Raw genomic sequence first — 109,031 nt, 5'->3', positions numbered from 1 at the left:
CCGGACACCACCGACTGGCTGGCCCGGCTGCACGCCGAAGGCCTGCTGATCGAAGACCACTTCCACGAAGCGCGCACCGGGACCGTCGGCCACTGGCTGCCGGCGCACGCCGACATGCTGGTCGAACACCTGAACCCGGCGACCGGCATCCCGCACCCGACCGGCTACCAGACACTGCTGACCGCACTGCTGGCCGCACTAGCCGCCGGCAAGGACGGCTGGCCCGACGCACGGCAGCTGCTGGAAACGATGCGCGGGACGCCCGACAGCCCGCTGTTCGACACGGACACCGCGCCTGCTCGATTCGCCGTGTGGGAGCTGCTGCTGGTCATCGGCCGCCACCTCGGGCGGACGAACCGGCAGCTCACCGCCCTGCTCCCGATCGGCTACACCGCACTGTCCAGCCGGCTGACCTGGCTACAGGCCCACGGGCTGGTGACCCGGACCGAGCGCCGGGGCGGCGTGGAGCAGCGCATCGCGTTGTCCAGGCAAGGGGGCCGGCTGCTCGGGGAGCTGCGGCGGCTGCACGTGGTACCCGACCGCGACTACCAGGCCAGGTTGCGGGGGGTCGCCGAGGCGCTGGGCCGGGCACGCGCGCTCGGCGCGCAACGGGCGGCCCGGGCGCTGCACGACAGCCTGGCCCGGCTGTTCTCCGATCGTGCGGGCGTGCCGCGCACGCTGGCCGAGTTGATGACCGCGATCGTCCTGCGGCCACGCTCCCTGGACGAGTTCGCCGTCCGCTTGCCAGGTGCCGACCCGGTGGCCGAGTGGCTGGAGCTGCTGGCCTGGCTCGGTTTCGTGCGGCTGGAGACGGATGAGGTCATCCCGACGCCGGAGGCGTTCGCGCTGCTGCGGGCGCGGGTTTCGCCGGGCTGGAGCCGTCTGCGGCCCTCCGCCAGCGAGCGGCTGTGGGCGGTCGTCGAGGAGTACGGGCCGCTGGACTCGGGCAAGTCCGCCGCCCCGCTGATCGACGAGGCGAACCGGCTGCGCGACGCCGGGCTGCTGCCCGTCACGCCGCGCGGACCGGCCGAACTGGTGCCCTTGCCCGAACTGGCACGCCGGGCCGAACTGGCGCATCGGGCCGAACTCGCGCGCCAGGCCAAGCCGGTATCACCCGGGCATGTGGTGACCCGGCGCGGGCTGGCCCTGCTGCGAGCGCTGCTCGAGCCGAAGTTCATCGCCGAGCTGACCAACCTGGGCCTGGCCGGTGAGCTGCCCGCGCTGCGCCGGGCGGGTTTGGTGGAGCACGAGCTGGTCGCCGGGCGGTCCGGGAACGAGGTCCGCGCCCGCTACTCGCTGACCGACCTCGGGCGAGATGTCCTGGCGGGCGCCCGGCCGCCCGGCGGCGCGCCGCATTCCGGCGCGGTGATCCGGGGCGAGCGGCCCGGCGAGCTGGCCGCGTTCGAGGAGATCCTGTCCGAGTTGCTGGCGCACGGCCTGGTGCACCGGGGCTTCGTGGAGCTTCCGCTGGTCGGTCCGGTGGTGGCCACCCTCGAACGGGCGGGCCTGGCGGACCTGCCGGAGCGGTTGGTCGGGTTCTTCTGGGCGGAACACGACCTGGTGGTGATCTTCACTCCGCAGCTGGAGCGGCTGTGGGCCACCGGGTTGCTGGAACGGTTGCTGGCGCACGAGGACTTCTTCCACCGGCGGGGCAACGAGCACCGCCGCAACGAACACGGGCTGACCCACGACGCGGACGCCGCCGCGATCCTGGCCCTGCTGTCCCCGCCGCTGATGTTGGCCCGGGCCGTGCGCGGCCACCCCGGTGCCACCGCCGCCGAGCTGTCCGAGATCGCCGGGATCGATCCGGGGGCGGTCAGCACCTGGCTGGACCGGCTGAACCGGGAGGGCCTGCTCATCGAGCTGCTGTGGCAGGGCCGGGGCGCCGAGACCGTCGGCTACTGGCTGCCGACGCACAGTCACCTGCTGATCGAGCACCTGAACCCGATGGCCGGAATTCCGCACTCGATCGTGTACCGGGCGCTGCTCGCGACGCTGCGGCGGGGACTCGCCGAGGGTGAGACCGGCTGGCCCGGCGCCCGGGCGCTGCTGGAGACGCTGCGCCGGACGTATGACAGCCCGCTGTTCGGGCTGGACCGCAAGCCGGCCGAGTTCGCCACCGCGGAGCTGCTGCTCGTGGTCGCGGATCACCCGGGTCAGACCCTGCGCGAGCTCACCACCCGGATACCGGTCAAGTACGACTGGCTGGCGGTATGGATGGCCGAACTGCGCGACCAGGACCTGGTCACCCGGGACCGGCGGTCCGGCCGGAACGCCTACACCTTCACGCTGGCCGAGCAGGGTCAGCGACTGTTCGACGAGCTGCGGGTGCTGCACCTGTTCGAGCGGTGGGAACACCGCGAGCTGCTGCGCCGGGTGTTCCACGCGATGGCCGAGGTGCGCCGGGGCCGGAGCCATCTCCAGCTCAGCCTCGTCGAGCTGCGCGAAGCCTGGGGATACGCCTTCACAGCACCGTCGGCGGAGCCGGAATCCGCAGCGGCGGCCGAGCCGGCCCGGTCGGAGGATGGCGGCACCGACACCGAGCCAGACGCCTACCTGCTGGCCGACCTGTTCACCGACCTGGTGTTGCGACCCAGCTCGGCGGGGGACCTGCTCACCATGGCGCGGCGGGGTGGCCGCCGGGTCGACGCCGACGCCCTGTACATGTGGCTGGGCCTGCTGGAACACGCGGGCTACCTGGAAGCGCGGGGCGACCGGCTGGCGTTCCGGCGCGAGGTGCGGCCGCTGCTGCGCGCCCGGCACAAGGGCGGCGTCACCTCCGCCGAGCGGCTGCCTGCGGCGAACCGGCTGTGGGCGGCGCTCGACGAGCACGGCGCGCTGGACCTGGCGAAACCGGTCCGGCGGGTGCTCGCGGTACTCGGCGAGGTGCGGCCCGGCGGTGCCGCCCCGCCCGGCCGGGACTCCCTGGGCGACCTGCTGGTCACGCTGGCCAAGCACCCCGGCCGCACCCGAGGCGAGCTGGTCGGGCTGGTCGGCACCGACCAGGCAACCCTGGACGGCTGGCTGGCCTGGCTGGACACCGCCGGGCTGATCGTGCGCGCCGGCTCCCCCACGACCTACCGGCTCGCCGGGGACACCGCCCGCTGGCTGTTCAAGTCCGCGACCGTCCGGGCGCAGGGGGTGGAAGCCTGGCGCGCGCTGACCGCACTGAGCAACCTGCTCAACGCCGCGTTCGGCCCGCTCACCGCCCCCGCCGCCGATCGAGCCTCCGTCAAGATCAGCACCCTGCGCGCGGCATCCTCGGCGGAACCGGTGATCGTCGCGCCACCCGCTCCGGTGAAGTCCGGTACCGCACCGGTCACACCGCGCGCCTTGATGAGCGCGCTGAAAGAGCCCAGGTTCCTGGCCGAGCTGTACGTGCGCACCGGGCTGGAGCGGCTTGAGCTGGTCGGCCGGCTGCGGCGGTTGATGCGCCTCGGACTGGTGCAGACCAGCGCGACGAGGTTCGCCGCGACCGGCCGGGTGATACCCCGCTACGTGCTGAGCGCGCTGGGCCGGGCGGTGCTGACCACGCCCGCCGAGGACGAGCTGTGGACCGTCTCGGCGCTCGACGAGGCGCCGGAGCTGGCCCGGTTCACCGACCTGATCTGGACGTTCCTCGAGACGAACCCGAGTGCCTGGGCGGCGGTGCACCGGACGGCGGTGGAGCGGCGGGAGGGCGCGGTCACCGGGCTGAGGCACGCCAACGTGCGGATGCACCTGGCCGGCAGGTCGGTGACGGTGCGCACCGCCCTCCCGGGTGCACCGGACATCGAGCCGATCTTCTGGCCGGAGGCCGACGTGCTCGCCGCGGTTGCCGACCGGGTGCCGTGGGCGCTGCGGCTGCTGCACGCGGCGCCGTCCCGGCTGGGTCGCGGCCCGCCCGAGTTCCTGGTGCTGGAGGGCGTCGACGGCGAACTGGTCGCGGACCTCGATCCCCTGGACGAGCGCACCGGGGCGACCGTGCGGGACGCCGTGGTGCGGACCATGGTGGTGCTCACCGGCTTCCCCACCGAGGCACTGAACGCACCGCCAGCGCGCTGGCGGTTCGGCGCGTGGGACACCGTCGGGTTCGCCGAAGCCTGGCTCGCGCACCTCCGGTCGGTGCTGGACCGGCACCGGCGGAACCCGGCCTATCGACGGCTCTACCGGCGGCTGGGCGTCCCGGAGGACCCGCTCGCGCGGGTGACGGCGGCCGCGCCGGCGCTGCGCGCGCGGCTGCTGGCGCTGCTGCACGGGGACCTGAACCCGGGCAACCTGATCATCGACGCCGCCGGGCGGGTGTGGGTCCTGGACTGGGAGCTTGTCCTGTGGGGCGACGTCCTGCTCGACCTCGCCCGCTACCTGAACCGCACCCCGCTCACGGCTAGCCGGCGCGCCGACTTCCTGCACCGCTGGGCTTCGAAGATGCCGGCCGAGCACATTGCTGGCTGGCAGGCCGACCTGCCGTTCTACGAAGAGGTCGAGCACCTCCAGCTCGCGCTGCTCAACCTGCCCCGGCACGTCGAGGACTTCCGTGCCGCCCAGTTCGGCGGCACGCCGCATACCGCCGAGGCCGTGGTGGACGCGGTCTACGAAGAGATCACCCGCGCCCACCCGCACTGGCCGGACGGCCGCGCACCCATCCGGGACGAGGTCCGCGACGCGCTGCGCGAGTGCGCCGCCGCGCTGGGCGGTGCGTCATGACCGCCGCCCGCGCCCCACCGCCTCGGTGCCCGCTGCCCAGCCCCGCAACCCGCACCGAGGAAGGACCAGACCATTGCTACTCCCGACCATCCATCCCACGTCGTCCGAGCTGCCCATCCGCATCCACCGCATGCTGGCCGAGCAGGGCGTGGACTTCGCCCGGCTGGCCCGGCTCGCCCACCTGCTCCGGGTCACCGGGGAGCAGGTCCGCACCGCCGTTGCCGCCGACCCTCGACTGGGCATCTGCGCCGAACCCGAACCGGTGGTGTACTGCCTGCCCGCCGGCCCGGTGGCCGCCGGGTTCGAGGTGCGGCGGCGCGCCGGCCGGCTGCTGCTGCGGCTGCCCGGGCGCGGGTTGCGTCCCGCATTGCTGCTCAGTGGGTGCTACCTGGACCCGGGCATGCCCTACGAACGCATCGGCACCGTCGGTGCCGGCGCGCTGGCGTACACCGTCGCCCGGCTGACCTCACTGGCCCGTCACTGGCTGCCGCCGGTGCCCGACCCGACCCGGCACCTGTTCGAGCTGACCGCCGAGACCTGGCGGCACGGCGCGCGACAACGGCAGGCCGGGCCGCTGGCCGTATACCGGGCGGACTTCACTGAGCTCATCGCAACCGGCCCCGGCCTGCCCGATGGCGGCACCAACCGGCTGGAACTGGTCACCAACCGCTGCTGGGGCGGGTACCGGCTGGTGCACGTCTATCCGGTGCCGGGTCGGGGGTGTGCGTGATGCCGTGGGCACTGGCGCGTGAGGTGACCTGGCGGCGGGTGCTGCGGCGCGCGGTGCTGCCGGTGGACAGCGCTTTCGGCACGATCGGCACCGCCTCGGTGGTGGCGCCGGGTCTGGCGCTGACCGCGTTGCACGTGGTCGGGCAGGAACCGCTGGACGGGCTGCGGGTGGGGTCGCGGGGCGTGCGTTCGGTGGCCACGTTGCCGCTGCTCGACTACCGCGAGGCGTACGGCCTGGCCACCCGGTCCCGGCTGCGCGCACAGCGCCTGGTCGGCGCGGACCCGGCCACCGACCTGGACACGGTGGACCTGGCGCTGCTGGTGGTGCCAGGTCTGCGTGGCCCCGCGCCTCGGCTCCGGACGACCCGGTTGAAGGCGGGCGAGCCGGTGATCGTGCCCGGCTACCCGTGCGGCCGGTGGAGCGTCACCCAAGGCCCGGTGACCGAGCTGGACGGCGCGGACTTCGCCGCACGGCTGCTGCTCGGCCCCGGCGCCAGTGGCGCGCCGGTGCTGGATCGCGAGGCCCGGCTGGTCGGCGTGGTCACCCTGGACCACGAAGCCGGCACCGTCTGCGTCGGCCAGCGCCTGGTGACCACGTTCCTGCGCAACATTCCGCCGGCGGAGCCGGCGCGCTGGGTCGGGCAGTGAAGCCCACCTCGTCCCGGCTGCGCCGGTGCGTGCCGCCGGTGCGTACCTCGTTCGGCGTGCTCGGCACCGCCGTGGTGGTGGGCCATGGCCTGGCGCTCACCGCGCTCGACGTGGTGGCGCCGGAACCCGCCGAGCTGACCCTGGGGATCGGCCCCGGCCTCCCGGTGCTGGCCGTGGAGACGGAGGCCGCGAGCGAACTCGCGTTGCTGGTGGTGCCCGGCCTGGCCGGTCCGGCGCTGCGCCCTCGTGAGGAGCCGGCCTGGGTCGGTGAGCACCTGCTGCTGCCCGGCTACCCCGGCGGCTACTGGGCTGTCGGCCAAGGTACGGTCGCCAGCGCCGCCCTTGGCCACTTCAGCCTCCGCGGGTCGTTTTCCCCCGGCACGCCCGCGCTGGACGTCGCCGGCTGCCTGGTCGGCATCACCACTTCGGGTACCCGGTGTGCCGGCCCTCCCCGGCTGACCGGGTTCCTCGACCAGCTCCTCGCGGTCGCCCTGTGACCGGCCGGGTTCGGCCAGGATGGAGGGGCGGTGAACGTCGTGGGTACCGAGATCGGCAAACACTCCGACGTGCGCTGCCTGTCGGTGCCGGGCGCGGCGGGGCGTCCTCCTGGCCGGTGGCCAAGGCCTCCGAGGAAGATCACGAGCGGTGGCGTGGCGTGGCGGACCGGTTGTTCGCCGCCATCGGCGCCTTGCAGGCGAAGGAGTCGGCGGCCAGCCTGCACCTGAGGCCGCCGTTTCGCGGCCGGCTCTTCTGGCACCTGCGGTACGCCCGGCGGAACCTGCTGCTGCGCCGGGACTACGACCGGGTGGCCGGCGACCTGCTCGATTACGTCCTGCGCCACCAGCAGGAGGAGCGCGAACGGCGGCGGCTCGAGGCGCTATCCTGGGCCATGCGGCACGAGTTCAGTACCACCGACCCACAGCTGGCGATCGACTACCTCGGCAATGTCTATGGAACGAGCCTGCGGTTCGGCGGCGCCCGGGACGGCCGCTTGTTCAAGCACGCCCGCTCGGACGGGACCTCGTTCGCGGTGGACGACATCCAGCTGCCGGCGAACCTGTCCATCCGGCAGACACCGGCCAAACCGTTGATCATCGGGCAGATCACCGCCGGCCGGATGGAACGCGAATGCGCCGGCCGCTGTGAACGGCTCGTGCCCGGCGACATCTTCGCCCACTCCGACTCACCCACCGTGATGAAGGCGCGAGAGCTGCGGGCGGCGGCGGTGACCATCGACGTGGCGGTGCTGGCCCAGGTCGCGGCCACCTCACCAGCCCGCGCGCCCGGCCCGGTGCGGCTGACCGGCTACCGGCCGATTTCGCCCGTCGCCGCACAGCGGTGGAACCGCGCCGTCGCCTACCTGCGCGCGGAGCTCGCCGACGGCGAGGCGCAACCACTCGTGATGGGTGCGGTCGCTCGATTACTGGCCGCGACAGTGTTGACCACGTTCCCCAACACGGCGCTGGTCGGCCCCACCGCGCAGGACCGGCGCGACGCCACCAGCGCCACCGCGCGAGCCGCGGTTGCCTACATCGAGGAGCACGCGCACCGGGATCTGAGCGTGGCCGACATCAGCGCCGCCGTGAACGTGAGCATCCGTGCGGTGCAGTTCGCTTTCCGTCGCCACCTGGACACCACGCCGATGGCCTACCTGCGCCGGGTCCGCCTGGAACGCGCGCACCGCGACCTGCTCGCCGCCGACCCTCGCGACGGCGTCACGGTAACCATGATCGCCGCGCGTTGGGGCTTCCTCAGCCACAGCCGGTTCGCCGCGCGGTACCGCCGGGCCTACGACGTCACCCCCCGCCACACCTTGCACAGCTAACCCGCGCCCCGCGCTCGAGTTCGCGCGGAGATCGCCTCACGCACAGTTTGGGCACGCCGAGCACAGGTTGCGCCATGTGCGCGGCGTATGGAACCTGTGCGTGACCAGGCCAAACCGCCGACACGGTGCTGGCCCGCGTCAATCTCGACGATCGCGTGACCGTTCTTCTGCCGTTGATCGCCGGCCGTGGCGCCTGGGCACCGCCAGAAACAACGTCATCCCTGCTGCGGGCGCTGTGACCCCGGCGGGTATCCGCGACGAGTAGCCGCGGGAGACCAAAGCTAGGCGGTGACGATGCTGCCCGCCCGCTCCTGGTGGGTGATGGCCTTGAGCAGGTACACGAACATCGCCGACACCCAGACGGTGAACGCGGTCACCGGGATCCACCAGGACATGATGCCGTCCCAGGCCAACGGGCCGCCCTTTAGGAAGTTGATGCCGGCGGCCGGGGCCGAGCCGATGGCGCACCAGAAGTTGATGTACGCGAGCGACCGGGGAAACACCGGCTCCGGCGAGTTGTCCCGCAGGATGGCGACGCCGATCACCGTCAGCTGCGCGACGAGCGGGTAGAACCCGCCGACGAACAACAGCCACGCCTGGTCGGACACCAACTGGATCAGCTCGGGCGCACGCTCGGCCCGGAAGGCCGCGGCTTCCAGGTTGGTGAGCGGGCCGATGATCACGATGATCAGGTAAGCGCCGAGCACCAGCTGCGCATATGCCAGCGGCGAATGTTCGCCCTCCACGCGCTTCAACTGCACCGAGATCACCGCGATGAACGGACCCAGCAGCCCGGTGCCAAGCATCGCCACCAGGCAGCCCAGCCGGATGCCGTTCCGGTTCTCGTTGAAGATCTGTGCCAGCTCGTCCGCGCTGAGGTTCGGCGACGGCGGCGGCACGAAGCGGGCCAGGATGAGGATCCCGATCAGGAACAGCAGGAGGAAGACCGGGGTGGACCACGCGCAGAGCCGCTGCGTACGACTGTTCACTGCCTTTCCCTTCAGTCGGTGACCGGGTTGACGGAACCGTTGGCTTCGATCGACGTCCGATCGGCTTCCAGCTGATGCCAGGCGTCGGCCGCCGGAGCCTGCGTACGCGCGTAGACGAAGACGAGCTGCCGGTTCGCGATCGCCCACCGACCGGACCGGCACTCGAACCGGTCCACGAACCTGGCTCCGACCAGGGTCTCCGGCATGGGGCCGACCGGGCCTTTCGGCGGGATGACGTTGTACAGATACGACTCGACCTGGGCGGCGTCGAGCAATTGATTGGGCACGCATCTGACAACCGCGTGTTGCACGGTCTCGTGAACACAACCGGGCTTGCGGAACCGGTGCACGAGTTCGATGAATCCTCGCAGGTCAACACCGTAAATGCCGTCGAGCTCGACGGCGTCCTGGTGATAGCACTCGCGCAGCCGGCCTACGTCACGTGCATCGATCCCGCTGCTGTAGCGGTCCAGGCAGTCGTTCACCTGCGCCAGTACCCACATCTGCTCTGCGGCATCTGCCCGATTCATTCGTTCGCCTCACACGCTCGCGTAGTGACGTGCCCACACGCTGGTGCACAGCCACCCCTCGCGCGAGTACCGAACACGCCGGCCTGGCCAGCGATGAGCCGGAAAACGAATAACGGCCCCTGGCTCGACGATCTCGTCGGAGCCAGGGGCCGCCCCCTCAAGGTGATTCGGTCACCTCAGCAGGGTGGTTCGGTCACCTCAGCCGGGCGGCAGAGCCCGGAGGTGACATTGCGTGCGCCGTCGTTGCTCCCGTGCTGCCACACGGTGCTCGACGCCGCAGTAGCGCACCTGCTGCTCCCCGCCGGTCGGGCGGGGCAGCGGCCGGCTGCATCCGGCCAGTGCGCAACGGGGCCGCTCGAGGGCCAACGCCGCGCGGTTCGGCAGCAGGTGTGTGACCGACGCCGGTAGGTGATGCAGCCGGCTCATTCCGGCGCACCTCCTCGGCCGGTGTGCACCAGCTCGTCGTGTCCCCGCTTGCCCGAATCGTTCAGCTCGATCTTGGAGTGCTCGAACGGTGCCTCCGAGCTGGGAATCGGATCGGAACTGAGCAGCGCCTTTGCACACACCCTGGTGGCGTCCAGGATGACGATGATGATCAGCGCCGCGAACAGGATGGACAGCACGCCGTCCACGTAGGAATTGGTGATCACCGTGTGCATCTGGTCCAGGTTCTTCGCCGGGCCGAGCACCTTGCCCTGTGCCAGCGCGTCGGAGAACTTGTGCGCCTGGGCGAAGAAACCCAGCTTGGGGTCGCTGGAGAAGATCTTCTGCCAGCTGGCGGTCAGCGTCACTGCCGCGTCCCAGGCCAGCGGGATCCCGGTCACCCAGGCCCACTTGGCCTTGCCGCTCTTGATCAGCAGCGTGGTGCACACCGTCAGCGCAACGGCGGCCAACAGCTGGTTGGCGATGCCGAACAGCGGGAACAGCTGGTTGATGCCGCCCAGCGGGTCGGTAACCCCGACGTAGAGGAAGTAGCCCCACGCGCCGACCACAGCGGCGCTGGTCAGGTACAGCCCCGGCTTCCATGACACATCGCGCAGCGGCTTGTAGACGTTGCCGAGCGTGTCCTGCAGCATGAACCGGCCGACCCGGGTGCCCGCGTCCACCGTGGTGAGGATGAATAGGGCCTCGAACATGATCGCGAAGTGGTACCAGAACGCCTTCAGCCCGGCGCCGCCGAACACGGCGGAGAAGATCTCCGACATGCCCAGCGCGAAGGTCGGCGCGCCACCGGTGCGGGCCACCAGGGTGTGTTCCTGCACCGCCGCGGCCGCCGAGGTGAGCGTCTCCGGGGTGATCGCGAAGCCCAGGTTGTTCACCGCCGCCGAAGCCGTCTGCACCGTGTTCCCCAGCAGACCCGCCGGCGCGTTGATCGCGTAGTACAGACCGGGGTCGATGATGCACGCCGCGATCAGCGCCATGATCGCCACGAACGACTCCATCAGCATGGCGCCGTAGCCGATCATCCGGATCTGGGATTCCTTCTGGATCATCTTCGGAGTGGTGCCGGAGGAGATCAGCGCGTGGAACCCGGACAGCGCCCCACACGCGATCGTGATGAACACGAACGGGAACAACCCGCCCGCGAATACCGGACCGGCACCGGAAGCGGCGAACTTGCTGAACGCGTCGGCCTGCAGCACCGGCGCGGCGAGCAGCACGCTCACCGCGAGCAGCGCGATCGTGCCGATCTTCATGAACGTGGTCAGGTAGTCACGCGGGGCCAGCAGCATCCACACCGGCAGCACCGACGCGGCGAAGCCGTAGACCACCAGCCACCACACCAGCGTGGTCGGCTTCAGGGTGAACGTGGCGGCCAGCCCGGACTGCGCCACCCAACTGCCGGACACGATCGCCAGCAGCAGCAGCGCCACGCCGATCGCGGAAACCTCGAGCACCCGCCCCGGCCGCATCACCCGCAGGTAGAAGCCCATGAACAGCGCGATCGGGATGGTCATCGCAATGGAGAAAGTCCCCCACGGCGACTCGGCCAGCGCGTTCACCACGACCAGCGCCAGCACCGCCAGCAGAATGATCATGATGGCGAATACCGCGATCAGGCCGGCGGCGCCGCCGATCGGGCCGATCTCGTCCCGGGCCATCTGCCCCAGCGAGCGGCCGTTGCGGCGCATGGAGAAGAACAGCACCACCATGTCCTGCACCGCGCCGGCGAAGATGACGCCGACGATGATCCAGATCGTGCCGGGCAGGTAGCCCATCTGGGCCGCGAGCACCGGGCCGACCAGGGGACCGGCACCGGCGATCGCGGCGAAGTGGTGGCCGAACAGAACCCGCCTATCGGTCGGGTGGAAGTCCACCCCGTTGTTCAGCCGCTCGGCCGGGGTGGCCCGGCGGTCGTCGACCTGCAACACCCGGCGCGAGATGAACCTCGCGTAGAACCGGTAACCGATGGCATAGGAGCCGAGGGCGGCGGCCACCAACCAGATGGCGGAGATCCGCTCGCCGCGGGCCAGCGCGATTGCCCCCCACGCGATCGCACCGACTACCGCGACGGCGGCCCACACCAGCACCGACTTGGTGCTGACCTTGCTGCTTCGATGGGTCGGGGTCGTCGGGGCGGTCATCACTCACCACCCCGGTTCCAGCGGTGCAGGGCCAGGCACGCGACGGCCATCAGCGCCGGCGTGAGGAAGGCCCACATGAACTGGTACCAGTAGAAATAGGGGGCGCCGAACAATCCGGGCGACTTGCTGGCATAGAACGGCACCCACAACAGCGCCACGAACGGCGCCAGCAGACAGGCCGCCGCCACCACCTTCGGCAGGGGCCGCGATCGGCCCTGCCACGTCTGATGGGCCACCATCGTCGTCCTCTCTGATCGACGAGCCGGCCGCGAACGCCGGCGTTCTGCAGAGAGTTGCGCCACACCGCCACTCGGTTTACCCGGATACTGAATTTTTTTTCTCGCGCTTCACCGGCGGCCCCGGAATCTGGACAGGAACCCACCCGGCGCGGCGTCGGCCGCGACCACCAGGGCTCCGCGGTTGATCACCAGGACGTGGTCGGCACCGTAGCCGCTCGGGCGGATCGCGTCTACGCCGCGGATCGCGGCCCACACACCCAGGTCCTCCATCGCCCGGGCCAGCGCGGGCTCGCCGTTTGCCCGGGCCGTTGCGATGTCGCGCCCCTGCAGGGTCCCGGCGGTGAGGTCGTCGAGCACCACCGCGTCCGGCCGGAGGAAGGCGCGGATCAGCGCGCCGTCCCGGCCGCGCCCGCCCTTGCCCCTGACGTAGAGGGACTCGGTCATGCCCCCGTCGGTGCTGAAGTTGTGTCCGGTGCCCCGGAAGTCGCGGGCGTATCCGATGAACGGGGCGTCGCCGGTGAGGAAGTCATGGGCGTTGGCGGCGGCGTCCTCCCCCCGGATGCCCCGGTACAGCGGCAGGTAGCCGTGGGCGCGCAGCATCGCCGCGGTCTGTGCGTCCACCGGCGTCGGCAGGCCGTTCATGCTCTGGAAGTACAGCGCCGCGCGCTGGGCCTGGTCCGGGGGCAGCGTGGCGATCTCGCGCAGCCTCGGCGTGTGCCAGGCGTCCAGCGGGGTACGGGGGGACGGCTCGCCGGCGCCGACGTACTCGCCGATGTGCTCGGACAGCCTCGGCCCGGCGGCCATGCCGGAGTCGTGCACGGTGATCGCCACGGTGTTCTCCGGTGCCCGGGTGAGCACGTCGTGGCCGTCGTAGTACTCCGTGCCCCCCGAACGGCGGACGCCGAGGATCACGTGGCCGGTGCCGTCCGGGTTGGCTAGCCAGGCGAACACCCGGGTGCCGACCAGGGTGCCGGCCATCCGCCGGTCCAGGTCACCGGGGCCGGTCAGCTCGGTGTGGGCGTTGTACTTGCCCTCGAAGTAGGGCTGAACCGCGTCGGTCACCTGCTCGGAGGCGAACGGCACCGGGACCTCGTCCGGGTTGACGGCCTCCGGGTGCGCCGACTCGGCGCGGGCGTCCGCCTCGCAGGCGCACCGGCGGTCCGGGCCGAGCGGCAGGTCCCCGCCGTACAGGTCCCCCGCGTCGAGGGCCAGCGCGTCGCCGTCGACGAGTTCGTATCCGCCGTCCTCGACCGGCCACCCGTCGTCGGGGGCCGGCGGGTCGTTGTGCCGCCCGACCCACTCGGCCGCCCAGTCCATCCGGCGGGTGAGCCGATCGCGCAGATGCCCCTCGGGGATGGTCTCCGTGAGCTCGTCGCGCATCCTCAGCGCGTCGGCGAACTGGTCTGCGATCTCGTCGTCGGTGAGGCCGCGGAACACCGGCACGTTGCGCAGCTGGGCGAAGGTGCTCTCCGGGTCGTCGGCGGCGCTGGTGAGGATCTTGTCCATGTCTACCTGGACGGCGATGCCGTCCTCGGTGCGCCGCAGGTTGTCGTCCATGCCGTCCTCGTCGTTCAGCATGAAAGCCAGGCCGAACCGTTTCCGTATCTGCTCGCGCAGCGGGCCGGAGGTGTACTCGCCGGATTCCAGCGGCCGGCTGTTCTCCAGGTACTTGCTGATGTGCACGGTTTGGCCGGCCTCGACGATCGTCTCGCCGGTTTCCGGGTCCACGATCGGTTCGGTGTTGCGGGACAGCCAGGCGTCCACCACGGGGATCCCGGCGACCCGGTAGAACCGCGCGCCGTGCACGGCCCGGACCAGGGCCTCCTCCTCGCCACCGCTGTACACCACGAACCGGTTGCCGGCCTCGTCGAGCACCTCGGAAACCCGGCGGCGGCCCGGACTGAGTTCGGGCCCCCGGCCCTCGTTCTCCGCCAGGTACCGGAGCTTTTCCGCCTCCGGCATGATCGCCCACCAGTCCAGCGACCGCACGTAGGTGAACCGTCCCTGCTCCCGGGTGCCGACCTCGGCGCCGAGATGGTCGGACAGCTTCAGGCCGGGATCGGTTCGCCGGCCCGACCCGGCGACGGTGACCGCCACGGTGCTGTCCGGCGCGGTGTCCAGCACCTGGTCCCCGTCGAGGTACTCCATCCCGGTGGCGGTGCGGCGGGCGAAGATCACGTGGCCGATGCGGTTGCGGGTCCAGACGAAGAACTTGTCGCCGGGCTTGGCGCCGGCCGTCCGCTGGTTCAGACCGGCGGCGTCGGTCAGCTCGGTGTGGCCGTCGAACTCGTTCTCGATGTCCTCCTGGGCCGAATCGGTGTCGCGCTCCCGGGTGCTGGGCGCGGGAATGGTGACCGGCTTGGTCGGGTCGGTCTGCCGGGCCAGCGTCTTGGCCCGGATCACGCAGCTGTTGTCACAGCCGGCGGCCTGCCGGCCGGGTTGCATCGGCTGGAGGTGGACGGTCGGGGCGAGGTGCGAGAACGCGATCGGGGCCGCGTTGAGCACCAGGTCGGCGCCGAGCTCGCTGATCGCCTCGGTCCGCCGTTCGGAGGGCAGTTGGGGCAGCTTGGCCAGCTGCTCGGCGATGGATACCGCGCCGGCGCCGATGGCCGCGCCCTGCAGGATCACCGCAGGCTGTCCCCTGGCGGCCAGGATCTCGGCGTTCCGCGCCGAGACCAGTACCCGGGTCTCGGCCATCGTGCGGCCCACGATCGGGGCGACCGATGGTGCCACCAGCATCTCGCTGAGCGCGCGGCTGGCCAGCCCGCCGGAGAGGGCGCCGAGCACGTTCGCCCCCAGGGAGAGCCAGAGTCCCCGGGCGGTGGAGTTGGTGAACGGGTTGATGCTCTGGTTGTGCATCACACGGGTGACGCCCTGGAGGATGACCCTGGATGCGCCGTAGGCCAACGACCCGCCGATCATGGCCACGCCGAGGGTCGAGCCGGCACCGGTGGCGGTCAGCGCGATGCCGCCGAGCAGCATGGCCGGGGCGACGATCTTGTCGCCGATCCACTCGATGGTCGATGTGTTGTGCGCGTCCACCGTGGTCAGCTTCGAGGGATCGCCGCCGTTGGCCAGCTCGTTGGTGACGATCAACTTGCCGTTGGGATCCAGCTCGTTGTTGTCCAGGTAGTCCTGGAAGTCGTCGTAGGTGCCGCCGGACAGGTCGACGTAGTGGGTCTGACCGTCCTCGGTTCGGACCCGGTAGATGTCGATGAACCCGTCGGTCTCGCCGTCGCACCGGGCGCACCACATCGGCAGCCGGTCGACCGTCCCCTTGTGCTCGGGGTCGATGTCGTCGACCGCCTCCCGCAGGTCCCCGGGGAGCGCGGCCCGCTGGTCCGCCTTGAGCGTGTTCGGGCCGAACGACTGGTTGAGCCACCGGTCGGCCGGGGTGCTCATGATCAGGTTGTCCAGGTCGGACTTGCCCATCGAGTCGAGCATTTCCTTGACCTGTGGATCGCGCCGTGCCTCGTCCCAGCCGGGCACGTGCGCGGTGTACTGCTGCAGGCCGGCGACGTCCGGGCGGTCCGTGGAGGGCAGCATCACGTAGCTCAGCCCGGGGAACCGGTCGTCACCGCGCGCGGTGTCCCGCACCGAGCCGTACCGCAGCCCGGCCAGGTCGTAGAGCTGGGAGGTGACCGCGCTGACCGACTTCTGGTCGTCTGTCTTCGGGTCCTTGGGCAACTTCTTCACCGCGTCGCGCAGCATGTCCAGGTCCTTGACCTGGTTGCGCAGCTGACCGGCCAGCCGGTGGTTGCCGCTGGCGTCCACTATCACCACGTCCAGGTTGCGCAGCGACTGACCGGTCTGGTGCGCCAGGTCCTGCGCGCTGGTCAGGCTGGTGTCCAGCCGGGACTTGTCGATCTTGAGCTCGTCCCCTTCCGCGCGGAGCTCTGCCGCCTCCGCCGCGCTGCCGCCGTGCTGCTTGAACTCGTTGACCGCCGCGTTGTGCTCGGTCATCCGGTCGTTCAGGTCGTCGATGTAGGACTGGATGCCGGCCAGGTCCTGCTCGGCCTCGAGGTTGTCGGTCTGCCGCTTGGTCAGCGCGTTCGCGGCGTCCTCGAGCTGCTTCGGGGTCGGCGCCTTGCCCTTCAGGTCGACGTGCAGCAGTTCCTCGACCACGGCCGGGTCGGACACCGCCTGCTGCTTGGCCTTGTCGGACAGCTGCGGTTGCAGCCAGAGGTGCTTGGCCAGCCGGCTCAACGGATCATCCGCCGCCTCCAGCTGGTGCTGCTTTAGCTGCTTCAGGGCGGGCCCGTACTTGGCCGCCTCGTCCGAGGTGAGGCCGTCGCGGGCGGCGTCCAGCGCCGGCTTGTACTTCTTGTCGAAGTCGGGGGTCAGCGGGTCGCTGGTGATCCGGTCCAGCAGGAACCCCGGGATGTTGTCGTCGGCGGTGACCTGGGCGGCGAAGTCGTCCAGGTACTTCTCCTGGGCGTTGGTGCCGGCGGCCTTGATGTCGTCCGGGTTCGTGAGGCCCCGGCGGCGGGCGTCGCGCTCGCCGAAGTCGGCCATCTCCTTCAGCGGGCCGGCCAGCTCGTTGCGCGCGTTCTGCAGCGCGGTGTCCTGCTCCTGCTTGCTGCGCTGGTACGGCGGGAAGTAGAGGCGGGTGTTGTCGATCACGTCGGTCTTCAGGCCCGGGATCCGCTGCTCGAGCCGGTCCAGCTCCCGCTGGTTGTCGATCGAGGTGTTCACCTCGGCCAGCGCCGGCAGGTTCTTCGGGTCGTTCGGGATGAAGTCGGGCCGGGGGACGTCCTGGTAGCTGTCCGTCGGGACCGGTGGGCCCTTTTTCGGGCAGTCGAGTACCCTGTCGGCGCCCTGGCACGTGCCCTCCTCGGTCGGACCGGGTACCTGCTTCTTGTCCACGTTCCCGGCCACCGCGTCGTAGAAGTCGACCGCGCCGCTCCGGCCGGCCAGGTCAGACTGCGCCTTGGTCATGCCGTGCCGCAGCGCGTTCTGGTAGGCGATGTCGCGGGCCCGGTCCGCGCCTTTCTGTACGTTCGCGTTGGCTGCGGCGACCTTCGCGTCCGCCTCCTTCCTGTTGCCAGGGAGGGCCTGGAGCTGGCCGACGTCGGTGGCCGCGTTGGGCGCGTCCACCGTCATCACCTGCTTGTAGTCCCGCGCGTGCTTGATCGCCGCGTTCAGGTCCTTGAGCGACTGGTTCTTGTTGGGGTTCTCGATCACGTAGCCGCGGACCAAATCGCCCTTGGGATCCAGGTTCTTGGTGACCTCGTCCATGAAGTCGGCCGCACCGCCTTGCGCGGCCCGCTCGCCCTGCTTCTTGTTCTGCCCGAGCGCGGCCGCCTTGTCCTTGGCGATCTGCTTGGCCTCGGCCTCGGTCTCGGTGAGCTCCTTCTGCGCGCGGTCCCGCATCTTGGCCCACACGTCGCGGTTCTCGTTCTTGGCCGCGTCGTCCACCAGCAGCAGGTCGCGGGCGACCTTGGCCACTTTCTTCCGGTTCGCCGCCTCGCGGGCCCGGATATCGGCTGGAACGCTGGCCTTGTCCTTCGCCGCCCGCAGCGCCACCTGCTTCGCCCGCATCGCCTCGATTTCGGCCCCGGACGGCGCGGTCTTGGTGAAGTGGTTGCCGCCGCGGTGGTCGCAGGTGGCGTACTGGCCGGTGCACTCGCCGCTGCCCCGGCTGCCCGCGACCGCGATCGCGTTCACCCCGCAGCCGGTGCCGTTCTTCGCGCCGCCCCGGCACTCCGCCTGGCCGACAGCGTCGAAGTAGCCGCCCGGAGTGTCGTAGGTGGCCTTCACGTCCAGGTGGTCGGTGGTCTTCGCGCGGGCGTGGTAGGCGCAGTTGGGCGAGCCGATACAGCCGGCGCCGGCGGTGGCCTGGTGCGGCACGGCGAACGCCTGAGCGGTCACCGTGATGGCCTCGCCGCCCTTCCTCGTGCTGGAGCCGTCCGCGTCCGCGTCGGCGGTGGAGTTCTTGGCCCGCGAGCTGGCCGTGGCGAAGGTGTCGCCGCACTTCGAACCGGGCGACGCGGCACAGGCCGCCGACGACTGCGCGCCCGCTTCCCTGCTCACCGCGACCGTGCTCTGCCCGGCGCACCGACCGTCCTTGCCACCGATGCATTCGCCGTGCGAGACCGACCAGCTGCGCGAACCCGGGATGTCGATCTCGGCGTGGCCGTCGGTGCGGATGCGGCAGCCGGTGCCGACGCAGGTCGCGCCGGCCTGCGCGGTGTCCTTGCCGGTGACGCCGGTGGTCTCGCCCTGGCAGGGCTGGCCGGCCGCGCAGGTGGCGGACGAGCCGGCGGTGACCTTGCCGGTCGCGGTGACCTTGGTCCGGCTCGAGGCGTCCGGGCAGCCGCCCTCCGGGCAGATCACCGAGGCGCTGGTCTGGCCCTCGGCCGTGGGTTGCTTGCCGGCCACCAGGGCGGTGCTCGCGGCGGCGGTGACCATGCAGCCGTGCTCGCCCGCAGTGCACTTCGCGTCGGAGGTGGAGGCGCCGGGCAGTCCTGAGGTGGTGCCGGTGGCCGAGGCGACACAGCCGGGGCCGGCGCACTGCGTCACGGTGGCCGACTCGGACCAGGCGTCCGGGGCGTTGGTGACGGGCTTCTTCGCGACCCGCGTGGCGGCGTCCGCGGCCTTCCGTGACTCGGCGGCGGTCTTCGCGGCCTGCTCGGCGGCCTTGCGCTGCGCGGCGGTCGCGGTGGTCTGCTTCGCCTTCTCGGCGGCCTGCTGGGCCTGGGTGGCGATTTCCCCGTTCTGTTCGGTGAAGACGTCGGCCACGACCTGACCGGATGCGGCGGTCGAGGTGGCGGTGGCCTGGCAAGCTGAGCTGTTCGGGCCGGTGGTGTCGCAGCCGCCGGTGGTTGCGCCGGTGGCCGCCGCGCCCGGTGGGCCGCGGGTGCCTTCGCCGCCCTGCCGGTTGTCCCCGGTGAGGCCGGTGGCCGAGCTGACCGGGCGGCCCTTGCATCCGGTGTTCGCGGCGCAGTTCAGCTGCGCCCAGGCGGAGGCCCAGCTGGAAGCGCCGGGCACGGTCGGGCCGCCGGTGCTGGCGGTGGAGCCGGGGGCGGTGGCCGGCTGGTTGGGCTGCTGGCCACCCTGGCCGGCCGGGGCCTGCTTCGGCTGGTCCGTGGCGTTCCGAGGGGCCGCGCCGACCGGCTCGTTGGTGACGGTGGCGTTGCTGGTGGGCTGGTCGGTCACCATCGGCTTGATCGAGTTGGCGTCCGGGCCGGACGAGGCGGCGCCGTTCACCACGGCGGTGCAGGTGCCGCCGGTGGCGCCGGTGCAGGAGCCCTCGGCCCGGTTGCCGCGCGGCGCGGCGGAGACGCCGGAGTTGGTGGCCAGCACGGTCAGCGTGACCTTGCCGCCGCAGTCGGTCTGGCAGGTGAGCTTGCCGCCGGTGGTCGAGGCGGCCGAAGGCCCAGTGCCGAGGCGCGCCGCGTTGGCGCCGTCGCCGGAGTAGGCCAGCGTGGCGCCGGGGCCGGTGAAGGCGGTGGACAGGGTCTGCACCTGGCAGGTGGCGGCACCCTTCACACAGCCGACCGAACCCTCGGAGGTGCGAGGCTTGCCGCCGTCCACCGCGCCGTCCCAGGAGGCGGAGGTGGTGTGCGCGGTGCCCTCGCAGTCGGTGGAGCGGCAGTCCAGGCTCGCCGACCCCCGGGAGGTGGCGGACGGCCCGGTGGTGGGTCCGACCGGCTTACCGGTCTTCGGGTCAGTCTGCAGGTAGTCGGCCATGGTGGACGCGTCCGAGCTGGCCTGGCCGAGGCAGCCGCCGTGCGTCACGGTGCAGTCGCCGGTGGTGGACGCGCCGCGCCGGTGCGCCGAGACGGCGGTGTCCAGCGCACTGGTCTCGGCGTAGGAGTTGCCGCCGCACTTCGTGTCGCCGTCGTTGGTGCAGCGGATCTGCGAGTCGGCGTGGCTCACGCTGACCGGGCCGTTCTCGCGGTACCCCACCTCGGTCGAGCCGACCGAACCGCAGTCCGCGCCCGGGCCGTGCGCCGCGCACCGGGTGACGTCGGCGCTGTCCCGGCCACCGGTGACGTCACCGGTCGCGGCGCCCGACGTGGCACCCCGCGAGGAGCCCGTGCAGTCGGCCGAGGTGCAGTGCAGCACGGTGTCCAGCGCGCTGTTCGCGGTCGGGTCGTCACCGGCCGTCGTCTCGGAGGAGGCGTCGATGGCGCACTCGCCGTCGGTGGCGTTCGCGGTGCACCGGTTGGTGGCCGAGGTGGCGCGGGTGGCCTTGGTCCCGCCGGCGGTGACGGTCGCCTTGGTGCCGGTGTTGGCGGCACCGCCACAGCCCTTGCTCTGCTTGCAGGTGAGGTCGCTGGCGGCGAGGGCGCCCTGGTCGCCGCCGGCGGAGGCGGCGCAGTCACCGCCGTTGATCTTGCACTCGGCGCCGCCGGTGTTCGCCTGGACGTCGGTGGTGGTCTTCGCCGGGCTGGCCGGGCGGGCCGGGACGCCACCGGCGGCGGCCACCGCGGGCTGTGCCGGGGTCGTCCTGGTGTGCTCGGTCCTGCCGTTGACGGTGGTCTTGGCGTTGCCCCGGCAGCCGGTCGCGCCGTCCGCGCAGTTGGCCTTGGCCTCGGCGGCCGGGCTCGGGGTCGGCACATCCGGCCGAACGGCGAACCAATCGTAGCGGCCGATGGCCTCGTCCACCGCGACCCGGACCATGGTGGACGTGTCGCAGCCGACCGTGCTCACCCGGCAGTGCGCGACGCTGGACGCGGCACCGTTCTGCTTTTCCTCGGTGTTGTCGCCTGCGCGGCTGCCGGTGGAGGTGGTGTCGCAGACGCCGTGGCGGGACTGGCAGTCCGAGCCGGCCTCGGTCGCCCCGGCGAACCCGTGGAGGGCACAGTCACCGGAGCAGGTGCCGCTGGCCCGGGAGATGCCGGGTGACCTGCCGCTGGGCATCTTCGCGTTCTGCGAGCAGGCGGCCCTCGCCTGGCAGAACGTGTCCGCGCCGGTCGAGTCGGCCGAGCTGTCGGTGTTGCACTCGCCGATGCCGCAGGTGGTCTGGGCGGTGATCGCGCCGGCCTTGGCGACGGTGGCGCAGCCGTCGGTGGGGTTGCAGGCTGCGTGGACGGTGCGGTCGCCGGCGGTGACGGTGGTGTCGCAGCCGGAGATGCCGACGAGGCAGAGGCTCTGGTCGCGTTTGACCTGGCCGGTGGTGGGGTCGGTCGCGGCGGCGGAGCATTGGGCGAAGGCTCCGGTGTTGGCGCAGGCGGCGCCGGCGCCGTCGTGGCCGGGGTTGGCTCGGAGGGACCGGTCGTAGCCGGCCGCGGCGCGGAGTTCGGCGGTTTGTGCATAGACGGTGTCGCGCTGGTCGTTGTAGGCGGCGGACTGCTTGTCATACGCGGCTTGGGTGATCTTGCCTTGGCCGAGCTGGGTCTTCGCGGCGGCGAGCTTGGCCTTCGCGGTGGTGAGGCCCTGCTGGCCGGTGACCACATCGTCGAGGAGCTGCGAGCTGTAGGGGTCGAGCTGGGCGGCGAACCGGTCGGCGGTGGTCTGCAACGCCTTCTGGGCAGCGACCCGCTTGTCGTAGTCGGCCTGGGTGATCTTCTTCTGGCCGAGCTGGGTCTTCGCGGCGGCCAACGACTTCTGGCCGTTGATCACGGCGAGCCGGTCGTTGAGGGCCTGGGCGGTGGTCTGCTCGGTGTCCCACCAGTTCAGTTGGTCGGGGTCGTTCAGCAGTTGTGGTGGGCCGCGGTTGGACAGCGAGTTGGGTTGGCGGGTCTGCAGGTTGTCGTTGGCCAGGGCGCATTCGACGTCGCCTTCGCAGTTGGTGCCAGCGAACTGGCCGCCGTTGTTGAGTGCCCAGCTGTTGTCCTGCCCGTCCTGGCTGCCGTTCTGGCCGGCTTGTCCGGCATCGCTGCCTTGGCCGTAGCGGCCGGAAGCGGCGAGTGCGGCGAGCACGTCTTGGGCGGCGGCGGTCAGCAGCTGCCGGGCTTGGTCACCGGCCCGCTGCCCGGCGACCTGACCGACCAGGCCGGACACGACGTCGGTGACCCCACCCAGGATCTGCGCGAAGTCAGCCAACGTCGCGGGCCGAGTCCCTGACCCGCTGCCGCCGGAGCCCCCGTTGTTGCCGGAGCCGTTGTTGCCGCCGGCGGAGGCACCCAGGGTCTTGAGCAGATCGGTGACGAAGTCGTTGGTCAACTCGGTGATCTGCTCGGCCAACCCACCCCGCCCCGAACCCTGCTGCTGGCTCAGGGAGCTGGACTGGCCCCGGCCCTGACCACCGCCGAGACCGAGCTGATCAAACAGGTCGGACAGGAACCCGCTGATCGAGTCACCGATCGACCCGTGCCGATCCTGACCGCCGCGGGTCTTCCCGACCGAGTTGTGCCCGGCCTGCACCGGCCGCCGACCCCGCAGGTTGTCGGTCAGTTGCTCGCGCAGTTCGTCGAGAGCCTGCTCGGTCCGTCGTCCGGCCTGCCCGCCGGCGATCTTCGATACCACCCCGGACGCGCCATCCACGAACCGCGACAACACCTCGTCCAAACCATCCAGCTCGTCGGCCGAACCAGCCCGCCGCACGTTCCGGCCGTTCCGGTTGGTCTGGGCGGTGTGGTTGGCGCCGCCCCCATTACCGGTGCCCCCCGAACCGCTGCCCAGTAGTTGTTCGAACATTCCGTTGAGGGCCTGCCCGGTCTGCTGCCCGGCATCATCGCCGGCGACCTGGGACACCAGGCCCGAGGCGGTGTCGGTGAAGTTCCCCAACGCCTCGTCCACGCTCATCGGCTGCTGGGCCTGCTGTTGTTGGCCGGCGGCCTTGGCCTCGGCCATGAACGCGTCGTAATACAGGCCCTCCCAGTAGTCCATGTCATCGGAGAACGGACCCGGGTCCCTCGACCCACCCTGGTTGCCGCCCGCTCCGAGCAGTTGCAGCAACTCGGAGACGAAGCTGTTGGTCAGCTGCCCGATGGCCTGGCTGAGGTTCTGCTGCTGGGAGGTCTGCTGCCCCTGCTGGTCCTGGGCGCCACCACCCTGGGGGAGGCTGCCGATCAGGTTCTGGACGAACCCGAGGATCCCGGTGATGAAGTTGTCGATGGTGCTGCCGGTCCGGGAGCTGTGGTGGCTCGACCAGGAGGCCGGGTCGTTCTCGGAGGGACTGTCGTGCGGGAAACGAGGGCGCTGTGCGGTTGGGGGGCCGCGGCGGCCGCCGACACCGGGGTGGTGACCGATCAAGCTCGGGTCCTGCTCGGTGCAGCCCAGCGCGAGGCACACGATCGGCTGCTCGTCGCTCTCGGGTGCGAGACCGGACCCGGTGTGCGAGATGTGCTGGGGGGTGCGCTCGGGCATGGCGAGTTGGAGATCGCTCGAGCCGGTGCCGGCGCCGCCGTGGTGGTTGTTGAGTGTGTTGCTGACCGCGAGGGCTTGGGACACCTGGCCGGTCAGTTCGGTCAGTGCGGCGTGGGTGTGTGCCCCGGCCTGGGTGCCGGCGACTCGGCCGATGATTCCGGAGACGAGGTCGACCATGCCGCCCATCATCTGGTCGACCTGCTCGGCCGCCGGCGCCTTCACCGTGCCGTTCGAACCAGCTTGCTGCTGCCGCGTCCACAAGTCGGTGCTTTCGTACGTCGGCGGCTCGGATTTCGCCGCGCTCGGAGCCGGTGCGGTGGCGCTACCGGGTGCGGCGGTCGAACCGGCGCCGGCGATGCCCTGCGCGAGGCGTTCCAAGAGGGCGGCGAAGGACTTGGTCACCGAAGCGGCGGGGACGCTCTCCCCGGCCGAGGCGGTCACGGTGCGCTGGACTCGCGCGGCGTTGTGGACCGCCGTGCTGGTGGCCCGCCCCGGCTTGGCGGCCGAGCTGCCGGGGGCGCTCGAACGCGCGTGATCGACGATCTTGCCGAGTAGGTTGGCGGCCGAATCCAACACTGGTGCGACGAACGAGCGGGCCGACCGGGAGTGGTCACCGTCCGTGGCCGGATGCGGCGTGGCCACCGCCTGCTGGCGGCCGTGCGTGGCCACATGGCCACTCATCAATGGCCACTCGGGCATGTCCACCGGTTGATACCGGGCGCGCAATTCGGCCATTGACCGTGCCGGTGTGGCCATCGTGGCCACGCGGCCATCCAGCTGGTGCACCGGAGCCGGCTTGTGGACGCCGCCGCTGAATGAGATGGACCAGTCGGAATCGTCGGCCACCGCGTCGGAATCCTGCTCGTAGGCGGTCAATTCCACCGCGCCATTCGGCGCCGTTGAATCGCTGCCGAACTGAACCGAGATGAACGTCGCGGCCATCCACAGCATCGCGGCGCCGAGCAAGAGCTTCCCGAACGACAGCGACGCCAGCACCGACAGCAACCCGCGCGCCACCGACGACCGCACGGCGCACGCGCGCCGCCGGCCGGGTGCGGACGGGGAAGCCATCGAAGCGGCACTCCTCAGGAAGCAGAGCTGGTTCTGGTCGCATCGCGCGAGGTCACTGGAGTGATCGGAACCAAACCGCAGGAATCACCCGCAGCGGAACATCCTTACGGCACGAAGCTACGCAAGTCGATCCGTCCTGGCCCACACAAGCAGGCGCTGGACCTGGCTACCGATCGACACCGCCACGGTCACGTCACGCGGAAGCGCATCCTCGGAGCCCCCTCAGGCGCCAAGTCGATCGGTTGCGCGTTCTGAAGGTACATAAAGAGTCAACGCGATGTCCAGTGATTCTCAGCTTTCGGAGCCGATTCAGCCATGGTCTTAGATCTTCTTGACGCATGATCGCGGTGGGTCGGCCGTCAGGTGGCTGACACCCTTCTCGGCGATTCACAGGATTCGATTATCGGGCCGATATCTGCCCGAAATATGACACTATCGCCGTTGATTTACCTAACGTAAAAAGGGTCACACCCGGAGTCCGCTGGTTTCCGTGCCTCGAGACGTGACCCGCTCACAATGCGTGGCCACCTGGACGGGACCGGCCACCGAGTGCCCCGATGAGTGGCCACCGGGCGCCGTGTCCGACCGGCGCGGACGTGGCCACGACACTTGGCCCCGGCCGTTGGTGCGCGGCCATGGCCACGTGCCGCGCGGTGGCCATGCCGACCGGCGCCGGCCATCGCGTCGGGCGGGATTCGGGATCGTCGAACGCCCGGACGAGTCCGAAGTCGGCCGCCGGTGGTGCGCGGTGCCGGTTGTAAAGATCGGCTGGGACGGCGCGGCTGGGTCGTTTGCCGCGGTTGGGTACGGCCGGTCGCATGGAGCGGGCGGTCTGGTCGCCGAGCACGCTGAGTGTCGCGTTGTGTAGCGGGCGTGGTCGGCGCGGTGGAATGGGCCGGCGGGCGCTCATGGTCAACTCAACATGGGAGACGTTCCACCCACCAGAACGTCTCCCATGTTGAGTTGACCATCCTCGCCCCGGACCCGGCACGGAGCCCGCGCCCTCGAACTGCTACAGAGAGTGACTAGCTCGGCCGTCGGCCGGGTTCAACGCGATGGGCCGCGCCGAACCGCAGCAGATGCCCCAGCCGCGCCGTCCCAGCCGATCTTTACAACCGGCGTCGCCCAGCAAGTGACAGCCAGGTTTGGACTTACTCCTCTACCGGCGGATCGCGTGGACATCGGGGTCCCGGGCCCGTACCCTCCGGGCGACAGCCAGCTACGAGACGGGCGAACGGACGTGGTCGATCGGGTGGCGTTGACCGCGTTCGCGGCCGTGCTCGGGGGTACCTCGCTCATTGCGCTTTCCGCGCGTTGGCTGCGGCCGAGCCGGGAGCTTCCCTCGATGGACGGCTGGGCGGTGGCCGGGCGCGACTTCGGCGGCTTCATCACCTGGTTCCTGCTCGGCGGCTCGATCTTCACCGCCTACACCTTCGCCGCGGTGCCCGGACTCGCCTACGGCGCCGGCGCGCTGGGCTTTTTCGCGCTGCCGTACACGATCATGCTCTGCCCGGTGCTGTTCCTGCTGCTGCCCCGGCTGTGGCGGATCGCGGCGGACGGCGGGCACGTGACGGTCGCGGACTACGTGCGCGAGCGCTACAACTCCCCCGGGCTGGCGCTGGCCGTGGCGCTCACCGGGATCCTCGCCACGATGCCCTACATCGCGCTGCAGTTGCTGGGCATCCGCGCGGTGCTGTCCGCGTCGATGGTCTACCCCAGCGGTTTCGGCGGGGACCTCATCCTGATCGGGGTGTTCGCCATCCTCGCGGTGGCCACCTTCCGCCGCGGCCTGCGCGCCCCGACGGTGATCTCCTTGTTCAAAGGCCCGCTGGTGTTCGGCGCGGGCCTCGGGGTGACCGTGGTGGTGCTCTACCAGCTCGGTGGCCCCGGCGCGATCTTCGAGCGGGCCGCGCACCCGCTGGACGCCCGGCCGGAGACCAGGCTGCTGCTCGACCCGTCCACGTACACGGTGTTCGCCAGCCTGGCGCTCGGCTCGGCGCTGGCCCAGCCGATGTACCCGCACGTGCTGACCGCCGCCTTCTCCGCGAACGGGGAGAACACGTTGCGCCGGGCCGCGATCGCGCTGCCCGCGTGGACCGTGCTGCTCGGGCTGTTCGGCTTCCTGGGCATCGCCGCGCTCGCCGCCGGCGTGCTGGCCCCGCCGGGCAGCGCCGAGTCGTCCGTCCCGCTGCTGGTCGCCCGGATGCTGCCCAGCGCGCTGGCCGGCGCGGTCTACGGGGCGCTCGCGGTGGGGGCGCTGGTTCCGGCGGCAATAATGTCGGTGGCCGTGGCTACCCTCTTCACCCGCAATGTGTACGTGGAGTACTTCTTCCCCACCGCCACCCCGAAGCACGAGCTGAAGACGGCGCAGCTGGTGTCCCTGCTGGCCAAGGCCGGCGCGCTGGCCTTCGTGTTCGGGCTGCGCGACCAGGACGCGATCAACCTGCAACTGCTCGGCGGGGTGTGGATCCTGCAGACCTTCCCGGCAGTGGCCATCGGCGCCTTCTTCGGCTGGTTCCATCGGATCGGTGTGTTCGCCGGTTGGGCGGTGGGCATGGTGGCAGGCACACTGTTCGTAGTGTCGGGTGGGTTTTCCTCCGTCGTGGAGGTGGGTTGGTCGATCAAGTTGTACGCCGCGCTCGTCGCCTTGCTGCTCAACCTGCTGGTAGCGACGGGGGTGACCTTCGTGCTGCGCCGGTCGTCGGTGGGCATGCCGTGAGCGACCCCGAGCACGAGCGGGAACGGGCGATCGCCGCGCTGTTCGCCGAGCACCACACCCCGTTGGTCCGGCTGTCCGCGCTGCTCGGCGCGGACGACCCGGAGGACATCGTGGCCGAGGCGTTCTACCAGCTGTTTCGGCGCTGGCGGCGGCTGCGCGACGAGACGTCGGCGGTGGCCTACGTGCGGTCCGTGGTGTGCAACCTGACCCGGATGCGGCTGCGCCACCTGCAGGTCGCCCGCCGGCACCTGGCCAGGGAGGGCGCCGACCCGACCACGGAGATCGTGCGCGACCGCGGCGGGCTGCACGAGGAGCAGCAGGCGGTGCTCGAAGCGCTCAAGCAACTGCCGTCCCGGCAGCGGGAAGCCCTGGTGCTGCGCTACTGGCTGGACCTGAAGGAGTCGGAGATCGCGGCGGCGATGGGTATCTCGGCGGGCGCGGTGAAGTCGCACACCTCTCGCGGCATGGCCGCGCTGACCGAGGTACTGAAGGAAGAGGCGAGTCCGAGACCTGGGTGACAGTGATCCCGGTCGGCGGTGTGGGAACGTACAGTGGGACGCGTACGAGCAAAGGGGGTTCGTGGGATGGCGATCGATCAGGCCGATCGCGCCGAGGAACAACTACGGGCGGCGCTGCATGCGCGCGCTGCACAGGTGAGCGCCACTCCCCCGGCATATGGCAAGGTCAGCGCGGTTTGGCGGCGCCGTGAGCGCAAGCGGCGACTGATCCTGGCGATCCTCGCCGCCCTGGTTTTCACCACCGCCGACGGCGTCGCGCTGTGGGCGCTGAACCACGCCAACACCGACTCGCACATCATCTTCTCCGACCCCAAACCGGCGGAGCGCCCCATCGGTGGGCTCACCCAGCCTTAGATGTCCCTGAGCGATTCACTGATGGCACAGGCCGTTGACCAACTCATCGCCGAGGGACCCGCAAGACCACTGCGAGCGTCGGGCCGATCGTAGGCCGAGGCGACGCGTGCGCGTGTCAGTTGCGGCTCAGCGCATCTGGATCATGGCGTCGGGCGGGTTGCGGGCAGCCCCTACGAATTTCGTGACGGCTTTCGTGACAGCGTCCAGCGCAAGATCATCAGCTCGGCGGGTGGCGCTGCGTGCGGTGGCCGGTGCCGTAGGGGTCGACGAACGAAGTGGCCCCCGCATCGCTGTGAACGGCCGAGTACCTGATCAGCGCTCGGTCAGGCCGATCCACCGAGCGAATCCGGAGAGGCTGTCCGTTCGGCGCCGGTCAGTCTCGGCCAGCGTGGCGACGGTCTCCCGAACTTGCGGGTGGTAGCGCGTCTGGAGCGGTGACACGCGGCGCGCTCGATGTAGTGCTTCCAGGGAGCCGGCGCGGTCGCCGTGAAGCTGTAGCCCCCGGGCTAGGTCGATCCAGTGGTGGCCGACCCGTTCGCGCGGGGTGGTGGGGCTGAACGGTTCCTTGATAGCCGCAGCGCGCTTGACGGCCTCGGTGCCGTCGCGGCGTTCGACGGCCAGGCCCACGGCCCAGATGTTCGCCGAGTCGGGGTCGAATGCCAGCCGGTAGTAGTCGCTGCCCGGGGTGACGTGTTGGGCGGCGTGCCGTGCCTCGGCGAGATGCGCGTCAGACAGGTCTGCGTCACCAGCGCGGGCGGCGGCGAGCCCGGATTTCGCGTGCAGCACGCCGTGCATCGCCAGTGCTGCCTCATCCTGGGTGCGCAGCCGGGCAGCGATGGCATTCCGGGCTGTGTCCAAGTAGTCCAGGGCGCCGCGCCATTCAGCGGTGGCGATCAGTTCACCGGCCCGGTAGAAGTCGGCCGCCGCCATGGCGAGCTGGTCACCAGACAGCCGTGCCGCCCACGCAACCCGTTCGGTGGTCAGGGACGACAGGTCGGCGTAGCCGAGTTTGTAAGCGACCTGCCCGGCGGCGGCGTATGCCTCGGCCAGCAGCCCGTACACCCGTTCCCGTTCGACGCCTTCGTAGTGGTGCGCGGCGGCGCGCAACTCGTCCAGCAGGGGCGGCAGCTCGGCGCCGAGCTGATCGAGGCTGGCTGACTGACGTAGGACTGAGGCATGTGCCACGGCCTTGGCCAGCTCGGCGACCGGTCGCGGGTTCACCCCCGGTGCGGGCGGCAGCAGGTAAGCGGCGATCTCTCGGCGCAGAGCTGGGATCACCGAGTGCACACGGTGTTCGTCGCGGTTCGCGAGTGGTTGTGGCTGGTTGGTCAACTCGCCCGCGCCGAGCCCGAGAGCACGGGCGCATGCCGCGATGAACGCGGGGCTCGCTGGCGTGGTGCCCTGCTCCACCTTCTTGACCAGCGAGAGCGACAGGTGCGCGCGGTTTGCCAGTTGGAGTTGGGTGAGTCCGACGATCTTGCGGGCAGTGCGCACCCGCTCACCGACACTATGCGTCTCCGTCACATGTGCCAGCGTACGTCCTCATTGGCTCGCGTTGTCCCCTTGTTGTCCCTCTGGTTGTCCCTGTCGCCATAACTTCGTCGGGTGCTCGCTGACCAGCCACAACAGCCCCCGGCCAAGTGCCGGCCGACCCATGAGCCCTACGGCGCGGTGACCCTCGGCGATTGGCTGGCGTTGCTACGCGCTACTTGGGGTTTCGGCCGGTCGATCTTCGCCGAGCACATACCTCGGTCTGATGGCCGGTGCTCGGCGTGTGCGTGGTCGTGGCCATGCCCCGGTGTCCGTCGTGGCTGACCGCGCCCGAGCGGTGAGCATGTCCAGTGTCGTCGGTGAGCTGGCGAGCATCCTGGATCGGCCGGTCTTGTCCGGTTCTGACTTCAAGGCCGTGGACGTGATCGGGAGGTTGCTGGTCGCGTTCCCGAGTGAGCTGGTCACCTTGGAGCGCGAGCACCTCGATCGGGCCGGGGTGTGTTCTCACTGCCCTGATGCTCAGGCGTGGCCGTGCGGGTATGTCCGTTGCGCGTGGGATGCGCGGCTGGTGTTGGGGTGGCCGTTGCCGGGTGCCGCGCGGGAGTGGGCTGGTCATGCCTGATCAGGTCGTGTCGTCGCCGGGTGAGGAGCTGCGTGCGATGGGTGAGGGCGTGATCGCGTTGTTGATGGAGCGCGGCGAGGCGGAAGCGGACAAGGTGCTCACCATTCATTCCGTTCGCGGCTACAGCGATGTGTGTTTGAGCTGCCATTCACCGAAAGACCCGTGTAATTGGTTTGAGTGGGCGGCCGAGGCGAAACGACGGATAGCGACAGAGCGGCACAACGCCAAATAACTGGCAAGAATGGAGGATAAGCGGAATGAATGAATACGACGTGATGGACGGCTGCGTTGACGGACCGCTGGCGTCGGTCGGTTTGCGTGTTCTGAATCGGCCCGGCGAGACCCCGACTGGCAGCGGCGAAAAGTCGTCTACGGGTTTGGTGCCGTTGGCGCTGCGGGTGTCGCAACTGGCGCCGTCCGGTGTGGTCCCGGAGTGCCGGTTTGATCCGGTCACGCAGGTCAGTGCGCAAGATGATGAGAACGACGAGCCGCGCATGAAAAAGGACTGGACCACTGTCGAGGGGACGCACACCGACGGCGACGGCGGGGATAACGAGTCGTGGGGATGGGAAGAGGTGTGACGGTTCGATGGGTGTGCTGATTCTTGCCCGCGATTTTGATCCGACCGCAGACGCGGTCGTGCGAAAGCTGACCGGGCGTGGCGTTCAGGTTTTGCGCACTGACTTGTCAGCTTTTCCGACCAGCCTGAGTGTGGATGCCGCGCTGTGTGACAGGCGGTGGCGGGGCCGGCTCTGGAATTCTCACCATTCGATGGCGCTCGAAGAGATGCGGTCGATTTGGTGCCGGAATCCGTCGACGTACAGGTTTCGGGACGAGATGCCAACTCAGGTTCAGGATTTGGCGTATCGGGAGGCGAAGCTCGGACTCGGCGGTGTACTCGGCGCGCTGGACGTGTTGTGGGCGAACCATCCGAACCGCTGCGCGGACGCAATCTGGAAGCCGTATCAGTGGCGAATGGCCGCCGAGTGCGGTTTGAGTGTCGCCGACACGGCGATCACGAACGACCCTGAGGCGGCGGCGCGGTTCGTGGGCGCCCACTCGGAAGGCGAGACCATCACGAAAGCGCTCGGTCCCTCAGGGGTGACCGTGGACGGGCAGACGCGGGTGGCGTTCACGCGGCGGCTGGATCGGTCCGACGTGGCGAACCTGAACAGCGTGGCGTTGACGGCGACGACGCTGCAACGTTTCGTGCCGAAGGCGTTCGAGGTGCGTCTTACCGTGATCGGGGATGCGTGGTTCCCGGTCGCGATTCACGCCTTGAGTGAGCGAGCGCGTGTTGACTGGCGTTCAGACCCGGAAGCGTTAACGTTCCGGCCCGTCGAGGTTCCGGATGGGGTCGCCCAGGGGGTGGCGATGTACATGAAGCGCGCGAATCTCGTCTACAGCGGCCTGGATTTCGTGGTCACACCGGACGATGAATGGGTGTTCTTGGAAGCCAACAGCGGGCCACAGTTCGGATTCTTGGAAGCGGCGACCGGCGAGCCGATGACGGCAGCGATGGCCGACCTACTCGCCCAGGGAGCCACGCAGTGACCATGCTCGCGCCGGACTGGCCGCGCCGCGCTGAGGCGTTGTGTGCGCGGCTGGTCGCCGACGGCAAGCTGTCCTCTCCCGAGTGGCAAGCGGCGGTGCGCGCGGTCCCCCGGCATGAACTGGTGCCGCGATGCTGGGTGCCCGATGATCGCGGGCGCTGGACGGTGATGGACACCAGCACCGAAGACGGCCGCGACGCGTGGCTTGACCTGGTCTACTCGAACGCGGCTGTAGTCACGATGGTCGCCACCAACGCGGCCGGGCACACCACCGTGCAATCGTCCTCGTCCATGCCCAGCCTGATGACGCGGATGCTCGAATCGTTGGACGTGCGCGATGGGCACCGGGTGCTGGAGATCGGCACCGGCGCCGGCTATAACGCGGCGTTGCTGTGTCACCGGTTGGGGCAGGGCAACGTGTACTCGGTGGATGTTGAGCCTGAGCTGGTCGATCTTGCTCGGGACCGGCTGGCCAAGATCGGTTACCGGCCGACCTTAGTGGCCGGTGACGGGGCGCTCGGTCTACCAGACGAGGCGCCGTTCGATCGGATCATCGCTACGACCGCCGTGCCGGCCGTGCCGTGGCCGTGGATCGAGCAAACCCGGCGGGGCGGGGTGATCCTCGCGGACGTGAAGATCCGCGGCCAGTGGGGCAGCCTGGTCCGCCTGATCCGCACCGCCCCGGATCGCGCCGAGGGGTCGTTTGATCCGGTCTATGGATCGTTTATGAGGCTGCGCCACGAACCGAACCAGGCCTACCCCGAGACCGCGAGGACGCCGCTGCCTGATGACGCCCCGGTCGTGGAACGGTCCACCACGGTTGACCCCCGCACCCCGTTCACCCGGCTGGTGGTGTGGTTCCTGGCCGGGTTGCGCCTGCAACCGTGGATCGGGCTTGGCTACAGCGGCGGAGACCCCCGTACCGCGCCGCGCTCGGTACGCCTCACGGCCGAGGACGGCTCGTGGACCGAGGTGGACCTGGTGGCCACGTTCAGCCGGCATGCCGTCCGCGAGGCCGGACCTACCAAGATCTGGGCCGAAGTCGAACGCGCAGACCAACAGTGGCACGACTGGGATAGGCCCGGGTGGGAACGGTTCGGCCTGACCGTCACCCCGGGCCAACAACGGGTGTGGCTCGATAACCCCGATAGTGATCAGCGCTGGCCGGTGCGGTGAGGGGGCGACCCGGACCGGGTGGACCGGATCGCCCCCAACCTCCCGCTGCGCTGTGGTGGGCAACCGGAAGAGGTCGCGGAGGCGATCCTCTGGCTGCTCTCCGCCCGGTCTTCCTACGTAACCGGATCGTTCATCGACCTGGCCGGCGGGCTTTAGGGCAGTCGTTCCAGCTCCGGGCCGACCGGCACTGGTTCCGGCAGCGTCGGTGCCGGGTCCGGCTCGGCCGGGCCGAACCCTTGCCGGGCCAGGTGGTTGGCCAGTTCGGCGGTGGAGGAGAAATTCTCCGGCATGGCGCGCCTACCGCTTCGGTGAGGAGCCGAGGCGGTAGCCGAAGCCGCGCACGGTGACCAGCAGGTTCGGCCGGCCCAGCTTGGTGCGCAGCGCGGTCATGTGCACGTCGAGGGTCCGGGAGATGGCCAGGCTGGAGCGGCCCCAGACCTCGTGCATGATGTCCTTGCGGCTCACCGGCTGGCCGGCGTTGCGGGCCAGCACGGCCAGCACGTCGAACTCCCTCGGGGTCAGCCGGACGTACTCGCCGCCGACCGCCACGGTGCGCGCCACCAGGCGCACCTCCATGTCCCCCACCTGCACGAGCTGCTCGGGTGGGGCGGCCGCGGTGGCCCGGCGGCTGATCGCTTTCACCCTGGCGAGCAGCTCCAGCGGCCGGACCGGCTCGACCATGTAGTCGTCCGCCCCGCACTGCAGCGCGATGACCACCGAACCGACGTCCTGCCGCCTGGAGTAGACCAGCATGGGCGCCTGCGTGGCCAGCCGCAGCTCGGCCAGGAAGCTCAGCCCGTCCACTTCGGGCAGCTCCAGGTTCAGCAGCAGAATGTCGGTCTCTTTGAGCTCGGCCATTGCGGCCCTGGCAGTGCGGCAGCGCAGCGATTCGTAACCGCTCGAGTCCAGCGCCGCCGCCACCGCGTTCGCGGTTTGGTCGTTGTGTTCGATGAGCAGCACGCGGGTTTGGTGCTGTTGAAACTGGGCACCCGTTGTGGGGTTCCCGAACGACCAGGTCGAAATGTGTCCCGCTGCTTCCGGGGACAACTCGGACTCGCTGGCGGCCAGCAAGGTCATGATCCGCCGTCCTCCCTAGTATTGGTCTCCTACCCCCCGGTAGGGCGGCCGCACGACGTTGAGGGCCTCGGTTTAAAGGACGTGTTCTAGAGCCCCCAGCGCAGAGCCGGGGTGTTCACCGGGGCATCCCACAGGCGCAGCAGTTCGTCGTCCGCGCGGAGCAGGGTGACCGAGGCGCCGGCCATGTCCAGGCTGGTGATGTACGGGCCGACCAGGCTGCGGGCCACCTCGACCCCGGCCTTGTTCAGCAGCGCGGCCACCTCCTGGTAGACCACGTACAGCTCGAGCAACGGAGTGCCGCCCAGGCCGTTGACGAAGGCGACCACGCCGCCGTCGCCGGTGAAGTCCAGGTCGGCCAGGATCGGTTCGAGCAGCCGCTCGGCCACCTGTTTGGCCGCGGCCAGCGGGACCCGCTGGCGGCCGGGTTCGCCGTGGATGCCGACCCCGACCTCCATCTCGGCCTCGCCCAGCTCGAAGGTCGGCCGACCGGCGGCGGGCACCGTGCACGAGGTCAGCGCGACGCCCATGCTGCGGGAGCCGGCGTTGACCTTGCGCGCGATGTCGGCGACCTGGTCGAGCGGGCGGCCCTGTTCCGCCGCCGCGCCGGTGATCTTTTCCACCAGCACGGTGGCGCCGACGCCTCGGCGGCCGGCGGTGTAGAGGCTGTCCTGCACTGCGACGTCGTCGTCCACCACCACCGAGACCACCTCGACGCCGGCCTCCGCGTTGGCCAGCTCGGCGGCCATCTCGAAGTTCATCACGTCGCCGGTGTAGTTCTTCACGATGTGCAGCACGCCGGCGCCGCCGTCCACGCCCTTGGTGGCGGCCACCATCTGGTCCGGCACCGGGGAGGTGAACACCTCGCCCGCGCAGGCCGCGTCCAGCATGCCGACGCCGACGAAGCCACCGTGCAGGGGTTCGTGTCCGGACCCGCCGCCGGAGATCAGCCCGACCTTGCCGGCCACCGGCCCGCCCGCCCGGTAGATCACCTTGTGTTCGTGGTCCACCCGCAGCTCGGCGGGGTGGGCGGCGGCCATGCCGCGCAGCGCCTCGGCCACCACGTCGGCCGGGTCGTTGATCAGCTTCTTCATCGCTCACACCTCCGCACGGGCGGGTTCGACCGGCGTGGCGCTGGCGGCCACGCGGTCTGCGCGGGTACGGGAGATGGCCACATAGGCCAGCGCGGCCAGCGCACCGGCGAGCAGCTCGGCGGCCAGGTAGACCGGCAGCTGCGCCCACTTGACCTCGCCACCGGCCAGCTGCTGGACCACCATCGGGCCGAATGTGCGCGCCGGGTTGATCGCCGCGTTGGTCGCCGGCGCCACCGGGATGATCACGGCGAACACCACGAGGCCGATCGCCACGCCGGCGAACCCTGGCGCCGCCTTGCGGTCGATCACCCCGAACACTGTGAAGACCAGGATGAACGTGCCGACGAACTCGGCGATGAACGCCTGACCCGGGCCGACCCCGGTGCCGAAGGAAGCCACGCCCAGGCCCACTTCACTGGCCTTCGAACCCAGCACTCCGAGGATTGCCCAGGCGCCGAGCAGCGCCCCGACCAGCTGCGCCGCCCAGTACGCCGGCACCCGCGACCAGGGAAACTTCCCGGTCACCGCCAACCCCAGCGTGACCGCCGGGTTGATGTGGTTGCCGGAGATGTGCCCCAACGCGTACACGGTGGCCACCACCACCGTCGCGAACGCGAAGGAGATCATGCCCAGGTCCGCCATGGTGAACGGCGCATCACCGTTGACCATCAACGTCGCCGGCACCGAACCGACCCCAACGAACACCAGGAACGCCGTTCCCAACACCTCGGCAGCCAATCGCTGCACCAATGACGTCTCGTCCATGCCACCCTCCCGCCACACTGCTGGACCTGGGTAGTCGTGAACCCCCCACGGTTCACGAACAGCATTCGACAATGTCGAACTGAATGCGGACAGTACGCCAGTGTTGCGGACCACACAAGCAACTCTTAAGGCAAAGAGATCACTCAACTGCCCCTGTTCAGTGCGGCCCGGGCGGCCGAAAAGCAGGAAAACGATTGCCGTCGCGCTAAAGTTTGAGGTCAAACAATCTGCCGTTTCTCCCCGATAGACAACCGAAATCGGTAGGTAACCTCAGTGACATGATCAATTGATTGATCTCCGAGCCGCATTCGAGGGGGCCTCGCCTCGGGCGACTCGCGGTGTGACGGGCCGGTGGGTGACGTGCCCCGGCTACCGCGCCCGTGCATACTGACCCGACACGGCTTCGGCATCGTCGAAGACTGTGTTGCCCGTCCGAGGGCGCAGGGAGGTTGGGGACGTGATCCAGGCAGTGGACCGGGCGCTGCGAATCATGGCGGTGCTCCAGGGGGCAAGGCGCCTCAACCTCGGCGAGATCGCCACGCGGCTCGAGCTCGCCCCGTCCACCGTGCACGGCTTGATCCGCACGCTGATGGCGCACGGCATGGTCCAGCAGGAGATCGACTCCGGCCGGTACCGGCTGGGACCGCAGACCCTGCGACTGGGCAACGTGTACCTGGACACCCTCGAGCTGCGGTCCCGGGTGGCGATCTGGGCCGAGGACCTGGCCCGCCGCACCGGCTGCGCGGTACGCACCGGGGTTCTGCTCTTCGACGAGGTCGTGGTGGTCGCGCACGAACCCCGCCCGGACGGCACCCGGCAGATGGCCGAGGTCGGCATAGTGATCCCGGCACACGCCAGCGCGCTGGGCAAGGTCCTGCTCGCCTACGACCGCGCGGCACTGGCCGGCATCGCGGCCGACGGCGACCCGCTGCCGAGCATGACCGGCGAGACCATCACCAACCGGCAGGCGCTGGCGGCCCAGCTGGAAGAGGTGGCGCGCACCGGGGCGGCCACCGAGTCGGAGGAGGCCGTGCTGGGCGAGTGCTCGGTGGCCGCCCCGCTCGCCGACGCCACCGGCAGCGCGCCCGGGGCGATCGGCCTGGTGGTGCCCAGTGCCCGGTGGCCGCTGGACGCCGCCACCCTGGACGCGCTGCGGGACACCGCGCGCGCCGTCTCCCGCGAGCTCGGCGCCCCCGCCTGGCCGCCGCAGCTCGCCCCCCGCCCCTCCGCGACCGCGTAGCCCGTTGGGGCTGCGTTCCGCGGATAGCCGGATCCACTCAGCCTGTGATCAGATCACGGACCTCATGACTCATCGGGCGGCCGAAACCTGGGAGAGGTCCTTGAACGAGACCCTGAGCCGGCGAGTGCTTGCGATACCCGCGTTCACGTTGTGCCTGCTCGGTGCCGTGACCGTGCTCAGCGCTCCCACCGCAGCCGCTGACCCCTCGGGATGCAGCGCGAACACCAACGCCAACCCGGGGAAGTGGCGGGCAACCGAAGCCTGGAGCTACTGCGCCACGTACCGAGGGCAGCACCGGGTCGTGGCGAGGTGCACCGACGAGGACCTGAAGCACTGGACCCAGTGGGGGCCATGGGTCGGCGCCGGCCAGAGATCCGAGACCAGCTGCGTCGAGGTCAACTCGGCTACGTACGAACTTCGTTAGCCAGAAGCCGTTCACTTCCGGGCGTCGCCTTGCCGTGGCATGCCTGGGCTGATCGCGGTTTGTGGCCGGCGCGGCAGGTCCCGGGTGCGCTGGCGGAGCCCCTCGAACATCGCCTGCGCCTGCTCGTCAGTGGCGGTCTCCGCGACCACGCGCAGCGTGTTGGGCGCGCTGGTGGCGCCCAGATCGCGCCCTTGGCCCGCCCAGCTCCTCGGCCCGTCGCCGAATCGCCGTCGCGCGCTCTTCAGGATTCTCATAGCCGGCGGCGTGCAGCTTCGGGTCGGGGTTCGGCGGCCAGTCCATCTCCGGCTCGTCAATCCGGTCGCCCGGCTTCACGGATGGGGCCAGTCCCGCGTCGATGGCCTGTTGCCAGCAGTTGCGGTAGTGCCGCACGGTTTTGGGGTCACTCAACCCGCTGAAGCAGGGCACGCTGCACCTGGGAGACCTGGCGACCGGCGTCGGCTACAGCCTGGACGACATCCGGGAACACCTCGTGAACGAGGGCTAGTTCACCCGGCCGCGCGGGGCGCGTAGTGCTGTGCCAGCTCGGCCACCCGGCCGGGCCGGCGTGCCGGCCAGTGCTCCAACAGGTTCGCCATCACCACCTGGCCGAGGGGCTGTACGCGTGCCCACTGCGGCGCCAGCGACCGGGCGGCTTCCATGTGGCTGATCGAGTCTTGCCACTCGTCCAGGTCCACGGCGGCGGCGGCCAGGTGCAACCGGTGCCCGGCCTCCCAGAACGCCGGCACCCGCCCAACGGCGGGCGGTACGCGACGGCTCAGCTCGACGGCCCGGTCAGGCTGGCCGGCACGGACGGCTTGGTCAACAGCCTGCATCGCGGCAACCCGGGGGCCGAACACGCCGGCCTCCCCCGTCCGGTCCTGGCCATCGCGCACGGCGGCGGCCGAGGCGACCCGCAACAACTCGTCGGCTCGGTCCACGTTGCCCCCTCGCGCGGCGGCGCTGGCCGCATTGAAGATCAGCGACCCGAACACCCCAACCTGGTCGGGGTCCGGCGCGGCCAACAGGCCCGGGTCCAGCCGCTGGGCGGCATGCAGCGCGATGCGTTCCGCCTCCTGGTAGTCGCCCTGTCGCACCAGCACCCACACGAGGTAGCGCATGGCGGCGGCCTCGTCCAGCTCGGGCCTGGAGGTGTGCGGGGCAATCTGGAGCGCGCGGTGCGCCGCGTGCGCCGCCAGGTCGGTGAGCTGCAACCGCCCGGCGAGTCCGGCCGCCAGCCGGTAGGAGGTGGCCAGCAACCCGGCGGCGCGCGCCGAGTCGTCCCCCGTGGTGGCGTGCACCGCCCGTCGGGTGTCCACCATCAGCGCGGGCAGTCCGGTGAGCATCTCGGCGTGCTGGCCGGCCAGGTACTGAGCCCAGGCGACCGACGACGCGTCGGTGAGCTGCTCCAGTGGCAGCACCTCGGTCACCTCGGCGAAGTCGGGCAGGTCCAGGGCGTGAACGGCACGGCGGAGCTGGTCGGCCCCGTGGGTGTCGCGCTCGGCCGGGCGCATGCCCAACAGGTCGGCGGTGGTGACTCCCAGGGACCGGGCCAGCGCGGAGAGCGTGCCGCCCCGAACCGCCTTGCGGGTGCCGCGCTCCAACCGGCTGATCGTGTCCACGGACACCCCGGAGGCGGCGCCGAGTTCCTCTTGGGTCAGTCCGCGGCCGGTGCGTAGCCGGGCCAGGTTCTCGCCGAGTTGATCAAGCACTCAACCAGGCCTTTCGTTGGCAACTAGGCGTTTTACGCCGGGTCGAGAGAAGGGTACCCGCATAAGCGCCGGTTCAACGCCGTGGATTGCCCGTGTTGCTGGCGAAACCCTTGTGACGTGCGCAAACAACCGGGGGCCGTCGCGTCGCGAGCGGCCGAGTTCAGCACCATTCGCGAGGCCTTGATCGTGACGAGCGCCGTGGTCGCGCGAGCCGAGCACCAGCCGGGACCGGCCGACTGGTGTGCACGTTGTGGTCAGCCGTTCCCATGCTCGACGGTCCAGGCGGTGAACCGTGCATCGGCGTGAGCAGTACGGGCAGGTCTACGGGGTCCACGCGATCAAGGCTGACGAGATCAGCGCGACGGCGATGTTGTGCAGCACCTTGAAGAAGGCCGAGGGCTACGCGAAGGAACTCAGCACCGACCCGGGCGTGCTCGCTGCCGCCGTGACCCGCTACATCGTGGATGAGCAGGGCCGGCGGACCGCCGTCGTGCTGTACGTGGACGGCAAGGCGCAGAACGTGCCGTGGATCAGCAACGACCGGCGCGTGCTGGCCAACGGGTGGTCCCCGAACCACGGCGTCAAGTGACCTGCCGACGCCCCTTGATCAGCCGGGCCACCCGGCGCCAGCTCGCGCTCACCGGTACCGCGCTGGCCTTGATGTCGGCGGTGTTCGGCACCTTGACCTACGGCGCCCTGACCGGGAACCTGACCCCGTTCGGCCTCGCGGCCGTCGTGGTGGCGGTCACCGAGGTGGTGTTCGCGTTCGTCGCGCCTGGCCACTGGACGGGCTGAGCCGCATCGCGACCGAGCACCGGGCTACCTGAGCGGCTCGTGAGTCCGCCGGGCCGAGGCAAGGTGACGACGGCACCCGGGGCCGGTTGAGGAAGAGTCCGAGTGGGCCGCCGGGCGGATGCGCGCCGTCGGGGCCGAGTCCGAACACGCGCCTGAGCAGCGGTCATGCGGGCGTGACCGCCACGAACAACGATCAAGGCCAACGCGTCGCGGCCCTACCGCCACAGATGAGATCATCTCGACCCCGGGCACCGTGACCCCTCCCCCGCCCCATGCTTCCGCTCGACGCGGGAACGGCCAACCCGCGTAGTCCTGTCGTGTAGTGGTTGATCTCTTTGTCTCAGGCGTCGCTTGTGTGGCGTCCGTCGCTGGCGTACCCTCCGCAATCAGTTCGACATTGTCGAATGATGTTCGTGAACTTGGTCCAGCAGCGTGGCGGGATGGGACTGAACGAGATGACTGAACGCGTTGGTGTGGAGTTCCTCCACGAGTGGCTCCTCGAGTTCGCCCGCGTGGTCAAGGCCAACAAAGACCTGCTGACCTCGCTGGATGCGGCCGTAGGCGACGCCGACCACGGCATCAACATGGACCGGGGCATGACCGCGGTACTGGCCAACCAGGAGGCGAACCCGCCGGGCGACCCGGCCGGGCTGCTCAAGCAGACCGGCGTCACCCTGGTGTCCAGCGTCGGCGGCGCCAGCGGCCCGCTGTACGGCACCTTCTTCCTGCGCATGGCCACCGCCGCCGCGGAACACGCGGACGGGCTGGATGCGGCGGCGTTCGCCCAGGCCCTGCGGGCCGGCATCGGCGGCGTCGTGCAGCGGGGCAAGGCCGAACCCGGCGACAAGACCATGTACGACGCGCTCGCCCCCGCCGCGCAGGCCCTGGAGGACGCGCTCGCCGCCGGCGCCCCACTGACCGATGCGCTCCAACAGGCCGCCAAGGCCGCTGACCAGGGCCGGGACGGCACCACGGGCATGCGCGCCCGCAAGGGCCGGGCCAGCTACCTCGGCGAACGCAGCGTCGGACATCAGGACCCCGGCGCCACCTCAGCCGCACTGCTCATCGCCTCGGCTGCCGCCTCGGCGACGAAAATCATCCACTGATCGGGGGACTCAGCGCGATGGTTGGCCTTGTTGTTGTGTCACACAGCCGTGCGCTCGCTCGGGCGGCCGTGGCATTGGCCCAGGAAATGCTGCACGGCCGCCAGGTGCGGATCGCGATCGCCGCCGGGCTGGACGAGAACACCTTTGGCACCGACGCGACGCAGATCGTCGAGGCGATCACCGACGCGGACCAGGGCGAAGGCGTCGTGGTCCTGATGGACCTGGGTAGCGCGGTGCTGTCCGCCGAACTGGCCCTGGAGCTGCTCGACGAGCCACACCGGGACGGTGTGCTGCTCTGCCCGGCGCCCCTGGTCGAGGGCCTGGTGGTCGCCGCCGTGGCAGCGGCGGGCGGTGCGGACCGGCACGAGGTAGCCGCGGAGGCACTGGCCGCGCTGGCCGGCAAGGCCGCACAGCTGCCGACCGCCGCCCCGGAGGAGCACCCCGCGCGGGACACCGCGAAGAGCGGTGACCTGAGCGGGGTGTTCACCGTGAGCAACGCGCATGGACTGCACGCCCGCCCGGCCGCTCGGCTGGTGCAGGAGGTGCGCCGGCTGGACGCCGAGGTGAGGCTCCGCAACCGCACCACCGGCACGCCCTGGGTGCCCGCCGGCAGCCTGTCCAAGGTCGCCACGCTGGGCGCCCTGCACGGGCACGAGGTGGAGATCGAGGTCAGCGGCAACCAGGCCAGGGAGGCGCTCAGCCACATCCTCGCGCTGGCCGCGCGCAACTTCGACGAGACCGACGAGGCGCCCGCCGAGGTCGCCCCGGCGATCCTGTCCCGCGAGCCCAGGGCCGCCTCCCCGGGCGTCGGCATCGGGCCGGCCCGGTCCACCCGGTTCGGCCCGATCGAGGTGCCCGACGAGACGGCGGACGACCCGGCCACCGAGTGGCGCCGGCTGGGCAAGGCGCTGGCCGCGGTGCGCCGCAACGTCCGGCAGCTGCGGGTGCGTACCGCCCGCGAGCTGAGCGAGGACGAGGCCGCGATCTTCGACGCGCACCTGCTGCTGCTGGACGACGCCGAGCTGCTCGACCAGGCCCGCGAGCGGATCAACGGCGGCCTGGCCGCCGCGCCGGCCTGGCACGCCGCCGTCGGCCGGTTGCACGACGAGCTGGCCGCGTTGACCGACCCGTACCTGCAGGCCAGGGCCGCCGACGTGCGCGCGGTCGGGGACCAGGTGCTGCGCTCCCTGCTCGGCATCACCGGCCCGGCGGCTCAGGGCGCGGCCGGCGTGCTGGTGGCTGGCGACCTCACCCCGGCGGAGGCCGCCGAACTCCAGCCCGACCAGGTGGTCGCGGTGCTGATGGCGTTCTCCAGCCCCAACGCGCACAACGCGATCCTGCTGCGGGCCAAGGGCATCCCGACCGTGGTCGGGGCCGGGCAGGCCGTGCTGAACATCGAGGACGGCGAGCTGGTCGCGGTGGACGGCGGCCGGGGCGAGTATGTCGTCAACCCACCCGCCGAGGTCCGCGAGGCCTACGCCGCCCGGGCCGCCGAGCTGGCCGAGCGCAGCACCCTCGCGCTGAAGCATGCCGCCGCGCCCGCGCACACCCGGGACGGGGCGGAGGTGCTGGTCGCCGCGAACATCGGCGCCGTGTCGGACGCCCGGGTGGCGGCCGAGATGGGCGCCGACCTGGCCGGCCTGGTGCGCACCGAGTTCCTGTTCATGGGCCGTGCCGCCGCACCGGACATCGACGAGCAGGAGGCGGTGTACCGGGAGATCGCGGAGGCCCTGGGCGGCCGGCGGATCACCCTGCGCACCTTGGACATCGGCGGAGACAAGCCGCTGGACTTCCTGCCCAGCCCGGGTGAGGCGAACCCGTTCCTCGGGGTGCGCGGCATCCGGCTCTCGCTGAACCACCCGCAACTGCTCACCGACCAGCTGGTGGCGATCGTGCGGGTCGCGCACGACACCCCGGTGAGCGTGATGTTCCCGATGGTCAGCAACCTGGACGAGCTGCTCGCCGCGCGGCGGCTGCTCGACGACGCGATCAAACAGGTCGGCCGGGGCCAGCCGGACGAGCTGCAGGTCGGCATCATGATCGAGGTGCCGGGGGCGGCCCTGAAGGCCGCCACCTTTGCCTTGCACGTCGACTTCTTCAGCATCGGCACCAACGACCTCACCCAGTACGCGATGGCCGCCGACCGCAACAACGACGCGGTGGCCGAGGTGGGCGACCCGTTCGATCCCGGCGTGCTCCAGCTGATCGAGGCCACCTGCAGGGGCGCCGGCGACCAGGCGCTGGTCGCGGTGTGCGGCGAGATCGCCTCCGACGAGCGCGCCGCCGCCCTGCTGGTCGGCCTGGGTGTGCGCGAGCTCAGCGTGACGCCTCGGGCGATCCCGGGCACCAAACAGACCGTCCGCTCCCTGGACAGCCAGCACGCCACGACGCTGGCCAAACTCGCGCTGCACGCGGACAGCGCGGCCACCGCGCGGGAGATCGTCACACCGCTGACCACGGTGGATCACCGCGCATGACCGGCCGAGAGGGGTGGTAGTCACCATTGAGTGACCGTCGGGGCGCGACACCACCGTTGATGTCGCTACCCCGCTGATCTTTCCGGGCAACGCCGGCGAGCAGGCCGCACGCGTGGAGGGTGCCCGCTTCGTTCATCTGCCTGTATCTCCCGGCGCGACCTTCTTGGCGCCGGTTCGCGAGCTTTTGTCCGAGGGGGGCAAAGACGATGGAGTCTGCCGACGAACTGAACCTGCTCGAAACACTGGCCGAGCAGTACCGAAAGCCGTGCGGCGAGGTGATGGCGCCGATACCCGGGCAGTCCTGGCGGTGCGCGCTGCCGGACAACCACGATCGCATCGAGGGCCACCTCGCCGAGGACGGGACGGCGTGGTGAACGGCCTGGCGGTCGGGGTCGAGCACACCGTGACCTACCGGGTCGGCGAGCGGCACATGGTGCGCCGGTTGCTGCCCGAGGTGGACGAGTTCGTGCGCAAACCGGAGGTGATGGCCTCCGGCTGGCTGGTCGGGGTGTGCGAGTGGCCGGCCATGGCCGCGCTGCGCGCATACCTGACCGACGCCGAGTGTTCCCTCGGCGCCCGGATCGAGATCTCCCACCTGGCCCCGGTCCCGACCGGCGCCACCCTGTCCGCCACCGCTCGCTGCGTGGAGGTGGCCGGCCGGTACTCCGAGTGGTCGGTGCGGGCGTGGGACGACCGTGAACTGGTCGCGGCCGGCGTCCTCGGCTTCGTCGTGGTGGACCTGGCCGCCTTCATCCGCGGCCGGCTGGCCCCCAAACTCACCTCGCTCCGGGAGCGCGAGCGCGCGGTCGCCTAGACCTGACCCTTGGTCAGTTCGGTGGTGAACGCGCGGAGGTCGGCGATCAGGTCGTGGGGCTGTTCCAGGGCGGCGAAGTGACCGCCGTGCTCCACGTCGGTCCACCGGGCGATGGTGTTGCCGTACTCGGAGAAGCCACGGATCGACGGATCCTCGGCGAAAGCGATCACCGCCGTCGGCACGCCGGAGTTCTTGAAACCGGCGGGATCGGCAAACAGCGAGCCGTACTCGGCGTACACGTTGTTGGCGGCCGACGTGGCGGTGCGGGTCAGCCAGTAGAGCAGCACGTTGGCCAGCTGCCGGCGGCGGTAGCGCGGGTCGGCCAGGGCGGCGGGCGAGTGGGTCCAGGCCTCAACCTTCTCCACGATCCAGGTCAGCAGCGCGGCCGGCGAGTCCTCCAGCCGTAGCCGATGGTCTGCGGGCGGGTCGACTGGATGACGTTGTACCCGTTGCCGTCGGTGAGGAAGTTGCCGATGGCCGCCAGGCGGCGCTGCTCGACCGGGGTCAGCCCGGCCAGCGTCGGCTCGTCGACCGGACCCATCGGGATGAACCCGATGGTCGCGGCGTTGACGTGGATGCCGATCACGTGCGCGGGATCCACCCGGCCCAGGTGCGGCGCCAGCACCGCCCCGTGGTCGCCACCCTGCACCAGGTAGCGGTCGTACCCGAGCGAGGCCATCAGCGTGGCGTAGGCGCGCGAGGTGCGATCGACACCCCAGCCCGCCTGGGTGGTGGGCCCGGAAAGGCCGGTGCCGGGGTGGGAAGGGATCACCACGTGGAATGCCGGGTCGTCGGTCGAGTCCGGCGCGCGGTCAGCGGCCCGACCAGGTCGATCAGCTCGACCACCGTGCCGGGCCATCCGTGCAGGACCAGCAGCGGAAGGGCGTTCTCCCGGACCGCACGTGCACGAAGTGGATCGACTCCCCGTCGATCTCGGCGACGAACTGCGGGAGCGCGTTCAGCTCGTCGCGCAACAGCCGCCAGTCGAACTCGGCCAGTTCCTCGGCCCAGGCCTTCGCCTGCTCGACCGGAACTCCCTTCGACCAGCCGGACACCCCGGGCAGCGGCTCGGGCCAGCGCGTGCGGGCGAGGCGGCGGCGCAGGTCGTCAATGTCCGCCTCGTCGACGGTGAAGGTGTACGGCTGCACGGGGAGCTCCCTCGGTTGTGGCGGACGGTGGCTCGGGTCGTCACCACTCCAGTGGGACGATCAAGGGGTCCAGCAGGGCGCGTAGCGGGGCGTTGTCGCCCTCGTGGGCGAACTTGGCCGCGGTGACGTTCTCCGTCCGGTCCAGGCCGGCCCAGCGCACCCGGTAGCCCGCCTCACGCGCCAGCTGGCCGCAGAAGGCGCGCTGGGTGCGGCCGTTGCCCTCGCGGAAGGGGTGCAGGCCGTTGATGTCCGCCAGCAGCTCGGTGAGGCCGTCCAGGAACTCCTCGCGGCCGAGCCCGCGCAGGTAGTCGTCGTCGGCCAGCCAGCCGAAGATCTCGGCGGCCTCGGCCGGGATGCGCTCGGGCGGGCAGAACAGCTGCCCCTTGCCGATGGAGACGGTGCGCAGCTCCCCCGCCCAGCCGTACACGTCGCCGAAGATGAACCGATGGAACCCTCGCAAGTGCTCCAGGTCGTAGTCACCGGTCAGCGGCGCGAGCTCCAGCTCGGCCATTGCCAGCGCGGCCAGGTCCGCTTCGGCGGCCGCCAGCTCGACGGGGTCGGTGATGCCCAGGCGGTTGCGCAGCACGCCGTGCGTCAGATCGAGATACGGATCCCAGGCGGTCACCTGCTATAGCGTGCCAGCAGGCGCTGGCGAACCTCCTCCGAGGTCAGCCTGCCCGCGACGACCTCTTCGAAGAGCTCCAGGGCTTCGGGACTGGGTTCCAGGCCCTCGGCGCGCACCGAGCCCAGTGCGTTGTCCAGGGCCTCACGCCGCCGGTCCACCTCGGTGAGCTCGCGATAGCGCTGAGCGGAGATCACCACGGCCTCCGGCCGGCGGTGCGCGCCGACGTAAATAGGCGCCGCGTCCGGCTCCTGCACCCGCCTCAACGTGCCGGCCAGGTCCTCGCGAAACTCCCGCACGGACAACACCTCGGGCACTGTCATACCCCGAGACTAGCCCACGTGTACACGTTCGCGTACACCTTCGCCCGATTCGACACTCGGTGTCACGCCGAGGCTACCGCGCGTGGATCCGGGAATTCCAAATCCTGGTCGGCGTGTCGGCGCGCTGTGTCGCCGCTAACACGGTAGAAAAATGGGATGACCACCGAACGTGTTGCTGGGAAGCCCGGGCCCAAGCCCAAGGGCGTCCGAGTGCAGTTCCCTACCTACCTGCCGGTTGAGCTGCATCGGGAGGTAGAGGCACTGGCCAAGCGCGACGGTATCGCCATGACCTGGGTGGTAACCCGGTTGATCGCCCAGGCTCTTGGGCGACCGGTCCCCGCCTACTGCTTCCCCACCGGAGCCAAGCAAGGAGAGCTGCCGTTGAACGAAGCCTCATAACAAATAACGGGGCGGTCCCCTTGGTAAGGGACCGCCCCGTCTAAGTCGCTCCGGCATCGGGTGGCAGCCCGAAGCCGGCGCTCATGCCCTGGTTACCCACCAGGGCCCTGCACTCCTCCGGCCTGAAGGAGCTCAGCGCCTCTCGGCGCCCGATTTTGCATGCCCAAGATAACGCGTCCTCCTACGCGTACGTCAACCGCGACACCACTTTCACCCCCAGAAATTTCCGGTTGGTGCGCGATTTGTTATGCCGACGGCGAGTTTGTCCCCGCCTGGGACCAACCGAACGGCAAAGAGTGTGCTGTTCACGCGGGGGTCCCTGCTGCCTCAAACAGCTCGTCCGGCGATGCCGACACCTCGGGAACGGACCCGTCGGGCACCGCCGTGGCCGGCCGCCGGCCCGCTTCCGACTCCCCCGGACCCGGCCGCTTCGGCGACCCGACCCGGCGCGCTCAGCCCCGACGCACCGGCCGGGGCGTCGCCCGCCGGGTGGCCAACAGCCGCCGCTACGGCCGGGCCCGGGCGGCCGCCCGCATCGAACGAGGACGCTACGAGCCGCACCCCGGCCTGGAGAACTTCCTCCCACCCGGCCGGCTGCGTGACCAGGACACCGCGCTGCGCGTGGTGGAGGCGCTGATTGACGCGCAGACCTGGCGGGCGGATCGTAAGCGCGCCTGGCGGGCCATCCTGCGCCGGCTGGTGTGCAGCATGGACTGGTCCTCCGGGCTGGTCGCCGCGGTCCGGGCGGAGGAGTTCGCCGCCGCCGGCGACCGGGCCACCCGCACGGTGTCACGGGTGATCGCGTGGGCGGTGGAGGCCGGGTTCGTCGTGGTGGCTGAGCGGGCCGCGTCGGCCGCCTTCCTCGGCACCGGGCGGGGCCGCACACCGACGTACGCGCTCTACGTTCCGGCCGATGTCACGCTGACCAGCGACGATGCTGTAGATGGCGACCTCCCCACTGTGTGCTTAAGTACTCAAAAACCCTTGCGTGGCAGACGGCCACTTCCAGCGCACACCCGCACTCACAAATGGCCAGTTTTCGGCGTCCCCCAGACCCCCTCCGACCGCACCAAAGCAACAACGTGCCTGTTAGAAAGACTTGGCCTAGACCGTGGACGGGTATCGAGGGTGCACGTTTGGCGCGCCCGGGCTCAGCTCAAGCGGTGGTGGGACGCCGGGGCTTGCCCAGCCGGCCTGTTGTTTGCGGTAGACCACCATCCGGATCGGCCGGACCGACACCGGGGCGATGCGTTCCGGGGTGCCCGGGATCCGCTGCGGGTACTGGGTTACCGGCTCAAGCCGTGGACCGACCGGCTGCACGAACTGCCCATCACCGAGCAGGGCATTCCCGGCGACTACACCGCCGCGTGGGCGCGCAACCACCCCGCCGACCCGCCGAGCCGGACTTCCCGGGAAACCCCGGTCAACGTACCGGTGAGCAGCCAGCAAACCCCGGCCGCCAACCCCGCGCCACCCAAGCCGGCGTGGCAACCGACCAGCAGCGCCGAACACCGGGCCCGCCTACGTGCCGAGTTCACCCACCGCCGCCGCACCCACCCCCCGAAGTGACCCATCCCCGAGGCGCTCCGTCACCGCGGCCCACCACCACCCCGCTCGATGCGGCCTGGCTCCGTGGGCGGTGGAAACGGCGTTTACAGGTCGGGGGTGGAGAGGAGGCGGATGAGCTCGGCGAGTTCGTCCGCGGTGAAGGTTCGGCGGATCGCGTCGGCCGCTGCCCGCGGGGTGCTGACCCGGATGCTCCGGGCCGGCTTCTTCTCCGGCTCGTCCGCCTTGATCCGCCGGTACGGCTTGCCCGCCGCAAAGATCTTCCGCTGCTCCACGACCGGCAGTTCGCCGATCTCGCGGGCCCGTTCGATGGTCAGCTCGCCGTGCTCAAGCGCCTGGCGGAGCTCCGGGATCAGCTTGAGCAGGGCCAACCGCTGCACCACGTACATGTGCGACTTGCCGATCCGCCGGCCCAGCTCGCGCTTGGAGATGGACGAGGTGCGCAGCACTTCGCTCATCGCCTCCGCCTCCAGCAGCGGCGGCAGATCCTTGCGCTGGCCGTTCTCCACCAGCATGACCTCGTACATCGAGGTCACCTGATCGTCGTTCACCAGGATGCCGACCTGGTCGAGCGGCGCCATCCGGGCCGCCCGCAGCCGACGGTTGCCGATCAGCACCACCCATCGGGCGTCGCCGACCGCCTCCCCCTGGTCCGGGAACTCGTCCAGGTACCTGGACGAGGAGCACACCACCAGCGGCTGGATGACGCCGTGCACCCTGATGGTCTCGGCCATCTCGGCGAGCTCGTCGTCCTTGCCGGTGGGCCGTTTGTTCAGCGGGTTGGTGGTGACCGTGCCGATCGGTACCAGCCGCACTCCCTCGGCGCTGGGTGGCTCGTTCACCACCGGCTCCGGGACGACGGAGACCGGGTAGCTCGGCGGACCGGCCGCTTCGAGGTCATCGGTCGCCAGTTCGGCCAGGTTGACGCGCTTGCCCATCACGCGACCCCCGCCCCGGGCCCGGTGGAAACGGCGTTTCCACTGTGGCCGGGTTTGACCTGGGAGGTCAGCCCGCCCAGCACCTCCAACGCCAGCTTGAAGAAGTCCTGCCTGGCCTCCAGGGCAACCCGGTTCTTCGGGTACTGCACCACCGTGACGCCCTCGGCGGCCGCGCGCGCGTGCAACTTGTAGCGACGGATGACGGTGTTGAAGGTGGGGAACCGCTTGAGGGCCAGGTAGTCCCGGGTCTGCTTGAGGTCCGTCTCCCCGTCGCGCGGGTCCCAGTTGTTGATGAGCACCCGCCAGGGCACACCGATCGGCGCGATCACCTTCTGGATGGTCCGGGCGGCCGGCGAGAAGGCCAACGGCTCCGGCTCGACCGGCACGATCACGTCGTCCGCCTGGCGCAGCACTTCTTCCAGGATCGGCTGGTTCTCCAGCGAGCCGGGGGTGTCTACGAAGATGTGCGCGTACCGGGTGATGGCGCGCAGCTTGGACAGCACCCGAGGGTTGTCGTCGCACTGCTCGAAGTCGAACGGCAGCTCGTCGCCGACCCGGGTCGCCCACTCCAGCATCGAGGCCTGGGGATCCGTGGACACGCCGAGCACCGGGGTTTCCTCCGGGGTACGCCCCAGGGTATCCGCGACGACGGCGGCGAGATTCACGGTGACGGTGGTCTTGCCGACCCCGCCCTTCTGGTTGGCAATGACGTGTACGTGTGCCACAGCTGAACCTCCGTGTGCTTCCCGACCGCGAACGGCCGGTACTTCGGATGGCTTGTGGAGATCAGCATTTCATTCCCGGGTTGCGCCGCTGCGCTGGGTATGCAAGTAAGTTGTACGTTTGACCAACAATCGTAGGCCAACATGCGTTGACTTTGGCCGACTGGCGGCATGGCTCGGACCACCTTCATGATCAGCAGGACACCACGGGAGACGGCCGGCGGCTCCCGTACGGGCCATCGGGTGGCCACGATGCGGACGTCGGCGGCCATCCGGGCGGGACGTCGAGCGACCACCGGCGATCTCGCGGTGACCACTGGCGAGCACCCTCGTGGTCGGGTTCGACCACTGGGCCGCGACCCTGTGCCTCGGCCCGGCGCTGCTGACCGCCTTCCTGGACGGTCTGCTGGCGGTCACCGGCTAGTCCGGATAGTCCGCGGGCAAACTTTCGTTTTTCTCCACCTTTTAACGTTCGGAAAGTTCCGATTTACCGAATCAACAGGCTCGGTCAAGCTGAGTTGCAGCAATGCTTCGCATATCGCCAAGGAGATCTTCATGAGTGCCCTGACAATCGATTACGCGGTGGTGGCCACCTCGAGCGGCGGTTACGCCGGCGCGGATCACCCCGCCGATCCGGAACGGGCAGCCGCCCGGAACGAGGGCGCCGCTACCCCCGCCGAGCCGAGCGAACCGGGCTCGATCCTGGTGATCGGTGACGACCACGCGGTCGCCGAGCTGGTGCCCGCGTGCCTGCGGTTCGCCGGGTTCCGGACCGTGCTGGCTCGCGGTGCGGACGAGGCGCTCGCCCGGGCCGAGCGGCACCGGCCGGAGCTGCTGGTGCTGGACGCCACGTTGCCGGGGGTGGACGCGTCCGCCCTGGCGCGCCTGCTGCGGCTGCGCCTCGGTTCCGGGGTGCCGATCCTGTTCCTGGTGGGCGGGCGGGGTGGCGAGCACTCGGCCATGTCGCTGACGGTGGGCGGAGACGACTACCTACCCAAGCCGTTCAGCCTGGACGAGCTGACCGCCCGGATCCGCGCCCTGCTGCGTCGCTTCGGGCGCCGTTCGGACGCGGTGCTGAGCTTCGCCGACCTCGAGTTCGACGAGGACACCCTCGAGCCCCGGCGGGCCGGCCGCCACCTGTACCTCACCCCGCAGGAGCGCCGGATCCTGCGCTACCTGCTGGTCAACGCGGGCCGGGTGATCACCCGCACGGAGATCGTCGAGCACGTCTGGCCCTACGACCACGTCGGTCACCGCCGGGTGCTCGACGTCCATATGTGCACCCTGCGCCGCAAGATCAACAAGATGGGCCCACCGCTGATCCACACCATGCATGGCGTGGGCTATGTGCTGCGCGACCCGCGCGCCAACAAGCGTTGACTAATGTCGAAAATATGTGTCCGTGAGGTATTATCGACATATGTTGATCGGGTATGCGCGGGTGGCCACCGCCGAGCAGCACCCTGAGTCGCAGATCGACGCGTTAACCCGGGCCGGCGTCGACCCGGACAACATCCACATCGACACCTCGGGCGGGGCCAAGGGCTCGCGGCCCCGGCTGGACCGGGTACTGGACTTCGCCCGGGCCGGGGACACCCTGGTGGTGACCCGGTTGGACCGGATCGGCCGTTCGGTGCCGCACCTGGTCGGGCTGGGCGCGCGGTTGCGGGCCCGGGACATCGGGTTGCGGGTGTTGGAGCAGGGCGTTGACACCGGCACCGTCGAGGGCCGGGCGATGTTCGGCATGCTCACCGTGCTGGAGGAGCTGCGCCGAGACCTGGCCGTGGCCAACACCCAGGAAGGCGTGGCCGTCGCCCGCGCGCAGGGCCGCCGGGGCGGCCGCCCGCCCAAGATCACTCCCGAGCAGGCTAGCGCCGCGCAACACCTCTACAACGAGGGCAAACACACCGTCGCCGAGATCGCCGAACGCCTGGGCGTCAAACGCGGCACCCTCTACGGCTACCTGGACAAGTCCACCGTCGGTACGCGTCCCCGAGCCCGCAAACCCTCCCCGATTCAGTCACTTCAGCAGGCCGATTCAGTCACTTCCGGGGGTCATCCGCACCAGGCACCGCCGGCGGACGACGCGGTAGTCGCGCAACCCGACAATCCCGCGCATAAGTCTGGCTCGGCGGATCCACCCGCCCCCGCGACCGGCACCGACCGCCCCAGGTTGATCAACTCGTCGCGTTCAGCTGAACGCACCGCACCCGCGGGCCGGCCGCCGGGGATAGCGGTGATCCCGGGTGCGGCCGCCCCCGCGCACCCGAACGCACTCCCCAACCCGCAACCGGCATCCCGCCCGGCCAGGGCGTTGCGCTCCACCGACGCCACCCGCACCCGCCGAGCCGCCCCACACCCCGCGCCCCGCCCGAGCGGTACCAAGTGCCCGAACTGCGGCCACCGCCCCACCCACTTCCGCGACCGCATCCGGCAGCGCCAGGACCTCGCGCTGATCTGGCTCTACCCCGACCCTGACCACCCCGGCCGCGTCGTGGAACGCCGACACTGCACCGAGTGCCAACCCCACGAACAGGTCGCCAACGTGGAATGCGCGCACTGCGCCGACGGCCCCCTGCTCACCAGTACGTTCGCCACCGCCCCCGACGGCCTACCCGAACCCGTACGCCGCTGGCTCGCTGCGCAAGGCTGGCAGATCGACGGCCGCCGCTGGGCCTGCCGCAAACACACCCACCTGGACTGAAGGCCCAGGGACAGCCGCGAAGCGCGTCGTTATACCGCACGTGATCTCCTATGGCGGACCGGCTAGACTCCCCCGCCATGGGCTCCCCCGACCCGCGCGTGGTGCGCCAGCTACGGCACGACGTAGACGACGTCTACAGCCTGCTCAACACGACCAACAAGACCGTTGCGACCGTCGTGGAGACCCAGCGTGAGCACGGCGTGCAGCTCACCAAGCTGCAGCAGACGGTAGATCTGCATGGCGAGCGGCTGGATCGAATGGATGGCCGGCTGGATCGAGTGGAAACCGCGCTCGGGGAGATCCTCGATCTGTTGCGCCGGCCGGAGCGGTCAGGTCAGGCGTAGCCGCTCGCGGGTGGTGGGGTCGGACTCCGCGCCGGCGGCGGTGGAGTGGCGCAGGCCGTTGTAGACCAGATCCCACAGCGCGGGGTTTGCCTCGACCAGGCCCAAGGGCAGGTCCAGTCGCGTGCCGTCCCGACCGGTCAGCTGGAGGGCGTCCCCGGTGAGCGCGATCCGGGACAGGTCGTAGGTGCCGACGCACTCCCCACGACCCGACCCCTCCCCCACCCAGTCCACGCCGGCGTACACCAGCTGCTTGCGGTGCTGCAGGTAGCGGATCCCGGTGTAGCCGGCGGTCACCAGCACGATGATCACCGCCCAGACCCGGATCTCCTCGCCCCAGGCGAAGCCGTCCCTGCGGGCCGCGTCGACCAGCAGGTACGCCGTCACCAGCACCGCCAGGACGAGGCCGGAGACCAGCGGGTACCGGACGGCGAACCAGAGCGCGTTCCGCCGCCGGGCCTGCACCACCTCCAGGATCGGTTCGGCACGGGCGAACCAGCGCTGGTCCAGGCCCGGTCGGTGGCTCACGGTGTCGCGGTTGCGTTCGGGGAACCCGGCCCAGGCCCCGACCACGGCGGGCGCCCGGGGTGGGGCGGGCTCGCCCATCGAGTTGGGGCGGGGCGGCAGCGCGGCGGCCGTCATGGGCAGACCTTAGGCATGGTCGGTTCAGAAACCGAAGAACTTGGCGACCTTCTTGGCGCCGTTGGCGATGCCCTTGCCGACCGCCTTGGCGCCGTCGGCGACCTTGCCACCCAGCCACACCGCACCGTCGGCGATCTTGTTCGGGACGTCGTACTTGGTCAGTAAGTAGGACGCCGCCGCACCGGCCAGGATGCCGGCGCCGACCGCCCAGCCGGCGCCGGGCACGGCGAGCGCGGTCAGCCCGGCGGCCACGGCGGCCTGGGTGCCGGCGCCGACCGCCGCACTGATCACCACAGAGCTGCCGGTCTTGACCACCGCGTGCGGGACGCTGTCGCCGGCCTTGATCGAGTTGTAGATGTCGTAGCCGGCGAACGCGAGGGTGGCCACGCCGCCGACCTTGGTCAGCCCCCGGCGGGCGAGCTCCTTGAGGTTGTCACCGCCGAACTTCGACTCCCGCAGGAACGGCAGCGCGTTCTTCACCGGGTGCTGGCCGGGCACGCCGGGCCGGTTGATGTGGTCGAACACCGACTGCGCCATGCCGCGCTGCAGCATCGTCGGCAGGTTCCCCAGCGGGCGCTTGAGCCGCTCCACCAGCGGGGTGCCCTTGGCGTGCGGGCTGGTCAGCGTCTTCAGCCGGTCGGAGAGGCCCTTGTACTGCTTGGCCAGCCGTTCTTCCTTGGCGGCGGTCTCCAGGTCACCCCGGGCACGGGCGCCCTTCGCGCGCTCGTCGTGGCGCTTGGCCGCGTCGCCGAAGGTGCCCTCGGCGCGCTTGTAGTTCTTCAGCCCGTTGGTGCCGACGCCGGCCAGGAAGCGGGGGTCGGTGAGGATTTCCGCAGGGCTCTTCTGCTTGTTCCCGTTGAGGTTGTTGCCGACATTGTCGTTGCCCTTGTTGTTGTTACCGGTGTTGTTGTTGCCCTTATTGTCGTTCCCCTGGTTGTTGTTTCCCCTGTTCCGGTTGCCGACGTTGTCGTTGCCCTTGTTGTCGCTGCCGACGTTGCGGTCACCGTGGTTGCGGTCGCCCGCGTTGTCATTGCCCCGGTTGTCGTCGCCGACGTTCCGGTCGCCGTGGTTGCGGTTCCCGATGTTGTCGTTGCCGACGTTGTCGTCCCCGGCGTTGTCGTTGCCCTTGTTCCGGTTGCCGACGTTGTTGTTGCCGTGGTTGTCGTCGCCGGCGTTGTTGTTCCCGACGTTGCGGTTCCCGGCGTTGTCGTTGCCCTTGTTGTCGTCACCGATGTTCCGGTTGCCCACGTTCCGGTTACCGACGTTGTCATTGCCGCGGTTCCGGTCACCGACGTTGTGGTTGCCCACGTTGCGGTTACCCACGTTGTAAGAGCCGTTGTTGTAGCTGCCTACGTTGTACGAACCCCGGTTGCCATCGCCCCGGTTGTAGTTGCCGACGTTGGCGTTCCCGATATTTCGGTCGCCGCGGTTGTCGTTGCCTCGGTTGCCGTTCCCGACATTCCGGTTGCCGACGTTCTCGTTACCCCGGTTGCTGTTGCCTCGGTTGCCGTTGCCCACGTTGTGGTTGCCGACGTTGCCGTTGCCGCGGTTGTAGCTGCCAACGTTCGCGTCACCGACGTTGTAGTTGCCTCGGTTGCCATTGCCGACGTTGTGGTTGCCGACGTTGTACGAACCGTGGTTGGCGTTCCCGACATTGTGCGAGCCGACGTTGCCCGAGCCGACGTTGTAGTCGCCGACGTTCCCGTTGCCGACGTTGCGGTTCCCCCGGTTGCCACTACCGACGTTGTACGAGCCGCGGTTCCCGTTGCCGACGTTGTGTGAGCCGACGTTGCCGTTGCCGCGGTTGTAGCTGCCGGTGTTCGCGTCGCCGATGTTGAACGAGCCGTGATTGCCGCTGCCTACGTTGTTCGAGCCGACATTGCCGTTGCCAATGTTTCGGCTTCCCCGGTTGCCGCTGCCGACGTTGTGCGAGCCCCGGTTCGCGTTGCCCTGGTTGTGGTCGCCGACGTTGGCGTTGCCAATGTTGTAGGAACCCTGGTTCGCGTTGCCCACGTTGTGCGAGCCGACGTTGGCGTTCCCGACGTTGTGGGAGCCACGGTTGTTGTTGCCGGTGTTGTAGGAGCCGTGGTTAGCGTTGCCGAGGTTGCGGTTGCCGACGTTTGCATCACCGATGTTGAGGTCGCCCTGGTTGGCGTTGCCGGTGTTCCCGTTGCCTCGGTTCGCGTTGCCTCGGTTGCCGTTTCCGGTGTTGGCGTTGCCGGTGTTGCCGCTGCCGACGTTCTGGTTGCCGGTGTTCGCGTTCCCGACGTTCTGGTTGCCGACGTTTCCGTTGCCTCGGTTGTGGTCGCCGAGGTTGTCGTCGCCGGCGTTGAAGAAGCCGGAGTTGTTGTTGCCGTTGTTCCCGTTGCCGTGGTTGTTCGCGCCGTTGTTGAACCAGTTGGACACCTGGGCGACCGGGCGCACCGGCGCGGTCTTCGGGTCGTCCTGGTCGGCGGTCCGGAGGGCGCTGGCGTCGGAACCTGAGTTGCTTGTTGCGCCTCTGGTGGGCTGGTCGGCGAGGGGCTTGCGGGTGGCGCCGTCGTAGACCACGTAGTCGGGCTCGGTGGAGGCGTCCGAGTGGGACGGGGTGACGCAGGCGCCGCCGCCGGTACAGTTGGCGGTGGCGTCGGAGCCGGTGCGGCGGTCGGAGACGGCGGTGTTCAGCGAGGTGGTCGCGGAGCGGGTCTGGGAGGTGCAGCCGGTCGCATCGGCGGGGCAGCCGCCTTCGGCGGTGGCGCGCGAGGTGCTGACCGGTTCGCCCTGGCCCACCGGCGCCGAACCCAGTCGCACGGTGCGCTGGTCGTCGCTCGGGGTGTCCGGGCTGGCGGTGATCTTGCCGTTGGGGGTGCCGAGCCGGTTGCCGACCTCGGTGGTCGAGTGGGAGGTGCAGCCGGTGGCGGAGCGGAGGTTGCAGGTGGACTCGCCGGTGCTGTCGCGGTAGGGGACGTCGCCGGAGGCGGAGCCGCCGGTCTGGCTGATCGAAGAAGCGTCGCAGCCGGTGGGGTTGGTGCAGTCGATCTGGCTGCCGGCCTGGCTGGAGGCGGAAACCTGGCGGGCCGGGGCTGGTGGGCCTCGGGTGCGGGTGGTGCCGTTGGCCGCCGGGTCCGGGGCGCCGGGGTGGCAGTCGACGCCGGCGCCGCAGGCAGTGAGCCGGCTGGCGCCAGTCTGGTCGTCGAGTCGGCCGGAATTGCCGCCGTGTCCGGTACCCGCGCCACCGCCACCGGAACCGGCCCCCACACCGGCCCCGGACCCACCGGATCCGCCCGTACCGGATCCGCCCGTACCGGGCCCGGCCGGTCCGACGCCGGCGGGCGATCCGCCGAGCCCGTCGTGGCTGCCGTAGTTGTGGCCACCCGAGAAGTCGCGGTAGGACCGGCCACCCAGCCACTGGGTCGGGTAGAGCTGGTCATCGGCGCGGGAGTGGGACTGGCTGGTGCAGCCGTCGGCGCTGGTGACCAGGCAGGAGTCCTGGCCGTGGGTCTCGCGGGTGGCGCCGGGCCGACCGGGCTCGGTGGGGGCGGTGGTGACGCTCGCGGCGGTGCTGGTGTGCGCGGCGCCGGAACAGCCGGTGACCCCGGCGCAGTCCACGGTGGCGCGGGCGGTGCCTTCGCCGCTGGCGTCGCCGTCCACGGTGCGCAACGCGGGGCCGCCGGGCTCGCCGAACCAGGCGCCCGGCTCGGTGCCGGGCTGGAAGTCCAGGCGCAGTGGGTTGTCGGCGCGGGCCTGGTCACCGGCGTGGCAGGAGCCGGCGGCGACCACGCAGTCGGACTTGGTCTCGCCGTGGCGCTTGGCGCCGGTGCCGCTGGCGGCGTCGGTGGTGGTGCGGGTGGAACCGGTGCCGGCGCAGCCGGCCTTGCCGCCGCAGTCCACGTCGGCGCCGGCGCGGGCCGAGGCCTCGGAGTTCACGTCGGCGGTGGCGAAGGTGGCGCACTCGCCGGTGTTGGACTCGCAGTGCGAACTGGCCCGCGCGGTCCGGCCACGTGGGTCCTGCCCGGCGTCCGGGGCGCCGCTCGTGCCGGAGCCCGGGGTGCCGGTGCGCGCGGTGCCGTTCGTGTCGGCGCCGTTCATGCTGGAGCCTGCGGTTTGGGACGCGACCGGTTGCCCATTCGGCCCGGTTTGTCCGCTGCCGGATGCGGCGGGTTGCCGGTCTGCTCCGGTCTGCCCGGCCCCGGCCCCGGCCCCGGCGGCGGCCAGCGGCTGGGGTGCGGTGCGGGTGCTGGTGCTGTCGGTGTCGCAGGCCCCGCCGCCGGCCTGGCAGTGCGCCTCGCCGACCCCGTCGGCGCCGGCGCTGGCCCACAAGCCGCAGTCGCCCTCGCATTTGCCGGTCGCGGTGGACACCTCGCGGCCACTCTGTCGGGCGGTGGAGCTGCCGGTGCAGCCCTTGGCCGCCTGGCACTCGCTGTAGGCGCCGGACCAGTCCGCCGTCGCGGTGGTCTCGCAGTAGGCGCCGGGCTTGCAGCCCGAGCTGGCGGTGTGGCCGCCGAAGGTGGCCGAGGTGGTGCAGCCGGCCCCGTCGATCGGGCACTTGCCGGATGCCGCCGTCGAGCCCGACCCGACGCTCACGTTGCAAGCCGACACCCCGGGCAGGCCCTGGCAGGACTCCTGCTGTCCGAAGCTGGTGCCCTCGCACCGGCTGAACGCGCCGCTCGAACCGCAGGCGACTCCGTTGCCGCCGGGGTCGCCGAGGGTGATGTCGTCATGCCCGGTGGCTTGACGGAGTTGGTCGGTGGCGGTGTTGACGTCGTCGCGGTACCGGTCGAACTCGGCGAGGTCCCGCCGGTACTGGCCGGACGCGATCGCGTTGTTGACCAGGCCCGGGATGTCGAACTTCCCGGCGGCGAGGTTCTTGCGCTGCGCGTCCCAGGCCGCGTCCAGGTCCTTGCCCCGCTTGTCCAGGGCGGCCTGCTGTGGGCCGAGCTGCTGCTGGCCGTCGATCACGTAGTCGATCAGCTGGGCGTTCTCCGGCGAGACCTTGGTCATTGAGGCGTCCGACGTGGTCTGCAGCTTCTTCTGCGCGGCGACCTTCTTGTCGTACTCGGCCTGGGTCAGCTTGCCGGCGTCCAGTTGCTTCTTCGCGTCATCCAGCCCCCGCTGCCCGTTGATCACCGCGAGCCGGTCGTTCAAGGCCTGGTCGTTGGCCTGTTGCGCGGCGCGCTGGGCTTCCGGGTCGAACGCGGTGAGCTGGTAGGTCTGGTCCTCGGTACTGGAATAGGTGGTGCGGTTGGCGGTGGTCTGCGCCGGTGGGCCGCGGGTCCCGGTGCCGCCGGTCAGCATCGTGCGCGCCTGCTCGGTGGCGGGGCCGCAACGCTCGCCCTTCACGCAGCCCGGCGCGGTGCCGGTGTTCTCCAGGAACAACCCCTTGGCGTTCCCGGCACCTTTCTTGCCGATCTCGTCCAGCCGCTCGCCGACCTGCCGCAGCGCAGGGTCCACCTGCCGCTGCGCGGTGTCGCGGATCCGGTCCACGTCCGGCAACGAGCCGCGTTCCCCGCCGGCCAGCCGGGTGCCCACCCGCAGCGCCCGCGTCACGTCATCGGCGACACCGGACAGCGCCTCGTGGGTGGCCTCCCCCGCCCGCTTGCCGGCCACCGTGCCGACGACCCCAGACACCAGATCGGCCCCGCCGTCCAGCAGCGTCCGCACGTCCTGCCCCGGCGCCTTGCGCCCCGGCGAGGCCTGGCCGGCCTGGTTGCCGCGCGCGTCGGCTCGGGTCAGCGCGAACCCGGGCAGATCCTCGTCGGTCGGCGCGGTCGCGGCCCGGATGGCCCGGCGCATGTTGCCGTCGGCGAATGCCTCGTCGACCCGGGCACCGGTCGGACGCGCATCCGCGACCCGCCGACCGGCTACCGTCACCACGGGCCCGGTCGGGGCCTCTTCGGCCGCTCCCCCGGTTTGGCGGCGCGCGGCCAGGGCGAAAACCGGTGTGGCTGGCACGTCGTCGGCCGTCTCGCCCGGCTTGCGGCGGGTTACCGGCGTGCTCGGCACGTCGTCGGTCCCCTGGCCGGGCTGGCGGCGCGTGGTGACCGGCGTGACCGGCTGGTCCACGGGCGCCTGCTGGCCGGTCGGCCGTTCGCCCGGCGCCCGTGCGGTCACCGGGGTTTCCGGCTCCTCCTGGACCACCGGCGCCGCGGTCAGCCGCTGTGCCGCTGCCCGGGTGGTGACCGGCGTTTCCGGCGTTTTCTGGACCGTCGAATTAACCGTTTCCGGAGTCGGTTTCCCGGACTTGGCGGCCATTTCGTCAGCGGTTTGTTGGTACTGGGTCGACCCGGTGATCCGCTTGGCCGAGCCGCCCGAGTTGTTCACCTGGGACGGCTTTGCCGCCGACGCACTACCGACCGCAGCCTGTTGCACAGCGTAGTCACCGGACGGGTCGGCACCGGCATCCCCGGGCCCGCCCTGGGCCGGCGAAACGGCCACCACCGGCACCACGACCGGAGCTTCGGCCGAACCGGACGTGCCCGCGAAGCCGACCACCAGCAGGACAAAGCCACTGGCCAACAGCAAGAAGGTCGCGGGTGCGGCGAGCACACCGGTGCGCATGCACCGGATCAGCCCATCCGAGACCACGGACCTCATCGCGAGCCACCTTCAGCATGATTACGCGCAGCAAGGAAACATCACGCTCAGCTCAAGGCCGGATGATCCCCAGCGCGGCGAGTAATCACGCGATGGGTCGTCTACTAGGACGCATCCGCTTCATTCCCATACCACCGTGGTGGCGCCAAGCAAGAACGAAGTTAGCTAGCCGAAGTGGTCTGCCGACGGCTCGTCGGTGAACGATTGGTGAAGCAACGTTAAGCGCTTTGCGGGTTAATGAAACGCGCAACTACTAACCGGCGCCGACAGTGGTGGAGTCGACCACTACGAAGGACTGGTAGTGGTCGCCGGTGTAGTAGACCTCCTGGGAGCTGCCGGTCACCAACCGGCGCGCGCCGCGGTCCCGGGAGCCCGGCGTGGGCACCGTGTACTCACGGTAGTAACCCTGGTTCTGTCGGGGCAGCAGCCGCTCCGCGTTGTTGAACGTGCTGCCGTCCTTCGGGTACTGCAACCGGGCGCCGCTCTTGATCTTCTGCCAGACCGTGGCGGCCTCTTTCGGCAGGGCGCACAGCGCGCGCACCGGCAGCCCGGACGCCTTCGCCCCGGGCGCGTCCGGTTTCGGCGCCGGGCAGCTGGCCGGCGCGGCACCGAGGGAGGCGTCGGTTGCCGAGCCCTGTGCCGGAGCCGGGCTCGAGGCGGACGCGCACCCACCGAGCAGGGCGACCAGCATGGTCAGCAGTAGCGCCCACCGGGTACCTCGCGATGTGCGCATGTGGTCCTCTCCCTATGTGGCGACTCGGCATTGCGCCACATTGTGGTGCCAACGACCTTGCCATGCTCAGGCGGTCAGCACCTTCGCGGCGGGGGCCGGCCGGGTCACGGCGGTGAGCACCAGCGCCACCGCGGTCGCGGCGGCGGCCACCAGCACGCACAGGATGAAGCCCCCGCCGAGCGCGTGCGCCGTACCGAGCAGCGGGCCGAACGCGGCGACGCCGATCGCGGCGCCGATCTGCCGGGAGGTGTTGAACGCGGCGGACGCGGCGCCGTGCAGCGCGGGTTCGACGGCGGCCATCGACTGCGAGGTCATCGTCGGCACCAACAGACCCGAGCTGAACCCGGCCGGCACCAGCGCGAGCACCAACGGCCACAGCGCCGGCGAAGTGCTCGCCCACGCCACCGCAAGCAGGGTCACCGCCAGCATCGTCTGACCGATCGCCAGCACCGCCCGGCGGCCGACGCGCTGCGCGAGTGGCGCCGCGGTCAACGTGCCGACCGAGATCAGTCCGGTCAGCGGCAGGAACAGCAGACCGCTGGTCAATGCGTCCAGCCCCCGGCCCTGTTGCAGCATCAGGCTCATAGCGAACAGCAGGCCGTAGAAGGTGAAGTTGAACAGCGCCCCCTGCGCGGCGGCACTCACGAAGTGGCGGTCCGCGTAGACGCCCACCGGGAGCAGGGGCGCGTTGCCCGCGCGTTCGGCCACCACGAACCCGATCAACCCGGCGATGGCCAGCGCGGCGGCGGTGAGCACCGCCGGGCTGTGCCACCCCCGGGCCGGCGCCTCGATGAGCGCGAACACCAGACCGCCGATCAACACGGTCGCCGTGCCCATCCCGGCGATGTCCAACCGGCGGACCCCCCTCGGCAGCACGGGAATCGAGCGCAGGCTCCACACGAGGGCCGGGATGCCGATCACCACGTTGACCGCGAACACCGCCCGCCAGTCCGCGAGCGCGACCAGCGCCCCGCCGAGCAACGGCCCGGCGGCCATGCCCACTCCCCCGGCGGCGGCCCACCAGCCCACCATTCGGTGCCGCGCGCGCTCGTCGGCGGCGGTCGCGGTGGCCAACACCAGGGCGCTGGGCAGCAACAGTGCGGCGCCGGCACCCTGAACCAGCCGCGCGAGGTTGAGCACCAGCATCGAACCGGCCACCGCGCAGACCGCCGAGGAGGCGGTGAAGATCGTCAACCCGGTGCTGAAGGCCCGCTTCGCGCCGAGGGTGTCGGTGATCGCGCCGGCGCCGAGCATCACCGCCGCGAAGGAGAGCGTGTACGCGTTGATCGCCCATTCCAGCTCCGGGCGGGACGCGTGCAGGTGCGTGGCGAGCTGTGCGAGCGTCAGGTTCACGATCGTGCCGTCCACGAAGACCATGAAGGACGCGATCAACGCGAGCGCCACCACGCCCCGCCGGTGTTCGATAGTCATGGAACTACTTTAGCGAGGATTTCGATATCCATCGAACACGTTTACCCTTGGTGTCATGACCTCGACGAAGCCGCCCGCGCAGCTAGAGGTGATCACCGTGCTGCGCGCGCTCGCCGACCCGGTGCGCCTGGACCTGGTCCGTCAACTGGCGAGCTCGGCCGCACCCATCGCCTGCGGCCGTTTCGACACCCGGGTAGCCAAGAACACCCTCAGCCACCACTTCAAGACCCTCCGCGAAGCCGGCGTGATCGCCACCCACCGCGAGTCCGGCCTGGCCCTCAACGTGCTCCGCGAAGAGGAGCTCGACGCCGCCTTCCCTGGCTTGCTGAAGGCGATCCTGCCGGCGTCATGACGACGAACCGCGCCTACCTGGTGTGGCGGTCGATGAAGTCGAGAATGGCCTTGTTGCTGTCTGGCGCGCTGCGTTCGAGGTTGAGATTGTGTCCCGCGCCGGGAATGACTTTGGCTTCGACCACGGCGTGCGGTCCGAAGTAGGGGCGCTCGTAGTTGGCTAGCGCGGCGCTCGAGGAGCAGTCGGCGGCCACCGGTCCCTTGCAGAAGAACGCGTCTTGGTCGCCGTTGATGGTGAAGGTCGGCACGTTGATCCGCTTCGAGGGGCTGGCCGCGGCGTTCTTGGTCGCACTGGTGCCGAGGTAGGAAGACCCGGTTCCCAGTTCGACGTCGTTGAAGGTTTGCTTCAGTTTCTCGTCCAGGGCAATGACCTTGGGGTCGCTGTTCGGCGGGTAGTAGAAGTCGCCGCGGGTCCCGGCCCGGGTGGTCTGATACCCGGGGTCATAGCCTTGGCCGGTGAACTTCGGGTCCAGGATCGCGGGGATCGCATTGAGCCGGATCTTGCGAACGACGTTCATCACGTCGGCCCCGTGGGCCGCACCGGTGAACACCACCGCGTCCACGTCCTGATAGGTGCCGGCCTCCTGGTAGGCGATCACCGAGCCGAGGCTATGCCCGATCAGTACGACCTTGTCGAAGCGCCCGCCCAGATCGCCTCGGCGCACGGCCTGGATCACCTGGTGCACGGCGCTGGTGTTGTTGTCGTAGTTGACCAGCGGGCTGACCGGGTGCCAGGACTTGCCGATGCCGAGCCGGTCGATGGCCAACGTCGCGTAGCCACGCTCGTTCGCTTCCTTGGGGTAGGAGTACCGCTCGGGCTCGTAGGGCAGGTCCCAGTAGTACCGGCCGTAGCTGAGTCCGTGCACCAATACCTGGATCTTCGTCGCGTTGCGCGGGCGGCACAGCGTCCCGGCAATCGGGCCACTCTGTCCCGTGATCGTGATCGGCACACTCACGTCCCGACAGCTGCCTTCTTCGGCCCGCGCGGAACTCGTCGTCACCGTACTCACGAGTAGGGCACCGGCGATTACCAGCAGGGAGCTTCGCCTGATCCTTCGAGCCCCATAACCCGCAGCCATGGACGAGTCCCCTCCCGACGAAATGGTTGCTAGTTCAACGAGAGCACTCCCGACTCCGACTCGGACAATAGGGCCACTCTTTTGGGTCGAGCCTCCCCGCGAGTCAGCACTCTCAACCGGTGTTCGGGCTACTGGTCGCGTCCGACCCTTGATGCGCGCTCTCGGTGGGCGCTGACCTTGTGGCGGTTCAGACATGTCGACGAGCAGAAGCGGCGCCGGCCCGCCGGCGAGTTGTCGGCGTACACGTCGACGCACCTCGACGCCTGGCAGGTGCCGAGCCGGGCCGCGTCGTGGTCCACCAACCAGGTCAGCAGGCAGGTGGCCAGAGCCGCGGGGAGGACGTCACCCGGTGCGGCGACCGTCCAGCGCAGGCCTGAGTTGGTGACTTCTGGCACCGGGCGGACCGAGCGCAGCTGCCGGTTCAGTTCGTCGAGACCGCTGCCGTCGCGAGCCGAGGAGAAGACGGCGAAGATCGCATTCGCCGTCGCGACAAGATCGCCAGGCGGAGGAATCGGCACCTCCGAGGACCAGTCGAGCAGAGCGGCGGCATCGGGATAGGACGCCCGCTGTTCGCCGGCGACCTCGCGTGGTCGGTCGGCGTACTCGTTCACGAACTCGACCACGTTGCTCAGGTCGAGTTCCGGGACGGCCAGCACGCATACCACTGTAACCCTAAGAGTGACGTTAGAAGGTTACCAAATCGGTAACCTCATGAACTATGTCTATAGGTTACGGACTGGTGGATCTCGGTGTACTCCCCGGCTTCATCGCTGCCGTTGTCGTACTCCTGTTGGCCCCCGGACCCGACATGGCCTTCATGGTTGCCACGCGTATCCGTGACGGCCGGCGCGGTGCGACCCGTGCGGCCCTGGGGATCACCGCGGGCGTCAGCGTCTACGTGATCCTCACCGCCCTCGGCCTCGGCGTGTTCCTGGCGAGGGTCCCGGAGCTCGTACCGGTGATCCGGCTCGGCGGTGCGGTGTACCTCGAGTACCTCGCCTGGGTGACCTGGAGAGCCAGCGGCACGTCATCCGAGGCACCCACCATCGGGGCGACGGGTACGTTCCGGCGTGGGTTCATCGTGAACATCTCGAACCCCAAGATCATGCTCTTCTTCACCGCGTTCCTGCCGCAGTTCCTCGGCGACGGCACGCGGCACCCGGTCCTCCAACTGCTGATGCTGGGCCTGGTTCTTCAGCTGTTGGGACTCCTCGCCGATCTGGCGATCGGGTACGCCACCGGCGCGGTGCGCGATCGGGTGCTGGGCGGCTCGCGGATCCGGACGCTCCTCGAGCGGCTCGCGGCGGGCGCCTACGGCGCACTGGCCGCTGCCCTGCTCGTCGACGCCGCTCGGTGAGGCGGCCGGCGTTCAGGCGGTGGTGCGGGGCAGGCGAAGTTCCGCGTAGTCGGAGCGGAGTTGATCGACCGCCGCGATGGCCCGGTGGATGCCGTGGTTGCCCGCGCGCTCGGTGACGGCTGGATGGGTACGGAGCTCCCCCAGCGCCAGACCGAGCGCGCCGAAGCTGCCGGCGTCGAACTCCGCCCGTTCCAGGTCCGCGCCGAGCCAGCTGAGGTAGTCCCCCAGCCCCGGCTCGGCCTCGTCCGCGCTCTCCGCCGGCTCGATGCCGATCCGCTCGGCCTGTTCCAGCAGAGTGCTGATCACGCCGGCGATTCGGTCGTGCTGCGCGGCGATCCAGGTCTGTCTGGCCGGCCGGGCCCGGCGGGCCGCCCGCCGGGCCCGGGTGGCGTGTACGTCCGCGCCGCGCTGCGCCCGGGTGCTGCGCGACCAGCGGTGCAGCGGGTCGGTGCTGCCGTCCCCGGTGGCGGGTCCGTGTACCGCCGCGCGAGACTCGGCGTGGTCGGCCAGCACCGCGTCCAGCCGGTCCAGGTAGTCGCGCATGCCCTGCCGGCTGCCGATGCCGAGGTACTGCCCCACCTCGCGCAGTGACAATCCGAGCCGCAGCGCCCGGTGCAGCAGCTCGGCCTCGCGGCGCCGCTCGTCCCACTCCACCCATGCGGACAGCACCAGCTCGTCCCACACGTCCCGCGCGGCGAGCGCGTACGGTAGCTGGGCCTGCCTGCGGCGCAGGTACTCGAGCACGTCCCGGGCCTCGGTCCCCGCCTCTGACCAGCGGGAATCGTCGGACTGGCGGTGCCGGGCAGCGATCCGGGCCAGGGCGGCGTCGCGCTCCTGGTCGCCGATCGGTGGGTAGGTCGCCACGGGTGCACGATAGGCCCGGCAGGGTGCGTCAGTACAGGACTGACGGCATTTGCCGCTCCCCGGCGAGTCGGGGAACCCGTCCGCGAAATCTCGCGGTTTCCGGCCCCCTATAACACCTGCCGAGGCCTTCCTGGAGCCGACGATACTGCATTGACGCATCGCGTCAACGCACCGGTAGGAGTCGCCGAGCGCGTGTCGTCCGCACTCAAATAAGCTGTGCACCCGAGGCTGGACCCGCGTCACCACTGTCGTATGACATCTCATATGATGGTTTATCAGAACGTGCATAGCTGGGCTAATGGGTCTGGTCAGCAGCATCCGCCGGAATGAGCAGGGGGTGAATCGCCTGATGTGGTGGCCGCCGACGCCTCGGCCGCACCAGGTTCGCCGCCCACTGCAGCCGCTGGCTTCCCGGCCTTTCCGTAGCTCAGAAGCCGGAGGAACGCGACCTGATCTGACCGATGAGAGTGCTTCGCCTGCGGCGCTTCAGCGCGCCCGGAATCGGTCGACTCTCCCCTCGGGTGGCACCCCGGCGGGACGTGCGCAACGGACCCTCGGAGGGCGTTCCCGAGCACCTCGACCGGCCTTGAAACTGCCTGCTTGCGGTGGCACCGGTGACCAGAGAGAGCGGTGTGTTCGAACCGTTTCCGCGTCAAACTTCCACCACCTACTCCCCCACTTCTTGCGGCCAATTGGATGGTCTTCGGCGGCCCTTGACGCCTCACCCGGATCGCCACGGTTCACTGCAGGTGGCGCCGCGAGCTACCCTCTCACGCATCCCATGATGTTACTATATCTGCTGGTAGAGACCATATTAAATTATCATATGAACTATCAGCAGACAGCACATCACCAGAGCATGGAGGCAAGTGATACTGCAACGTGTGTGTCGGCACGCCAGCGTATTCCGATGCGTATGCAGGTTGTGACAGTGAAGCGCCGATTGCCGAGGAGTCTTAAGCAGAAACGGACTATCTATCTGCATCTGGCACACAGTGATGCACACCGGACTGCAACGCAGCGTGGACAGAGACAGGCAATGCGATGAAGATGTCATCGCTTGAGGCTGAAGAAGCTGCACCGCACAACGGCGTGTCATCACCTGCTGGAGCAGACCCTGCGTTAGATTGCATCGGACATGAGCTAGAGTCGTTGCTCGTCGAAGAGAACAAAGCTGTCCTCGCGGCTGGTAGCACATCTGCTCATGAAGATGTGTGTCAATCCGTGACATCACCTGCGGACAGAGGTTATGTCACATCTAACGAGCCAGCGGGGGAGCCTGATGATGATGCGGCTGATGGATAGGAAGGAATCGCCGATGGCAGCGAAGACTGATCCGCAGCTGTCTGCTCTGCGTCGGGTTGTGCTGGTGGCTAATCAGAAGGGTGGGGTGGGAAAGACCTCGATCACTACCGCGCTCGCTTCGCTCATCGCGGACGACACACACCGGGTTCTGGTGGTCGACGCCGACCCGCAGGGCAACGCGACCGGCAGCGACCTCGGCGTGGTGGGGGACCGGGGCCGCAGCCTGATGATGGCGCTGCAGTACGCCGAGCCGCTGCAGGTGCAGCAGGACGTCCGGCCGGGGCTGGACCTGGTGTGCGGCGGGCCGTTCCTGGCTCAGGTCGGCGCGCTCACCGCGACCGCCGCGCAGACCGGACTGGACCTGGTGGCCAACCTGCGCAAGACCCTCGCCGACGTCTGCGCGGAGGGCGGCTACACGCTGGTACTGATCGACTCCGGCCCCGGTGACGCGCCGCTGTTGGACGCGCTGCTGCGCACCGCCCGGTACCTGATCGTGCCGACCAAGGACGACGACGCCTCGTTGGAGGGCGTCGAGCTGCTGGCCCGCCGCTACCTGATGGCCAAGGAGCGGGACGGCGCGATGCTGCAGCTGCTCGGCGTGGTGCTGTTCGACGCGAACCCGCGCGCCACCGCCCGCAACGGCCAGGTGCTCGAGGACCTGGACAGCATGCTGGAGGGATCCGGCGCCACCTGCTTCAAGACCATGATCCGCAGCGACCGGGCGGCCGCGCTGGACCTGCGGGCCGCGCACCTCACCCCGGTGGAGCTGGTCGAGGCCACCGCGAGCGCCAGCAAGGCCCGGCTGGCCCGACTCAGCCGCGCCGGCCGGCACCGCGCCGAGCCGGATGAGGTGGAGCAGCGCCTGTGGTCCCGTGACCCGGTTCCGCTGGCGAGCGACTATCAGGCGCTCGCGCGGGAACTGCTGGGGAGGGTCGCCGCGAACGAGAGAGCCGCGTCCGCATGAGCGGCAAGAGACGCCGTCAGGTATTCGACCCGAACCGGCTCGGGGACATCGACGACCTGCTCCCTCCGCCGGTGGCCGATCCACCGCCACGTGCCCCGGAGCCGGAGCCCGAACCGGAGCCCGAACCGGAGCCCGAACCGGTCCGGGTCGAGGCTCCGGTCACCCCGTCGGCGCGCCTGGCTCCGGAGGCGGAGCGGCGGCCGAGCCCGGCGCCGAGGGAGACCGTCCCGGCCCGCCAACCCAAGGGCCAGGGCGGCCGTCCGCCGGCCCGCTCCACCGCCGAGCGGATGGCCGTGGAGCAGGGGAGCGGCGCCAGGGTCGCGGTCGCGGTGCGCATCCCGCCCACGCTGTACAACGACGTGAACCGGGACCTGCTGTCCAGCCCGGAGCGCCCGTCCTACGGCCAGCTCGTGCTCTGGACCTGCGAGGACTACCCGGACGACGTGGTCGCCGGCGTCCGCGATGCCCGGCCCCGGCCGGGGGCCCGGCGCCCGCGCGGGCACACGCTGGCCTCGGAGGGCGTGCAGATCACCCTGCGCATGACCACCGAGGAGCGGGACTTCCTGGACGGCATCGCCGACCAGGCCAGGCCCACCCCGGCGGCCAAGGCGGTGACCCGCACCGAGGTGGCCACCGCCGCCCTCCGCCTGGCCCTGGCCCGCCCACCCGAGTAGGCGAAGGAACTACACCGAGCGGACGCTCGGCCACGCCACCCTACCCGCGCTGGTTCGGTCACTTCAGCATGTTGGTTCGGTCGGTTCTGTCGGCTCGAGCCCGAACGCGGCGAACACCGCCGGGTCCTGGAACACCACGTTGTGCGCGATCCCGTGGGCGGTCACGGTCAGTACCTGCAGCGTGTGCAGTTGAAGCACCCCGGAGGGGGACGGGCAGTAGGCGGCCAGCGCCGGCTGCCCGTTCGCCGATGTCACGCGCATCCGCCAACCGGTGCCGCGCATGTCGAACACCCGGGTGATGAACGCGCCGTAGTCCGCGCGGCCGGAGTACCAGAGCGGCACTGGCGGCATCTCCAGCACCACGTCCTCGGTGAGCAGCGATACCAGCGTCGGGACGTCGGCCGCCTCGAACGCCCGCACGTAGCGCTCGACCGTCGCCCGCACGGCGGGGTCGTCCGGCTCGAGGACGCTCTCCTCACGAACCGAGGCGAGCGTCGCCCGGGCCCGCTGCAGCGCGCTGTTCACCGAGGCGGTGGAGGTGTCCAACTGGGCCGCCACCTCGGCGGCCCGGAACGCCAGCACGTCGCGCAGCAGCAACACCGCGCGCTGCCGGGCCGGCAGCAACTGCATGGCCGCGACCAGCGCCAACCGCACGCCGTCCCGTTCGGCCGCCCGAACCGACGGGTCCGGCGGCAGGTACCGGTCCGGCAGCGGCTGCAGCCAGGGGGTCTCGAAGTCCGGCACCAGCGAGGAGTGCGGGTCGTCGCTCGCCGCGCCGAGCCCGGCCGGCAACGGCCGGCGGGCCTTGCCCTCCAGCGCGGTGAGGCAGGCGTTGGTGGCGATGCGGTACAGCCAGGTGCGCAACGAAGCCCGTGAGGCGTCGAACCGCTCGCGCGCCTGCCAAGCCTTGGTGAGTGTCTCCTGCAGGACCTCTTCCGCGTCGTGCACCGAACCCAGCATCCGGTAGCAGTGCACCGCCAACTCGCGCCGGAACGGCGCGGTGGCCGCGTCGAATTCGGTGCCGATCTCGGGCATTCCGGAACCGTAGCGATGAGTTTCCGGGAGCCCGCCGGTATGTACCTCCGACTACGAACCAAGGAGGAGACATGAACCGCGTCATCGTGATCGAGTTCAGCACCCTGGACGGCATCGTCGAGGACCCGGACGGCTCGGCCGGCACGCCCGGCGGCGGATGGGCGTTCCGGCACGGCCCGGAGGCGGTGGCCGGGGACAAGTTCAAACTGGGCGCCAGCCTGGACGAAGGCGTGCTGCTGCTCGGCCGGACGACCTGGGAACTGTTCGCCAAGATCTGGCCCGGCCGGACCGACGAGTTCTCCACCAGGATGAACAACGCCACCAAGCTGGTGGCTTCCCGCACGCTCGGCGACGTCGGCGCGTGGCCGAACTCCACGCTGATCCCCCGCGAGCTCACCGACGAGGTGCGCCACCAGCGCAACGACCGGGACGTGATCGTCATCGGCAGCATCGGCATCGCGCACACCTTGATGGCGGACGACCTGGTCGACGAGTACCGCCTGCTGGTCTTCCCCACGGTGCTCGGCACCGGGCGGCGGCTGTTCACCGCGGCCGTGCCCGACCTGAGGCTGGTGTCGGCCGAGCAGGTCGGCGCTGCCGCGCTGCTGCGCTACGAACGGGCCCTATAAGGAGTTCTTCCTACGGGGAACTACAGGAGGCCTCGGAAACCCCGGGTTGACCTGGGGTTACATCGAGGGTCCGCGACACGGATATGCGCGCGAAGCTACAGAAGTATGCGCGCAGGTGGCCCGATCCAGTGACAAAGCTATGCGTACTGGGCACCAAACCAATGCGTACGACCCCGGCGAAGTGGACAGACCTATGCGTGGACTGCCCGGCGACCGTTCCCACCGGTACAGAAATATGCGTGCACAACTCCCTCCGGATACAGAGATATGCGTGGACGACTCGCCGTGACACACCCGCTTTCACCTGCGAGAACGATCCTGTGGCACCCTCTGCGGCATGACCGGGAAGGGGAGGCCCCGCCGCGACGAGATGGAGCTGGTTCGCGCGGCGGCCGAGCTGTGGGAACAGGACGAACCCGAGCTGAGCTACCTCGCCCGGCTCTGGTGTCAAACCAGCCTGCCCTACCGAGATCCGGGTGACGTCTCGGCGTGGGGCCGGCGCAACGGCGCGCTGTCCCTGGTCGTGCAGCCCGGCATGACGATCGGCCCGGACGGGCATCCGCGCTCCATCGGCTTCCCGTACGGCACGCTGCCCCGGCTGCTGCTCACCTGGCTGTCCACCGAGGCGGTGCGCACCCGCGAGCCGGTGCTGATGCTCGGCGACAGTCTCTCCGCGTTCATGCGCAACCTCGGCCTGGTGCCCACCGGCGGCCGCAACGGCACCATCACCCGGCTGAAGAAGCAGATGGAGCGGCTGTTCCTGGCCAGCCTCACGGTGCGCTGGGACGGCACCACCGACCGGCAGGCCGGTGGCCGGCTGAACGTGGCCAGCAGCTACGACCTGTGGTGGTCGGAGAAGAGCCCGGACGAGCCGACGCTGATGCCGTCCACCGTGCAGTTGTCCGGGGAGTTCTTCCGCGAGGTCACCGAGCACCCGGTGCCCCTGGACCTGAACGCGCTGCGGGCGCTGCGCGGGTCGGCCCTGCGGTTGGACATCTACGCATTTCTCTGTCACCGCATGTCCTACCTGCGCCGGCCGACCACCATCCCGTGGGAGGCGCTGCGCGGCCAGTTCGGCTCGACGCTGGGCGAGGACAAGAACGGCCGGGCACGGTTCAAGCAGGAGTTCGAGCGGAACCTGCGCGAGGTGCTGGTGGTCTACCGCGAGGCCCAGGTGACCTCCTCCCGAGCCGGCCTCGAGCTGCGGCCCAGCCCGACACACGTGCCGCTCAAGGGCCTGCTCGCCGCCACCAAGGAACTGCGCGAGTAAGCCGTGCGCCTGGTCTCCGGCTCCGCTTTCGTTGATCTCCGGCCGGTGGGCTACCAGTACTCGTCGGTCTCCGGTGGCTGGGACGGGAACTGGTTGCTCGTGCGCGGCGAGGTCGGTCTGGACGACGGGCGCTCGTGGTCGTTCACCGATCCGTGCCTGACGACCTGGGAGGCGCGGTCGCTGGGGGAGTGGCTGCGCGCGGTGGCCGACGGCGACGTCCCGGTGACCGACGGCGAGCCGTTCGGGTTCACCGAGCCCAACCTCGCGCTTAGCCTGGCCGAGCGCTCCGATGATCGTTATACGGTCCGTATACATCTTGCACTGGGGTCGTGTCCACCGTGGCCGGTCGAGGCGCCGTACTTCCTGCCGTTGCGGCTCGGCCGGGATGAGCTGCGGCGCGGCGCCGACCACTGGGTCCGCGAGTCGGCCGCCTTCCCACCGCGCTGAGTCGGTGGGCTGAGTCGGTGGGCTGAACCGGAGTAGCGTCCGGGCACATGCTCACCGGCTTGCATGCCATCGTGTTCAGCCCGGACGCCGCCCGGGTCCGTGAGTTCTTCGCCGACGTGCTCGAACTGGACTCGGTGGACGCCGGCGGCGGCTGGCCAATCTACGCGATGCCGCCGGCCGAACTGGCGGTGCACCCCACCGACGGGCCGACCAGCCACGGGCTTTACCTGATGTGCGACGACATCGAGCGGACGCTGGCGACGCTGCGCGCGAAGGACGTGGAGGTAGTCGGCGAGGTTCGGGACGCCGGCTGGGGCCTGCTCGCCGCCATTCGCCTGCCCGACGGCAGCGAGCTGCCCATCTACGAACCCCGGCACCCCACCCCGGGCCGCTAGGCCGTGTCGACACCCGCGTGAGTGATCTCGGGACCGGCCGGACCGGTCTAGTCTGCACGCTCTGCGCAGTGGATATGGGACAGAGGTGGGCATGGACGGTCCGGCTGATACTTCGGTCGAAGCCACGGTCGCTGGTTTCATCGTCTGGTTGGCCCGGGAGCGTCGCCAGGTACCGAAGCAGGAACGTGAGCCTTGCGTGGCACACGCCGACCGGTTCCTGTACTGGTGCGCCGGCCGGCAGGTGGCGGGCGGCCCGGGGGACGAGAACGCCTATCTCGCCGAGCTGATTCGCGAGCACGAACCCGAAGCGTTCGTCGCCGAGGCGCGCACCGCGATCGCGCTGCTGCGTCAGTACCTGGCCAGCACGGCGGACTAAGTCCAGGCCGTTGGCGAGAGTGATGGTGGGTGTGCGGCCTAGGCCCCGGGCGCTCCGGTGATGGGCGCGACCTTGCCGGGAACCAGTTAAGTTAGGCTACCCTAATGATTCTGGCTCAAGGGGAGGTGTCGTGATTGACCGCAACAGGTTGAAGTTCTTCTTCGGCGGCCCGGTGCTGGAGGCCGTCAACCCTTTCCTGCCCGGCCGGCCGCACGCCCGGCTGCTGGACATGATTGATCAACGGCCGGCCGGACGGGCGTTGGAGCTGTGCGCCGGGACGGGCTATGTCGCCCGCCGGCTCGCCACCCGCCAGCCCTCGGCTGACTGCTACGCCCTGGACATCTCGCCCGAGATGCTCAACGCCGGGCAGCGCCGCGCCGCCGAGCGGGGCGTGGCCAATCTGCACTTCCTGCACCGGAGTGCCGACGACCTGCCCTTCGACGACGCGTCGCTGAACACCGTGTTCGCCGCCTTCGGGCTGCACGAGCTGCCCACCGCTGTACGGGAGAGGGCCGTCGCCGAGTCGGCGCGGGCGCTGGTCTCCGGCGGGCGCATCCTGGTGATGGACCTGGACCGGCCCGCCGGCGCGATGGGCCTGGCGGTGGACGCGTATCGGGCGGCCATGGAGCCGGCCCATGCCGCCGGGGTGTTCGGCCCCGGCATCGCCCGGCTCCTGGAGGCCAACGGGCTCGTCATCGACGCTCACCAGCCCGGCACACCGTGGACGCCGATCCAGTACATCGCCGCCAGCAAGCGGTCATGAACCCCGGCCCCGGCGGTCGCCGGCCAGCACGGTGCGAACCTCACCCAGTGCGAAGCCCAGCAGGTTGAGTCCGCGCCACCGGCGTGGGTCGTGGACGTCGGGGTTGTTCCTGCCGAGGCCGACGCCCCAGATCCGGTCACGGGGGCTGGCTTCGACCAGCACCCGGTCGCCGGTGCTCAGCAGGAACGCGCACAGGTCGTCGTGCTGGCCGAACTTGTGCCGCCCGGCGTCGACCACGATTTCGTAGCGGCGCGCCTCCCACTCCTGCTGGTCGAAGCCACTCGCCCGCCGGCCGAACGCCTTCGCTTCCTTCGGCGTTTCCGCGCCGAGGATCCGGACCGCCGCCGCGTGGTCACCGAAGTGCGTGGCCTTGCGCCACATCATGTAATGCTCGGCGGTGGCGAAGGAGTTGCCGTCCACGGAGAAGCGCGCGGGCCACCACTGGCTCAGACAACCCGGCCCGACCGACCCGTCCGGTTCGGGTGCGTGCCCGTAGAACGGCAGGTAGGTGAAGGCAGCGCCGTGCTCGACGGCGGTGATCAGCTCGGTCCTGCCGCGCATACCGACAGGGTGCCGCACGGCACCGACAGTTCCCTGGGGCGTGGTCAGTTCGGTTTCCCGGACACCGCCGCGGCGATCATGTCGGCGAGTTGCTCGCGGGTGAGCGTGGTGCGGGCGTCCGCCCGGGCGCGGTCGAGCTCGGCGTCGCGGTCCGTGAGGCGTTCCTCGGTGGCGGCTAGTGCGGTGGTCAGCCGGCCGTTCTCGCGTTCGGCGGTGGTCACGGCGGCTGCGAGTTGGTCCCGCTCGGCCTGGGTGGTGTGGAGCCGCTCGGCGAGTTGGGTTCGTTCGCGTTCGGTGTTCCCGAGGGTCGAGGCGAGGCGGTCTCGCTCGGTCCGTGCGGCGGTGGCCCGTTCGCGTTCCGCGTCGGCGGCGCGTGTTGCCTCCGCCAGTTCGGTACGCAAGGCTGCCGCGTCGGCCTCGGCGGTGGCGCGGGCGGACTGTGCGGTCTCGCGGGCGGCTTCGGCGGTGGCGCGGGCGGATTGCGCGGCCTCGGCGGCGGTCTCGGCGGCGGCGAGCCGGGCGGTCAGCTCCGCGTTGCGGCGCACGGCGTCCTCGGCTTCGGCGGCCAGCCGGTCGTGGCGGAGTTGCAGCGCGCCCAGCTGGGCGCGGACCTCGTCGCGTGCGGCTTCGGCCTGGCCACGCTGGTGTCGCTCCTCGGCGACTTCCCGCCAGGCGCGCTGCTCGGCCTCCTCGGCGGTCTTCTCGGCGGCCCGGGCGCGGCGCTCGGCCAGCTTCCGCGCCTCGACGGCTTCCTGGCGCCGCTGCTCGGCCACGCCGGCGCGGCTGATCGCGGTGTCCCGCTGGTGTTCGGCCTCTTCGGCGCCTTCGGCGGCGGCCACCGCGGCCGACTCGGCGGCGGCGATCCGTTCCAGCGCACCCACCTCCACCGCGCGCAGCGACTCCAGCAGTTCGCCGAGCTGCCCGGCCACCGCGTCCAACGCCGGCCGGGTGGCCGCCGCGACCTGCCGGTAGGCCTCCAGCGGACCGTCCAAGCCGGCCGCCCTGGCCGCCATCCGCTGCTGCTCGGCCTTCAGCTGGCAGCTCTCCCCGTCCGGCCAGATCCGGTCGCAGTACTCCTTGGGGCGGCCCCGTCCCTGGTACCGGATGGTCCGGTCGCAGCCGCTGTACCCGCATGGCCGCTCCCGCGGGATCTCACTCGCCGTCATACTTCTAACTTATCTTACTTTAGGAAAGAAGAAGTAGTTTATTTTTTAGAAAAGCAAGTATAGCTCGGACACCGTGGGACTCGGTTCGCAACGGCCGGAGAAGTGGGCAGGTGCAACCGGACGGGGTGCGGCGGGGTTCGATGGGCGTGTCACCGATGGATGTGCTGCAGGGGATGTACGCCGCCGAGGCTCGCTACCTGGCCGCCGGCGGGCCGGGCAACGCCAGCTTCGCGCCGCTCGCGCCGTTCTTCGCCGACCACGTGGTGCTGCACCAGGCGGACGGGCTGCCGTACGGCGGGGTCTGGCGCGGGCACGAGGGGATGGAACGGTTCTTCGTGGCGATGAGCCGCGCCTGGTCGGTGTTCGAGATGGTCGAGCAGCGGTTCCTGGCCCGGGACAGCCCGCTGGTCGTGCTCACCCAGGTGCACGCGCGGGCGCGGGCCACCGGTCGGGAGCTGGACTTTCCGATACTGCAGACGATCACCGTCACGGACGGGCGGATCAGCGAGGTGCGCCCGTTCTACTGGGACACCGCCGCGATCCAGCGCGCCGCCGGTGTTGGCGGTGGTGCCTTGCTCCATGGGGCGTGACCGCGGGCATGATGTCGGCCATGGCCCGCACTGCCCGTCGGATGTTCGAGCTCCTGGAACCGATCTGCCTGGTCACCTACTTCGCCGATGAATCCGGCGAGGAGCTGGCCGCACTCGGCCACCGCACCTACTGGGACGGGTACTTCGCCAGCCGCGCGGCGCCGCTGGGGCGGGTACCGGCGGAGGTCGTGCACGCGGCGTTCTACAGCTTCGCCGATGGGGAGGTCGCGCGGCACATCCCGAGCGCGTGGGAGATGGTCCCACCCGAGGTGTCCTTCGCCGCCTGGCGGCGGGGCAGCGTGGCCTCCCTGCGGCGCATCCTCGGCGACGAGGTGGCTGGCTCCCCGGGCCTGGTGCGTGCCGCCGACCTCACCGCCAAGGCCGCGACCAGCGGGCCCACCGAAGGACGGGTGATCTACGCCGGGTGGCGCACCCTCGAGGTGCCGAGTGACCCGGTCGCCCGGCTGTGGCACTCCGCGACCATGCTGCGCGAGCACCGCGGTGACGGGCACGTCGCCGCTCTGCTCGGCGCGCGCATCGGCGGCACGGAGGCCCACCTGCTCTCCGCGCTGGAGATGGGCATCCACCCGCCGGAGTCGTTCGGACGCGTCCATCACCTGCCGAAGCGGCGGCTGGCCGCGGTCATGGACGGCCTGCGCGAGCGCGGGCTGGTCGACGCCGACGGCCGGTTCACCGAGGCCGGCCGCGAGACCAAGCAGCGCATCGAAGACCTGACCGACGAGCTCGCCGCCCCGCCGTACGACGCCCTCGCCCCGGCCGAGCTGGCCGAGCTGGTCGCCGCGCTCGAACCCATCACCGCGACGCTGGTGGCGGCGGGGTCGCGGTGACGCAGGTCTAGGAGTTGCTCCGGAGGGTTCGGTAGACGGTGGGCCGGGAGATGGAGAACAGCTCGGCCAGGTCGGTGATCGAGTACTCGCCGGAGGCGTGCATCCGGCGCAGCTCGGTCTGCTGTTTGGTCGACAGCTTGGGTTGCCGGCCGCGCAGCCGGCCCTTGGCCCGCGCGACGGCCATGCCCTCGCGGGTGCGCAGGCGCAGCAGGTCGACCTCGAACTCGGCGAAGGTGGCCAGGATGTTGAAGAACATCTTGCCCATCGGGTCGGTCGGGTCGTAGACCTGCCCGCCGAGGGACAGTTTGATGCCGCGCCCGGCGAGGTCGTCGCCGATCGAGCGGGCGTCGGGCACGGAACGGGCCAAGCGGTCGAGCTTCGGCACGACCAGGGTGTCGCCGGTGCGCACGGCGGCTAGTGCCTGGTCCAGGCCGGGGCGGTTGCGGTTGGTGCCGGTGAGGCCGTGATCCAGGTACATCCGGTCATCGGGGACGCCGAGCTCGCGCAGCCGCTCGCGTTGCGCGGTCAGATCCTGCTCATCGGTGGAACACCGGGCATATCCGACCAGAACCATGATCGGAAGTGTAACGGATAGCTACCCCTCAATGAGAAACAATTCGTACCAGCTATCTGAGACGGCTCCGCCGCAGGTCGCCGGGCACGAGGGCGGGGCGCCGGTGGGTGTCCGTTTAGGGTTCCCCATACGGACAGTGCCTCGATGAGTTTCTGCCCCGGCGGTTGTCTGTCTCTGCGAGCCATTCGACGCTGCCTTGGAGGTCCTGATGGGTTCGATGACGGTCAAGGCGGGCGGGGTGACGCTCGGGGTCGAGCATTTCGGCGACCCGGCGGCGCCACTGGTGCTGCTCACCGGCGGCACGACCATGCTCTCCTGGCCCGACCCGCTCTGCGCCGCGCTCGCCCGCGGCGGTCGCCACGTCGTGCGGTACGACTTGCGCGACTCCGGCGCGTCGACCACCGTCGATCCCGATGCTCCGGCATACACGCTGCGCGATCTCGCGGGCGACGCCGCCGCGCTCGCCCGGACGTTGGACGACCGGCCGGCGCACCTGGCGGGCATCGGCGTCGGCGGGATGGTCGCCCAGGTCGCCGCGCTCGACCACCCGGACGCGTTCTCGGCCCTCACCCTCGCCGGAACCCGGCCGGTGGCCCCGGGCCCGGTCGACGACGACCTGCCCGACCATGACCCGGCGGCGATGGGCCAGCTGTTCTCCCGCTCGATGCCCGACTGGTCCGACCGCGCCGCGGTGGCGGAGTTCGCCGCCCGAGGTGCGGGGATCCTCGGTGACGACCCCACCGCCGCTCGCGTGGCCGCCGAGCGCAAGTGGGACCGCACGCCCGGCACGGAGCCCGCGGTGCAGCTGGCCAACCAGCTGGGCATGGTGTTCGCCAAGCTGGACTGCACGCCCCGCTGGCGCGAGCGCTTGGCCGAGCTGGCGATCCCGGCGCTGGTGGTGCACGGTCGCCGCGACCCGTTCTTCCCGGTCGGCAACGGGGAGGCGCTCGCGCGGGAGATCCCCGGTGCGCGGCTGCTGGTGCTCGAACGCGACGCGACGGCGATCCCGGCGGCGGCCGCTGGCGAGGTGGCGGCGGCGATGCTTTCGCTTTAAGGCCGTTTCGGAGTTGTGCGCACGCTCGGGGTCGGGCCGGGTTTCAAGATTGGCTTGGACGGGGCCGGGGCGGCTGGTCTGCCGTGGCTTGGGCGCCGCCCGTTGCGTTTCGATGGTGATCTTGGATTACATGGTCACCATGACATCGCGGCCGCCCAGCGGCCCTGAAAGCGACCACCAGTTCATGGTGACCATGAACTGGCCGTTGGCGTCGCACCATTCGTCACTCTGGTTGCACGAGGGGGGCACCATGGGGTTTGATCTTGCACCAACCCCCAGGACGTCCCTCTCGTGCAACAGAAGTGACAAACGAGCCCGCACTGCACCGAAACGCCACGGTCTGGAGCGCACCCGGCCCTCGGGCGATGATTCCGCGCGGCCCGGGCAGTCTTACCGGCATGACCCAGTTGCTGAAAGTGCAGAACTTCATGCTCTCCCGGGATGGCTTCGGCGCCGGTGAAGGTCAGTGCATGGAGCGGCCGTTCGGCCACGCCGACCCCGCCACCATGGGCGCCTGGGCGTTCGCCACGGCCAGCTGGCCCGGCCGCACCGACAACGCCGGCAGCCGGGGCCTGGACGACTTCCTCATCCGCGACTTCCACCACAACATCGGCGCGGAGATCATGGGCCGCAACAAGTTCAGCCCGCACCGCGGCCCGTGGACCGACCACGAGTGGCAGGGCTGGTGGGGTTACGAACCGCCGTTCCACACCCCGGTGTTCGTGCTCACCCACCACCCGCGCCCGTCGTTCACCTTGTCCGACACCACCTTCCACTTCGTCGACGGTGACCCGGCCAAGGTGCTCGAGCAGGCGAAGGAAGCGGCCGACGGGAAGGACGTCCGGCTCGGCGGCGGGGCCACCTCGGTCCGGCAGTTCCTGGACGCCGACCTGGTGGACACCCTGCACGTGGCGGTCCTGCCGGACTACGAGCTCGGCGCCGGGACCCGGCTGTGGGAGTCGCCCGACGAGCTGCTCGACCGGTTCCACCGCGACGTGGTGCCCAGCCCGGGCGGCGGCGTGATCCACCACCTGTACTGGCGCAAATAGGGCGACCCGAACATTCAAGTTCCTTAACGGGCGCCCCAGGGTCGAAGATCTCCTTCCGCGGTGCGGAATGGGATGGAGTCTCACCGGATGATCACGTCAACCCCACCCCGGACGCCTCAGTCGGTGAACCGGTGGTCGGTCCTGCGCGGTTGTGTCTCGGGTACCGCGATCGACGTGGCGGTCGTCTTCCTCGCCACCGAGCTGTACGAGAGCATCCTGGACGAACCGTTCGTCTCCGGCGCCCGGGCCAGTGCCTACTGGGTCGACTACCGCGACGGGTTTGTCCGTCGCGGCCTCCCGGGCGCGTTCCTGCGGCTCTTCACCGATTCGCCGACGCCGGCACAGGCCACCTGGTTCGCGGCCGGCATGTTGGTCGCCGGGGCGGTCGCGCTGCTGGTGTTGGTCATTCTGCTCGCCCGGACCGTCTCCGGGGTCGAGCCGCGGTTGCTGGTCGTCGCCGTTGCGGTGGCCTCGCCGTTCACCTTCGACCAGCTGTTGCGGATCATCGGTCGTTTCGACGGCCTCGGGTTCGCGGCCATGGCGGCGATCGCGCTGCTCTGCGTGGGCGGTGCGGCGCACCGCTCGGCCCGCGCCGTCGGCATCGGGGCACTGGTGTTGCTGGCGACCGCGACGGAGGAACTGCTGTTCGCCTTCGTGGCGCCGATCGCGGTGATAGCGCTCTTCCGCCTGGGGCGGACCGGACACCGGCTGCGGGTCGTCGGCGCGGCCGTGCTCGCCCCGGGCACCGCCGTCGCGGCACTCAGCGTGTTGCGCCGACCGTCCCGGGATGCGCTGACCAGGCTGATCACCGAGGCGAACGCCGCCGGCCTGGAGGTGAACCTGGCCAAGGAGAACACCATCTCGACGCTCGGCCAGACGGCGACCCAAGGCTTCCGGTTCTTTCTCGGCATGTCGCCGCTGACCGTGCTCACCGGTCTGATCGTGTTCGGTGGTTGTTACCTGCTCACCACGGCGATGCTGCGGACTGCGGTCGGTAGTGGCCGCCTCGGTGCGCTTGCTGTCGGGTTCGCGCTGGTCGCGGTCCTACTCAGCGCCGTTGGCAACGATTACCGACGTTGGTGGGCGCTTGCCTTCGTGGCCTTCATCGCCGCGCTCGCGATGCTCGGACGACCCGAGCGGATGCCCGCGCCATCATTCGTGCACGCGTTGCTCGCCTGTGCCGTACTCGCCTTCTCGTTGAAACTCCACGCAGAACCGATCTTTCCCAAATGGGACAAAACGGCCGACACGGGTTTCTCGGTGGAACGGCTCCACCAGCTGGACCCGACCTGGTAGCGGGTGCCGGGAACTGCTTGGTCGTCGTGCCGGCGCCGCCGCCCAACCGCCGCGCTGGTCGAGGGCGCTGCTGGATTAGGCGGCAATCGGTTGCGCTACGTTCCAGATGCGTTCGAAGCTGGCGGCGTAGGTGTCGAACATGCCCCCGTGGTCGACTCGATGCAGCTGAAGCACGGGGGCGTAGGCGGCGGCGATGCCGTGTATCTGTGTATTGATCAGCATCTGGTCGTCGGCTCTGAAGATGGAGTTGTAGAGCGCCGTGTCATGCTGGCGACCCTCGACGCCTTCGCTTTCCAGGAATGGGCGAAACAGGGCTAACGCGTTCCGGACCCGAGCGGCGACGGCGGTGCCGATGCCTTCCTCGGCACCGCGTTCGATCAGCCGGGACGAGCCGGGGTCACCGATTAGCACCCGAACCGAGACGCCGGCGTGTGCTCGTTCGGCGATCAGGCGCATTAGCTCGACGTCTTCGGCGAGGAACAGCGCGGCGTAGGCGAGAATGCCGATCTCGTGTTCGGCGCCGGCGAAGAGCTGTTGCCATGCGGCTCGGGGTACCGCGCTGCGATGGGGGTAGCTGGCCTTGATCTCGCGGTAGAGCTGGCCGCCGAGGTCGTCCGGGTCGGGCCAGAGGTCGCGCTCGTGCTGCCGTAGCAGGTCCGCGACGGCCCAGCGATGGCGCGGGTGCGGCACGCGGCCGGCGAGCCAGCGCTGCACCGTCTTCGGGTCGACGCCGAGCGCGCTGGCGACGTCGGTCTCCCGCAGCCGGGATTCGGCGAGTGCACGGCGTAGCGCGTCGTTCACGTCTCCTCCTCTGACTAGCGGGATTTCGCCACGCTAGCATAAGAAGTCCCAAGACGTCCTTAGGCGTGGTTCAGCCGCTCCGGACTCGCGGGGAGTCTTCACGGAGGCAGTCAATGAAGGAGGCAGGTGACCGGCAAGCGACCCAACTTCTTCGATGCGTTGGCCCAGCCGCTCCGCGAGAGGATCCGCTCGGGGACGCTTGCGGCGGGGGATCTGCTTCCGTCGGAGACCGAACTCGCCCGCGACGCCGGGACCAAGCGCTACTCCGTGCGCAAGGCGCTGAGTCTGCTGCGCGACGAGGGGTTGATCGAGGCGATCCCGGGCCGCGGCTGGGCCGTTGTGAGCGCGAAGCAGGCCCGCGGGGCGCTGCCCCGGTACCGGCAGATCGCCGCGGAGGTGCGCGACGCGATCGAGAGTGGACAGTTCGCGGTGGGTCTGCTCTTGCCGAGCGAGGCCGAGCTGACGGGTCGGTTCGGTGTTTCCCGGGCCACCGTTCGGCAAGCGCTCGACGTGCTGGAGCGGGACGGGTTGATCGAGACTCGTCCGGGCAAGGGCAGGTACGTCCTGCGCAACTGAACCGCGTTTCGACAGGTCCGTACCTGTCGCTAGTAGCCTTCCCGTACATGGGCAAGGTCGACCGAGCGTGCGCGCTGGCTCGATCACTGCTTGCCGAACCCCTGCCGCGCCGCTGGGCACACACGCAAGGGGTGGCGGCGACTGCCCGCCGGCTGACCGATGTCCTCGGCGAGCAGGCAGAGCTCATCGAGGCGGCCGCTTGGCTGCACGACATCGGGTACTCACCTGCCTTGGTAGAAACCGGCCTGCACGCCCTCGACGGTGCGCGCTATCTGCGTGACGTTGCGCGCGCCGAGCCGATGCTGTGCGGTCTGGTCGCGTACCACACGGGCGCCATTTATGAGGCCCAGGAACGTGGCCTCGAGTCCCAGTTGCTGGATGAGTTCGACCCGCCGCCGACGGAGCTTTCGAAGGCGCTTACCTACTGCGACATCACCACCAGTCCGGATGGTCACGACATCGACGTTCGGGAGCGTCTGGACGACGTTCTGCGGCGCTACGGTCCGGACGATCCGGTGCATCGAACGATCCGCAAGGCCCGGGATTTCTACCTCGCGAGCGTGAGAGATATCGAGGCTCGGCTGGCGTCCTGATGTAGAGGGACGTTTGGGACGTTCAGAACCGTCACGAAGAATCCACTGTGCGCGGTGTATAGGTGCTTTGCATCGTTGTCTCATCGCCACATGGCAGTAGACGAAGGGTTCGTACCCGCGCTGGTCGAGTTCATGCTCGTGTTCCCGACGGTCGTGGTGGCCACCGAGCACTCCCACCTGCGTGGACCCTTGGGCTACTGCTCCGGCTGTTCCGGCGAGCTCCGGCATGTCCAGTACCCGTGCGTTCACGTGCGGAGCGCCCGCGAGGCTCGGGAGCGTCTCGGTTGGGGCGAAGGACGTCGTTACTCGATGTAGGGCGTGCCGTCGAACACGAGGAACTGGCGAATTCGGCGTTGCTGCGCCGCGGTCATGGGCAACTCGGTGATCTCCGAACGGGCGTGCCAGGCGACTTCGAGTGACTCCTCGCTGGTGGTCATTTCACCGCCGGCCACGCGTCCGGCGAAAAGGATCGAGAATTCCTGACGGACTTCGCCGTTGCTGGTGAACTCGACGACATTGCGTGGGTTGCTGAATACCCCGATGAGGCCGGTGATCTCGCAGATGATTCCGGTTTCTTCCCTGACTTCTCGCCGAGCCGCTTCGACGGGGGTTTCGCCGACTTCCTGGGCGCCACCGGGGATTGCCCAGAAGTCGTTGTCCGAGCGTCGGATCATCAGCAGTCGCCCGGAGTCGTCGGTTACCGCGACGGAGACGCCGGGAATGATTCGGGTGGCGGTGGGCGCGTTGGGATCGTCGAAATAGTCGATGCGCCGGCCGGTCACGAGGCCGACTCTAGTGGCCTGGCGCTGGCCCAGACGGTTTCGAAACTTTCCTGGTAGAGGGCGACCATGTCGCCGCCAGGCACCTTCCGCAGGTGCATGGCCGGCGCGTTCGATCCGGCGACCCCGTACACGTGGGTGTTGACGATCAGGTCGTCGTCGGCGCGGAAGATCGATGTGTACAGGCAGGTCTCGTGAAGCCGGAACTCGATCCCGGGTACACCCCGCAACGGGCGGAGCAGTGCGAGGACGTTGCGGATTCGAGCGGCGACCACCCCGGGCCCGGTGTCTTCTTCCTGCTCCCGGAGCGCGACGGCGGGGGAGTCCGGGTTGCTGATCAAGAGTCGGACCTGGACGCCGGCTTCCGCCTTGTCCCGAAACGCCCGAACCGTGCCGGAGTCTTCGGCGATGAACAGCCCGGCCATGGTGAGCATGTCGATCTCGTGCTCGGCGCCGGCGAAGTGTTGTGCCCACACGTCGCGGGGCATTGCCCACCGGTGCGGGTAGAGCGTGATGATCTCGCCCTTGGACGCCGCCGCCACCTGGTCGCGGGGGAGCGCGTCGGGCCAGAGGTACGCCTCGTCGTGCCCGAGCAGAGCGGCGACGGCGTAGCGGTACTTCCGGTACGGCGCTCGTCCACCGACCCAGCGTTCGGCGGTCTTGACGTCCACCCGCAGGTGCTCCGCGAGGTCCGCCGGAGTGAGCCCCTTCTTCAGTAAAGCCGCACGTAGACGCTCGTTCGACAAGCCCTCACCCCTCGGGACGTCCTGGGACGGCTTGGACTCTATGGGGACGTCATCAACACGTCCAGTCAGGTGGTGATGGCGTCACCCCCTCCTCGGCGAATCTCGAACCCGTCAGCAATACCCCCGTTCGAGAGGAGCCACCAAATGATCAACGACCCGATCGACGCCAACCTCCCGGGCTGCCGCTGCGGCGCCCGTGCCACCCGCCGGTGCGGCCAGGCGCAGTGCCGCAAGTGCCGCCGCCGCGACCGCTGGCACCGCCACCAGGACGGCACCCGCCGGCACCGCCGGGGTGATCAGTGGTGAAGCGACGCACGGTCCAAGCCACCCACGGACGCAGCGGTCCGTTCTCCCGATCCCACGTGCTGGAGCTGGACGGGATCGGACTCCGGTCGGGCGACCACTACACGCGGCTGATGCCGGTGTCGGAAGCCGTAAGCGGCGCGTTCCGGCTGGCCATGCTGCCGATCCGGCTCACCGCGCTCGCCGTGCTGTGGGCGACCGCCACGCCAACGCGGCTGATCGTCACCGCCGCCATCGCCACCGTCGTCGGACTCAACCTCTGAAAGGAACCCCGCCATGAGCAGACGTACGACCGAGCGTGACTTGTGGTCGATGTCCGGCATGACTATCGCGGCGACCTCCGCCGCTGTGGCCAGCTTCTCCGGGCTGCGCGGGCTGGCGGCGGCTGCCGGATGGCCGGAGCACCTGGCGTGGCTGCTGCCGGTGACGGTGGATGCCTACGCGATGACATCGACCAGGCTGTGGCTTGCCGGCCGGGCTCGACATACGCGGACGCGCCGGTTCGCCGCCGCGAACGCGTTGGGCGCGATCGCCGGCAGCGTGGTCGGCAACGCGATCTACCACGCGTTGAGTACCGGACTGCTGACCGTGACGTGGCCGATCGTGGTCAGCGTCGGCGCCGTCCCGGCGGCGGTACTAGGCCTGATCGCCCACCTGCACGCACTGCACACCGGCGTCGATGCGCCCGAGGTCGACCTGCCGGACGTCCCAGAGGCCGGCGAACAGGCCGTACCGGAGGCCGAGAAGAGGGACGTACCGGCGCCGCGGGTCGGGGACCGGCCGGGAGCCAAGGCCCGGACCGCGCCCGGACGAGCAAACCCCACCCGCCGCCCGGCCCGAAGGCGCGCCAAGCACCGAACCGAGTCCGAACTGCTGGACGCGGCCCGCGCCGCCGACCACCGCCACCGGGTCAAGCACGGCCGGCCCATCAGCCGCGATGCCCTGCGCGCCGCCCTCAAGATCAGCGGCTCGCGCGCCACCGAACTCCGCCGGCGCCTCGCCGCGAGCGCCCCGGCGGCCCATGCTCCCGACGAGAAGGAGGTTGCCAACCAGCGATGACGAACCGACAGAAACCCCTGATCAACCTGGAGGTTGTCCAAGCCCACTTCCACCGCGCGTGCCACACCCGCCACCCGATCGATCTCTGGCACGCCACCGCGGACATCCCGGTCCTGCTCGCCGAACTGCACCGCACCCGATCCCTACTCGCCCTGACCCGGATGACCTCGGCAAACCTTCTTGCCGCCGCCCGCGCCACCCTCACCGCCGCCCGGGACGGGGACCCGGAAGCCCTGTACTACCTGGTCGACGAACTCGCCGCGCAGGGCGAACTACCACCGAACGAAGCCGACCCGGCCGACGGAGAGGAGGACCGATGAACCAGGACCACGAGTTGATCGAGTCCACCCCAGTCGTGGTCGAGGACCGCCGTCCCGAGGCGCCGCCGGACGTCGTCCCGGGCACCACGCTCGGGAGCACCGACCTGCCGCCGCGCCCGTTCGACCGGCGCCCGATAGTGCCCACCTGGATCCGTGATGCCAGGCAGCGCAAGGCGTTCGTGCGCTGGCTGGCCGCCTATGCCTGGCACACCTCGGCCTTCCACACCGTCCGGCTGCCGAAGTACCTGGCGCGCATCGTCCTGCAGGCGCCGCTCGGTGCGGGCCGGGCGATCGCGGCGCTTTTCCGATGGGTGACCGACGCCGAGGGCCGGCCGCTGCGGCTGTCCGCGATCGAGCGCGGCGACGTCACCGGATACATGTCGCTGTCGCGGCAGCGCAACAACCGGGTCCGGCTCCGGCTCACCACCACCGCGAGCCTGGCCGCGTGTGCCGTCTCCGCGCTGGGCGTCGCCGGCGTGCTCTGGCCTCGCTTGTCATGGGCCGTGCTCGCCCTGATGGTCGCGCTGGCCGGATGGCACGGGCGTCGGGAGAACCGGCCGTTCCTGGACCCGGCCGTGGTCGTGCAGCGCGCCCGCAAGCTCACGCCCGACCTGGTGACGCACGCGTTCCAGGCGGCCGGGCTGGGCAAGGAGGACAACCCGGTCACCTTCCCGCGGCCGATCTGTCGCGACGGCGACGGCTGGCTGGCGCTGGTCGACCTGCCGTACGGGAGAAAGGCCGCCGACGCGCTGAAGAAGCACCAGGACATCGCTGCCGCCTTGGACGTCGACGAGGTACAGGTGTTCCTCGATCGCATCCGGGGCGAAGGCGGATCGGCCCGGCGGGTCGCGCTTTGGGTGGCCGACGTGGACGTCTTCGCCCAGAAACCGGCCGTCACCGCGCTGGCCAAAGCGGACCAGGTGGACTTCTGGAAGGGTTTCCGGTTCGGCCAGGACGCCCGCAAACGGCCGGTACGACTGGCCATGGTGTGGTCGTCCCTACTGGTCGGCGCCATCCCTCGGATGGGCAAGACGTTCGCCGCCCGGCTGCCGGCTGCGGCGGCCGCACTCGATCCGTGGGTGCAGCTGTTCGTGTTCGACGGCAAGGGCGGCAAGGACTGGCAGCCGTTCGAACTGGTCGCGCATCGCTACGGCTCCGGCGCCCGTACAGCGGTGGTCGAGCACCTGGTGCACGTGTTGCACGAGCTGGTCGAGGACATGAACGACCGGTATGAGCGGCTGCGCGAGCTGCCCAACGACCTGTGCCCGGAGGGCAAACTCACTCCCGCCATCGCCCGGAACAAGCAGCTGGGGATGCCGCTGCGGCTGGTGTGTGTCGACGAGGTGCAGCGCTACTTGGAGCACCCCGACCACGGCAAGACGGTTCTGGAGCTGCTCACCGACTTGGTGAAGGTCGGGCCGGCGGTCGGCATCATGCTCGTGCTGGCCACCCAGAAGCCGGACGCGAAGGTGATGCCGGACAGCCTGCGCGGGCAGCTCGGCATCCGGTTCGCCATGAAGGTGATGAACTGGCAATCCTCGGACACCATCCTCGGCGCCGGCGCCTACCCCGACCTGGACGCGTCCAAGCTACTGCGCGCCCACAAGGGCGTGGGCATCCTGCTCGGCTCCGACGACGGCGCGCTGACCGAGTTCGGCGGGCAGATCATCCGCACCGACCTGATGGACCTGCCCACCCTGCAGAAGATCTGCGAACGCGGCCGAGAACTGCGGATCACCGCCGGCACCCTGTCCGGGGTCGCGGACGGCGGCGACTACATCGTCGAGCACCCGGCGCCCCGTCTGCTGGATGACGTGCTGGCCGTGTTCACCGAGGACGAGGCCCGGTTGTGGTCGGAGACGGTGATCGCTCGGCTCGCCGAGGCGAATCCGGACGCCTACGACGGCTGGAGTCCGACCGACCTGGCTACCTGTCTCAAACCCTATGGCGTCACGACCGGGCAGGTATGGGGCCAGACACCGGACGGACGAGGCGCCAACCGGCGCGGAATCAGCCGCGAAGCCGTCCTGGAAGCCCTCGCGGCCGGCTGCGATTGACCACCGCAAACCCGCTAGCGACCCGCTAGACCAAGCGCCCGGCCTGCTAGGTCTAGCGGTCGGCACTAGGCCGCTGACCAGCGCACTAGCGGTCTAGCACCGTGGTGCGCGGAAACTGCTTGGTCGCGGGGGCGGCAACATCGGAGACTGGCCGCATGCGCCGCAACATCAGCTCCGGTGGGCCGTTCGAGGACGTGTACGGGTACTGCCGGGCCGTGCGGGTGGACAACCAGGTGCACGTCGCCGGCACCACCGCCCAGCCGCCGCACCTGGACGACACCGACGCCTACGGGCAGGCCCGCGCCGCGCTGGCCATCATCGAGCGGGCGCTGCGCGAGGCCGGGTCCAGCGTCGAGGCGGTGGTGCGCACCGTCACCTACGTGACCGACATCGACGACGCCGCATTGGTGGCCAAGGCGCACCGGGAGGTCTTCGGCGAGATCCGCCCGGCGGCCACGCTGGTGGAGGTGTCGCGGCTGATCGACCCCCGGATGAAGGTGGAGATCGAGGCCTACGCGATCGACCCGAGCTGACGGTGCCCGTGCGGCCGGCGAGCGCGAACCGGATCGGAGAACGGTAACCGCACGGCCGATGAAAGACTACCGACGCGCCAGATTTCATTGGCGCGAGATTTTTGTACATTATTCCGTCAGCAAATTTCGCACAAAGAATAGTTTGCAAACCGGACTCGATTGAGTTCTGATATTCCAATGGTTCGTGTAGTGCTCGTCGAGGACAGCGCGGAGCTGAGCCGGATACTGGCGGACTTGCTGGACTCGGACCAGGAAGAGCCGCGTGAGGGTGCTCTGAGCAGGGGAATCATCCTGTTCGATATCGACAAGGCCGGGCCGGACAAGACCGGTCGGCTCGGCCGGCTGCTGGACGGCATAGAGCGGATCGCGCGGCGGACCACCGAGTCGCCGAAACAGGTCGTCGAATACATGGATGTGACGATCGACCTGGAACAGCGGACGATTCGTGCCGGCAATGAAAGGCCAAGGCTGACCGTCCGGGAATTCGAGGTACTCGCGGTGCTCGCCCGCCGGGCCGGGCACGCGGTCAGCCGTGGCGAGATCCTGGAGGACGTGTGGGGGATCGACACTCCGCGTACGTCGCGGATCCTCGCGGTGCACATGACGTCGCTGCGCGCGAAGATCAAGCGCCCGGAGCTGATCGAGACCGTGCACGGCTTCGGCTACCGGCTCAGCGCCACCTCCTCATAAGGCGTGTACCCGCATGCGTAGGCCATGCGGCCGGATGATCATGCTGACCTTGGTGGTGGGGGGCCGGACCGTCTCCAGCGTCCAGCCTGCGCATATGCCGCTGAGCGCGAGCACCAGCTCGGCGGTGCCGAACCTGTCACCGATGCACCGGCGGGCGCCGTCGCCGAACGGGAGGTAAGTGTCCCGTTCCGGCGTGGGGCGGTCCGGGTCGAAGCGTTCCGGTGCCGGGTACAGGTCCGGGCGGTGGTGGATCAGGTACGGGCTGCACACGATCGTCGTTCCGGATGGGATCGGGTGGTTGGCCAGCGTGGTCGGCTTGCTGGTTCGCCGGGTCAGCAGCCAGGTCGGCGGATAGAGGCGCAGGACTTCGGTCAGGAACCGCTGGGTGTAGCGCAGGTTCGGCAGGTCGTCGAAGGAGGGCGCCCGACCGGCCAGCACGGTTTCCGCCTCGGCGCGCAGCCGGGCCCCGGCCGCCTTGTGGTTGTCCACCAGGTAGAGGCACCAGGCCAGGGTTGTCGCCGTCGTCTCGGTGCCGGCGAGGAAGAAGGCGACCAGCATGTTGTTCAGCTCGGCATCGCCGCGCGCCGGCCCGCCGCTGGCCAGCGCGGCGAGCAGGGCACCTCGGTCGCCGGATGAAGGGCGCGCGATGGCTTCGGCGATGGTCCGCCTGGCGTGCGCGGACGCGGCTCGGAACCGGCCGTGGCCCGACCCGGGCAGCCGGCGAACCACCGGGGGCAGGATGACCTGGCGGAGCAGGTTCGACAGGATGACGGCGAGATCGTCGTGCAGCGCCCGGATCTCGCCGGGTTGCAGGCTGTCGGCGAGCAGCGTCCGGATCAGCGTTTCGGACGAGAGGATCATCGTCTCGGCGAGCACGCCGATGACCTGCCCGTCCCGCCAGGTGTCGGTGCGGGCGACGACCTGCCGGCTCATCACTCGCGCGTACTCGGGCATCCGGGAGTGATGGAAGGCCGGTTGCGCCGCCCGGCGCTTCGCCCGGTGCGTGCTGTGGGGGCAGGTGACCAGGTTGTCGCCGGCGATCTCCATGCCCCGCTCGAACAGCGGTCCGCCCTTGTCGAAGGTGCGGTCGTCGACCAGCACCTGCCGGGTGAGGTCGGGGGTGCACGCCACGATGGCCGGCTCGGCGCCCAGTTGGATCTCCACGAGATCCCCCAACGCGGGCAGCGACCGGAGGAAGCCCAGCGGTCCTGGTGAAGTTGGCGAAGGTGGCCGACGAACGGGAGCCGGTCCGGCGCTCTGGCAATCGGACTCATGGCCTGTCCCACCACCACCGGATGGACGGCAGGTCCACCGGCTCGGTGAGGTCATGGCCGTGGATTCGGCGGCTGGGCCGTTCGCACAGTGCCAGCGCCGGGGAGCCGTTGGACGTCGTGAGGTAGCGGTGGGTGGCGTGCAGTCCCCAGTCCAGGTTGCCGCGGATCTGGTGGTCCAGGCCGCGCACGTAGCGGTGCAGCGGCTGGTCGCCGTCGTCCGGGAACCGGCTCCGGTGTCGCAGGTAGCTGTACATCGCCCGGTTGCGCATCCGGATCGCCTCGGCGAGCGCGCACCGGGGGTCGAGGTCGCGGTGCCTGGCCAGCGCGCTGACCAGGTTGATGCTTTGCACCGGCCGCTCGGCCTCGCGGAAGCACGAGTAGATGTCGTTGTCCCAGGCCAAGATCACCGAGGTGATGTCCACCAGCAGGCGCACGTCCGGGCGGTCGAGTTTCTCGGCCGGGACCTCGAAGTCCCCGGCCGCCTCCATCAGCCCGATTCCGTAGCTGGACGCGCCCGCGTCGGCCGGCCGGATCAGCGTGACGGCGTCCGGGTCAGGGACGGTTTCGGCCTGCCGGTACGCGGCCGCCCAGAGCACCCCGAGCGTGAAGCCCCGGTGCAGCTCGATCCAGCGCCGATACACCGCCGGCGAGGCCAGTTCGCCGATGCTCGCACGGATCTCCCGGAACGCCTGGGCGAACGGATCGTCGGTCAGGACGGTGGAGTGCGGCGCGTCCAGCAGCCGCATCAATCGGAGGTGCCGGTCGGTCACGGTGAGCAGTGACTCGTGGGCGAGCGCCTCGACGATGTCATCCAGTACGAAGCCCCAGTAGCAGAACTTGGTGATCGTCTCCAGCGCGTGCTCGGTGCCGGTGGGGAACAGCCGGGCCACCAGTCCGCCGCAGTTGATCCGCGCCAACTTGGCCAGCGCCTGGTCGTCCGGGCACAGCCCACGGCAGCGCATCCAGTCGAGCGCGCGCCGGTCGACGAGGTCGACCGCCGGGTGCACGGCGGGGGGAATCGGGCAGTAGATCGGTGGAACGGCGGTCTCCTGGCCAGCGTCGGTGGAAACCAACCTCGCTAGGTCCACAGCTGAGTACCTTGGCACGGCGCCAGTAAGTGGTCACCCCTGAGTGGATCCTTCCACTCTTTCGAGGTTTGCCGAAACTGGCCACAGCGAGCCGCTCGACCCGCCACCATGAGAACCCTCGGTGACCGGCCGGTCACCACCTGCCACAGGATCAGGGGGAACCACCAGCCGTGAGCGATGACTGCATGATCGGGCCGGGCCGGCACGAAGTGGTCGCACACGAGAACCTGAACGCCAACCTGCCGGCCGCCGCCCAGGTCTGGGCGTTACTGGCCATCGCCTCGGCGATCAACCGAGTGGCCGACCAGCTCGAAGAGCTCGTCGATCCCCGGAACTGAACTCCGACGCGGTGACCGGCGACGGCTCAGCGGGGGAGCACCTCGAGCAGCTGGTACTCCATGAGGCGGTGCACCTCCTGCCGTCGCACGACCCGGGCGGGCAGGATCCGTCGCCCGGCGGCGTTGGCCAGTTCGTCCAGCCGGTCCCGCTCGCCGAGGTCGGCCGTGCCGATGAACAGGCGGCCGTTCGGGGCGAGGTAGCGTGGGCCCTCCGCGATGTACCTGGCCTGGTTCTGGTAGCCGGGGTCGAACACGGCGGCGTGCAGCGAGGAACGCAGCGAGTAGCCGGGGTGCACGTAGGTCCACGGCACGTTCCAGAAGATGACGTCGAAACGCCGGTCCGGAGAAACGCCCTGGAACAGGTCACTGAGTCCCGCTTCGACACGGTCCGCCACGAAATGCCGGGCGGCGTTGGCCTTCGTGTTGGCAACGGCCGCTTCGCTGATGTCCACCGCGGTCACCTCGGCGCAGCCATGCAGGGCGGCGGTGACCGCGATGACCCCGCTGCCCGACCCGACCTCGAGAAAACGCCCGTGAACCGGGTAGGGCACGATCGAGGCCATCACCTCCGTGGCCGCCGTCATCGTGGCGGGAAACACGCCTGAATGCAGTTCCCATTCTCGTCCGAGTAGGTGGAATTGCTCCGGCGGGGCACCCTCAGCGAGAACTCTCGAAATGATTTCTTCAACTTCTTCCGGAGTTTCCTTTACGTCCATGCCTCGACTTCCAGATTCTCGCGTGAAGCTGCGGGGAAATTCCTTACGAAGATTAAGTTGAGCTTTGAAGATTCGCAAGGCAAACGGTGTGGCCAGTGCGCGCGTGGCGCGCCCGTGATGTCGTATATCACGCCCTGTTCCTGGGTGTATCCGCTGGTAGAACGTGTTCCAATAGCTGACGACTGACCGGCTCCCGCCGTGCGCCGATCGTCTCGTAACAGGAAGAACTGGCGACTTCACCGATACCTCGGGTACGACCGCGTACGCCGAAGCGAAGGGCCCCTTGATCGCTACGATCACCGAGCACGCCGAGGAGTGGGCGATGCCTTGATCAAGACGCGGTCGGCGAATACCGTGGTCAGCCAGTTCGGCATGCTGCTGGCTGGCTCGCTGGTCTGGCCTGCGTGGCCGGCGAACCAGTTGTGTGGGTCGTGCCACCGGCAAAGGAGGCTGGGCGGTGAGCCGGTCGGTGGGCATAGTCGGGGCAGGGCAAGCCGGCATCGTGTTGGCCGCTGAGCTGTTGCGGGGCGGCTTCCGGGTCACGCTCTACTCCGATCGCGGACCCGAGGACTACCTGGCCGATCGGGGCCGGCCCACCGCGTGCCTGTTCGGTGAGCAGGTGGTGCGGGAACGGGAGCTGGGGCTCACCTTCTGGGACGGCACCGCGCCGAGCATCGAGCGGATTCACCTCGATCTGTGCGCGGCCGACCGGCTGGTCCTGTTCTCGATCGCCGCGCCGCTGCGGCTGCCCGCGCTGGCGGTCGACCAGCGCCTGAAGTTCGCATACGGCATGCGTGAGCTCGCCACGCGGGGCGTGTTGATCAGCGTCGATGCCATATCGTTCGAGAAGCTGGACGCGCTCGCCGCCGAGTACGACGTCACCGTGGTGACCGCTGGCCACCAGGGCTTCGGTTCGACACTTTTCGAACGCGACCCGAAACGCAGCGTGCACAACCGTCCCAAAAGAAACCTCTTCATGGTGAATATCCGGGACTACGATCTCGCGGCGGGTCTCCACCATGAGCACCTGAAGTTTTCATTCATCCCCGGTGTCGCCGAGATCTTCTGGGTCCCGTTCCTGGACAAGGACGCGGGCCCGTGCATTAGCGTGGTCGTCGAAGCCGTACCCGGTGGCGCGGCCGATCGCTTCACCGATATCGGGTCGGCACAGCAAGGAGTGCACGTGTTGCGCGGTCTGGCGCGGGACCTGCTGCCCTGGGAGGCGGCATTTCTTGCGCCCGCCGCCCCGACCAGCCCGCTCACCTGGCTGACCGGGGCGATCACACCAACGGTGCGCAAACCGGTCCGCCGACTGCCGTCCGGACGCAGCGTACTGGGCCTTGGCGACGCCGTCGTACTCAACGACCCGCTCGCCGGGCAAGGCGCGAACAACGCCACCCGGATGGCACGTTTCTTCGCCGAACGTCTGGCCGCCCGCGGCGACGGGCCATTCGACGCGGACTGGCTGAACGGCCAGTTCGACGAGTTCTGGACATACGGCCGCTTCGTCAACGACTTCTCCAACGCCCTGTTGGAACCGCGGGCCGGGTTCCAGCAAGACCTCCTGATCGCCGCGTCGCGGCACCCGGAGATCGGCTCCGCGATCTTCGACGGCTTCGGCGATCCGGCAGGCCTGTTCCCGTGGTTCGCCGAACCCACCGCGGCCAGGGCGTTCCTCCGGCAGCATCAGGTCAGCCGAACCGACGTGCTGCGCTACAAGATCGGCGTGGCCGGGAAGGTCCTCGGCCACCAACTCTCCCAGAGGCTCAACCAGCGAGGGTAGAAACGCCCGCCGGGGCCGTCAGCCGATTAGCCGGTCTTGTCGGTGCTCGCCGTAGAACTGAACCTGCTGGTTCAGGATCGTACGCAGGCTCTCGTCACGCGAGACGCCGTAGACAGTGCCGGGGAAATCCAGAGGCTTCTGGACTGCCCACAGTTCGTCATGCCGGTCAGGCGAGAACATCTGCGCCGGGTCCCCAATCGCGATCCAGCCAATCGGCAGTGTGCTCCCGGGCTCCAGCCGCGAGTTCACGTGCAGGACCGAATTGATGCGTAGCTCGCTGCCTGCTCCGACGAGAGCACCTGGAAAAACAGACACGCCCGTAGCGATGAACACCTCGTCCTGGACAGTGGCACCGTTGATGTGAGCGTGAGGTCCGATGAGGACCGCGTCACCGAGCACAGCCGGGTGATCCCTCCGCCCGCGGATCAGCGCGTTCTCCAACACGACGACGTCGTTCCCGACGGTTACGCGTCCGTCTTCCGCCGTCGGTACGCCGGCACCCAACTCGGTGAGTGGATCTACGCTGTGGCCGGCTGGCCCGGCGTCACCTGGCTGGAACTGCTCGCGTCGTTCCTGCCCCCGGCACTGGCCGTGGTGCTGGTCCTGGCCTACGGCTCCGCGGCAAAGTGACCACGTAGCGGGAGGTTCCGATGGCTGATCGAGCGGCCATGTCGGACGAGTCGAGCGGGGTCGGGCCGCGAGGGGCGTTGGCTCGGCGGTGGCCGACGTTGCTCGCGCTCGCCGTCAGTGCGCCGGGTTTCTTCGATCAGCCGAACGCAGAGGAGGTGCACGCCCTCGCTCAGGCGATGTTGCTGTTGCCGCTGTGGTACGTGGTGGTGGGGGCGGTCGCCCGGCGGGGCTGGACGTGGTTCGTGGTGGTCGGGGTCACCGGCCTGTTCGTGCTGTTGCGCATGCAGGAGCGTGTCGAGCCGGTGCTGGTGCTGCTCGCCATCTCACTCACGGGCGTGCTGTGGGGATCGGTGCGCGGGCGGTTGGCGCACCCGTCGTTCCTGCTGCAGATCGCCGGGCTGGTGGTGTTCGCCGCGCTAGCGGTGGCGGGTTTGGCCAGCGCGCCGGACCTCGGCCGGTACTTGGTGGCGGCCGGTTGGTTCGCGCACGGCCTCTGGGACATCGCGCACTACCGGGCCGACGCGGGAGTGGCGCGCACCGGCGCCGAGTGGTGCGCGGTCGTCGACATTGTCATCGCCGCTCAGCTCGTCCTGCTGCCACTGCTGATATGACCCGGGATTCCTTGCTGGTCAGGAACGCGGAGAGGCTGGCTGGCCGGAGCAGGTGCCGAGGAAGCGGCCCTCCTGAGTGGGGCTCTGGACGAAGGGCCCGACTTCGCCAAACAGGCCAAGGAATCCTTCGAGCGGCAGCCAACAAGACGAGCATGAGCACCGCCTGTGCGCCGACCTGATCGGCACGCTTCTTGGTCTCGTTCGCTGACGGCAGGCTGCTGCTGGTGAAGCTGAGCGAGGTGGACACTGTCGCGTCGCTGCATCACGGAACGTCGCCCCGGCGCTACCCCGAGTGATCAAGTGGGCTAGTCTGCCGCCGATCTTGTGGCGAACCTGGGGTGGGGGCTGAGATCAGTGGTGGGTTCGATCAACCGTGTGCTGCGCCGGACTTCGGCGAAGGCTGCGCTGGCGGTCGCTGGGGCCGTTGCGCTCACGGCGGCCGGGCTGGGCATGGGTGCGGCTTCCGCTGTGGATCTGCCGGGCGGGCCGGAGATCCCGATCGACGTGCCGCCGATCTACATCCCGGAGCTGGGCAACCTGCCGATCGGCCCGACCCCGCTGGGCGCCAAGGGCGCGCACCGGCCGGTTCCCGCCCCCACCGGCTGCGCCAAGAAGGTCAAGCCGGCGGAAGCCGATGCGGCGGTCAACGCCGCGCGAGCCGGTGACCGGATCTGCGTGATCGGCGGCGCTTCGGAACGCATGCTGATCATCCGGGCGCCGGAGAAGCCCCAGCCACAGATCAACCTGGTCGGCGACGGCAGCGCGATCAAAGGGATCTTCGTCGTGGCCAGCAACGTCGTGATCGAGAACTTCAACTCGATCGACGCCGAGGCGCCCGGCGTACTCATCAAGGGCCACAACATGACCCTGCGCAACATGGTGATCGACAACCCCAAGGACGCGGACAACGACGGCATCCGGTTCTTCGGCAGCCGACTGCGCATCCTCAACAACACCATCACCAACGTCCGCAACACCGATGGTGCGCACGCCGACTGCATGCAGACCTACTCCAAGGACGGCGACCCGAAGCCTCCCGTGGTGATCTACAACGACCCCAGCTGGGACGTCCTCATCGACAGCAACCGCTGCGAAGGCATCGACAACCAGTGCCTGATCGCCGAGGGACCGAACGACGGCGAGGGCAGCGGCCAAGGGCACAGCCGCGACATCATCTTCAGCCGCAACCTGTGCGACGCGACGGGACTTGCGTACCAGACGGTCATGCTCGAGGACATCCAGCGCATGACCATCGCGTTCAACGACATCAAGGGCCCGATCCGCAAAGCGTTCGCGTTCGATATCGGCTCCACCGAGGGCAAGGTCGTCGGCAACCGGCTCGATCCGCGCATCCCCTGCCACGTGGGCATGGACGAGTCCTCCAAGCCCGGTTACCTCGGCCCGGCACCCACCTGCGAGCCGTGACGGCCGATTCGGTTAGGCCAACAGCTCCGGGACCGAGCGTTGGATGCTCACGCGGATCCGGCCGTCCGGTGGGGTCCCTTCGACGGGGTCGGGCCTGGTGAACATTTCCGCGAGGCGTCCGGTCGGCGCTCTGGACAGATCCGCAAGCCGAGCGCGCGAGCGCACCGACGGACGTCGGCGAACCAGTCGAGCGGGGCGGCGTCGGTGCCGCGGTGCCCGGTAGACCCGGTCGGTGAGCGCTACCCGCGGCCGGTGGATGGTGGCGAGGGACATGGTCGGGTTCCTTCCTCGTTGCGGGATGGGCGGATGGCCGCGGAAGGACGGCGGGCTTCGGGCGGTCATCGCGCTTCCCCGGCGGCGTGGGTGACCAGCTCGGCGAAGACGCGGGCGAACTCGGGTCCGCTCTGGCCGGTCACGGTGGGCGGGCCCCGGTTAGCGGTGTTGGTGAGCGGGACGACGAGCTCGCCCCGGGCGTTGACGATCGCGCCGCCGGAGAAGCCCCCGGTGGCCCAGCCGAAGAAGCTGAGGTTGAGCGGGTTGCTGGTCTTGATCACGGGTCCGCCGGCGAGGGCGAACTGTTGCCTGGCCGCGGTGATGCCGGGGTAGCCGATGGCGATGACCGGTTCGCCCGGGGCGGGTGCGGTCCGCGCCATCGGGATGTAGGGCAGCGGCTTGCGGTAGTCGGGGCGGCCGGTCTCCACGCCCCGGTCGATGCGCAGCGCGTCGATGTCGACGACCCGGGTGGACTCCTGGTCACCGTCGGTCCGCCAGTAGGCCTGCGCGCGGTCGGTGCCGCCGATCCGCGCGCTGACCTCGTTCGGCTCCGGGCGCTGGATCGGCCGGGTACGGAACGAACGGCCGTCGCGCAGCTCGGCGACCAGCTCGCGGGTCTCGCCATCGTCGGTGGTGACGTGCGCGGCGGTGAGGATGGTGCCGTTCGGGTCGATGATCACGCCGCTGCCCACCGAGGTACCGTCCGCCGCCCGGAGCCGGACCACGGCCGGGATGGCCCGCTCCAGCGCGTCGGTCGGGGTGGCGCCGGGCTTCGCGTCGAGCCTCGGTGCATCGGTGGCGTCGGAGGCGCGGAGCGGCTGGGACTGGATGAGGCCGGCGCCGACCGGGGTGTCCTGGGTCAGCAGCGCAATCGGCTGGCGCTGATCGGGGCTGATGTAGTAGTCGATGCCGTCCGCGCTGGCCCGGGGCGTGTCGTCGCGGGTGTGCCAGGCCTGGGCGATCTGGGCGGGGGTAGCGGCGGTTTCGTCGCGCCGGCGGGAGTCGGGCCAGTAGCGTTCGTCCAGGTAGGCCTTGTGCTCGATGGTGTAGGTGAGGCTGCGCAGCTCGTCGGTCAGGGTCATCACCTGGTCCGGCATGGCGCCGACGACCAGGTCGCCGCGCGGGTCGGGCAGTACCAGCAGCGGTCCGCGTTGCGGATCAACCCGCTCGACGAACCCGGCCTGGGTGAATTCGGTGGCCAGCCGGGTTTCCGCATCGTGCGCCGGGATGACCACGCTGGAGGGCAGCGCGACCGGGGCGAGCCGGGCGCCACCTTCCAGCGCGCTGGTCACGGAGAGCAGCAGGGCGACCATGACCGCCCACCGGCGCACCGACCTGGCGGGCCGGTGGGCGGCGGGCCGGCCGGTCAGCTCCTCGGTGACCCCGAGGGCGCGGCTCCAGTAGCGCGGCCCCTTCAGCACCCGCGACCCGAACGGCCAGAGCAGCAGGCGGCCGACCCCGCCGTGCAGGTACCGCCGCGCCTTGTCCCGGTCGGCCGGTTCCCTGCCGCGTTCGCTGTAGAACTCGGCGTAGTAGACGTCGTTGCCGAACCGGTCGCGCACCATCGTCAGGCCGACGGCGCCGGCCGCCGTACCGACCAGAGCGAGCAGCCCGCCGGCCGGACCGAGCAGGGTGATCAGGCCCCACCAGAAGCCGACCAGCACCGGCGCGTACAGCACCGGCACGGCCAGCCGCAGTGCGCCGATGCCGACCTTCGGCGCGCCCAGCTTGGTGGTGTCCGGCGGCCCTCGGGTCGGGTGCAGGCGCCACCACCAGCGCAGGAACGGCATCACCGTGCGCACAGCGGCGACCAGCAACACGCCGGCGGTGACCAGCAGCGCGGTGGGCAACCCGGCGACCGGGCTGACCGTCGGGCAGTAGTCGGCCGCGTATGCGGTGCCGGCGAACGGGCCGATCAGCAGCAGCCCGGCGGGTGCACCGATCGTGATCACCGCCCGTGCGAGGCGCCGTGCCCAACCGGCTTTGTGGACTGGTCGGGTCGTACCGCCGGCCGGGTCACGCACCGGCGAAGTGCCGCTGCCGTCGCCACGGGGGCCGTCGCGTCGGGCGGGGCCGCCGCCGGAGCCGGGGCCGTTGCCCGGGCCGTCGCCTGCGCCTGGGGCGGGGCGGTTGCCGGTGCGGCGTGGGGCGGTCCGGTTGCGGCGGCCGGTCACCGTCTCGGCGAAGGCGCGGGCGAACTCGGGACCACTCTGGCCGGTGACCGTGGACGAGCCCTCGCTCTTGGTGAGCGGGGCGATCAGCTCGCCCCGGGTGTTGAACAGCGCGCCGCCGGAGAAGCCCCGGGTGGACCAACCGAAGTAGCTGAACTCCAGCGGGTCGGGGCCGCGCTGGGTAGGCCCGCCGGACAGCGCGAACTGCTGCAGGTCCGGTTCCACACCCGGGTAGCCGACCGCGATCACCGGCTCGCCCTCGGCCGGCCGAGTGGGCGCCATCCGCACGTAGGGCAGCGGTTTGGCGTAGTCGGGGCGGCCGGTGTCCACGCCTCGGTCGATGCGCAGCGCGTCGATGTCGACCACGTCGTGCTTCAGCTCGTCGCCGTCGGTCCGCCAGTAGCTGATGGACCGGGGCAGGTCCAGGCCGGGGTGGCGGCGCTGCACCTCGCGCCCTACCTCGGTCCCGTCCGGGCGTTCGATGTGCGTGGTGCGGAAGGAGCGGCCGTCGCGTAGCTCGGCGACCAGGTCGATGGGCTGGCCGTCGCCGGTGGTGACGTGTGCGGCGGTGAGGATGGTGCCGTTCGGGTCGATGATCACGCCGCTGCCCACCGCGCTGCCGTCGGCCAGCCGCAGCCGCACCACCGCCGGGATGGCCCGCGCCAGCACGTCGGTGGCCCCGGCGTGGCCGGCGGCGGGCAGGCGTGGCGCGGACTCGGCGTAACCGGGGTCGACCGGCTGCGACTGGATCAGGCCGGCACCGACCGGGGTGCGTTGGGTCAGCAGCCCGATCGGGTCCTTCTGGGCGTCCGGGCTGATCGTGTAGTCGAAGCCGTCCGCGCTGGCCCGGGGCCGATCGGGGCGGTTGTGCCAGGCCTCGGCGACCTCGGCGGGACCGGCGGAGCTTTCGTCCTTCGGGCGGAAGCTGGGCCAGTAGCTTTCGTTCAGGTAGGCCTTGTGCTCGATGGTGTAGGTGAGGCTGCGCAGCTCGTCGGTCAGCGTCATGACCTGGTCCGGCATGGCGCCGACGACCAGGTCGCCGCGCGGGTCGGGCAATACCAGCAGCGGTCCGCGTTGTGGATCAACCCGCTCGACGAACCCGGCCCGGGTGAACTGGGCGGCCAGGCCCTGTTCCGAGGCGTGAGCGGGGACGACCGCGCTGGTGGGCAGGGCAATGGGCGCCGGTGGGGCGGCGGTGCGCAGCACGCCGGTGAAGGCCAGCAGCAGCGCCGCCATCACGGTCCAGCGGCGCAACGACCGGGCCGGTCGGTCCGTGGCGGGCTGGCCGCTGAGCTGTTCGCCGACCGCGAGCGCGCGGTACCAGTAAGCGGGATCCTTGGTCAGCCGCGAGCCGAACGGCCAGACCAGCAGGCGGCCGACCGCGTCGCGCAGGTACCGCTGCGCCTTCTCCCGCTCCCTCGGGTCGTCGGCGGCGTGCTCGCTGTGGTACTCGGCGGAGCGGATGTCGCCGCCGAACCGGTCCCGGACCAGGGAAATCCCGAACGCGCCGAACATGGTGCCGATCAGCGCGAGTGCGCTGGCGAACGGCCCGAGCGCCCAGATCAGCCCGCCCCACACCGGCGCCAGCACCACCAGGTACAGCAGCGGCACGGCCAGCCGCAGCGCGCCGAAGCTGAGCTTCGGGGCGGTCCCCGGTGGCCCCCGGGTCGGGCGCAGCCGCCACCACCACCGGACGAACGGCAGCACCGCCGCGACCGCGGCGGCCAGCAACGCCCCGCCCGTGACCACCAGCGCGGTGGGCAACCCGTCCAACACGCTGATCGTCGGGTAGTAGTCGGCCGCGTACGCGTGATCGGCGAACGGGCCGACCAGCAGGAAGCCGGCCAACGCGATCACCAGCACCGCCCTGGCGAGGAGTCGCCCGGTCCACCGCGCGGCCTGGCGCAGTCGACGTACGGCTGCCCGGGGCAGCGGGCGGGCGGCCAGCCCGACGGTGACTACGCCGACCGCGAGCGCGATGCGTTCGATGATCCCGAGGGACAGCGCCGCCGGCAGGCCGACCACGTCGATCGTGGTCAGCAGTGACCGGATGATCGTGGCGGCGGCGGTGCCGACGAAGGCCCAGGCGACGGTGCGCATGGTTCGACCGGCGTGGAGTGCGCCGGCGAGTCGGACCCCGGCCCAGGGCAGCGCGACGAACAGCACTGCGGCCGCGGCCAGGTGCATCCGTGAGGAGAAGGCGTCCGGCGCGTTCGGCACGGTCGGGAAGACCGCGACGAGCACGAGCGCGGCGCTGGACAGGCGCAGCAGGACCCGGGTGAGAGTGCCGGTTCGCACGGCGAGGCGGACGAGCTCGACGGCGGCGGCCATGGCGACCATGCCGACGGCGAGGAACGTGAAGCCGTCGGGTGCGGCGACGTAGCCGCTGACCGTGTTGCCGACGGGGGAAAGTTGGCCGATGCCGGCGACGTGCGCGCCGGTGATGGTGGCGACGGCGACACCGAGCACGGCCACGGCGGCGGGTACGTGCCGCCAGACCAGACGGACCACGGTGGCCAGCACGATCGCCACGCCGACGCCCAGGATCACCAGGTGGTCGGCCGTCCCGGTGGCGGGCTGTGTGCCGGTGTCGGCGAGCGACGGCACAGCCAGCGCGAGCACGCCCAGTACGGCGGTGATGACCGAGGTGACCAGGCGCTGGAACCAGCGCAGGATTCGTTGCCAGAGCGGTGGACCCCGGGTTGGCCTGCTCTCGTCCAGCACGGCGGGTCGGCCGGCGCGGAACTCCGCGACCTCGCCCCCACCATCCGGCGCCGGGTCCGCGCCGTGATCGCCGGCGTCCGTCGCGCCGGCGCCGCCCTGCCCGCCGGAGCCACCACCGTGCTTGCGGAACAGCCGCCCCAGCGGGTTGCCGGGGAAGGTGATGCCGTGCCGGGCGAACGCGGCCTCGCCGAACGCGCGTGCGGTTCGATCGTGCTGCTTGCTGATGCCTCGATGGAAATGGCCGCTGCGGGTGTTGATCCACCGGCCCCGGCCGCCCTCGGCGTTGGCGTTGCCGCTGGCGATCACCGGCCCGCCGTCGGCCGGCACCACGTGCTTGATCCAGATCGTCTTGCCGTTGCGGTACCCGAAGGCGCGGGAGACCCAGAGGGTGCCGTCGGCGCGCAGTGCCCAGAGCACGATCCGGTGCCGGGCGAGGATCTTGGTCGCCTCGGGGGTGCCTACCTGGTAGGCGATGACGCCGGTCCGTTCGGCGTCGCGCAGGTCCCATCTCAGGTCTTCGGGTTCCTGGTTGCGATGCTTGCGCGCGTACTTGATGGCGTGGGACCAGGCTTCGTCGTCGAGGGCGGTCAGCCGGGCGACTTCGGCCTTGCGCCAGGCGCGTCCCCTGAGCGCGTTCCAGGTGCGGGTGGTGATGACGGCGACGGTGATCACGCCGCTGGCGATGAGCAGGATCAGCCCGAGGGTCGGGTGGGCGATCTGGGTCGCGGCGTTGGGGGTGGCCGCGTAGGCGGGGGTGCCGAGCAGCAGCGCGGCGACTGCGGCGCCGAGCAGCGTTCCGAGGGCGACTCGGGTCAGGAGTGGTGGCCCGCGCTGCGACCAGCCGCCTTGCCAGCCGGCTTGCTCGGCGACGGCGCGGGTGAGTGCGGCAATGGCGACCAGTAGTGCCGCAGTGGCCAGCACGGTCAGTGCGTGGCCGATGACCAGGACGGTGCCGATCCCGGTGAGTGCGCCGGCGAGTAGTGCCGTGCGGTCGGTGGGGAACCAGCGGCGCACGGCGCGGGCGGCGGGGGAGGAGAGTGCCTTCTGGACTCCTTGCTCTGCGTGGAGATACGCAACATTCAGTTGCCTGATCAGCGCGGTGAGGGCGGTGTGGAGGGCGGTGCCGATTTCGTGGCGCCAGTGCACCAGGGCCGTGATGCCGCCGGCGAGGGTGGCGACGGCCGCTATCGGCAGGGGCAGTGCCCATACCTGGGTGGTGGGGGCCATGGCGTGTAGCCACCAGAACGCGCCGAAGGCTGCGCCGGCGCCGAACAACCGGATGGGCGGGTTGGCTGCGGTCCAGGCCTTGCCGATGTCGCGCAGGATGGCGTTGGGCATCAGGCGCAGGATCAGGTCGCCCACCGCCATCACCGCGCCGGCCCAGAAGATCGGCCCGGCGACCAGCCAGTCGTCGGCGAGTGCGGCCAGTCCGAACCCGGTGAACACCCCGGCGACCAGCCGGCCGGCTCGGGCGAGCAGCCATGCCATCCGGGCCTGGACCGCCGCCGATGCGCGTTCACCGCCCTGGACCAGAGCGTTCCACACCTTCTCGGCCACCGCCGTGACCACCACGGCGGCTACCGCCGCGACCAGCAGCGTCGCCCCGTCCACGGATGTGGCCGCCGGCAGCCCGTCTGCGGCTTGGAGCACAGGCACCGCCGTGGCTGTCGCGACTGTTTCGCCGATGGCTGTCGCGGCGGCCACCCCGGCCATCGGGCCGACCAGCAACGCCAGCACCACCGACCCGACCACGGCGAACCGGGCCAGCCAGTGGCGCAATGTCGGTGCGCGGGTGGTGCGGCCACCGGTCAGCGGTTGGGCCGGGACGTCGGCGTCCGGCTCCGCGCCCCGGGCGGGGCCGAGGTTCGGTTCGGCGCCGGTAGGCGGCCCATGATTTGGTTCGGCACCGCCGGACGGCTCATGGTTCGGTTCGGCGCCGGTGGGCGGACCGTGCGGACCAGCCGGCCCGGCCTCCTGTTCGCGGAGCCAGCGGCGCAGCACCCGCCGCTTCATGCCGAGCAGCCGGGCGGTCTCGCCTCGGGTCAGGCCCGCCTCGACGGCGGCGCGGGCGGAGCGGCGTTGCAGCTCGGTCAGGTCCGCCGGCAGTTCGGTGAGCGTGGACCAGTCCAGCCAGAGGCGGTAGGTATCGATGAGCTGGCCGTCCCGGATGACGTAGCGCGGGTTGGCCTCGGTGACGGCCTGCAGCTCCCGATCGGCCAGGTCGGCCTCGGTCAGCGGCAGCCGCGCGTCGGTGCTGCGCGCGAACCGGGCGTACAGCTTGACCAGCACGTACACGTCCCGCACCGCGTCCGGAACGTCCAGCAGCCGGCGAGCCAGCAGCACCGGAAGCCGGGGCAGCGCACGGGCGACCGCGATCACCGTGCGCACCGGGCGGCGCGCGTCGAGGGGCAGCTCGGCGAGCGTGGTGAGCCCGACCAGCGCCCCGACGCCGAGGCCGATGGCGGGCCCGAGCATCGGCACGCCGGCCATCGCGGCCAGGCCGACCGCCGCCGTACCCACCCCGATCAGCGCGCCGGCCACCGCGTGCCGGGCGAGCGCGGGTCCCGCCGGTCCAGCCCGCACCAGGTAGAGCCCCGCGAACAGCACGCCCAGCCCGGCGGTGGCCAGCCCGATGCCGGCGCCGACGCGGGCCAGCAACCGGGGCGTGGACACCCGTTCGGCGCTGATCACGAGCAGGGTGGGCCAGGTCGTGCCGACCACGGTGCGGGCGTAGTTGACCACGCCCGCGATCATGTTGGTCCCGATCAGGGCGGCGACGAGATCGCCCACGTTGATCCGGTTCCCGGCCGGGGGAAGCGCGGCCTCGACCAGATCGGTCAACTGGTGCAGGGACAGGAAGAACCCGACGGCCGCGCCGGCGGCGAGCACGGTGAGCGCCTTGCGGGCTGCGCGGGCGGCCCCGATGTGCGGCCATTGGGCGGCCAGCGGGGTGCCCTTGACCGCGTCGGGAACCTCGGTCGGAACCAGGTTGTCGGCGATCGCCGGCTCGGGTGCGGCCGGCGGGGCGGCGAGGGCGCGGCGGCCGGCCCAGAACAGGGCGCCTTCCGCCACCGCCGCCGCGACCAACGCGGCGCTGATCGGCAGCAGCGCCGGGCCGAGCAGCAGCTCCACCACTGTCCCGGCCAGCGCGGCCGCCGCCAGCGCCACTCGCACCGGGACCCGGGCCGTCCGGCCGGCAGGGTCGGCGATCCGGACCACGTGCGCGGTCAGTGCCACCCCGACCACCGCCGTACCGCCGAGCAGCGACGCCGCCAACGCCGGCGGCGCCGAAACCGACCCGAAGGCGGACGCGGACACACCCAGCGTGCCGACCCCGAACAACCCGCCGAACAGCAGCAACCCGACGATCAGCCGCCCGTCCAGCCGCACCGCCGCACGGATCCGGTCGAACAGCCCGCACCCGGTCGACGGCGAGCCGGCGTCCGGCGGGGAACGGCCGCGCAGCCGGTAGCCGACCGCCCAGGCCAGCGCGAACACCGTGGCGACCCCGGTCGCGGCCAGCCGGTGCCAGTCGGGCCCGGCGAGCCCCGCCACCGCCCAGGCCGGCTGCGCGAGCAGCACCAGTGCCACGGCGACGACGCCGACCACCACGCCGATCCGGGCCAACCAGCGCAGCAGCCGCGACCACCACCGCCGCCCGGCGCGCGAGTCGTTCGGTTCGGCCGCCGAGGCACGGCCCGGTGTCGGCCAGTCCCCGGTCTCGCGGCCGTTCGCGTCGTGGTCCGGTGCCGTCTGGCCCTGGGGGGTGCGCTCCGCCGCCCCGGCCTGGTCCGCCGCGCCGCTGTCCGCGCGCTCCGCCGGGGCTCGGGTGATGGCCTGCTCCAGAGCAGTGATCACCTCGGTGAGGTGGGCCGCGCGCGCCTGGGCCTCGCTGATCAGCAGGCGGGTGAGGAACACGGCGTTGTGCGGGCCGTGCGAGGGCAGCGGCTCGTCCTGTTCGGCGATCCGGTAGCCGAGCTGGCGGTCGTCGGGGACCGTTCGCCGCAGGATGACCAGCACCTGTTCGCCCCTCGCGCTGGCCGACGCCGCCTCGGCCAGCAGCTCCGCGAGCAGTGCCCTGGCCTGCTCGGTGGCCGGCAGGGCGGTCCAGGCCTGGATGTCGCGGATGCGGGCGTCACGGGCGTTGGCCAACCATTCCGCGGCGAAACCGGGTTCGGTGAACCGGACCAACCGGGACTCGGCGGCGAGTCCGGGCAGCTGGTTGGCCAGGTGGAGCCACTCGGCGAGCCGCTGATAGAAGGCGGTGTCGTGTTCGGCCGGCGCACCGGGCAGGTCGGGCAGCGGAAACCCGCCGGCCCGGTCGAGGAACGCCGTCAGCCGGTCCTCGGCGGCACGTTCGAGCCGACGTGCGGACATCTCGGCCGAGTCGAGCTGCTGCAACAGGAACGGCCGTTCCTCCAGCCCGGACGCGAGGGCCTGGTGCCACCAGTCCTCGGCCAGCACGCCGAGCGTGATCCAGTCGAGGGAGCCGCGCAGCACCGACTCGGAAACCACCGCGACGTCCGCGCGCATCCAGGCCACGAAACGGTAGATCGGTGCGCCGAACTCGCCCGTCTGCAGCTGGTTGACCAGGTCCTCCGGCAGCACCAGCACCCGGCGCCCGCCATCCGGCAGCACCCCGGCCTCCCGGGCGGTGGGTGCCCGGGCATGCTCGGCCAACGCGGGAAGCCAGCCCAGCGCGGCCAACTGCTCGTCGGTGAAGCGCACGGAGAACCAGCTGCCGCCCCGCACCTGGGCGAACACCTGCTCCGCGGTCGGCGCCGGCACCGCGGGCTCCTCGTGCGCGGTCGTCCGCTGGACCTGCCGCACCAAGTCGGACAGGGCCGCAACGAACCTCTCCAACGCGAGCCGGGCGCGGCTGGGCAGGATCGGCCTGGCCAGCTGGTCGATGGCGGCGATCGCGGCGGCGTGTTCCGGGCGGGCGACCTTGCGCAGCCAGCGCTGCTTGGCCCGGAACCCGTTCGCCTCCTGCTTGGTCAGCTTCCGGTCGCGTTCGCGCTCGATGGCGTTGCGCAGGCCGGGGCCGTTCCGCCAGCGGACCTGGTCGCCGCTGTGCACAAGCACGTCGTGGTAGCGCGGATCGGTCTCGCCGCGGCGGTAGACGAACATCTCGTCGGCCAGCAGCAGCTCGTCCACGTACCCGGCGGCGACCAGGGTGCCGAGGAAGCCCTGCTCGCGTTCGCGGGCGGCCGCGGTGAGCCGCCCGTGACCGGTGGCCCGGACCTGCTCGTAGTAGCGGGCCAGCACGCCCTGGCGGCTCATCGCCTCCGGCACGCCGAGGGCGACCACGGTGACCCGGTAGCCGGCGGCCCGGTACGTCCTGGCCAGCTCGACGAACACCTCCGGCCGCTGCAGACCAGACTCGAACACCAGGTTGAGGCCGTGCTCGCGCACGTACTCGTGCAGCTTGGCCGCCCAGATCTTGCGGTCCGGGTCGCTGTAGCGGGTCATGTGAACGTCGTCCCGGGCCATCATCCGCCGGTACTCCGGGTGGTACTGGCGCAGCGAGTCGGCGTCGATGGCCAGCGCGTGCTCCCGCCCGCCGATGCGCTCGGTGAACTGCTTCTTCACGGTGGTCTTCCCGGCGCCGGACTGGCCGACCAGGAACACCACCTCCAGCGACTCGCCCGGGGTCACCCCGCTCAGCACCTCGGGCACGATGACCTCGCGGAACACGCGCTCGTTCTCCGCCGCGCCCAGCTGATACCGCTCGGTCCGGGCGGCGTGGATCTCCTCGGCCAGCGGGTCGGCGTCGGCGGCGTGTTGGTGCTCGGTGTGGCGGAAGTGCTTGCCGCCGGGAAGGTGGAAGTCGCGTTCGTGCTCGAGCAGCCGCCACCAGAAGTCGGCGGGCAGCCGGCCGGCGGCGATGTGCGCCGCGATCTCCTCGGCCATCGCCCGGGTGATCACCACCGCGTTCTGCGCGGCCCAGCCGAACGCCACCACGCCCGGCACCGGGAACTCGCCGTCCAGGATCAGCACCCGCACCCCTGGCGGCCCGCGCGGCAACTCGACCGTCAGGTCGTCGAGCGACAGCCACGGCCCCTTCCAGGCGCGCAGGAGCTTCAGCACCGCCCTGGTGTGCGCGTCGCTCCACCACCGCAGCGCCACCGGCCCACCGGCGTGGCCGTGCGAACCGTTGCCGGCCTTCGTGGCGATCGCCGGTTGACCGTGAGTGGGCGCGACGACGGCCGTGCTGGCGGCCCCGAAACCGGGGTCGATGAGCAGGAGTGTGCCCAGGG

At 70.3% G+C, this 109,031-nt stretch carries 92 protein-coding genes and 1 pseudogene; 55 read left to right on the top strand and 38 right to left on the bottom strand.

Annotation, left to right across the window (positions count from 1 at the left end):
* The 5 genes from ABEB12_RS39555 to ABEB12_RS39535 all read left to right on the top strand — a co-directional run.
* Window positions 1-4,686, top strand: a 4,686-nt coding sequence (locus ABEB12_RS39555; protein ID WP_345703542.1) for a phosphotransferase, incomplete at its 5' end; no start/stop codon positions are given.
* Window positions 4,687-4,759: 73 nt separating this feature from the next.
* Window positions 4,760-5,416, top strand: a complete 657-nt coding sequence (locus tag ABEB12_RS39550; protein WP_185063168.1) for a hypothetical protein — start codon at window positions 4,760-4,762, stop codon at window positions 5,414-5,416.
* On the top strand, window positions 5,416-6,063 hold the full coding sequence (locus tag ABEB12_RS39545) for a trypsin-like peptidase domain-containing protein (protein ID WP_185063169.1): 648 nt from the start codon (window positions 5,416-5,418) through the stop codon (window positions 6,061-6,063). Before ABEB12_RS39550 ends, ABEB12_RS39545 begins: the two co-directional genes overlap by 1 nt.
* Window positions 6,060-6,560, top strand: coding sequence for a trypsin-like peptidase domain-containing protein (locus ABEB12_RS39540; RefSeq protein WP_345703541.1), 501 nt, complete (start codon window positions 6,060-6,062; stop codon window positions 6,558-6,560). The genes ABEB12_RS39545 and ABEB12_RS39540 overlap by 4 nt, the downstream gene beginning before the upstream one ends.
* Window positions 6,561-6,718: 158 nt before the next feature.
* The gene (locus ABEB12_RS39535) at window positions 6,719-7,888 is read left to right on the top strand and encodes a helix-turn-helix transcriptional regulator (RefSeq protein ID WP_345703540.1); all 1,170 of its coding nucleotides are present in this window, start codon (window positions 6,719-6,721) and stop codon (window positions 7,886-7,888) included.
* Between the two features lie 281 nt (window positions 7,889-8,169).
* On the opposite strand, the gene ABEB12_RS39530 is transcribed toward ABEB12_RS39535, so the two are convergent.
* From ABEB12_RS39530 to ABEB12_RS39510, 5 genes are all read right to left on the bottom strand, one after another.
* Entirely contained in the window at window positions 8,170-8,877 is a 708-nt protein-coding gene (locus ABEB12_RS39530; protein WP_185063170.1) for a hypothetical protein, read from the bottom strand.
* 11 nt (window positions 8,878-8,888) lie between these two features.
* A complete protein-coding gene (locus ABEB12_RS39525) occupies window positions 8,889-9,407 on the bottom strand; it encodes a nuclear transport factor 2 family protein (RefSeq protein WP_185063171.1) in 519 nt (172 codons plus the stop codon).
* 422 nt (window positions 9,408-9,829) lie between these two features.
* Entirely contained in the window at window positions 9,830-11,992 is a 2,163-nt protein-coding gene (locus ABEB12_RS39520; RefSeq protein WP_185063172.1) for a carbon starvation CstA family protein, read from the bottom strand.
* On the bottom strand, window positions 11,992-12,231 hold the full coding sequence (locus tag ABEB12_RS39515) for a DUF3311 domain-containing protein (RefSeq protein WP_185063173.1): 240 nt from the start codon (window positions 12,229-12,231) through the stop codon (window positions 11,992-11,994). Before ABEB12_RS39515 ends, ABEB12_RS39520 begins: the two co-directional genes overlap by 1 nt.
* Window positions 12,232-12,339: 108 nt before the next feature.
* Entirely contained in the window at window positions 12,340-24,372 is a 12,033-nt protein-coding gene (locus ABEB12_RS39510) for a DUF4781 domain-containing protein (protein WP_345703539.1), read from the bottom strand.
* Between the two features lie 43 nt (window positions 24,373-24,415).
* Here ABEB12_RS39510 and ABEB12_RS39505 point away from each other — a divergent pair, with 43 nt between their 5' ends.
* From ABEB12_RS39505 to ABEB12_RS39490, 4 genes are all read left to right on the top strand, one after another.
* The gene (locus ABEB12_RS39505; RefSeq protein ID WP_345703538.1) at window positions 24,416-24,625 is read left to right on the top strand and encodes a hypothetical protein; all 210 of its coding nucleotides are present in this window, start codon (window positions 24,416-24,418) and stop codon (window positions 24,623-24,625) included.
* Window positions 24,626-25,801: 1,176 nt separating this feature from the next.
* On the top strand, window positions 25,802-27,280 hold the full coding sequence (locus ABEB12_RS39500) for a sodium:solute symporter (protein ID WP_185063175.1): 1,479 nt from the start codon (window positions 25,802-25,804) through the stop codon (window positions 27,278-27,280).
* Window positions 27,277-27,798, top strand: a complete 522-nt coding sequence (locus ABEB12_RS39495) for a sigma-70 family RNA polymerase sigma factor (RefSeq protein WP_185063176.1) — start codon at window positions 27,277-27,279, stop codon at window positions 27,796-27,798. Before ABEB12_RS39500 ends, ABEB12_RS39495 begins: the two co-directional genes overlap by 4 nt.
* Before the next feature lie 66 nt (window positions 27,799-27,864).
* Entirely contained in the window at window positions 27,865-28,152 is a 288-nt protein-coding gene (locus ABEB12_RS39490; RefSeq protein WP_185063177.1) for a hypothetical protein, read from the top strand.
* Between the two features lie 312 nt (window positions 28,153-28,464).
* Here the strand turns inward: ABEB12_RS39490 and ABEB12_RS39485 are convergent, their stop codons facing one another.
* Window positions 28,465-29,676 carry a helix-turn-helix domain-containing protein gene (locus ABEB12_RS39485; protein ID WP_185063178.1) on the bottom strand — a complete coding sequence of 404 codons (1,212 nt, stop codon included), beginning with the start codon at window positions 29,674-29,676 and terminating at the stop codon, window positions 28,465-28,467.
* Between the two features lie 581 nt (window positions 29,677-30,257).
* Here ABEB12_RS39485 and ABEB12_RS39480 point away from each other — a divergent pair.
* From ABEB12_RS39480 to ABEB12_RS39460, 5 genes are read left to right on the top strand one after another with little or no spacing between them, the layout of a single operon-like run.
* On the top strand, window positions 30,258-30,497 hold the full coding sequence (locus tag ABEB12_RS39480) for a hypothetical protein (protein ID WP_185063179.1): 240 nt from the start codon (window positions 30,258-30,260) through the stop codon (window positions 30,495-30,497).
* Window positions 30,498-30,522: 25 nt separating this feature from the next.
* On the top strand, window positions 30,523-30,846 hold the full coding sequence (locus ABEB12_RS39475) for a hypothetical protein (protein WP_185063180.1): 324 nt from the start codon (window positions 30,523-30,525) through the stop codon (window positions 30,844-30,846).
* A gap of 7 nt (window positions 30,847-30,853) precedes the next feature.
* Window positions 30,854-31,819, top strand: coding sequence for an MvdC/MvdD family ATP grasp protein (locus ABEB12_RS39470; protein WP_185063181.1), 966 nt, complete (start codon window positions 30,854-30,856; stop codon window positions 31,817-31,819).
* Window positions 31,820-31,821: 2 nt separating this feature from the next.
* Window positions 31,822-32,994, top strand: a complete 1,173-nt coding sequence (locus ABEB12_RS39465; RefSeq protein ID WP_185063371.1) for a methyltransferase domain-containing protein — start codon at window positions 31,822-31,824, stop codon at window positions 32,992-32,994.
* 18 nt (window positions 32,995-33,012) lie between these two features.
* A complete protein-coding gene (locus tag ABEB12_RS39460; protein WP_185063182.1) occupies window positions 33,013-33,150 on the top strand; it encodes an SDR family oxidoreductase in 138 nt (45 codons plus the stop codon).
* On the opposite strand, the gene ABEB12_RS39455 is transcribed toward ABEB12_RS39460, so the two are convergent.
* The 4 genes from ABEB12_RS39455 to ABEB12_RS39440 all read right to left on the bottom strand — a co-directional run bounded on the left by ABEB12_RS39455 (window position 33,147) and on the right by ABEB12_RS39440 (window position 35,927).
* On the bottom strand, window positions 33,147-33,284 hold the full coding sequence (locus ABEB12_RS39455; protein ID WP_185063183.1) for a hypothetical protein: 138 nt from the start codon (window positions 33,282-33,284) through the stop codon (window positions 33,147-33,149). The genes ABEB12_RS39460 and ABEB12_RS39455 overlap by 4 nt on opposite strands.
* Window positions 33,285-33,291: 7 nt before the next feature.
* A complete protein-coding gene (locus ABEB12_RS39450; protein ID WP_345703537.1) occupies window positions 33,292-33,954 on the bottom strand; it encodes a response regulator transcription factor in 663 nt (220 codons plus the stop codon).
* A gap of 203 nt (window positions 33,955-34,157) precedes the next feature.
* A complete protein-coding gene (gene dhaK / locus ABEB12_RS39445) occupies window positions 34,158-35,162 on the bottom strand; it encodes a dihydroxyacetone kinase subunit DhaK (RefSeq protein ID WP_185063185.1) in 1,005 nt (334 codons plus the stop codon).
* A 3-nt stretch (window positions 35,163-35,165) separates the two neighbouring features.
* Entirely contained in the window at window positions 35,166-35,927 is a 762-nt protein-coding gene (locus ABEB12_RS39440) for an aquaporin (RefSeq protein WP_185063186.1), read from the bottom strand.
* Window positions 35,928-36,384: 457 nt separating this feature from the next.
* Here ABEB12_RS39440 and ABEB12_RS39435 point away from each other — a divergent pair, with 457 nt between their 5' ends.
* Window positions 36,385-37,167 carry an IclR family transcriptional regulator domain-containing protein gene (locus tag ABEB12_RS39435; RefSeq protein WP_185063187.1) on the top strand — a complete coding sequence of 261 codons (783 nt, stop codon included), beginning with the start codon at window positions 36,385-36,387 and terminating at the stop codon, window positions 37,165-37,167.
* 435 nt (window positions 37,168-37,602) lie between these two features.
* Here the strand turns inward: ABEB12_RS39435 and ABEB12_RS39430 are convergent, their stop codons facing one another.
* A complete protein-coding gene (locus ABEB12_RS39430) occupies window positions 37,603-37,845 on the bottom strand; it encodes a hypothetical protein (RefSeq protein WP_185063188.1) in 243 nt (80 codons plus the stop codon).
* A 252-nt stretch (window positions 37,846-38,097) separates the two neighbouring features.
* On the bottom strand, window positions 38,098-39,300 hold the full coding sequence (locus ABEB12_RS39425) for a helix-turn-helix domain-containing protein (RefSeq protein WP_185063189.1): 1,203 nt from the start codon (window positions 39,298-39,300) through the stop codon (window positions 38,098-38,100).
* 292 nt (window positions 39,301-39,592) lie between these two features.
* Between ABEB12_RS39425 and ABEB12_RS39420 the strand changes: the two genes are divergently transcribed.
* The 6 genes from ABEB12_RS39420 (at window position 39,593) to ABEB12_RS39395 (ending at window position 44,492) form a co-directional block, all read left to right on the top strand.
* Window positions 39,593-39,889: a hypothetical protein gene (locus tag ABEB12_RS39420; protein ID WP_185063190.1), complete on the top strand. Its 297-nt coding sequence runs from the start codon at window positions 39,593-39,595 to the stop codon at window positions 39,887-39,889.
* Between the two features lie 14 nt (window positions 39,890-39,903).
* A complete protein-coding gene (locus tag ABEB12_RS39415; RefSeq protein WP_185063191.1) occupies window positions 39,904-40,095 on the top strand; it encodes a hypothetical protein in 192 nt (63 codons plus the stop codon).
* Between the two features lie 455 nt (window positions 40,096-40,550).
* The gene (dhaL, locus tag ABEB12_RS39410) at window positions 40,551-41,201 is read left to right on the top strand and encodes a dihydroxyacetone kinase subunit DhaL (protein ID WP_185063192.1); all 651 of its coding nucleotides are present in this window, start codon (window positions 40,551-40,553) and stop codon (window positions 41,199-41,201) included.
* Window positions 41,202-41,218: 17 nt separating this feature from the next.
* Window positions 41,219-43,678, top strand: a complete 2,460-nt coding sequence (ptsP, locus tag ABEB12_RS39405) for a phosphoenolpyruvate--protein phosphotransferase (RefSeq protein ID WP_185063193.1) — start codon at window positions 41,219-41,221, stop codon at window positions 43,676-43,678.
* Between the two features lie 206 nt (window positions 43,679-43,884).
* Window positions 43,885-44,052: a hypothetical protein gene (locus ABEB12_RS39400; protein ID WP_185063194.1), complete on the top strand. Its 168-nt coding sequence runs from the start codon at window positions 43,885-43,887 to the stop codon at window positions 44,050-44,052.
* Window positions 44,046-44,492, top strand: coding sequence for a thioesterase, FlK family (locus tag ABEB12_RS39395; RefSeq protein WP_185063195.1), 447 nt, complete (start codon window positions 44,046-44,048; stop codon window positions 44,490-44,492). Before ABEB12_RS39400 ends, ABEB12_RS39395 begins: the two co-directional genes overlap by 7 nt.
* Here ABEB12_RS39395 and ABEB12_RS39390 read toward each other — a convergent pair.
* From ABEB12_RS39390 to ABEB12_RS39370, 5 genes and pseudogenes are all read right to left on the bottom strand, one after another.
* Window positions 44,489-44,857 carry an alpha/beta fold hydrolase gene (locus ABEB12_RS39390; protein WP_345703536.1) on the bottom strand — a complete coding sequence of 123 codons (369 nt, stop codon included), beginning with the start codon at window positions 44,855-44,857 and terminating at the stop codon, window positions 44,489-44,491. The genes ABEB12_RS39395 and ABEB12_RS39390 overlap by 4 nt on opposite strands.
* Window positions 44,858-44,865: 8 nt before the next feature.
* Window positions 44,866-45,267: a hypothetical protein gene (locus ABEB12_RS39385; protein ID WP_345703535.1), complete on the bottom strand. Its 402-nt coding sequence runs from the start codon at window positions 45,265-45,267 to the stop codon at window positions 44,866-44,868.
* A pseudogene (locus ABEB12_RS39380) lies at window positions 45,261-45,640 on the bottom strand (epoxide hydrolase N-terminal domain-containing protein). Before ABEB12_RS39380 ends, ABEB12_RS39385 begins: the two are co-directional and overlap by 7 nt.
* A 40-nt stretch (window positions 45,641-45,680) precedes the next feature.
* On the bottom strand, window positions 45,681-46,265 hold the full coding sequence (locus ABEB12_RS39375) for a Fic family protein (RefSeq protein WP_185063196.1): 585 nt from the start codon (window positions 46,263-46,265) through the stop codon (window positions 45,681-45,683).
* The gene (locus tag ABEB12_RS39370) at window positions 46,262-46,585 is read right to left on the bottom strand and encodes an antitoxin VbhA family protein (RefSeq protein WP_185063197.1); all 324 of its coding nucleotides are present in this window, start codon (window positions 46,583-46,585) and stop codon (window positions 46,262-46,264) included. Before ABEB12_RS39370 ends, ABEB12_RS39375 begins: the two co-directional genes overlap by 4 nt.
* A 156-nt stretch (window positions 46,586-46,741) precedes the next feature.
* Here ABEB12_RS39370 and ABEB12_RS39365 point away from each other — a divergent pair, with 156 nt between their 5' ends.
* Both ABEB12_RS39365 and ABEB12_RS39360 read left to right on the top strand, forming a co-directional pair.
* Window positions 46,742-46,984: a hypothetical protein gene (locus ABEB12_RS39365; RefSeq protein WP_185063198.1), complete on the top strand. Its 243-nt coding sequence runs from the start codon at window positions 46,742-46,744 to the stop codon at window positions 46,982-46,984.
* 384 nt (window positions 46,985-47,368) lie between these two features.
* The gene (locus ABEB12_RS39360) at window positions 47,369-48,553 is read left to right on the top strand and encodes a hypothetical protein (RefSeq protein WP_185063199.1); all 1,185 of its coding nucleotides are present in this window, start codon (window positions 47,369-47,371) and stop codon (window positions 48,551-48,553) included.
* A gap of 83 nt (window positions 48,554-48,636) precedes the next feature.
* Here ABEB12_RS39360 and ABEB12_RS39355 read toward each other — a convergent pair whose 3' ends face one another.
* Window positions 48,637-49,488, bottom strand: a complete 852-nt coding sequence (locus ABEB12_RS39355; protein WP_185063200.1) for a ParB/RepB/Spo0J family partition protein — start codon at window positions 49,486-49,488, stop codon at window positions 48,637-48,639.
* A complete protein-coding gene (locus tag ABEB12_RS39350) occupies window positions 49,488-50,213 on the bottom strand; it encodes an AAA family ATPase (protein ID WP_185063201.1) in 726 nt (241 codons plus the stop codon). The genes ABEB12_RS39355 and ABEB12_RS39350 overlap by 1 nt, the downstream gene beginning before the upstream one ends.
* A 552-nt stretch (window positions 50,214-50,765) precedes the next feature.
* Here ABEB12_RS39350 and ABEB12_RS39345 point away from each other — a divergent pair.
* From ABEB12_RS39345 to ABEB12_RS39335, 3 genes are all read left to right on the top strand, one after another.
* Window positions 50,766-51,590: a winged helix-turn-helix domain-containing protein gene (locus tag ABEB12_RS39345; RefSeq protein ID WP_221498430.1), complete on the top strand. Its 825-nt coding sequence runs from the start codon at window positions 50,766-50,768 to the stop codon at window positions 51,588-51,590.
* 40 nt (window positions 51,591-51,630) lie between these two features.
* Window positions 51,631-52,914 (top strand): recombinase family protein, encoded by a 1,284-nt coding sequence (locus tag ABEB12_RS39340; protein WP_185063202.1) that lies wholly within the window; start codon window positions 51,631-51,633, stop codon window positions 52,912-52,914.
* A 77-nt stretch (window positions 52,915-52,991) separates the two neighbouring features.
* A complete protein-coding gene (locus ABEB12_RS39335) occupies window positions 52,992-53,258 on the top strand; it encodes a hypothetical protein (RefSeq protein ID WP_185063203.1) in 267 nt (88 codons plus the stop codon).
* On the opposite strand, the gene ABEB12_RS39330 is transcribed toward ABEB12_RS39335, so the two are convergent.
* The 4 genes from ABEB12_RS39330 to ABEB12_RS39315 all read right to left on the bottom strand — a co-directional run bounded on the left by ABEB12_RS39330 (window position 53,244) and on the right by ABEB12_RS39315 (window position 62,634).
* The gene (locus ABEB12_RS39330) at window positions 53,244-53,897 is read right to left on the bottom strand and encodes a hypothetical protein (RefSeq protein WP_185063204.1); all 654 of its coding nucleotides are present in this window, start codon (window positions 53,895-53,897) and stop codon (window positions 53,244-53,246) included. The two genes, ABEB12_RS39335 and ABEB12_RS39330, sit on opposite strands and share 15 nt — an antisense overlap.
* Window positions 53,898-53,921: 24 nt before the next feature.
* Window positions 53,922-60,470, bottom strand: a complete 6,549-nt coding sequence (locus tag ABEB12_RS39325; protein ID WP_185063205.1) for a hypothetical protein — start codon at window positions 60,468-60,470, stop codon at window positions 53,922-53,924.
* 253 nt (window positions 60,471-60,723) lie between these two features.
* Window positions 60,724-61,203, bottom strand: coding sequence for a guanyl-specific ribonuclease (locus ABEB12_RS39320; RefSeq protein ID WP_345703533.1), 480 nt, complete (start codon window positions 61,201-61,203; stop codon window positions 60,724-60,726).
* 66 nt (window positions 61,204-61,269) lie between these two features.
* On the bottom strand, window positions 61,270-62,634 hold the full coding sequence (locus ABEB12_RS39315; RefSeq protein ID WP_185063206.1) for an MFS transporter: 1,365 nt from the start codon (window positions 62,632-62,634) through the stop codon (window positions 61,270-61,272).
* A gap of 55 nt (window positions 62,635-62,689) precedes the next feature.
* Here ABEB12_RS39315 and ABEB12_RS39310 point away from each other — a divergent pair, with 55 nt between their 5' ends.
* Entirely contained in the window at window positions 62,690-62,986 is a 297-nt protein-coding gene (locus tag ABEB12_RS39310) for a helix-turn-helix domain-containing protein (RefSeq protein WP_185063207.1), read from the top strand.
* A gap of 13 nt (window positions 62,987-62,999) precedes the next feature.
* Here ABEB12_RS39310 and ABEB12_RS39305 read toward each other — a convergent pair whose 3' ends face one another.
* Both ABEB12_RS39305 and ABEB12_RS39300 read right to left on the bottom strand, forming a co-directional pair.
* Window positions 63,000-63,941, bottom strand: coding sequence for an alpha/beta fold hydrolase (locus tag ABEB12_RS39305; protein WP_185063208.1), 942 nt, complete (start codon window positions 63,939-63,941; stop codon window positions 63,000-63,002).
* Window positions 63,942-64,192: 251 nt separating this feature from the next.
* The gene (locus tag ABEB12_RS39300) at window positions 64,193-64,720 is read right to left on the bottom strand and encodes a CGNR zinc finger domain-containing protein (RefSeq protein ID WP_185063209.1); all 528 of its coding nucleotides are present in this window, start codon (window positions 64,718-64,720) and stop codon (window positions 64,193-64,195) included.
* Window positions 64,721-64,803: 83 nt separating this feature from the next.
* Here ABEB12_RS39300 and ABEB12_RS39295 point away from each other — a divergent pair, with 83 nt between their 5' ends.
* On the top strand, window positions 64,804-65,421 hold the full coding sequence (locus ABEB12_RS39295) for a LysE family transporter (protein ID WP_185063210.1): 618 nt from the start codon (window positions 64,804-64,806) through the stop codon (window positions 65,419-65,421).
* Between the two features lie 12 nt (window positions 65,422-65,433).
* Here the strand turns inward: ABEB12_RS39295 and ABEB12_RS39290 are convergent, their stop codons facing one another.
* On the bottom strand, window positions 65,434-66,285 hold the full coding sequence (locus ABEB12_RS39290) for a hypothetical protein (RefSeq protein ID WP_185063211.1): 852 nt from the start codon (window positions 66,283-66,285) through the stop codon (window positions 65,434-65,436).
* A gap of 1,249 nt (window positions 66,286-67,534) precedes the next feature.
* On the opposite strand from ABEB12_RS39290, the gene ABEB12_RS39285 reads away from it, so the two are divergent.
* Complete coding sequence (locus ABEB12_RS39285) at window positions 67,535-68,554, top strand: ParA family protein (RefSeq protein ID WP_345703532.1); 1,020 nt, start codon at window positions 67,535-67,537, stop codon at window positions 68,552-68,554.
* Window positions 68,551-69,228 (top strand): hypothetical protein, encoded by a 678-nt coding sequence (locus ABEB12_RS39280; RefSeq protein WP_185063213.1) that lies wholly within the window; start codon window positions 68,551-68,553, stop codon window positions 69,226-69,228. Before ABEB12_RS39285 ends, ABEB12_RS39280 begins: the two co-directional genes overlap by 4 nt.
* A gap of 63 nt (window positions 69,229-69,291) precedes the next feature.
* Here the strand turns inward: ABEB12_RS39280 and ABEB12_RS39275 are convergent, their stop codons facing one another.
* Window positions 69,292-70,263 carry an RNA polymerase subunit sigma-70 gene (locus tag ABEB12_RS39275; protein ID WP_185063214.1) on the bottom strand — a complete coding sequence of 324 codons (972 nt, stop codon included), beginning with the start codon at window positions 70,261-70,263 and terminating at the stop codon, window positions 69,292-69,294.
* Window positions 70,264-70,334: 71 nt separating this feature from the next.
* Between ABEB12_RS39275 and ABEB12_RS39270 the strand changes: the two genes are divergently transcribed.
* From ABEB12_RS39270 to ABEB12_RS39245, 6 genes are all read left to right on the top strand, one after another.
* Complete coding sequence (locus ABEB12_RS39270) at window positions 70,335-70,892, top strand: dihydrofolate reductase family protein (protein ID WP_185063215.1); 558 nt, start codon at window positions 70,335-70,337, stop codon at window positions 70,890-70,892.
* A gap of 337 nt (window positions 70,893-71,229) precedes the next feature.
* Window positions 71,230-72,162, top strand: coding sequence for a replication protein RepA (locus tag ABEB12_RS39265; RefSeq protein WP_185063216.1), 933 nt, complete (start codon window positions 71,230-71,232; stop codon window positions 72,160-72,162).
* Between the two features lie 3 nt (window positions 72,163-72,165).
* Window positions 72,166-72,609, top strand: a complete 444-nt coding sequence (locus tag ABEB12_RS39260) for a WapI family immunity protein (protein ID WP_185063217.1) — start codon at window positions 72,166-72,168, stop codon at window positions 72,607-72,609.
* A gap of 47 nt (window positions 72,610-72,656) precedes the next feature.
* Window positions 72,657-73,004 carry a VOC family protein gene (locus ABEB12_RS39255; RefSeq protein WP_185063218.1) on the top strand — a complete coding sequence of 116 codons (348 nt, stop codon included), beginning with the start codon at window positions 72,657-72,659 and terminating at the stop codon, window positions 73,002-73,004.
* Between the two features lie 196 nt (window positions 73,005-73,200).
* Window positions 73,201-73,380, top strand: a complete 180-nt coding sequence (locus ABEB12_RS39250; RefSeq protein ID WP_185063219.1) for a hypothetical protein — start codon at window positions 73,201-73,203, stop codon at window positions 73,378-73,380.
* A gap of 130 nt (window positions 73,381-73,510) precedes the next feature.
* Window positions 73,511-74,143 carry a methyltransferase domain-containing protein gene (locus ABEB12_RS39245; RefSeq protein ID WP_185063220.1) on the top strand — a complete coding sequence of 211 codons (633 nt, stop codon included), beginning with the start codon at window positions 73,511-73,513 and terminating at the stop codon, window positions 74,141-74,143.
* On the opposite strand, the gene ABEB12_RS39240 is transcribed toward ABEB12_RS39245, so the two are convergent.
* Both ABEB12_RS39240 and ABEB12_RS39235 read right to left on the bottom strand, forming a co-directional pair.
* Window positions 74,138-74,704 carry an NADAR domain-containing protein gene (locus tag ABEB12_RS39240; RefSeq protein ID WP_185063221.1) on the bottom strand — a complete coding sequence of 189 codons (567 nt, stop codon included), beginning with the start codon at window positions 74,702-74,704 and terminating at the stop codon, window positions 74,138-74,140. The two genes, ABEB12_RS39245 and ABEB12_RS39240, sit on opposite strands and share 6 nt — an antisense overlap.
* Before the next feature lie 44 nt (window positions 74,705-74,748).
* On the bottom strand, window positions 74,749-75,870 hold the full coding sequence (locus ABEB12_RS39235; protein ID WP_185063222.1) for a coiled-coil domain-containing protein: 1,122 nt from the start codon (window positions 75,868-75,870) through the stop codon (window positions 74,749-74,751).
* A gap of 155 nt (window positions 75,871-76,025) precedes the next feature.
* Here ABEB12_RS39235 and ABEB12_RS39230 point away from each other — a divergent pair, with 155 nt between their 5' ends.
* Both ABEB12_RS39230 and ABEB12_RS39225 read left to right on the top strand, forming a co-directional pair.
* The gene (locus ABEB12_RS39230; RefSeq protein WP_345703531.1) at window positions 76,026-76,460 is read left to right on the top strand and encodes a nuclear transport factor 2 family protein; all 435 of its coding nucleotides are present in this window, start codon (window positions 76,026-76,028) and stop codon (window positions 76,458-76,460) included.
* Between the two features lie 11 nt (window positions 76,461-76,471).
* Complete coding sequence (locus ABEB12_RS39225) at window positions 76,472-77,308, top strand: SCO6745 family protein (protein ID WP_425572314.1); 837 nt, start codon at window positions 76,472-76,474, stop codon at window positions 77,306-77,308.
* 7 nt (window positions 77,309-77,315) lie between these two features.
* Here the strand turns inward: ABEB12_RS39225 and ABEB12_RS39220 are convergent, their stop codons facing one another.
* Entirely contained in the window at window positions 77,316-77,882 is a 567-nt protein-coding gene (locus ABEB12_RS39220; RefSeq protein ID WP_185063224.1) for a recombinase family protein, read from the bottom strand.
* 208 nt (window positions 77,883-78,090) lie between these two features.
* On the opposite strand from ABEB12_RS39220, the gene ABEB12_RS39215 reads away from it, so the two are divergent.
* From ABEB12_RS39215 to ABEB12_RS39205, 3 genes are all read left to right on the top strand, one after another.
* Window positions 78,091-78,936, top strand: a complete 846-nt coding sequence (locus ABEB12_RS39215; RefSeq protein WP_185063225.1) for an alpha/beta fold hydrolase — start codon at window positions 78,091-78,093, stop codon at window positions 78,934-78,936.
* Window positions 78,937-79,334: 398 nt separating this feature from the next.
* On the top strand, window positions 79,335-79,985 hold the full coding sequence (locus ABEB12_RS39210; protein WP_185063226.1) for a dihydrofolate reductase family protein: 651 nt from the start codon (window positions 79,335-79,337) through the stop codon (window positions 79,983-79,985).
* Window positions 79,986-80,072: 87 nt separating this feature from the next.
* Window positions 80,073-81,281 (top strand): hypothetical protein, encoded by a 1,209-nt coding sequence (locus ABEB12_RS39205; protein ID WP_185063227.1) that lies wholly within the window; start codon window positions 80,073-80,075, stop codon window positions 81,279-81,281.
* Window positions 81,282-81,356: 75 nt separating this feature from the next.
* On the opposite strand, the gene ABEB12_RS39200 is transcribed toward ABEB12_RS39205, so the two are convergent.
* A complete protein-coding gene (locus tag ABEB12_RS39200; RefSeq protein ID WP_185063228.1) occupies window positions 81,357-82,082 on the bottom strand; it encodes an XRE family transcriptional regulator in 726 nt (241 codons plus the stop codon).
* A 126-nt stretch (window positions 82,083-82,208) separates the two neighbouring features.
* Between ABEB12_RS39200 and ABEB12_RS39195 the strand changes: the two genes are divergently transcribed.
* The 3 genes from ABEB12_RS39195 (at window position 82,209) to ABEB12_RS39185 (ending at window position 83,566) form a co-directional block, all read left to right on the top strand.
* On the top strand, window positions 82,209-82,658 hold the full coding sequence (locus tag ABEB12_RS39195) for a GntR family transcriptional regulator (protein ID WP_185063229.1): 450 nt from the start codon (window positions 82,209-82,211) through the stop codon (window positions 82,656-82,658).
* 47 nt (window positions 82,659-82,705) lie between these two features.
* Complete coding sequence (locus ABEB12_RS39190) at window positions 82,706-83,251, top strand: HD domain-containing protein (RefSeq protein ID WP_185063230.1); 546 nt, start codon at window positions 82,706-82,708, stop codon at window positions 83,249-83,251.
* Between the two features lie 90 nt (window positions 83,252-83,341).
* The gene (locus ABEB12_RS39185; RefSeq protein WP_185063231.1) at window positions 83,342-83,566 is read left to right on the top strand and encodes a hypothetical protein; all 225 of its coding nucleotides are present in this window, start codon (window positions 83,342-83,344) and stop codon (window positions 83,564-83,566) included.
* On the opposite strand, the gene ABEB12_RS39180 is transcribed toward ABEB12_RS39185, so the two are convergent.
* Complete coding sequence (locus ABEB12_RS39180; protein ID WP_185063232.1) at window positions 83,554-84,033, bottom strand: NUDIX domain-containing protein; 480 nt, start codon at window positions 84,031-84,033, stop codon at window positions 83,554-83,556. The two genes, ABEB12_RS39185 and ABEB12_RS39180, sit on opposite strands and share 13 nt — an antisense overlap.
* On the bottom strand, window positions 84,030-84,776 hold the full coding sequence (locus ABEB12_RS39175) for a DUF5919 domain-containing protein (RefSeq protein ID WP_185063233.1): 747 nt from the start codon (window positions 84,774-84,776) through the stop codon (window positions 84,030-84,032). Before ABEB12_RS39175 ends, ABEB12_RS39180 begins: the two co-directional genes overlap by 4 nt.
* Before the next feature lie 144 nt (window positions 84,777-84,920).
* On the opposite strand from ABEB12_RS39175, the gene ABEB12_RS39170 reads away from it, so the two are divergent.
* The 7 genes from ABEB12_RS39170 (at window position 84,921) to ABEB12_RS39140 (ending at window position 89,738) form a co-directional block, all read left to right on the top strand.
* Window positions 84,921-85,082 carry a hypothetical protein gene (locus tag ABEB12_RS39170; protein ID WP_185063234.1) on the top strand — a complete coding sequence of 54 codons (162 nt, stop codon included), beginning with the start codon at window positions 84,921-84,923 and terminating at the stop codon, window positions 85,080-85,082.
* Window positions 85,083-85,138: 56 nt separating this feature from the next.
* Window positions 85,139-85,342, top strand: a complete 204-nt coding sequence (locus ABEB12_RS39165) for a hypothetical protein (protein WP_185063235.1) — start codon at window positions 85,139-85,141, stop codon at window positions 85,340-85,342.
* Window positions 85,343-85,355: 13 nt separating this feature from the next.
* Window positions 85,356-86,138 carry a DUF2637 domain-containing protein gene (locus ABEB12_RS39160; protein ID WP_221498432.1) on the top strand — a complete coding sequence of 261 codons (783 nt, stop codon included), beginning with the start codon at window positions 85,356-85,358 and terminating at the stop codon, window positions 86,136-86,138.
* Window positions 86,135-86,458 carry a hypothetical protein gene (locus ABEB12_RS39155; protein WP_185063236.1) on the top strand — a complete coding sequence of 108 codons (324 nt, stop codon included), beginning with the start codon at window positions 86,135-86,137 and terminating at the stop codon, window positions 86,456-86,458. The genes ABEB12_RS39160 and ABEB12_RS39155 overlap by 4 nt, the downstream gene beginning before the upstream one ends.
* Window positions 86,455-88,515, top strand: a complete 2,061-nt coding sequence (locus tag ABEB12_RS39150; protein ID WP_185063237.1) for a cell division protein FtsK — start codon at window positions 86,455-86,457, stop codon at window positions 88,513-88,515. Before ABEB12_RS39155 ends, ABEB12_RS39150 begins: the two co-directional genes overlap by 4 nt.
* A 155-nt stretch (window positions 88,516-88,670) precedes the next feature.
* Window positions 88,671-89,048, top strand: a complete 378-nt coding sequence (locus tag ABEB12_RS39145; protein ID WP_185063238.1) for a Rid family hydrolase — start codon at window positions 88,671-88,673, stop codon at window positions 89,046-89,048.
* Window positions 89,049-89,237: 189 nt separating this feature from the next.
* The gene (locus ABEB12_RS39140) at window positions 89,238-89,738 is read left to right on the top strand and encodes a winged helix-turn-helix domain-containing protein (protein WP_185063239.1); all 501 of its coding nucleotides are present in this window, start codon (window positions 89,238-89,240) and stop codon (window positions 89,736-89,738) included.
* On the opposite strand, the gene ABEB12_RS39135 is transcribed toward ABEB12_RS39140, so the two are convergent.
* Together ABEB12_RS39135 and ABEB12_RS39130 are read right to left on the bottom strand one after the other, a co-directional pair.
* A complete protein-coding gene (locus tag ABEB12_RS39135; RefSeq protein ID WP_185063240.1) occupies window positions 89,733-90,902 on the bottom strand; it encodes a cytochrome P450 in 1,170 nt (389 codons plus the stop codon). The genes ABEB12_RS39140 and ABEB12_RS39135 overlap by 6 nt on opposite strands.
* A 106-nt stretch (window positions 90,903-91,008) precedes the next feature.
* Window positions 91,009-92,100 carry a terpene synthase family protein gene (locus ABEB12_RS39130; RefSeq protein WP_185063241.1) on the bottom strand — a complete coding sequence of 364 codons (1,092 nt, stop codon included), beginning with the start codon at window positions 92,098-92,100 and terminating at the stop codon, window positions 91,009-91,011.
* 170 nt (window positions 92,101-92,270) lie between these two features.
* On the opposite strand from ABEB12_RS39130, the gene ABEB12_RS39125 reads away from it, so the two are divergent.
* On the top strand, window positions 92,271-92,438 hold the full coding sequence (locus tag ABEB12_RS39125) for a hypothetical protein (protein ID WP_185063242.1): 168 nt from the start codon (window positions 92,271-92,273) through the stop codon (window positions 92,436-92,438).
* Between the two features lie 26 nt (window positions 92,439-92,464).
* Here the strand turns inward: ABEB12_RS39125 and ABEB12_RS39120 are convergent, their stop codons facing one another.
* On the bottom strand, window positions 92,465-93,154 hold the full coding sequence (locus ABEB12_RS39120) for a methyltransferase (protein ID WP_185063375.1): 690 nt from the start codon (window positions 93,152-93,154) through the stop codon (window positions 92,465-92,467).
* 424 nt (window positions 93,155-93,578) lie between these two features.
* Between ABEB12_RS39120 and ABEB12_RS39115 the strand changes: the two genes are divergently transcribed.
* Window positions 93,579-94,937, top strand: a complete 1,359-nt coding sequence (locus ABEB12_RS39115; protein ID WP_185063243.1) for a styrene monooxygenase/indole monooxygenase family protein — start codon at window positions 93,579-93,581, stop codon at window positions 94,935-94,937.
* Window positions 94,938-94,955: 18 nt separating this feature from the next.
* On the opposite strand, the gene ABEB12_RS39110 is transcribed toward ABEB12_RS39115, so the two are convergent.
* Window positions 94,956-95,381: a gamma carbonic anhydrase family protein gene (locus ABEB12_RS39110; protein ID WP_345703530.1), complete on the bottom strand. Its 426-nt coding sequence runs from the start codon at window positions 95,379-95,381 to the stop codon at window positions 94,956-94,958.
* A gap of 206 nt (window positions 95,382-95,587) precedes the next feature.
* On the opposite strand from ABEB12_RS39110, the gene ABEB12_RS39105 reads away from it, so the two are divergent.
* On the top strand, window positions 95,588-96,178 hold the full coding sequence (locus ABEB12_RS39105) for a hypothetical protein (protein WP_185063245.1): 591 nt from the start codon (window positions 95,588-95,590) through the stop codon (window positions 96,176-96,178).
* Between the two features lie 357 nt (window positions 96,179-96,535).
* A complete protein-coding gene (locus ABEB12_RS39100) occupies window positions 96,536-97,603 on the top strand; it encodes a right-handed parallel beta-helix repeat-containing protein (RefSeq protein ID WP_185063246.1) in 1,068 nt (355 codons plus the stop codon).
* A 338-nt stretch (window positions 97,604-97,941) separates the two neighbouring features.
* Here the strand turns inward: ABEB12_RS39100 and ABEB12_RS39095 are convergent, their stop codons facing one another.
* A complete protein-coding gene (locus ABEB12_RS39095; protein WP_345703529.1) occupies window positions 97,942-108,900 on the bottom strand; it encodes a zeta toxin family protein in 10,959 nt (3,652 codons plus the stop codon).
* Between the last annotated feature and the right edge of the window lie 131 nt (window positions 108,901-109,031).

This window comes from Actinospineispora eucalypti (assembly GCF_039543365.1).
GTDB lineage: Bacteria > Actinomycetota > Actinomycetes > Mycobacteriales > Pseudonocardiaceae > Pseudonocardia > Pseudonocardia eucalypti.
This window is presented reverse-complemented; position numbering and strand designations above follow the sequence as displayed.

What these genes read in the sequence shown, in the direction of transcription:
- ABEB12_RS39545 (WP_185063169.1), top strand. Translation starts at nt 5,416, where the DNA reads ATGCCGTGGGCACTGGCGCGTGAGGTGACCTGGCGGCGGGTGCTGCGG.
- ABEB12_RS39525 (WP_185063171.1), bottom strand. Translation starts at nt 9,407, where the DNA reads ATGAATCGGGCAGATGCCGCAGAGCAGATGTGGGTACTGGCGCAGGTG.
- ABEB12_RS39520 (WP_185063172.1), bottom strand. Translation starts at nt 11,992, where the DNA reads ATGACCGCCCCGACGACCCCGACCCATCGAAGCAGCAAGGTCAGCACC.
- ABEB12_RS39515 (WP_185063173.1), bottom strand. Translation starts at nt 12,231, where the DNA reads ATGGTGGCCCATCAGACGTGGCAGGGCCGATCGCGGCCCCTGCCGAAG.
- ABEB12_RS39505 (WP_345703538.1), top strand. Translation starts at nt 24,416, where the DNA reads ATGAACGTCGCGGCCATCCACAGCATCGCGGCGCCGAGCAAGAGCTTC.
- ABEB12_RS39490 (WP_185063177.1), top strand. Translation starts at nt 27,865, where the DNA reads ATGGCGATCGATCAGGCCGATCGCGCCGAGGAACAACTACGGGCGGCG.
- ABEB12_RS39480 (WP_185063179.1), top strand. Translation starts at nt 30,258, where the DNA reads ATGCCTGATCAGGTCGTGTCGTCGCCGGGTGAGGAGCTGCGTGCGATG.
- ABEB12_RS39475 (WP_185063180.1), top strand. Translation starts at nt 30,523, where the DNA reads ATGAATGAATACGACGTGATGGACGGCTGCGTTGACGGACCGCTGGCG.
- ABEB12_RS39470 (WP_185063181.1), top strand. Translation starts at nt 30,854, where the DNA reads ATGGGTGTGCTGATTCTTGCCCGCGATTTTGATCCGACCGCAGACGCG.
- ABEB12_RS39465 (WP_185063371.1), top strand. Translation starts at nt 31,822, where the DNA reads ATGCTCGCGCCGGACTGGCCGCGCCGCGCTGAGGCGTTGTGTGCGCGG.
- ABEB12_RS39455 (WP_185063183.1), bottom strand. Translation starts at nt 33,284, where the DNA reads ATGCCGGAGAATTTCTCCTCCACCGCCGAACTGGCCAACCACCTGGCC.
- dhaK (WP_185063185.1), bottom strand. Translation starts at nt 35,162, where the DNA reads ATGAAGAAGCTGATCAACGACCCGGCCGACGTGGTGGCCGAGGCGCTG.
- ABEB12_RS39440 (WP_185063186.1), bottom strand. Translation starts at nt 35,927, where the DNA reads ATGGACGAGACGTCATTGGTGCAGCGATTGGCTGCCGAGGTGTTGGGA.
- ABEB12_RS39430 (WP_185063188.1), bottom strand. Translation starts at nt 37,845, where the DNA reads ATGAGAATCCTGAAGAGCGCGCGACGGCGATTCGGCGACGGGCCGAGG.
- dhaL (WP_185063192.1), top strand. Translation starts at nt 40,551, where the DNA reads ATGACTGAACGCGTTGGTGTGGAGTTCCTCCACGAGTGGCTCCTCGAG.
- ptsP (WP_185063193.1), top strand. Translation starts at nt 41,219, where the DNA reads ATGGTTGGCCTTGTTGTTGTGTCACACAGCCGTGCGCTCGCTCGGGCG.
- ABEB12_RS39400 (WP_185063194.1), top strand. Translation starts at nt 43,885, where the DNA reads ATGGAGTCTGCCGACGAACTGAACCTGCTCGAAACACTGGCCGAGCAG.
- ABEB12_RS39370 (WP_185063197.1), bottom strand. Translation starts at nt 46,585, where the DNA reads ATGACAGTGCCCGAGGTGTTGTCCGTGCGGGAGTTTCGCGAGGACCTG.
- ABEB12_RS39365 (WP_185063198.1), top strand. Translation starts at nt 46,742, where the DNA reads ATGACCACCGAACGTGTTGCTGGGAAGCCCGGGCCCAAGCCCAAGGGC.
- ABEB12_RS39355 (WP_185063200.1), bottom strand. Translation starts at nt 49,488, where the DNA reads ATGGGCAAGCGCGTCAACCTGGCCGAACTGGCGACCGATGACCTCGAA.
- ABEB12_RS39345 (WP_221498430.1), top strand. Translation starts at nt 50,766, where the DNA reads ATGAGTGCCCTGACAATCGATTACGCGGTGGTGGCCACCTCGAGCGGC.
- ABEB12_RS39340 (WP_185063202.1), top strand. Translation starts at nt 51,631, where the DNA reads ATGTTGATCGGGTATGCGCGGGTGGCCACCGCCGAGCAGCACCCTGAG.
- ABEB12_RS39335 (WP_185063203.1), top strand. Translation starts at nt 52,992, where the DNA reads ATGGGCTCCCCCGACCCGCGCGTGGTGCGCCAGCTACGGCACGACGTA.
- ABEB12_RS39330 (WP_185063204.1), bottom strand. Translation starts at nt 53,897, where the DNA reads ATGACGGCCGCCGCGCTGCCGCCCCGCCCCAACTCGATGGGCGAGCCC.
- ABEB12_RS39325 (WP_185063205.1), bottom strand. Translation starts at nt 60,470, where the DNA reads ATGAGGTCCGTGGTCTCGGATGGGCTGATCCGGTGCATGCGCACCGGT.
- ABEB12_RS39320 (WP_345703533.1), bottom strand. Translation starts at nt 61,203, where the DNA reads ATGCGCACATCGCGAGGTACCCGGTGGGCGCTACTGCTGACCATGCTG.
- ABEB12_RS39315 (WP_185063206.1), bottom strand. Translation starts at nt 62,634, where the DNA reads ATGACTATCGAACACCGGCGGGGCGTGGTGGCGCTCGCGTTGATCGCG.
- ABEB12_RS39310 (WP_185063207.1), top strand. Translation starts at nt 62,690, where the DNA reads ATGACCTCGACGAAGCCGCCCGCGCAGCTAGAGGTGATCACCGTGCTG.
- ABEB12_RS39285 (WP_345703532.1), top strand. Translation starts at nt 67,535, where the DNA reads ATGTCACATCTAACGAGCCAGCGGGGGAGCCTGATGATGATGCGGCTG.
- ABEB12_RS39280 (WP_185063213.1), top strand. Translation starts at nt 68,551, where the DNA reads ATGAGCGGCAAGAGACGCCGTCAGGTATTCGACCCGAACCGGCTCGGG.
- ABEB12_RS39275 (WP_185063214.1), bottom strand. Translation starts at nt 70,263, where the DNA reads ATGCCCGAGATCGGCACCGAATTCGACGCGGCCACCGCGCCGTTCCGG.
- ABEB12_RS39270 (WP_185063215.1), top strand. Translation starts at nt 70,335, where the DNA reads ATGAACCGCGTCATCGTGATCGAGTTCAGCACCCTGGACGGCATCGTC.
- ABEB12_RS39265 (WP_185063216.1), top strand. Translation starts at nt 71,230, where the DNA reads ATGACCGGGAAGGGGAGGCCCCGCCGCGACGAGATGGAGCTGGTTCGC.
- ABEB12_RS39255 (WP_185063218.1), top strand. Translation starts at nt 72,657, where the DNA reads ATGCTCACCGGCTTGCATGCCATCGTGTTCAGCCCGGACGCCGCCCGG.
- ABEB12_RS39240 (WP_185063221.1), bottom strand. Translation starts at nt 74,704, where the DNA reads ATGCGCGGCAGGACCGAGCTGATCACCGCCGTCGAGCACGGCGCTGCC.
- ABEB12_RS39235 (WP_185063222.1), bottom strand. Translation starts at nt 75,870, where the DNA reads ATGACGGCGAGTGAGATCCCGCGGGAGCGGCCATGCGGGTACAGCGGC.
- ABEB12_RS39230 (WP_345703531.1), top strand. Translation starts at nt 76,026, where the DNA reads ATGGATGTGCTGCAGGGGATGTACGCCGCCGAGGCTCGCTACCTGGCC.
- ABEB12_RS39225 (WP_425572314.1), top strand. Translation starts at nt 76,472, where the DNA reads ATGTCGGCCATGGCCCGCACTGCCCGTCGGATGTTCGAGCTCCTGGAA.
- ABEB12_RS39220 (WP_185063224.1), bottom strand. Translation starts at nt 77,882, where the DNA reads ATGGTTCTGGTCGGATATGCCCGGTGTTCCACCGATGAGCAGGATCTG.
- ABEB12_RS39215 (WP_185063225.1), top strand. Translation starts at nt 78,091, where the DNA reads ATGGGTTCGATGACGGTCAAGGCGGGCGGGGTGACGCTCGGGGTCGAG.
- ABEB12_RS39210 (WP_185063226.1), top strand. Translation starts at nt 79,335, where the DNA reads ATGACCCAGTTGCTGAAAGTGCAGAACTTCATGCTCTCCCGGGATGGC.
- ABEB12_RS39205 (WP_185063227.1), top strand. Translation starts at nt 80,073, where the DNA reads ATGATCACGTCAACCCCACCCCGGACGCCTCAGTCGGTGAACCGGTGG.
- ABEB12_RS39190 (WP_185063230.1), top strand. Translation starts at nt 82,706, where the DNA reads ATGGGCAAGGTCGACCGAGCGTGCGCGCTGGCTCGATCACTGCTTGCC.
- ABEB12_RS39185 (WP_185063231.1), top strand. Translation starts at nt 83,342, where the DNA reads ATGGCAGTAGACGAAGGGTTCGTACCCGCGCTGGTCGAGTTCATGCTC.
- ABEB12_RS39170 (WP_185063234.1), top strand. Translation starts at nt 84,921, where the DNA reads ATGATCAACGACCCGATCGACGCCAACCTCCCGGGCTGCCGCTGCGGC.
- ABEB12_RS39160 (WP_221498432.1), top strand. Translation starts at nt 85,356, where the DNA reads ATGAGCAGACGTACGACCGAGCGTGACTTGTGGTCGATGTCCGGCATG.
- ABEB12_RS39155 (WP_185063236.1), top strand. Translation starts at nt 86,135, where the DNA reads ATGACGAACCGACAGAAACCCCTGATCAACCTGGAGGTTGTCCAAGCC.
- ABEB12_RS39150 (WP_185063237.1), top strand. Translation starts at nt 86,455, where the DNA reads ATGAACCAGGACCACGAGTTGATCGAGTCCACCCCAGTCGTGGTCGAG.
- ABEB12_RS39145 (WP_185063238.1), top strand. Translation starts at nt 88,671, where the DNA reads ATGCGCCGCAACATCAGCTCCGGTGGGCCGTTCGAGGACGTGTACGGG.
- ABEB12_RS39120 (WP_185063375.1), bottom strand. Translation starts at nt 93,154, where the DNA reads ATGGACGTAAAGGAAACTCCGGAAGAAGTTGAAGAAATCATTTCGAGA.
- ABEB12_RS39105 (WP_185063245.1), top strand. Translation starts at nt 95,588, where the DNA reads ATGGCTGATCGAGCGGCCATGTCGGACGAGTCGAGCGGGGTCGGGCCG.